The sequence below is a fragment of the Streptomyces sp. NPDC003248 genome (genome assembly GCF_055563235.1).
The window spans coordinates 227,560-342,902 of sequence record NZ_JBVHDT010000002.1 but is presented as its reverse complement, the minus strand read 5'-3'; the positions used below and the strand labels follow the sequence as shown (position 1 = coordinate 342,902).

94 protein-coding genes, 5 tRNA genes and 1 pseudogene (2 of these 100 only partly in view) are annotated in these 115,343 nt (G+C 71.1%); 42 read left to right on the top strand and 58 right to left on the bottom strand.

Features of this window, described 5'->3' with window-relative positions; translation table 11 throughout:
- From ACZ3KJ_RS06860 to ACZ3KJ_RS06845, 4 genes are all read left to right on the top strand, one after another.
- Window positions 1-1,303: the 3' portion of an MFS transporter gene (locus tag ACZ3KJ_RS06860; RefSeq protein ID WP_467525182.1), read on the top strand. It extends 11 nt beyond the left edge of the window; the window shows 1,303 of its 1,314 coding nt (coding positions 12-1,314); its start codon lies off the left edge, out of view; it ends in the stop codon at window positions 1,301-1,303.
- Between the two features lie 119 nt (window positions 1,304-1,422).
- Window positions 1,423-1,494 (top strand) — tRNA-Glu (locus ACZ3KJ_RS06855).
- Between the two features lie 81 nt (window positions 1,495-1,575).
- Window positions 1,576-1,647 (top strand) — tRNA-Pro (locus tag ACZ3KJ_RS06850).
- A gap of 3 nt (window positions 1,648-1,650) precedes the next feature.
- Window positions 1,651-3,972, top strand: coding sequence for a hypothetical protein (locus tag ACZ3KJ_RS06845; protein ID WP_467525180.1), 2,322 nt, complete (start codon window positions 1,651-1,653; stop codon window positions 3,970-3,972).
- A 221-nt stretch (window positions 3,973-4,193) separates the two neighbouring features.
- Here ACZ3KJ_RS06845 and ACZ3KJ_RS06840 read toward each other — a convergent pair whose 3' ends face one another.
- From ACZ3KJ_RS06840 to pdhA (ACZ3KJ_RS06830), 3 genes are read right to left on the bottom strand one after another with little or no spacing between them, the layout of a single operon-like run.
- Window positions 4,194-5,684 carry a dihydrolipoamide acetyltransferase family protein gene (locus tag ACZ3KJ_RS06840; RefSeq protein ID WP_467525178.1) on the bottom strand — a complete coding sequence of 497 codons (1,491 nt, stop codon included), beginning with the start codon at window positions 5,682-5,684 and terminating at the stop codon, window positions 4,194-4,196.
- 10 nt (window positions 5,685-5,694) lie between these two features.
- The gene (locus tag ACZ3KJ_RS06835) at window positions 5,695-6,696 is read right to left on the bottom strand and encodes an alpha-ketoacid dehydrogenase subunit beta (protein WP_467525176.1); all 1,002 of its coding nucleotides are present in this window, start codon (window positions 6,694-6,696) and stop codon (window positions 5,695-5,697) included.
- A gap of 1 nt (window position 6,697) precedes the next feature.
- Entirely contained in the window at window positions 6,698-8,005 is a 1,308-nt protein-coding gene (gene pdhA, locus ACZ3KJ_RS06830; protein WP_467525174.1) for a pyruvate dehydrogenase (acetyl-transferring) E1 component subunit alpha, read from the bottom strand.
- Between the two features lie 522 nt (window positions 8,006-8,527).
- Here pdhA (ACZ3KJ_RS06830) and ACZ3KJ_RS06825 point away from each other — a divergent pair.
- Window positions 8,528-9,532, top strand: coding sequence for a phosphotransferase (locus ACZ3KJ_RS06825; RefSeq protein ID WP_467525173.1), 1,005 nt, complete (start codon window positions 8,528-8,530; stop codon window positions 9,530-9,532).
- 111 nt (window positions 9,533-9,643) lie between these two features.
- On the opposite strand, the gene ACZ3KJ_RS06820 is transcribed toward ACZ3KJ_RS06825, so the two are convergent.
- Complete coding sequence (locus ACZ3KJ_RS06820) at window positions 9,644-11,257, bottom strand: protein kinase domain-containing protein (RefSeq protein WP_467525172.1); 1,614 nt, start codon at window positions 11,255-11,257, stop codon at window positions 9,644-9,646.
- 346 nt (window positions 11,258-11,603) lie between these two features.
- On the opposite strand from ACZ3KJ_RS06820, the gene ACZ3KJ_RS06815 reads away from it, so the two are divergent.
- Entirely contained in the window at window positions 11,604-13,253 is a 1,650-nt protein-coding gene (locus ACZ3KJ_RS06815; protein ID WP_467525759.1) for a protein kinase domain-containing protein, read from the top strand.
- A 108-nt stretch (window positions 13,254-13,361) separates the two neighbouring features.
- Here the strand turns inward: ACZ3KJ_RS06815 and ACZ3KJ_RS06810 are convergent, their stop codons facing one another.
- A complete protein-coding gene (locus ACZ3KJ_RS06810) occupies window positions 13,362-13,910 on the bottom strand; it encodes a bacterial proteasome activator family protein (RefSeq protein ID WP_467525170.1) in 549 nt (182 codons plus the stop codon).
- 121 nt (window positions 13,911-14,031) lie between these two features.
- A complete protein-coding gene (locus ACZ3KJ_RS06805; protein ID WP_467525169.1) occupies window positions 14,032-14,238 on the bottom strand; it encodes a hypothetical protein in 207 nt (68 codons plus the stop codon).
- A 139-nt stretch (window positions 14,239-14,377) separates the two neighbouring features.
- Here ACZ3KJ_RS06805 and ACZ3KJ_RS06800 point away from each other — a divergent pair, with 139 nt between their 5' ends.
- Window positions 14,378-14,626, top strand: coding sequence for a hypothetical protein (locus tag ACZ3KJ_RS06800; RefSeq protein WP_467525168.1), 249 nt, complete (start codon window positions 14,378-14,380; stop codon window positions 14,624-14,626).
- 30 nt (window positions 14,627-14,656) lie between these two features.
- Here the strand turns inward: ACZ3KJ_RS06800 and ACZ3KJ_RS06795 are convergent, their stop codons facing one another.
- Window positions 14,657-15,637: an NAD(P)H-quinone oxidoreductase gene (locus ACZ3KJ_RS06795; RefSeq protein ID WP_467525166.1), complete on the bottom strand. Its 981-nt coding sequence runs from the start codon at window positions 15,635-15,637 to the stop codon at window positions 14,657-14,659.
- A gap of 187 nt (window positions 15,638-15,824) precedes the next feature.
- On the opposite strand from ACZ3KJ_RS06795, the gene ACZ3KJ_RS06790 reads away from it, so the two are divergent.
- Window positions 15,825-15,980: a hypothetical protein gene (locus ACZ3KJ_RS06790; protein ID WP_467525164.1), complete on the top strand. Its 156-nt coding sequence runs from the start codon at window positions 15,825-15,827 to the stop codon at window positions 15,978-15,980.
- A gap of 268 nt (window positions 15,981-16,248) precedes the next feature.
- Here the strand turns inward: ACZ3KJ_RS06790 and ACZ3KJ_RS06785 are convergent.
- Window positions 16,249-16,917: pseudogene (locus ACZ3KJ_RS06785) on the bottom strand (potassium channel family protein); the annotation flags it as partial.
- 111 nt (window positions 16,918-17,028) lie between these two features.
- Here ACZ3KJ_RS06785 and ACZ3KJ_RS06780 point away from each other — a divergent pair.
- A complete protein-coding gene (locus ACZ3KJ_RS06780) occupies window positions 17,029-18,144 on the top strand; it encodes a potassium channel family protein (protein WP_467525163.1) in 1,116 nt (371 codons plus the stop codon).
- 107 nt (window positions 18,145-18,251) lie between these two features.
- On the opposite strand, the gene ACZ3KJ_RS06775 is transcribed toward ACZ3KJ_RS06780, so the two are convergent.
- Genes ACZ3KJ_RS06775 through pdhA (ACZ3KJ_RS06755) form a run of 5 tightly spaced genes read right to left on the bottom strand, consistent with a single transcriptional unit; the run spans window position 18,252 to window position 24,377 of the window.
- Window positions 18,252-19,727 carry a molybdopterin molybdotransferase MoeA gene (locus ACZ3KJ_RS06775; RefSeq protein ID WP_467525161.1) on the bottom strand — a complete coding sequence of 492 codons (1,476 nt, stop codon included), beginning with the start codon at window positions 19,725-19,727 and terminating at the stop codon, window positions 18,252-18,254.
- A complete protein-coding gene (locus ACZ3KJ_RS06770) occupies window positions 19,724-20,626 on the bottom strand; it encodes an NTP transferase domain-containing protein (protein WP_467525159.1) in 903 nt (300 codons plus the stop codon). The genes ACZ3KJ_RS06775 and ACZ3KJ_RS06770 overlap by 4 nt, the downstream gene beginning before the upstream one ends.
- Window positions 20,627-20,680: 54 nt before the next feature.
- Window positions 20,681-22,240, bottom strand: coding sequence for a dihydrolipoamide acetyltransferase family protein (locus ACZ3KJ_RS06765; RefSeq protein ID WP_467525158.1), 1,560 nt, complete (start codon window positions 22,238-22,240; stop codon window positions 20,681-20,683).
- Window positions 22,240-23,244, bottom strand: a complete 1,005-nt coding sequence (locus tag ACZ3KJ_RS06760) for an alpha-ketoacid dehydrogenase subunit beta (RefSeq protein WP_467525157.1) — start codon at window positions 23,242-23,244, stop codon at window positions 22,240-22,242. The genes ACZ3KJ_RS06765 and ACZ3KJ_RS06760 overlap by 1 nt, the downstream gene beginning before the upstream one ends.
- Window positions 23,244-24,377 carry a pyruvate dehydrogenase (acetyl-transferring) E1 component subunit alpha gene (gene pdhA / locus ACZ3KJ_RS06755; protein ID WP_467525156.1) on the bottom strand — a complete coding sequence of 378 codons (1,134 nt, stop codon included), beginning with the start codon at window positions 24,375-24,377 and terminating at the stop codon, window positions 23,244-23,246. The genes ACZ3KJ_RS06760 and pdhA (ACZ3KJ_RS06755) overlap by 1 nt, the downstream gene beginning before the upstream one ends.
- Window positions 24,378-24,567: 190 nt before the next feature.
- Here pdhA (ACZ3KJ_RS06755) and ACZ3KJ_RS06750 point away from each other — a divergent pair, with 190 nt between their 5' ends.
- The gene (locus ACZ3KJ_RS06750; RefSeq protein ID WP_467525757.1) at window positions 24,568-25,053 is read left to right on the top strand and encodes an Lrp/AsnC family transcriptional regulator; all 486 of its coding nucleotides are present in this window, start codon (window positions 24,568-24,570) and stop codon (window positions 25,051-25,053) included.
- Window positions 25,054-25,154: 101 nt separating this feature from the next.
- On the opposite strand, the gene ACZ3KJ_RS06745 is transcribed toward ACZ3KJ_RS06750, so the two are convergent.
- Both ACZ3KJ_RS06745 and ACZ3KJ_RS06740 read right to left on the bottom strand, forming a co-directional pair.
- Window positions 25,155-25,745 carry a TetR/AcrR family transcriptional regulator gene (locus tag ACZ3KJ_RS06745; RefSeq protein ID WP_467525154.1) on the bottom strand — a complete coding sequence of 197 codons (591 nt, stop codon included), beginning with the start codon at window positions 25,743-25,745 and terminating at the stop codon, window positions 25,155-25,157.
- Window positions 25,742-27,265 carry a 3-hydroxyacyl-CoA dehydrogenase gene (locus ACZ3KJ_RS06740; RefSeq protein WP_467525153.1) on the bottom strand — a complete coding sequence of 508 codons (1,524 nt, stop codon included), beginning with the start codon at window positions 27,263-27,265 and terminating at the stop codon, window positions 25,742-25,744. Before ACZ3KJ_RS06740 ends, ACZ3KJ_RS06745 begins: the two co-directional genes overlap by 4 nt.
- Before the next feature lie 212 nt (window positions 27,266-27,477).
- Here ACZ3KJ_RS06740 and paaN point away from each other — a divergent pair, with 212 nt between their 5' ends.
- Window positions 27,478-29,169: a phenylacetic acid degradation protein PaaN gene (gene paaN, locus ACZ3KJ_RS06735; protein WP_467525151.1), complete on the top strand. Its 1,692-nt coding sequence runs from the start codon at window positions 27,478-27,480 to the stop codon at window positions 29,167-29,169.
- A gap of 39 nt (window positions 29,170-29,208) precedes the next feature.
- Here paaN and ACZ3KJ_RS06730 read toward each other — a convergent pair whose 3' ends face one another.
- From ACZ3KJ_RS06730 to ACZ3KJ_RS06700, 7 genes are all read right to left on the bottom strand, one after another.
- Window positions 29,209-29,991 (bottom strand): TrmH family RNA methyltransferase, encoded by a 783-nt coding sequence (locus tag ACZ3KJ_RS06730; protein WP_467525150.1) that lies wholly within the window; start codon window positions 29,989-29,991, stop codon window positions 29,209-29,211.
- Window positions 29,988-31,208, bottom strand: a complete 1,221-nt coding sequence (locus tag ACZ3KJ_RS06725) for an HTTM domain-containing protein (protein ID WP_467525148.1) — start codon at window positions 31,206-31,208, stop codon at window positions 29,988-29,990. The genes ACZ3KJ_RS06730 and ACZ3KJ_RS06725 overlap by 4 nt, the downstream gene beginning before the upstream one ends.
- On the bottom strand, window positions 31,205-31,837 hold the full coding sequence (locus tag ACZ3KJ_RS06720; RefSeq protein WP_467525146.1) for a DUF5819 family protein: 633 nt from the start codon (window positions 31,835-31,837) through the stop codon (window positions 31,205-31,207). Before ACZ3KJ_RS06720 ends, ACZ3KJ_RS06725 begins: the two co-directional genes overlap by 4 nt.
- 899 nt (window positions 31,838-32,736) lie before the next feature.
- Window positions 32,737-33,066 carry a rhodanese-like domain-containing protein gene (locus ACZ3KJ_RS06715; RefSeq protein WP_389519396.1) on the bottom strand — a complete coding sequence of 110 codons (330 nt, stop codon included), beginning with the start codon at window positions 33,064-33,066 and terminating at the stop codon, window positions 32,737-32,739.
- Between the two features lie 166 nt (window positions 33,067-33,232).
- Window positions 33,233-34,030, bottom strand: a complete 798-nt coding sequence (locus tag ACZ3KJ_RS06710; protein ID WP_467525144.1) for a hypothetical protein — start codon at window positions 34,028-34,030, stop codon at window positions 33,233-33,235.
- A 45-nt stretch (window positions 34,031-34,075) separates the two neighbouring features.
- Window positions 34,076-35,527, bottom strand: coding sequence for a DUF2252 domain-containing protein (locus ACZ3KJ_RS06705; RefSeq protein ID WP_467525143.1), 1,452 nt, complete (start codon window positions 35,525-35,527; stop codon window positions 34,076-34,078).
- Window positions 35,528-35,855: 328 nt separating this feature from the next.
- Window positions 35,856-35,939: transfer RNA gene (locus ACZ3KJ_RS06700), tRNA-Leu, on the bottom strand.
- Window positions 35,940-36,390: 451 nt separating this feature from the next.
- Here ACZ3KJ_RS06700 and ACZ3KJ_RS06695 point away from each other — a divergent pair.
- The 6 genes from ACZ3KJ_RS06695 (at window position 36,391) to pknB (ending at window position 44,551) form a co-directional block, all read left to right on the top strand.
- Window positions 36,391-37,263, top strand: coding sequence for an FhaA domain-containing protein (locus ACZ3KJ_RS06695; protein ID WP_467525141.1), 873 nt, complete (start codon window positions 36,391-36,393; stop codon window positions 37,261-37,263).
- Window positions 37,264-37,273: 10 nt separating this feature from the next.
- Window positions 37,274-37,786, top strand: coding sequence for an FHA domain-containing protein FhaB/FipA (locus ACZ3KJ_RS06690; protein ID WP_467525139.1), 513 nt, complete (start codon window positions 37,274-37,276; stop codon window positions 37,784-37,786).
- A gap of 140 nt (window positions 37,787-37,926) precedes the next feature.
- Window positions 37,927-39,456 carry a Stp1/IreP family PP2C-type Ser/Thr phosphatase gene (locus tag ACZ3KJ_RS06685; protein ID WP_467525138.1) on the top strand — a complete coding sequence of 510 codons (1,530 nt, stop codon included), beginning with the start codon at window positions 37,927-37,929 and terminating at the stop codon, window positions 39,454-39,456.
- 27 nt (window positions 39,457-39,483) lie between these two features.
- Window positions 39,484-40,923, top strand: coding sequence for an FtsW/RodA/SpoVE family cell cycle protein (locus tag ACZ3KJ_RS06680; RefSeq protein WP_467525136.1), 1,440 nt, complete (start codon window positions 39,484-39,486; stop codon window positions 40,921-40,923).
- On the top strand, window positions 40,920-42,386 hold the full coding sequence (locus ACZ3KJ_RS06675) for a peptidoglycan D,D-transpeptidase FtsI family protein (protein WP_389519045.1): 1,467 nt from the start codon (window positions 40,920-40,922) through the stop codon (window positions 42,384-42,386). Before ACZ3KJ_RS06680 ends, ACZ3KJ_RS06675 begins: the two co-directional genes overlap by 4 nt.
- Window positions 42,387-42,556: 170 nt before the next feature.
- Window positions 42,557-44,551, top strand: a complete 1,995-nt coding sequence (gene pknB / locus ACZ3KJ_RS06670; RefSeq protein ID WP_467525134.1) for a Stk1 family PASTA domain-containing Ser/Thr kinase — start codon at window positions 42,557-42,559, stop codon at window positions 44,549-44,551.
- 110 nt (window positions 44,552-44,661) lie between these two features.
- Here pknB and ACZ3KJ_RS06665 read toward each other — a convergent pair whose 3' ends face one another.
- From ACZ3KJ_RS06665 to ACZ3KJ_RS06640, 6 genes are all read right to left on the bottom strand, one after another.
- Window positions 44,662-45,453, bottom strand: coding sequence for a class E sortase (locus ACZ3KJ_RS06665; protein ID WP_467525132.1), 792 nt, complete (start codon window positions 45,451-45,453; stop codon window positions 44,662-44,664).
- Between the two features lie 6 nt (window positions 45,454-45,459).
- A complete protein-coding gene (locus ACZ3KJ_RS06660) occupies window positions 45,460-46,458 on the bottom strand; it encodes a class E sortase (protein ID WP_467525130.1) in 999 nt (332 codons plus the stop codon).
- Entirely contained in the window at window positions 46,455-47,093 is a 639-nt protein-coding gene (locus ACZ3KJ_RS06655; RefSeq protein WP_389519042.1) for an aminodeoxychorismate/anthranilate synthase component II, read from the bottom strand. Before ACZ3KJ_RS06655 ends, ACZ3KJ_RS06660 begins: the two co-directional genes overlap by 4 nt.
- Complete coding sequence (locus ACZ3KJ_RS06650) at window positions 47,090-47,287, bottom strand: hypothetical protein (protein ID WP_467525790.1); 198 nt, start codon at window positions 47,285-47,287, stop codon at window positions 47,090-47,092. The genes ACZ3KJ_RS06655 and ACZ3KJ_RS06650 overlap by 4 nt, the downstream gene beginning before the upstream one ends.
- A 202-nt stretch (window positions 47,288-47,489) precedes the next feature.
- Window positions 47,490-48,215: a class E sortase gene (locus ACZ3KJ_RS06645; protein WP_467525129.1), complete on the bottom strand. Its 726-nt coding sequence runs from the start codon at window positions 48,213-48,215 to the stop codon at window positions 47,490-47,492.
- Window positions 48,216-48,287: 72 nt separating this feature from the next.
- Entirely contained in the window at window positions 48,288-49,076 is a 789-nt protein-coding gene (locus ACZ3KJ_RS06640) for a DUF881 domain-containing protein (protein ID WP_467525127.1), read from the bottom strand.
- Window positions 49,077-49,216: 140 nt separating this feature from the next.
- Here ACZ3KJ_RS06640 and crgA point away from each other — a divergent pair, with 140 nt between their 5' ends.
- Window positions 49,217-49,471: a cell division protein CrgA gene (gene crgA / locus ACZ3KJ_RS06635; RefSeq protein WP_467525125.1), complete on the top strand. Its 255-nt coding sequence runs from the start codon at window positions 49,217-49,219 to the stop codon at window positions 49,469-49,471.
- A 256-nt stretch (window positions 49,472-49,727) separates the two neighbouring features.
- On the opposite strand, the gene ACZ3KJ_RS06630 is transcribed toward crgA, so the two are convergent.
- Both ACZ3KJ_RS06630 and ACZ3KJ_RS06625 read right to left on the bottom strand, forming a co-directional pair.
- Window positions 49,728-50,621: a rhomboid family intramembrane serine protease gene (locus tag ACZ3KJ_RS06630; protein WP_467525123.1), complete on the bottom strand. Its 894-nt coding sequence runs from the start codon at window positions 50,619-50,621 to the stop codon at window positions 49,728-49,730.
- A 98-nt stretch (window positions 50,622-50,719) separates the two neighbouring features.
- The gene (locus tag ACZ3KJ_RS06625) at window positions 50,720-51,262 is read right to left on the bottom strand and encodes a peptidylprolyl isomerase (protein ID WP_467525121.1); all 543 of its coding nucleotides are present in this window, start codon (window positions 51,260-51,262) and stop codon (window positions 50,720-50,722) included.
- Between the two features lie 497 nt (window positions 51,263-51,759).
- Between ACZ3KJ_RS06625 and ACZ3KJ_RS06620 the strand changes: the two genes are divergently transcribed.
- Complete coding sequence (locus tag ACZ3KJ_RS06620; protein ID WP_467525119.1) at window positions 51,760-52,464, top strand: DUF5324 family protein; 705 nt, start codon at window positions 51,760-51,762, stop codon at window positions 52,462-52,464.
- A 293-nt stretch (window positions 52,465-52,757) separates the two neighbouring features.
- Here ACZ3KJ_RS06620 and ACZ3KJ_RS06615 read toward each other — a convergent pair.
- Window positions 52,758-52,830 (bottom strand) — tRNA-Ala (locus tag ACZ3KJ_RS06615).
- Window positions 52,831-53,015: 185 nt separating this feature from the next.
- Between ACZ3KJ_RS06615 and ACZ3KJ_RS06610 the strand changes: the two genes are divergently transcribed.
- Window positions 53,016-53,564 (top strand): helix-turn-helix domain-containing protein, encoded by a 549-nt coding sequence (locus ACZ3KJ_RS06610; RefSeq protein WP_389519035.1) that lies wholly within the window; start codon window positions 53,016-53,018, stop codon window positions 53,562-53,564.
- Window positions 53,565-53,827: 263 nt separating this feature from the next.
- Window positions 53,828-55,420: a serine/threonine-protein kinase gene (locus ACZ3KJ_RS06605; protein ID WP_467525117.1), complete on the top strand. Its 1,593-nt coding sequence runs from the start codon at window positions 53,828-53,830 to the stop codon at window positions 55,418-55,420.
- Here the strand turns inward: ACZ3KJ_RS06605 and ACZ3KJ_RS06600 are convergent.
- Entirely contained in the window at window positions 55,384-56,778 is a 1,395-nt protein-coding gene (locus tag ACZ3KJ_RS06600; protein ID WP_467525115.1) for a hypothetical protein, read from the bottom strand. The genes ACZ3KJ_RS06605 and ACZ3KJ_RS06600 overlap by 37 nt on opposite strands.
- A 248-nt stretch (window positions 56,779-57,026) precedes the next feature.
- Window positions 57,027-57,155, bottom strand: coding sequence for a DLW-39 family protein (locus tag ACZ3KJ_RS06595; protein WP_003999697.1), 129 nt, complete (start codon window positions 57,153-57,155; stop codon window positions 57,027-57,029).
- Window positions 57,156-57,504: 349 nt separating this feature from the next.
- Here ACZ3KJ_RS06595 and ACZ3KJ_RS06590 point away from each other — a divergent pair, with 349 nt between their 5' ends.
- Entirely contained in the window at window positions 57,505-58,014 is a 510-nt protein-coding gene (locus tag ACZ3KJ_RS06590) for a DUF6344 domain-containing protein (RefSeq protein ID WP_467525113.1), read from the top strand.
- A 152-nt stretch (window positions 58,015-58,166) separates the two neighbouring features.
- Here ACZ3KJ_RS06590 and ACZ3KJ_RS06585 read toward each other — a convergent pair whose 3' ends face one another.
- A complete protein-coding gene (locus ACZ3KJ_RS06585) occupies window positions 58,167-58,982 on the bottom strand; it encodes a lipase family protein (protein WP_467525112.1) in 816 nt (271 codons plus the stop codon).
- 401 nt (window positions 58,983-59,383) lie between these two features.
- Here ACZ3KJ_RS06585 and ACZ3KJ_RS06580 point away from each other — a divergent pair, with 401 nt between their 5' ends.
- The gene (locus tag ACZ3KJ_RS06580) at window positions 59,384-60,148 is read left to right on the top strand and encodes a glycosyltransferase family 2 protein (RefSeq protein WP_467525110.1); all 765 of its coding nucleotides are present in this window, start codon (window positions 59,384-59,386) and stop codon (window positions 60,146-60,148) included.
- A gap of 675 nt (window positions 60,149-60,823) precedes the next feature.
- Window positions 60,824-64,939, top strand: a complete 4,116-nt coding sequence (locus ACZ3KJ_RS06575; RefSeq protein WP_467525108.1) for an nSTAND1 domain-containing NTPase — start codon at window positions 60,824-60,826, stop codon at window positions 64,937-64,939.
- A gap of 253 nt (window positions 64,940-65,192) precedes the next feature.
- On the opposite strand, the gene ACZ3KJ_RS06570 is transcribed toward ACZ3KJ_RS06575, so the two are convergent.
- The 9 genes from ACZ3KJ_RS06570 to dnaA all read right to left on the bottom strand — a co-directional run bounded on the left by ACZ3KJ_RS06570 (window position 65,193) and on the right by dnaA (window position 78,188).
- Window positions 65,193-65,269, bottom strand: a tRNA-Ile gene (locus ACZ3KJ_RS06570).
- 89 nt (window positions 65,270-65,358) lie between these two features.
- Complete coding sequence (locus tag ACZ3KJ_RS06565; RefSeq protein WP_389519013.1) at window positions 65,359-66,171, bottom strand: DUF3566 domain-containing protein; 813 nt, start codon at window positions 66,169-66,171, stop codon at window positions 65,359-65,361.
- An 18-nt stretch (window positions 66,172-66,189) separates the two neighbouring features.
- The gene (gene gyrA, locus ACZ3KJ_RS06560) at window positions 66,190-68,799 is read right to left on the bottom strand and encodes a DNA gyrase subunit A (RefSeq protein ID WP_467525106.1); all 2,610 of its coding nucleotides are present in this window, start codon (window positions 68,797-68,799) and stop codon (window positions 66,190-66,192) included.
- 42 nt (window positions 68,800-68,841) lie between these two features.
- Window positions 68,842-70,926, bottom strand: coding sequence for a DNA topoisomerase (ATP-hydrolyzing) subunit B (gene gyrB, locus ACZ3KJ_RS06555; RefSeq protein ID WP_467525105.1), 2,085 nt, complete (start codon window positions 70,924-70,926; stop codon window positions 68,842-68,844).
- Window positions 70,927-71,329: 403 nt separating this feature from the next.
- Entirely contained in the window at window positions 71,330-71,860 is a 531-nt protein-coding gene (locus ACZ3KJ_RS06550) for a DciA family protein (RefSeq protein ID WP_467525104.1), read from the bottom strand.
- Complete coding sequence (gene recF, locus ACZ3KJ_RS06545) at window positions 71,857-72,978, bottom strand: DNA replication/repair protein RecF (protein ID WP_401692242.1); 1,122 nt, start codon at window positions 72,976-72,978, stop codon at window positions 71,857-71,859. Before recF ends, ACZ3KJ_RS06550 begins: the two co-directional genes overlap by 4 nt.
- Before the next feature lie 52 nt (window positions 72,979-73,030).
- Entirely contained in the window at window positions 73,031-73,906 is an 876-nt protein-coding gene (gnd, locus tag ACZ3KJ_RS06540; RefSeq protein ID WP_389519008.1) for a phosphogluconate dehydrogenase (NAD(+)-dependent, decarboxylating), read from the bottom strand.
- A 189-nt stretch (window positions 73,907-74,095) separates the two neighbouring features.
- Window positions 74,096-75,226 (bottom strand): DNA polymerase III subunit beta, encoded by a 1,131-nt coding sequence (dnaN, locus tag ACZ3KJ_RS06535; RefSeq protein ID WP_389519007.1) that lies wholly within the window; start codon window positions 75,224-75,226, stop codon window positions 74,096-74,098.
- Window positions 75,227-76,253: 1,027 nt separating this feature from the next.
- Window positions 76,254-78,188: a chromosomal replication initiator protein DnaA gene (gene dnaA, locus ACZ3KJ_RS06530; RefSeq protein WP_467525102.1), complete on the bottom strand. Its 1,935-nt coding sequence runs from the start codon at window positions 78,186-78,188 to the stop codon at window positions 76,254-76,256.
- Between the two features lie 378 nt (window positions 78,189-78,566).
- Here dnaA and rpmH point away from each other — a divergent pair, with 378 nt between their 5' ends.
- The 9 genes from rpmH (at window position 78,567) to ACZ3KJ_RS06485 (ending at window position 85,511) form a co-directional block, all read left to right on the top strand.
- Window positions 78,567-78,704, top strand: coding sequence for a 50S ribosomal protein L34 (gene rpmH, locus ACZ3KJ_RS06525; RefSeq protein ID WP_003956500.1), 138 nt, complete (start codon window positions 78,567-78,569; stop codon window positions 78,702-78,704).
- A gap of 21 nt (window positions 78,705-78,725) precedes the next feature.
- Entirely contained in the window at window positions 78,726-79,097 is a 372-nt protein-coding gene (gene rnpA, locus ACZ3KJ_RS06520) for a ribonuclease P protein component (RefSeq protein ID WP_389519005.1), read from the top strand.
- Window positions 79,094-79,447, top strand: coding sequence for a membrane protein insertion efficiency factor YidD (yidD, locus tag ACZ3KJ_RS06515; protein ID WP_401692248.1), 354 nt, complete (start codon window positions 79,094-79,096; stop codon window positions 79,445-79,447). Before rnpA ends, yidD begins: the two co-directional genes overlap by 4 nt.
- Before the next feature lie 3 nt (window positions 79,448-79,450).
- Entirely contained in the window at window positions 79,451-80,731 is a 1,281-nt protein-coding gene (gene yidC, locus ACZ3KJ_RS06510) for a membrane protein insertase YidC (RefSeq protein ID WP_467525101.1), read from the top strand.
- 15 nt (window positions 80,732-80,746) lie between these two features.
- Window positions 80,747-81,259, top strand: a complete 513-nt coding sequence (locus tag ACZ3KJ_RS06505) for a Jag family protein (protein ID WP_467525099.1) — start codon at window positions 80,747-80,749, stop codon at window positions 81,257-81,259.
- A gap of 118 nt (window positions 81,260-81,377) precedes the next feature.
- Entirely contained in the window at window positions 81,378-82,094 is a 717-nt protein-coding gene (gene rsmG / locus ACZ3KJ_RS06500; RefSeq protein WP_389519002.1) for a 16S rRNA (guanine(527)-N(7))-methyltransferase RsmG, read from the top strand.
- Window positions 82,095-82,357: 263 nt separating this feature from the next.
- Window positions 82,358-83,428: a ParA family protein gene (locus tag ACZ3KJ_RS06495; RefSeq protein ID WP_401692511.1), complete on the top strand. Its 1,071-nt coding sequence runs from the start codon at window positions 82,358-82,360 to the stop codon at window positions 83,426-83,428.
- Window positions 83,425-84,525, top strand: a complete 1,101-nt coding sequence (locus tag ACZ3KJ_RS06490; RefSeq protein ID WP_467525097.1) for a ParB/RepB/Spo0J family partition protein — start codon at window positions 83,425-83,427, stop codon at window positions 84,523-84,525. The genes ACZ3KJ_RS06495 and ACZ3KJ_RS06490 overlap by 4 nt, the downstream gene beginning before the upstream one ends.
- 368 nt (window positions 84,526-84,893) lie before the next feature.
- Entirely contained in the window at window positions 84,894-85,511 is a 618-nt protein-coding gene (locus ACZ3KJ_RS06485; RefSeq protein ID WP_467525096.1) for a GNAT family N-acetyltransferase, read from the top strand.
- 168 nt (window positions 85,512-85,679) lie between these two features.
- Here ACZ3KJ_RS06485 and trxA read toward each other — a convergent pair whose 3' ends face one another.
- The 7 genes from trxA to ACZ3KJ_RS06450 all read right to left on the bottom strand — a co-directional run bounded on the left by trxA (window position 85,680) and on the right by ACZ3KJ_RS06450 (window position 95,468).
- On the bottom strand, window positions 85,680-86,009 hold the full coding sequence (gene trxA / locus ACZ3KJ_RS06480) for a thioredoxin (protein WP_467525094.1): 330 nt from the start codon (window positions 86,007-86,009) through the stop codon (window positions 85,680-85,682).
- Between the two features lie 40 nt (window positions 86,010-86,049).
- Entirely contained in the window at window positions 86,050-87,018 is a 969-nt protein-coding gene (gene trxB / locus ACZ3KJ_RS06475) for a thioredoxin-disulfide reductase (RefSeq protein WP_467525093.1), read from the bottom strand.
- Between the two features lie 167 nt (window positions 87,019-87,185).
- Complete coding sequence (locus tag ACZ3KJ_RS06470) at window positions 87,186-88,172, bottom strand: anti-sigma factor (protein WP_467525092.1); 987 nt, start codon at window positions 88,170-88,172, stop codon at window positions 87,186-87,188.
- Window positions 88,169-88,894 (bottom strand): RNA polymerase sigma factor SigM, encoded by a 726-nt coding sequence (sigM, locus tag ACZ3KJ_RS06465; protein WP_467525091.1) that lies wholly within the window; start codon window positions 88,892-88,894, stop codon window positions 88,169-88,171. Before sigM ends, ACZ3KJ_RS06470 begins: the two co-directional genes overlap by 4 nt.
- A 19-nt stretch (window positions 88,895-88,913) precedes the next feature.
- The gene (locus ACZ3KJ_RS06460) at window positions 88,914-90,599 is read right to left on the bottom strand and encodes a protein kinase family protein (RefSeq protein ID WP_467525089.1); all 1,686 of its coding nucleotides are present in this window, start codon (window positions 90,597-90,599) and stop codon (window positions 88,914-88,916) included.
- A gap of 138 nt (window positions 90,600-90,737) precedes the next feature.
- Window positions 90,738-93,038 carry a murein biosynthesis integral membrane protein MurJ gene (gene murJ, locus ACZ3KJ_RS06455; protein WP_467525088.1) on the bottom strand — a complete coding sequence of 767 codons (2,301 nt, stop codon included), beginning with the start codon at window positions 93,036-93,038 and terminating at the stop codon, window positions 90,738-90,740.
- Between the two features lie 42 nt (window positions 93,039-93,080).
- Window positions 93,081-95,468, bottom strand: coding sequence for a DUF6049 family protein (locus tag ACZ3KJ_RS06450; protein WP_467525087.1), 2,388 nt, complete (start codon window positions 95,466-95,468; stop codon window positions 93,081-93,083).
- 255 nt (window positions 95,469-95,723) lie between these two features.
- Here ACZ3KJ_RS06450 and ACZ3KJ_RS06445 point away from each other — a divergent pair, with 255 nt between their 5' ends.
- Window positions 95,724-97,190: a CCA tRNA nucleotidyltransferase gene (locus tag ACZ3KJ_RS06445; RefSeq protein WP_467525086.1), complete on the top strand. Its 1,467-nt coding sequence runs from the start codon at window positions 95,724-95,726 to the stop codon at window positions 97,188-97,190.
- Between the two features lie 128 nt (window positions 97,191-97,318).
- On the opposite strand, the gene ACZ3KJ_RS06440 is transcribed toward ACZ3KJ_RS06445, so the two are convergent.
- The 4 genes from ACZ3KJ_RS06440 to ACZ3KJ_RS06425 form a co-directional block, all read right to left on the bottom strand.
- Complete coding sequence (locus tag ACZ3KJ_RS06440) at window positions 97,319-97,810, bottom strand: LppU/SCO3897 family protein (RefSeq protein WP_467525084.1); 492 nt, start codon at window positions 97,808-97,810, stop codon at window positions 97,319-97,321.
- A gap of 122 nt (window positions 97,811-97,932) precedes the next feature.
- Complete coding sequence (locus ACZ3KJ_RS06435) at window positions 97,933-99,195, bottom strand: MFS transporter (protein ID WP_467525082.1); 1,263 nt, start codon at window positions 99,193-99,195, stop codon at window positions 97,933-97,935.
- Window positions 99,196-99,282: 87 nt separating this feature from the next.
- Complete coding sequence (locus ACZ3KJ_RS06430; protein ID WP_389518989.1) at window positions 99,283-100,365, bottom strand: inositol-3-phosphate synthase; 1,083 nt, start codon at window positions 100,363-100,365, stop codon at window positions 99,283-99,285.
- Window positions 100,366-100,409: 44 nt separating this feature from the next.
- Window positions 100,410-101,093, bottom strand: a complete 684-nt coding sequence (locus tag ACZ3KJ_RS06425) for a PadR family transcriptional regulator (RefSeq protein WP_467525081.1) — start codon at window positions 101,091-101,093, stop codon at window positions 100,410-100,412.
- A gap of 384 nt (window positions 101,094-101,477) precedes the next feature.
- On the opposite strand from ACZ3KJ_RS06425, the gene ACZ3KJ_RS06420 reads away from it, so the two are divergent.
- Window positions 101,478-104,129: a transglycosylase domain-containing protein gene (locus ACZ3KJ_RS06420; RefSeq protein WP_467525079.1), complete on the top strand. Its 2,652-nt coding sequence runs from the start codon at window positions 101,478-101,480 to the stop codon at window positions 104,127-104,129.
- A gap of 131 nt (window positions 104,130-104,260) precedes the next feature.
- Complete coding sequence (locus ACZ3KJ_RS06415) at window positions 104,261-105,760, top strand: glycosyltransferase family 87 protein (RefSeq protein ID WP_467525078.1); 1,500 nt, start codon at window positions 104,261-104,263, stop codon at window positions 105,758-105,760.
- Window positions 105,761-105,837: 77 nt separating this feature from the next.
- On the opposite strand, the gene ACZ3KJ_RS06410 is transcribed toward ACZ3KJ_RS06415, so the two are convergent.
- From ACZ3KJ_RS06410 to ACZ3KJ_RS06400, 3 genes are all read right to left on the bottom strand, one after another.
- The gene (locus ACZ3KJ_RS06410; RefSeq protein ID WP_389518985.1) at window positions 105,838-106,869 is read right to left on the bottom strand and encodes an alanine racemase; all 1,032 of its coding nucleotides are present in this window, start codon (window positions 106,867-106,869) and stop codon (window positions 105,838-105,840) included.
- Window positions 106,870-106,991: 122 nt separating this feature from the next.
- Window positions 106,992-108,113, bottom strand: coding sequence for a peptidoglycan bridge formation glycyltransferase FemX (femX, locus tag ACZ3KJ_RS06405; protein WP_467525077.1), 1,122 nt, complete (start codon window positions 108,111-108,113; stop codon window positions 106,992-106,994).
- Window positions 108,114-108,324: 211 nt separating this feature from the next.
- Window positions 108,325-108,636: a hypothetical protein gene (locus tag ACZ3KJ_RS06400; RefSeq protein WP_467525075.1), complete on the bottom strand. Its 312-nt coding sequence runs from the start codon at window positions 108,634-108,636 to the stop codon at window positions 108,325-108,327.
- A gap of 286 nt (window positions 108,637-108,922) precedes the next feature.
- Here ACZ3KJ_RS06400 and rpsF point away from each other — a divergent pair, with 286 nt between their 5' ends.
- From rpsF to rplI, 4 genes are all read left to right on the top strand, one after another.
- Window positions 108,923-109,213 (top strand): 30S ribosomal protein S6, encoded by a 291-nt coding sequence (gene rpsF, locus ACZ3KJ_RS06395; RefSeq protein WP_015034882.1) that lies wholly within the window; start codon window positions 108,923-108,925, stop codon window positions 109,211-109,213.
- Window positions 109,214-109,292: 79 nt separating this feature from the next.
- Window positions 109,293-109,874, top strand: coding sequence for a single-stranded DNA-binding protein (locus tag ACZ3KJ_RS06390; protein WP_467525073.1), 582 nt, complete (start codon window positions 109,293-109,295; stop codon window positions 109,872-109,874).
- An 87-nt stretch (window positions 109,875-109,961) separates the two neighbouring features.
- Window positions 109,962-110,198 carry a 30S ribosomal protein S18 gene (gene rpsR, locus ACZ3KJ_RS06385; protein ID WP_003949403.1) on the top strand — a complete coding sequence of 79 codons (237 nt, stop codon included), beginning with the start codon at window positions 109,962-109,964 and terminating at the stop codon, window positions 110,196-110,198.
- Between the two features lie 18 nt (window positions 110,199-110,216).
- Window positions 110,217-110,663: a 50S ribosomal protein L9 gene (gene rplI / locus ACZ3KJ_RS06380; RefSeq protein WP_389518981.1), complete on the top strand. Its 447-nt coding sequence runs from the start codon at window positions 110,217-110,219 to the stop codon at window positions 110,661-110,663.
- Window positions 110,664-110,951: 288 nt separating this feature from the next.
- Here rplI and ACZ3KJ_RS06375 read toward each other — a convergent pair whose 3' ends face one another.
- Window positions 110,952-112,289 carry an MATE family efflux transporter gene (locus tag ACZ3KJ_RS06375; RefSeq protein ID WP_467525071.1) on the bottom strand — a complete coding sequence of 446 codons (1,338 nt, stop codon included), beginning with the start codon at window positions 112,287-112,289 and terminating at the stop codon, window positions 110,952-110,954.
- Between the two features lie 470 nt (window positions 112,290-112,759).
- On the opposite strand from ACZ3KJ_RS06375, the gene dnaB reads away from it, so the two are divergent.
- Together dnaB and ACZ3KJ_RS06365 are read left to right on the top strand one after the other, a co-directional pair.
- Window positions 112,760-114,235 (top strand): replicative DNA helicase, encoded by a 1,476-nt coding sequence (dnaB, locus tag ACZ3KJ_RS06370; RefSeq protein WP_389518979.1) that lies wholly within the window; start codon window positions 112,760-112,762, stop codon window positions 114,233-114,235.
- Window positions 114,236-114,293: 58 nt separating this feature from the next.
- Window positions 114,294-115,343, top strand: partial view of a serine hydrolase domain-containing protein gene (locus ACZ3KJ_RS06365; RefSeq protein WP_467525069.1) — the 5' portion only. Its footprint extends 336 nt past the window's final position; the window shows 1,050 of its 1,386 coding nt (coding positions 1-1,050); it begins with the start codon at window positions 114,294-114,296; the stop codon falls past the right edge of the window.

Sequence of the window (115,343 nt, the reverse complement as noted above, 5' to 3'; positions counted from 1 at the left end):
GAGGCCCCTGGGCAACACCACCCGACCGGGTGACCCGCCGGGCGGACGGCGCGCCGTCGCCGTCTGGGGGATCGGCGTCTCCGTCTACTTCGTCGCCGTCATCTTCCGCACCTCCCTGGGAGTGGCCGGCCTCGACGCCGCCGACCGCTTCCACGTGAACGCCTCCGCGCTGTCCACCTTCTCGATCCTCCAGTTGCTGGTGTACGCGGGCATGCAGATACCGGTCGGTCTCCTCGTCGACCGGCTCGGCACCAAGAAGGTCCTGGGCATCGGCGTCGTGCTCTTCACCGCCGGGCAGCTCGGGTTCGCCCTCTCCCCGACGTACGGCACGGCGCTCGCCTCGCGGGCGCTGCTCGGCTGCGGGGACGCCATGACGTTCATCAGCGTGCTGCGGCTCGGCACCCGGTGGTTCCCGGCGCGGCGCGGGCCGATGGTCGCGCAGTTCGCGGGGCTGGCGGGCATGGCCGGCAACCTCGTGTCCACGCTGGTGCTGGCGCGGCTGCTGCACGGCGTGGGGTGGACCGCCGCGTTCGCGGGCAGCTCGCTCGCCGGGGTCGTCGTCCTGGTGCTGCTGGTGCTGTTCCTGAAGGACCACCCCGAGGGGCACGAGCCCGAGCCGTTCCCGCACCAGGGCGCCGCCTACGTACGGCGTCAGATAGCGGCCTCCTGGCGGGAGCCGGGGACGCGGCTGGGCCTGTGGGTGCACTTCACCACCCAGTTCCCCGCGATGGTGTTCCTGCTGCTGTGGGGGCTGCCGTTCCTCGTCGAGGCCCAGGGCCTCGACCGGGCCACCGCCGGCGAACTGCTCACCCTCGTCGTGCTGTCCAACATGGCCGTCGGACTCGTGTACGGGCAGGTCGTCGCCCGGCACCACGGGGCGCGCCTGCCGCTCGCGCTCGGCACGGTCGGGGCGACCGCGCTGCTGTGGGCGGCCACGCTGGCCTACCCGGGCGACCACGCGCCGATGTGGCTGCTGGTGGTGCTGTGCGTGGTGCTCGGGGCCTGCGGGCCCGCCTCGATGATCGGGTTCGACTTCGCCCGGCCGGCCAACCCGCCCGAGCGGCAGGGGACCGCGTCCGGCATCACCAACATGGGCGGCTTCGTCGCCTCCATGACGACCCTCTTCGCGATCGGCGTCCTGCTGGACGCCACCGGCGACGACTACCGGGCCGCCTTCTCCGCGGTGTTCGTGCTCCAGGCCGTCGGGGTGAGCCAGATCCTGCGGCTGCGCAGGCGGGCGGCCCGGCGGGAACGGGAGCGGCTGGTCGCCAGCCGGGTCTCCACCGTGCACGTGCCCGCGTAGCCACGGCCGGGTCCCTGCCCCTGCCCCTGTCCCTGTCCCTGCCCCTGTCCCGGGGCGGTCGGACGCCGTCGTTAATCCGGTTGTCCGACCGCCGCTCCGGGACCTACCGTCAACGGCATCGACGTGTAGCTCAGCAGCAGAGCACCGGGCTTTCCACCCGGAGGGCGCGGGGGCGGCACCCGCCACGTCGGCTCGACGACGTGTGGCTCAGCAGCAGAGCACCGGGTGTGGTCCCGGGGGGCACGGGGGCGGAACCCGTCGCGTCGCCTCATCGACGTGTAGCTCAGCAGCAGAGCGCCGGGCTCGGGACCCGGAGGGCACGGGGGCGGAACCCGTCACGTCGGCTTATGGACAACGACGCTGACCAGCAGCACCTCGCCGAGGCGAACCCGGGCTACGCGTCCGGCCAACTGGCCAAGGCGCTCAGGACCGCCCACACCCACCAGGACCCCGACACCCGCCACCGGGCCCAGGAGAAGGGCCGCGCCTGGCGGGCCGTCCTCGCCGGCATGGCGAACGGACTGCTCTCCATCGGCTCGCGCACCCCGGTCGCCGGACTGCCCGCCTGGGTGACCCCGCAGGTCGTCCGCGGCGGCTTCGCCACCGGCGAGGCCGCGGCCGGCGGCCCCCTGCGCCCGTACGAGACCGAGGTCGCGCGGCAGGCGGGCGTCCCCGCGCAGCGGCGGGCCCTCTTCGCGTACTGGCTGTCCGAGGACGGACTGCGCCGCCTGTACGACCTGCTGGACAGCGGCCGCTACGAGGTGACCGTCCCCGAGGAGGCCGCCCTGCTCACCGTCGCCTGGCTCGCCCGGGCCGGGGAGACGGACGCCGCCCTGGACCTCGTCGAGGAACTGGTCCCCTTCGCGGACCGGCTGCGCTTCACCCCGGCCCCCGCCGACCGCCCCGCGCCCGACGCCGCCGCGGTGCACCGCCGGACCGTCGGCGACGCCCGGCACTCCCTGGGCCGGCGCCGGCCCGGCGAGGCCGTGGAGACACAGCGGGAGGCACTGGCCGTCTGGCAGCCGTTCGGGGACGAACTGCTCGCGCACTGGCTGGAGACGGCCGAGGACGGCCGGGTCCTGGCGCGCACACCCGGCGCCGCCTGGCACGAGCGGGGCGCCGCCCTGCTGCGCCGCTACCGCGACCTCGCCCGCCGGCACACCCGCTGCACCAAGCACCTCGACCCCAAGCAGAACCTCGCCATCCTGCGGGGCGCGCTGGAGGAGAGCGTCGCCGGACGCCCGCTGGACGCGCGCCGGCTCGGGCTGCTGCGGCACGCGGTCACCTCCATGGTGCGGCGGCGCGGCCTGCCCGGCTCGCCCGAACTGACGGCGCTGCGCCGGGAGCAGGCCGCGCAGGCGGCGCTGCCCTCGCACCACGCGCTGGCCCAGCTGGTGCTGCGCCGGCTCTCCGGGCTGCCGCCGGAGGAGGGCGTCACCGAGGTCGGGCCGCTCGTCGCCGCGGTGAGCGAGCAGGAGACCCGGGAGACGGGACTGCCCGCGGGGGCGGCGATCCCGCGCGCCCTGCGCCGGCCCGTCGAGACCGCGCTGAGCGCGCCGCTGGGCACGCTGGTGGAGCGCGGTGCGGTGCCGTCCGCCGAGGTCATGGCCGAACTGGTCCCGCAGCTCGTCGCCGCGACGACCGCCCAGGCCTACCCGGACGAATCGCTGCGCACCCTGGCCGCCGCCCACTACCGCGCCTTCCGCAACCGCCGGTCGCTGCTGCTGCTCAACCTGGAGCGGCAGGTGCGGGCGGAGGAGCTGCCGTGGGTGAAGGCCGTGGCCGGGTGGCGGGCCGGTGGCGAGGCGGACGAGGTGTCCGCCCTCGCGCTGCGGCAGCTCGGCGAACTGGCCGTGCAGGCCTTCCCGGGCACAATCCTGCCCAACCCGCTCGTCCGCGAACTGTCCGTCCTCGCCCGCCAGGCCGACCTCGGCGCCCCGCTGGTCGAGGAGCTGGCCGCCGACATCTTCATGGGCACGTTCACCCCGAAGTTCCTCGTCGCCGCCCGTGTCGCCGCGGAACTCCTGGGAGGCGGCTCGCTCTACGAGCGCTACTACGCCATCGACTACCGCGCCGTGCGCAACCTGGCGATCCTCGAAGCCGGCGAGGCCCAGCTCCGGACGGTCCGGCCCCGGACCTCGACCCGGTTCGCTCAGCTGTGCGCCGAACGGGCCGGGGCCTCCTCGACCCGCTCGCGGTGGGGGTCCGGATCGGTGGCGGCGAACGGCACGGTCATCGAGCAGGCGCAGATCCTCACCACGCACAACCTCGCCACCCTGGTCCACCGGGTCGGCATCAGCCCGGCCACGGGCTGGGAGGACCTGGCCCTCCGCAGCTTCGACACCGTCTGCCGGCTGACCGCCCGCGTCCACGGGAACCCGCGTCCCCTCGCCACCATCAAGGACGCCGCCTACGCCTGGCGCCAGATGCTGTTCCACCTGTCCCTGTGCACCCCGCGGGAGCAGGCCCGCACCCTGGACCGGCTGGCCGAGGAGGCCGCCCGCCGCCCCGGCCATGTCGCGACCCGGCTCGCTCCCGCCCTGACCGGCCTGCGGCAGACCGCCGAAGGCGGCTCGCCGGACGAGGGCGAAGGCCGACGGCTCCTGGGCTGGACCACCGACGGCCACTGGATGCGGGAGGAGACACCGGGGACCACCGCCGCCCGTTGAGACGGGCATGCGGCGGGTGGCACCCACCGGTGGGACGACTCCGCGGGGGGGGCGGCGGCCCCACCCGGCGAGGCGCCCCACGCGGTGGGACGGCCCCGCCCAGTTGGGCGACCCCGCCCGGTGGCACGGCCCCGCCCGGTAGCGGCCCCATCCGGCGAGGCGCCCCCACACGATGGGGCCACCCCGCCCGAGGGGCCGCGGCTCCCCGCGCTCACCCGGGCTCAAGCCCAGGTGATCAGCTTCTTCGGCTGCTCCAGGATCGCCGCCACGTCCGCCAGCACCTTGGAGCCCAGCTCGCCGTCGACCAGGCGGTGGTCGAAGCTCAGCGCGAGCGTGGTCACCTGACGCGGCTTCACCTTGCCCTTGTGCACCCACGGCTGGAGCTTGATCGCGCCGATGGCCAGGATCGCGGACTCGCCGGGGTTGAGGATCGGTGTGCCGGTGTCGATGCCGAAGACGCCGACGTTGGTGATGGTGACCGTGCCGCCCTGCATGGCAGCCGGAGGCGTCTTCCCCTCGCGCGCCGTCGCCACCAGCTCGCCCAGCGCCTCGGCGAGCTGGGGCAGCGTCTTGTCGTGGGCGTCCTTGATGTTCGGCACGATCAGACCGCGCGGGGTCGCGGCCGCGATACCCAGGTTGACGTAGTGCTTGCGCACGATCTCCTGGTTGGCCTCGTCCCAGGACGCGTTGATGTCCGGGTTCCGCCGGAGGGCGACCAGCAGGGCCTTGGCGATGAGCAGCAGCGGGTTGACCCGCAGGCCCTGCATGTCCTTGTCCTGCTTGAGCTCCTCGACGAGCTTCAGCGTGCGGGTCACGTCGACCGTCACGAACTCCGTGACGTGCGGCGCCGTGAACGCCGACCCCACCATGGCCTGCGCGGTCGCCTTGCGCACCCCCTTGACGGGGACACGCGTCTCGCGGGCCGCGTCGTACGAGACCACCGGGGCCGGGACGGTGACGGGGGTGGCGGCGGGGGCGGCCGCCGGGACGGGCTGCGGCGCCTCCGGCCGCTCGGGCGCGGGGGCCTGCGCCGGGGCCGCCGCCGCGTGGACGTCCTCGCGCGTGATGATGCCGTCCGGACCGGACGGAACCACCGTCGCGAGGTCCACGCCCAGGTCCTTGGCGAGCTTCCGCACCGGCGGCTTGGCCAGCGGGCGACCCTTGCCGACGGGGGCGGCGGACGGGCCGGACGCCGGTACGGCGGCCGGGCTGGGGACCGGCGCGGGGGCCGGTGCGGCGTGCGCCGCCGTGCCGTGGCCGTTCAGTTCGGCCTGGACGGCCGCGGCCGCCGCCGGTTCCTGGGCGGGGCCCTCCGCGGCCTTGCGCGGACGGCGCTTGGTGGAGGAGGCGGCCACGCCGTACCCGACGAGGACCGGCTGGCGGCCGGAACCCTCCGCCTCGGACGCGGCGGGCTCCCCCGCCACCGCAGGAGCCGCCGCCGGCGCCCCGCCGCCCGCCACGTCCACCGCGATGATCACCGTGCCCACGTCCACCGTGGTGCCCTCGGGGAAGTGGAGCGCGCTGACCACGCCGTCGTAGGGGATGGGCAGTTCGACGGCGGCCTTGGCCGTCTCGACCTCGCACACCACCTGACCGTCGGTCACCGTGTCCCCGGGCTGGACGTACCACTTGAGGATCTCGGCCTCGGTGAGCCCCTCGCCCACGTCGGGCATCCGGAACTCGCGAACGGACGCTTCCGTCATCGTCGTCACGACCCTCTCCTCAGTACGCCAGGGCACGGTCGACGGCGTCGAGCACCCGGTCCAGGCCCGGCAGGTACTCCTCCTCCAGACGCGCCGGCGGGTACGGGACGTGGTAGCCGCCCACCCGGAGCACGGGGGCCTCCAGGTGGTAGAAGCAGCGCTCCGTGATCCGGGCGGCGATCTCCGCGCCCGAGCCGAAGAACACCGGCGCCTCGTGGACCACGACCAGACGGCGGGTCTTCTCCACGGATGCCTGGACGGAGTCGAAGTCGAGGGGGGAGACCGAACGCAGGTCCAGGACCTCCAGGCTCTTGCCCTCCTCGGCGGCCGCGTCGGCGGCCTCCCGGCAGACCTTCACCATCGGGCCGTAGGCGACGAGGGTCACGTCGGTGCCCTCGCGGACGACCTGCGCCTTGTGCAGCGGGCCGGGGATGGCCTCGGTGTCGACCTCGCCCTTGTCCCAGTAGCGCCGCTTGGGCTCGAAGAAGATCACCGGATCGTCGCTCTGGATGGCCTGCTGCATCATCCAGTAGGCGTCCCCGGCGTTCGACGGCGAGACCACCTTCAGGCCCGCCACGTGCGCGAAGAGCGCCTCGGGGGACTCCGAGTGGTGCTCGACGGCGCCGATGCCACCGCCGTAGGGGATGCGGACGACGACGGGGAGCTTCACCTTGCCCAGCGAGCGGGCGTGCATCTTCGCGAGCTGGGTGACGATCTGGTCGTAGGCCGGGAAGACGAAGCCGTCGAACTGGATCTCCACCACCGGGCGGTAGCCGCGCAGGGCCAGGCCGATCGCGGTGCCCACGATGCCCGACTCGGCGAGCGGGGTGTCGATGACGCGGGACTCGCCGAAGTCCTTCTGGAGGCCGTCCGTCACCCGGAACACGCCGCCGAGCTTGCCGACGTCCTCGCCCATGACGAGGACCTTGGGGTCGGAGTCCAGCGCGTGCCGCAGCGACTCGTTGATCGCCTTGGCCAGAGCCATGGTCGTGCTGGTCTTGCTGGTCGCAGTGCCGGCCATCTCAGTTGCCCCCCTCACCCGCGGCGACGCCGCTGTCGGACTCCGTCTCGAACGACGCCTGGTAGGCGGCGAACCCGGCGCGCTCCTCGTCGACGAGCGCGTGTCCGTCCGCGTACGCGTTCTCGAAGATGGCGAAGTGGTCCGGGTCCGGCATGGCACGGACCGCTTCGCGCACTCGCCTGCCCAACGCCTCGCTCTCGGCCTCGAGTTCCGCGAAGAATCCCTCGTCCGTGTGGTTTGAGGCCTCCAGGTACCGGCGCAGGCGCAGGATCGGGTCCTTGGCCTCCCAGGCGACGCGCTCGTCGTCGTGCCGGTAGCGGGTGGGGTCGTCGGAGGTGGTGTGGGCGCCCATCCGGTACGTGTACGCCTCGACGAGGGTCGGCCCCTCGCCGCGGCGGGCCCGCTCCAGGGCCCACTTGGTGACCGCGAGGCAGGCGAGGACGTCGTTGCCGTCGACGCGGACGCCCGGGAAGCCGTAGCCCTGCGCGCGCTGGTAGAGCGGGACGCGGGTCTGCTTCTCGGTCGGCTCGGAGATCGCCCACTGGTTGTTCTGGCAGAAGAACACCACCGGCGCGTTGTAGACGGCGGAGAAGGTGAACGATTCGGCGACGTCGCCCTGGCTGGAGGCGCCGTCGCCGAAGTAGGCGAGGACCGCGCTGTCCGCGCCGTCCTTGGCGACGCCCATCGCGTAGCCGGTGGCGTGCAGCGTCTGGGAGCCGATGACGATCGTGTAGAGGTGGAAGTTGTTCCCGTTGGGATCCCAGCCGCCGTTGTTGACGCCGCGGAACATGCCCAGCAGGTTGGCCGGGTCGACACCGCGGCACCAGGCGACGCCGTGCTCGCGGTAGGTCGGGAAGACGTAGTCGTCGTCGCGCAGGGCGCGGCCGGAGCCGATCTGGGCGGCCTCCTGGCCGAGCAGCGAGGCCCACAGGCCCAGCTCGCCCTGGCGCTGGAGGGAGGTGGCCTCGGCGTCGAAGCGGCGGGTGAGCACCATGTCGCGGTACAGGCCGCGCAGCTCGTCGGGGGTGATGTCGGCGACGTACGGGTCGTACTCGGCGTCCTTCACGCGCTTGCCCTCGGGCGTGAGCAACTGGACGAGCTCGGGCTCGCCGCCCTTCCCTGCGGTGGCGCCGGCGGTACGGGCGGTGCGGGCCCCGGCGGCGGTGCGCTTGCCGGCGGTGCGCTTCCCGCCGGTGGCCTTGGCCGCGGCGGCGCGGGTGGTGCCGGTCGCCGTCTCGGTGCCGGTGGCGCCGGCCTTGCCTCCGGCGCTGCGTCGCGGCTTGCGCGCGGCAGTGCTCTCCACGGTCACGTGTGCTCCTCCGTCGGTCCGGCCCCCGGGGTTGCCGGGAACCAGTACGGCTCACCTGTTCCGACACCCGCGCACGGGGTGGGTGCCACTCGGCCGGAACAGGCGTGACAGGTGCCCCGGCGAGCGCCCTGCAAGATGCACGTTACCCAGTACGCCACATATCTGTGAAACCCCGCCTGACCTGCGTTTTTGCTTGGATTTCCAAGTAAAATCGGCAAACTCGGGAAGGATCCTGGTCACAGCCTTGCAGGAGGCCGGAGCAACGGCACGTTATCCCGTCGGCCTCGGCAACGGGAAGAGCACGGATAGACGAGTGCACCAACCCACCGAAAAGGACGAACTGCCCCATACCCCCGCAGCGGCCGCCGACCGGGGGGATCACTTCACGCCCGAGGCCCACCTCAAGGCGACCGTCGGGGACCACTTGTGACGCCTGGTGACTGTGTGTGACAACGCGCAGCTCACGGCGCCGAACAGTGCCCTAGCATCGGGCGCGTGCCGCGCTCCTGTGTACCACCCCTGATGCCCCACGCGCCCCCTCTGGGCGCCCTGCTCCGCCGCTACGCCGCCGGCTCCCCCCTCGACTGCGCGCCCGTCGACCAAGGGCTGCTGAACCGCGGCTACCGGCTGCGCACGACCCGCGGCCGCTACTTCCTCAAGCACCACTTCGACCCGGACACCGCCGACGAGGCCTCGATCGTCCGCCAGCACCGGGCCACCCAGCGCCTGGCCGACCTGGGGGTCCCCGTGGCGCCCCCGCTGCCCGGCCGCGACGGGCGCACGGTCGCCGTCGTCGGCGGCCACGCCTACGCCCTGCACCCGTGGATCGACGGCCGCCACCGCCACGGCGCCCAGCTCACCCCCGGCGAGTGCGCCCGCCTGGGGGCGCTCCTGGGGGTCGTGCACGCGAGCCTGGAGCGGGTGATGCCGGCGCACGCGCGGGCCCGCGCCGCACCCCCGGAGAGCGTCGCCCCGGCCGACACCTTCGCCGTGATCGACGACCTCCTCGCGCGCGTGCGCCGGCACCGCCCCGCCGACTCCTTCGACGAACTGGCCCGCCACCGGCTCCTGGAACGGCGTGCCCTGCTGGAACGGAACGCGGACCGCCGTCCCCCGAGCAGCGGCCCGGCCGGCTGGGTGCACGGGGACTTCCACCCGTTCAACCTGCTCTACCGCGACGACGCCCCCGCCGCCATCGTCGACTGGGACCGGCTCGGCGTGCAGCCGCGCGCCGAGGAGGCCGTACGCGCCGCCGCGATCTTCTTCGTCCTGCCCGGCGGCACCCTCGACCTGCCCAAGGCGCGGGCGTACGCGCGCGCGTACCGGCGCGCCGCCGGGGCCACCCCCTCGGAACTCGCGGCCGCCGTGCACCGCGTGTGGTGGGAGCGCCTCAACGACTTCTGGATGCTGCGCTGGCACTACGAGCGCGGCGACACCCGCGCCGATCCCCAGTTCCCGGCGGCCGCCGCCCTGGCGGTGTGGTGGACGCGGGAGTACGACGCGGTGTGCGACGCCTTCACGCTCTGACCCGGGTGCGGGGCCGCCCCGACGGGGCGGGCCGCGCAGACGACGACGCGCGCGTGGGGAGCCCGGTCGGGCCCCACGCGCGCGTGCGTGCGACGGCGTGGACGGAAGAGGTCAGCCGCCGAGGCTGCCCAGGCTGGTCGTGCCCTGGTCGCTGCCGCTGGAGGTGCCCGTCGTCGAACCGGCGTCCTCCCCGGTCCCGCCGTCCGTGGTGCCCGAGTCGCTCGACTCGGTGTCGGTCGGCTCCTCCGACGGCTGCGTCTCGGTCGGCTCCTCCGACGGCTGCTCGCTCTCCTCGCTGCTGTAGCTCGGGGACGGCGTGTACGACGGCGTGTACGACGGCGTGTACTCCGAACCGTAGTTCGAGCCGGAGCTGCCCTCCGTCGTCTCCTCCTCCGTCGACTCGTCGGTCGGCGAGTCGCTCGGGGACGCGCTGCTCTCGTCCTCCGTCGCGGACTGCGTGACGGTCGGCGACTGCGTGGTCTCCGACCCGCCGCCGCCGTCCGAACCGCCGTTGTTCAGCGCGAGGGCGACACCGGCCGCGATGGCGATCACCGCGAGGACGGCCAGCACCCACAGCTTGCCGCGGCCGCTGCCCCGGTTGCCGTGCCCCTCGAACCCGCCGTCGTCGCCGCCTCCGTAGCCCGAGGGCAGGATCGGCTGGGGGATCTGCGAGGTGCTGGAGCCGTCGGCGCCGTGCGGCATCGCCGTGGTGCCCGCGAACCCGGCCGCGGCCGCAGCCCCGCCGGCGGCCGCGTCGACCGGCCCGGTGTTCCAGGTGCCGGTGTGGCCGCCCTGGTCGTACAGCATCTGGAGGGCGTACTGGACCAGGCCGCGCATCTCCTCCGCGGTCTGGAAGCGGTCGTCGGGCTCCTTGGCGAGGGAGCGCATGACGAGGCCGTCGAGCTCGGGCGGGCAGGCGCCGTCCGAGGTGCGCGACGGCGGCACCGGGATGTCCTGGACGTGCTGGTAGACCACCGACAGCGGGGTCTCGCCGGTGAACGGCGGACGCAGTGCGAGCAGTTCGTACAGCAGGCAGCCCGTGGCGTACAGGTCGGAGCGGTGGTCGACGGCCTTGCCGAGGGCCTGCTCCGGGGAGAGGTACTGCGGAGTGCCCATGACCATGCCGGTCTGCGTCATCGTCGTGGACGCGCCGTGCAGGGCGCGGGCGATGCCGAAGTCCATCACCTTCACGGCGCCGTTGTCCGTGATGATCACGTTCGCCGGCTTGATGTCGCGGTGCACGATGCCGTGCTGGTGCGAGTAGGCCAGCGCCTCCAGCACCCCGGAGACGATGATCAGCGCCTGCTCGGGGCCCGGCGCCTCGGCGTTGAGCAGCAGATCACGGATCGTCCGCCCCTCGACCAGCTCCATGACGATGTACGGCACGCTCTGGCCGCCCACGAAGTCCTCGCCGGAGTCGTACACGGCGACGATCGCGTGGTGGTTGAGGCCGGCCACCGACTGGGCCTCGCGGGTGAACCGGGCCTTGGACACCGGGTCCTCCGCGAGATCGGCGCGCAGCAGCTTGACGGCCACGGTTCGCCCGAGGCGCACGTCCTCGGCGGCGAACACCTCCGCCATGCCGCCCCGGCCGAGTCTGTGGGTCAGCCGGTACCGGCCGTCCCCGACAAGCCCGCCGTTACCCCACAGCTCCGGCGCATCTGACATACCGCCGCCAGTCGCCTCGGGGTCGGACGGGCCCTGAGCGCGCTGCTGCTGTGCCATCAGTCCTCGCCGTCGTTTCTGCCCGCGGTGCGCGCGGTGTTGTCACGGTCTCCGTCGGCCACGCTACAGCCTCCGCGCAAGCCGCCGGTCCGGGATGAGCGCGGGTACGGGTCGGAGACCGGACCGGCCATCAAACCCGCACCCCCTGCCGGCGTGCAAATTCTGTGTACCGGCCGTACGCCGCCTGTAACGCTTCCGCGACGCTTCTTTCGCGTACGGTCACGGAACGGGCACCGCGCTTGACGTGTCAGTGGCCTGGGGCAGACTTGGCCGGGAATGGCACTTTCGATCAATGGCTAGCCACAGCAAGCGGCAGGTGCCCGACGCCTTACGGGGGACGCAGAAGATGAGCCAGGACGGCGCGCAGGGCCGGTATGCGGGGCGGGCGCTCGCCGGCGGCCGCTATCAGCTGCGTGACTTGCTCGGCGAGGGCGGTATGGCCTCCGTCCACCTCGCCTACGACTCCGTGCTCGACCGTCAGGTCGCGATCAAGACACTCCACACCGAGCTCGGCCGCGAGCAGGCCTTCCGCGAGCGCTTCCGCCGCGAGGCCCAGGCCGTGGCGAAGCTCACGCACACCAACATCGTCTCCGTCTTCGACACGGGCGAGGACGACGTGGACGGCATGACGACGCCGTACATCGTGATGGAGTACATCGAGGGCCGCCCGCTCGGGTCGGTGCTCGACGAGGACGTGCGGCAGCAGGGCGCGATGCCCGCCGACAAGGCGCTGAAGATCACCGCGGACGTGCTGGCGGCGCTGGAGATCAGCCACGAGATGGGGCTGGTCCACCGCGACATCAAGCCCGGCAACGTGATGATGACCAAGCGCGGTGTCGTCAAGGTGATGGACTTCGGCATCGCGCGCGCGATGCAGTCCGGCGTCACCTCGATGACGCAGACCGGCATGGTCGTCGGCACCCCGCAGTACCTCTCGCCCGAGCAGGCGCTGGGCCGGGGCGTGGACGCCCGATCCGACCTGTACTCGGTCGGCATCATGCTGTTCCAACTGGTCACCGGCCGGCTTCCGTTCGACGCGGACTCGGCGCTGGCGATCGCGTACGCGCACGTGCAGGAGGAGCCGGTGGCTCCTTCCTCCGTCAACCGCGCGCTGCCGCCGGCCGTGGACGCGCTCGTCGCCCGCGCGCTGAAGAAGAACCCGAACGAGCGCTTCCCCACCGCCGTGGCCATGCGCGACGAGTGCCTGCGCGTCGCGGCCTCCTTCCAGGCCGCCCCGCCGAGCATCGTCGCCGGCGCCCAGACGTCGAGCGGCGCGGGCGTCGGCTCCGCGGTCTTCCCGCCGGTCGGCCAGGGCACCCAGGGCCCGACGGGCAACGTGCAGACGCCGTACCAGCCCGCGCCGAACAACCCGTACGGCACCCCGGCGCCCTCGACGCCCGCCCCGGCGCCGTCCTACGGCTATCCGGCGCAGGGCGGCTACCAGACGCCCGCCCCGTCGTACGGCCACCAGCAGGCGCCGCACACCCCGCCCGCCTACAACCTCACCCCGCAGCCGTCGACGGCCGTGGGCCCCGGCAGCGGACGGGCGAGCAGCAAGCCGGTGGTCGTCGGCTCGACCATCGTCGCGGTCGTGGCCGTCGGCGCCCTGCTCGGCACCCTCATGGCGAACGACGGCAGCGAGGACGACAAGGGCGGCTCCGGCGGGGCCAGTTCCAGCGCCACCGCCACGAAGGCGGCCGGCTACCGCGGCCCGGACACCTCGAAGACGATCGACTCGGCCGAGTGCTCCGAGCCCGACGAGTCGTACAACGACCCTGACAAGATCCGCGTCCCCAACTTCCAGTTCAAGTACATCAAGTCGGTCAAGGAGTGCTTCCAGGCGGCCGGCTGGACGATGACGATCAAGGACGTCGACGAGAACACGTACGGCCAGGGCGCGGTCATGGACCAGTTCCCGTCCGCCGGGACGGACGTCGACCCCGAGGACATGCCGGAGATCGAGCTGAGCGTGTCGACGGGCAACCCGGCGTCCTGACGTACCGACGTACCGACAGCCGAAAGGGCCCGGCGGCCGGCGCCGGGCCCTTCGTACGGGGTCTGGTCGTACGGGGGGTGTGGTCGTAGGGGTCTGGCCGTACGGGGTCTACAGGTACGGTCCGCCCGAGCGGCCGCCCGTGCGGGGGTCGTCGATGCCCTCCTGACCGCCCATACCCGGAGGCAGCGCGCGGCGCATCTGCTCCAGCTGGGCGCGCGCGGCCATCTGCTGGGCGAACAAGGTGGTCTGGATGCCGTGGAACAGGCCCTCCAGCCAGCCGACCAACTGGGCCTGGGCGATCCGCAGTTCCGCGTCGCTCGGAGTCGCGTCGTCGTTGAACGGCAGGGAGAGCCGCTCCAACTCCTCGACGAGCTCGGGCGCCAGACCGTCCTCCAGTTCCTTCACCGAACTGGAGTGGATCTCCTTGAGCCGAGCCCGGCTCGCCTCGTCCAGGGGAGCCGCCCGCACCTCCTCCAGCAACTGCTTGATCATGCTGCCGATCCGCATGACCTTCGCCGGCTGCTCGACCTGTTCCGTCACCGGGGTCTCACGGGAGTCCTCGTCCGCGTCACCGCCACCGAGTGCCATGCCGTCCTGGCCCACGACCAGGATCCGCTGGGCGTTCTCCGGCGACCTTTCGTTCCTCGGCATCTCCATGCCGCCATTCTCTCGCACCCCTACACCTCATCACCGTGGTGCCCCCCGGGAAAGATGATCCACCGTTTCCGTTCGGAGCAGTCCGCGATGCGGTGAACAAGGCCGAATGCCAGGCTTGTCGCTACTTGTTCTCTATCGGCTGACACCGGGAGGGGGTCACTGACGTGACTCCATGGCGGTGGGGGTTGTACGGGCCGGCGGTGAGCCTGGCGCTGGCGGCCGGGCTGCCGTACGGCGGCGTCGCGTCGTACGCCGCCGTGCCGTCGTCGTCCACGAGCTCGTCCCCGTCCCCGTCCTCATCCACGTCCCCGTCTTCGTCCTCGTACACGTCTGCCTACACGTCCGCGTCCTTGTCCGCGTCCGCGTCCCCGGTCGGGCCCGACCGGGCCGGGAGCCGGGCCGGTGAGGGACGTATCCGTCCGGGGCGGACGGCGGACGAGGGCCGGGACGGGGCCGAGGACGGGGACGTGTACGAGGACGACGACGTGGAGGCGGACGAGGAGCAGGACGCGGGGGAGGACCCGGCCGAGGAAGATCCGGCCGAGGAGGAGCCGCCCGCGGCCGGGCTCGTGCCCAGCGCGTCGCCGCGGGCGGTCACCCGGCAGGAGCAGCCCGCCGGGCACGCCCTGCGGGTTCTGCCCCTCGGCAGCGGCCTGATCCTCATCGGCCTCGGTCTCGGCCTCGCCTTCCTCGGACTGCGGCTGCGTCGCGGCTAGGACGACGCCCCGGGGGGCTGTGCGGTGCCGTCAGGGTGCGACCAGCAGGACCTTGCCGACGTGACCGCTCTCCTCGACGATGCGGTGGGCGGTGGCCGCGTCCCGCATCGGGACCTCGCGGTCGACGACCGGGCGGACGTGACCGGCGGCCAGCAGGGGCCAGACGTGCTCGCGCACCGCCGCGACGATCGTCGCCTTCTCCCCGAGCGGGCGGGCCCGCAGCGAGGTCGCGCTGATCGCGGCGCGCTTGGCGAGGAGCGCGCCGATGTTCAGCTCACCCTTCACCCCGCCCTGCATGCCGATGATCGCGAGGCGGCCGTTGACGGCCAGGCTCTGGACATTGCGCTCCAGGTACTTCGCGCCCATGTTGTCGAGGATGACGTCGGCCCCGGCACCGTCCGTGGCCTGCTTGATCTCGGCCACGAAGTCCTGCTCCCGGTAGTTGACCAGGATGTCCGCGCCCAGCTCGGCACAGCGCCGCAGTTTCTCCTCGCTGCCCGCGGTGACGGCGACCCTGGCGCCGACGGACTTGGCCAGCTGGACGGCCATGGTGCCGATCCCGCTGGAGCCGCCGTGCACCAGCAGCGTCTCACCGGGGCGCAGGTGGGCGACCATGAAGACGTTCGACCAGACCGTGCACGTCACCTCGGGGAGCGCGGCGGCCTGCCGGAGGCCGATCCCTTCGGGCACCGGCAGCAGCTGCCCGGCCGGGACGACGACCTTCTCCGCGTATCCGCCGCCCGCGAGCAGCGCGCACACCTCGTCGCCGACGGCCCAGCCGCTGACTCCGGGGCCTAGCTCGGCGATGCGCCCCGAGCACTCCAGGCCGGGGTAGGGCGACGCGCCCGGCGGCGGGTCGTAGAAGCCCTGCCGTTGCATGATGTCGGCGCGGTTGACGGCGCCGGCCACCACCTCGACCAGGACCTCGCCCTCGCCGGGTACGGGATCGGGGACCTCCTCCCACACCAGCGCCTCGGGACCACCAGGTTCGGAAATCGTGATCGCATGCATGGGAGGGACGCTACTCCTGCGTCCGCGGCGGCCGCCGTAGCGGCCATCGGGCGACCGCGGCCCCGCAGCGGTCAGGGGACCGGTCCCGGGGACGCCCCGATGCACGACCGTCGAGGCCGCGCGACGGTGAAGGGCTCCCCTGCATGATCCGACTGCGCGGAAGGACACTCCCCCCTTCGGCCACGACGTGATCCGCGAGGCCGACGAGGTACGCGGCCTGGTCAGCCTCACCGGCCAGTACGCGTCGGTGGACGAGGACCTCACCGGCACCGTCGCTGAGGTGGGCCGCGCTGTTCGTGCTGGTCTTCGGACCGGTCACGCTGCGCTGTACAACCGCACGTAGGGGGATTCCTTCGGAGCCACGGGGAGCCGGGTGCCGGCGCTAGGGCCTGTTGCGAAAGTCCCGTCGTCCGCCCGGAGGGCGGGCCTGGCGGCGTCAGGTGCGTGCTCTGGGGGTCCCCCCGGCCGAAGGCTGGGGGAGTGCCGGCCCCTGGCCCTCGTACTGGATGTACTTGGGTCAGGGGCCGGTGCGGCGAGTGGGGGTCCCCCCGGCCGGAGGCTGGGGGAGCGTGCATGGCGTCGTCGGGCAGGCGGGACTTTCGCAACAGGCCCTAGAGGCGCGGCACCGTCCGCGGCTCCGGCGGCACCCGCACGATGGTGACCAGGCGGTCCGTCAGCTCCAGGACGCCGATCGCCGGATCGTCGTAGGCGAGCACCCGGTGACCGCGGACGACGCTCACCACCAGGTCGTCCGTCTCGCGCGGGCTGCGTCCCGACTCGGCCTTGGTGACGGGCCGTTCCACGAGGTCCAGGCCGCTTCCCTGGTGCATGAGGTCCTCCATGACCCGGCCGGCCGCCGGGCTGAGCACGGACAGCCCGAGGAGGCGTCCGGCCGCTCCCGCGCTGGTGATGACCTCGTCGGCGCCCGACTGCTGGAGCAGCGGCGCGTTCTCCTCCTCCCGCACCGCGGCCACGATCTTCGCCCGGGGATTGAGCTGGCGGGCGGTCAGGGCCACGAGGACGGACGTGTCGTCACGCTCCGTCGCGATGATGATCTTTCCGGCCCGCTGCACCTCCGCCCGGCGCAGCACGTCGCTGCGCGTCGCGTCGCCGACCACGCCCTCGTAGCCCTCGGCCGTCGCCGCGGCGATCATCTTGGTGCCGGGATCGATCACGACGACCTGCTCCTTCCGCAGTCCCGAGGCACAGGCGGTGCGGATCGCGGCCCGCCCCTTCGTGCCGAAGCCGACGACGACGGTGTGGTCGCGCAAGGGAGACCTCCGGGATACTGGGCGAAACCTCGGTACGGACGGGGTGTTGCGTGCTGACGGGAACAACCCGCCGGGAACCATGGTGCCCACCGTACGGATCACCATGACAGGGGGCACGCGATGCGAGACCACGAACGACAGCCTGCCGGGCCGCGGCGGCTCTCCCTCCTCAGGTCGCTCTGGTACCGCTCGCGCGCCGAGGCCCGTGACGACGCCGAGGCCGGCCGCTCCATCACGATGCCGGTGCAGAGCGCCCTGCCACCGCTCCAGCAGGTGCTCCGGCGCCTCGCGCTGGCCCTGTTCGTGCTGGCCGTCACCACGTTGATCGTCTACGCCGACCACGAGGGCTACAACGACAACTCCGACGGCTCCGTCGACCTCCTCGACTCGGCCTACTACGCCACCGTCACCCTCTCCACCACCGGATACGGCGACATCACGCCCGTCAGTGACACGGCCCGGCTCGTCAACATCCTCGTCATCACGCCGCTGCGCGTGCTCTTCCTGATCATCCTGGTCGGCACCACCCTCGAAGTGCTCACCGAGCGCACCCGTCAGCAGGTCCGCGTCCACCGCTGGCGCACCCGCACCCACCATCACGTCGTGGTCGTCGGCTACGGCACCAAGGGCCGCCACGCGGTGGAGACGCTCGTCGGGCAGGGCATCCCCAAGGAACAGATCGTCGTCGTGGACGCGCAGCTCAAGGCCGCGGTGTCGGCCGGGGACGACGGGCTGGTCACGGTGACCGGGGACGCCACCCGCTCCGAGACGCTCCTCAAGGCCGAGGTTCCCAGCGCCGCCCGGGTGATCGTCGCCCCGCAGCGCGACGACACCGCCGCCCTGGTCACCCTCACCGCCCGCCAGCTGAACCGGCGTGCCACGATCGTCGTCGCCGCCCGGGAGGACGAGAACGTCCCGCTGCTCAAGCAGAGCGGCGCGGACACGGTGGTCACCAGCTCCAGCTCCGCCGGCCGACTGCTCGGCGTCTCCATGGTCAGCCCGATCGTGGCGAGGACCCTGGAGGACCTGATGACCCTGGGCAGCGGACTGGACCTCATCGAACGTCCCGTCACCCAGCAGGAGGTGGGCCGGTCGCCGCGCGCCTGTGCGGACCTGATCGTGGCGGTCCTGCGGGGCAAGGATCTCCTGGACTTCGCCGACCCGAAGCTCACCGAGCTGAAGGCGGGGGACCGGGTGATCACGGTGAGCCGGGCCCCGGTCACCGAGCAGGTGTGACCCGGGCGGGCGACGCCTGAAGGGGCGAATGTTTCACGTGAAACGGGCAGGTGGTGATCTGTCGAGGTGTTTCACGTGAAACAGGCCGAGTGGGTCATTCGGGTGTTTCACGTGAAACAGGCGTCGATCCCGGCCGCAGCCCACGGCAGGTCCAGCAGTTCCGTCTCCTGACCGGCGCGCACCCCACCCGGTGGTACGACGGCCAGGACATCGGCCGCAGCGATGCCCCGCAGCATCGCCGGGCCGTTGTAGTGCAGCGGCACGGCGTGGTCGCCTCGTAGAACGGCCGGGACGAGCCGGGTGTCGTGCGGGTGACCGTGCACCGCCTCCTTCAGCGGCAGCGTGTACGGCTCGGGGGCCGGACGGGCGGCGAGCGTACGCAGCAGCGGCTCGGCGAGGGTGACCAGGCCGGAGACGGCCGCGAGGGGGTTGCCGGGCAGGCCCACGAGGTGCCGGCCGTCCTGGAGTCGGGCCAGCAGCATCGGATGGCCGGGACGCACCTGGACCCCGTCGACCAGGAGCTCGGCGCCGATACGGCGCAGGGTGGGGTGGACGTGGTCGACGGGACCGGAGGCCGTGCCGCCGGTGGTGATGATCAGGTCCGCCGCCGACGTCGTCAGGGCCCGGTACAGGGCCTCCGCGTCGTCGCCCAGTCGGTGCAACGCCGCCACCTCGGCGCCCAGCGCACGCAGCCACGGGGGAAGCATCGGACCGAGCGCGTCCCTGATGAGGCCGTCGTGCGGGCGGCCCTCGGTGAGCAGTTCGTCGCCGAGGACGAGCACCTCCACGCGGGGGCGGGGGACGGCCGCCAGCGTGTCGTAGCCGGCGGCCGCGGCGAGCCCCAGGACGGCCGGGGTCACCACCGTTCCGGCCGGCAGCAACTGGTCCCCGCTCCGGCATTCCTGGCCGCGGGGGCGAATGTCCTGGCCGTGCCGGTTCTCACGGGTGGGGTGGAGCCGGCCCTTCTCGTCGGTACGGCCGTGCTCGCTGCGGAGCACGGCCGTGGTGTCGGGCGGGATCCGGGCTCCGGTGGCGATACGAGCGGCCTCACCGTCGGCGAGGGGCGCGGGCTGTGCGTGTCCGGCCAGGACACCCTCGTCCCGTACGGCCCAGGGTCCAGGCCCGGCGACCGCCCAGCCGTCCATCGCGGAGGTGTCGAAGGAGGGCAGGTCGGTGAGGGCGGTCAGGGGGGCGGCCAGGACCAGGCCGAGCGCGTCGACGAGGGACACGGAGACGGGGGTGCGGCGGGCGGCGGTGGAGCGGGCGGCCCGACCGGCGATCGTGCGGGCCTCGGCCCACGGGGTGGCGGTGGCCCGGTGACCGGCCGGGTGTCCCTGGCCATCACGGGGGCCGGATGCCCCGCCGTGCCCCGCGCCGGACCGGCCCGCGTGGTCGTCGCCGTGCCGTCCGCCTCGGTCCGCACCGTGCGCGGCCGCCGACGCGGGGCCGCCGTCCTCGTCCGGACGGACGGCGCCGTCTCCGGCCGGGCCGGGGGAGCTGTTGCCGTGGTTCACGAGGGCGAGCGCCTCCTCGACGTCGAGGTCCTCGGCGTCCTGGCCGTCCCGGACGCCGAAGGCGGTCATCCGGCGTCCGGGCGGGTGTCGGGCGTGGCGTCGGGAGCCACGTCGGACCGGCCGCCGCCGGGTTCGTCGGCCCAGCGCACGGCCAGGTCGGCGGCCTTGCGGGCGGCCTCGGCGACGGCTTCGGGGCCGCCCTGGGCCCGCGCGGCCGCGTAGCCGACCAGGAAGGTGGTCAGCGGAGCGGCGGGCCGGGCCACGCCGTGGGCGGCGTCACGGGCGAGGTCGAGGAGGACGCCGGTGTCGACGTCGAGGTCGATGCCCAGTTCGTCCTTGACTGCGGAGATCCATTCATCCAACACGTGGCCATGCTCCCTGATACGTGCTCTGGCGGTGGCGATGTCGTCCCAGGTGTCGCAGTCGAAGGACGCGACGGGGTCGGGGACGCGGGTGAGGTCGAGCCCGGCGGTGAGCCGGCGCAGCGGAAGGCCGGTGAGGCCGTCGTGCCGCTCGCCGAGCGCCGCCAGTTCGCGGCGCAGGGCGGACGTGCGGTAGGCGGCGACGAGCGGCTGGTCGCGGCCGTCGGCGTCGGTGAGCAGCGCGCCCTCGGCACGGTGGTCGTCCAGGGCGGCCAGCAGGCCGCGGACGGTGTCCGGCACGAGGAACGGCAGGTCGGCGGAGAGGACGAGGACGCGGTCGGCGGTGGTGTGGCGCAGTCCGGCGCCGAGGGCCGCGACCGGGCCCGCGCCCGGCGGGTCCTCGCGCGCCCACCGCACGGGCCGCACGGTGGGCCGGGGGGCGGCGACGACGACGGTGGTCCGCGCGTCGGCGCAGGCGGACAGCACCCGGTCGAGCAGCGCGCGCCCGCCCACACGGACGCCGGGCTTGTCGGCACCGCCGAGGCGGCGGGCTCCGCCACCGGCGAGCACGACGGCGTCATGAGCGGGAGACGCGTTCGAGGTCACCCCCCGAGTATGCGCGGCCCGCCGATCACGGGGAACGCGTGGAGGCCCGCGACATCACAGTGTGCGCAGCAGCACCGCCGGCTGTTCCACGCAGTCCGCCACGTGACGCAGGAATCCGCCCGCCGTACCCCCGTCGCACACGCGGTGGTCGAAGGTGAGCGAGAGCTGGACGACCTGGCGCACCGCCAGCTCCCCCTCGTGCACCCACGGCTTGGGGACGATGCGGCCGACGCCGAGCATGGCCGCCTCGGGGTGGTTGACGATCGGCGTGGAGCCGTCGACGCCGAACACGCCGTAGTTGTTCAGCGTGAAGGTCCCGCCGGTCAGGTCGCCCGGGGTGAGGGTCCCGGACCGGGCCGCGTCCGTGAGGCGGGCGAACTCGGCGCTGAGCCCCTCGGCGTCCCGGGCGTGCGCGTCGCGGACGACGGGGACGACCAGCCCCCGCTCGGTCTGGGCGGCGAACCCGAGGTGGACGTGGTCGAACCGGACGATCTCCCGCGCCTCCGCGTCGACGGTGGAGTTGAGTTCCGGGAACCGGGCCAGGGCAGCGGTGCAGATGCGGGCCAGCAGCGCCAGGAGGGAGATCTTCGGGCCGCCGACGGCGTTCATCGCCGTACGGGCGCGCATCAGTTCCGTGGCGTCGGCGTCCACCCAGCAGGTCGCGTCGGGGATCTCGCGGCGGCTGCGGGAGAGCCTGTCGGCGGCGGCCCCGAGCACACCCCTGAGCGGGATGCGGTGCTCTCCCGCGAGCGCCGGAGAGGCGGGGAACGCCGGTGGTACGGGAGCGTGCCGGGAGGCGGGGGCCGGTGGCGCGGGGACCTGGAGGGCGGCGGGAGCCGAGAGCGCCGCCGGCACCTGCTGTCCGGCCGGCGGCTGTGCGGTCCGGCTCCGGGCGGCGGCCACCCGCAGCGCGTCCTCCACGTCCGCCCGCAGGATCAGACCGTCCGGGCCGGACCCCTTCAACTGGGCCAGGTCCAGGCCGTTCTCCCGGGCGAGACGGCGCACCAGCGGGGAGATCACCGGGACGGGACCGTCCGCCGTGGAGTCGCCGGAGCCTCCGGCCCGCCCGTGGGCCGCCGCGGGCGCGGAGAAGGACGCGACGGTGGGCTCCGGACCCGCGGAGGGCGGCGGCGGAGCTGACGGAGACGTCCGGGCCGACCCGCCCTCCGGCGTCGGCCGGCCCGCCCGCGTCGGCTGCGTCGGCCGTATCCGGCGCCGTCGCGCGGGCGCCTCCGACGTGCCGTACCCCACCAGGACGTTGCCCGAGCCCTGGACGTCCGGGGCCGGTGCGTCCGGTCCTCGGGTGCCCGCACCCTGGACGCCGCCGCCCCGGGTGTCCGAGTCGTCCGTCGGTCCTTCGGCGGACGGCCCGCCGACCGCGACGGTCAGCAGCGGGGCGCCGACGGGCAGTTCCGTGCCCTCCTCGCCGAACCGGGCGGTGACCACGCCGCCGTAGGGGCACGGCACCTCGACCATCGCCTTCGCCGTCTCGACCTCGACGACCGGCTGGTCGACGGCGACGACGTCACCGACCTGCACCATCCAGCGCACGATCTCCGCCCCGGTGAGCCCCTCCCCGAGGTCCGGCAGCTTGAACTCCAGCACCTGTGCCATCAGCTCTCGGCCTCCCACTGCAGACGCGCCACGGCGTCCAGGATGCGGTCGACGCCTGGCAGGTGGTGGCGCTCCAGCATCGGCGGCGGGTAGGGGATGTCGAACCCGGCCACGCGCAGCACCGGCGCCTCCAGGTGGTGGAAGCAGCGCTCCGTGACACGGGCCGCGATCTCCCCGCCCGGGCCTCCGAAGGAGCCCGATTCATGGACGACGACCGCGCGGCCGGTCCGCCGTACCGAGGCGCAGACCGTCTCGTCGTCGAACGGCACCAGGGAGCGCAGATCGACGACTTCGAGGTCATGGCCCTCGGCGCGGGCGGCCTCGGCGGCTTCGAGGCAGACCGGCACCGACGGCCCGTACGTGATGAGTGTGGCGCTCCGGCCCGAGCGCCGCACCACCGCGCGGCCCACGGGTTCAACGGCCGGTGGTCCGTCCGGGTTCCAGGAGTCCTTGGACCAGTACAGGCGCTTGGGTTCGAGGAAGACGACCGGGTCGTCGGAGGCGATGGCGGCGCGCAGCAGGCCGTAGGCGTCGGCGACCGTGGCGGGCGTGACGACATGGAGCCCCGGAGTCGCCATGTAGTACGCCTCGGAGGAGTCGCTGTGGTGCTCGACGCCGCCGATGCCGCCGCCGTAGGGGACGCGGACGGTGATCGGCACGGGCATGCGGCCGCGGGTGCGGTTGCGCATGCGGGCGACATGGCTGACGAGCTGCTCGAACGCCGGGTAGGCGAAGGCGTCGAACTGCATCTCCACGACCGGCCGCAGCCCGTACATGGCCATGCCGACGGCCGTGCCGAGGATGCCCGCCTCGGCGAGCGGCGTGTCCGTGCAGCGGTCCTCGCCGAACTCCTCGGCGAGTCCGTCGGTGACCCGGAAGACGCCGCCGAGGGTGCCGACGTCCTCGCCCAGGACGTGCACGGACGGGTCGGCGGCCATCGCGTCGCGCAGCGCGCGCGTGAGGGCCTGCGCCATGGTGGCGGTCCCGGCGGCGACGGTGGTCATCAGCGCCCCCCTTCCCGCTCCGCGTCGAGCTCGGCCCGCAGCAGGGCCCGCTGCTCGCGCAGCTGGGGGGTGGGTTCGGCGTACACGTGGGCGAACAGGTCCATGGGGTCGAGCGTCGCATCCCGGTGCATGCGGGCGCGCAGGTCTGCGGCCAGGGCTTCGGCGGCGTCCCGCGCGGCCTGCTTCTCCCGCTCGTCGAGCAGCCCGCGGGCGGCCAGCTCGTGTTCCAGCAGCAGGATCGGGTCGTGCTCGCGCCAGGTCTCGACCTCGGCGTCGCCGCGGTAGCGGGTCGCGTCGTCGGCGTTGGTGTGGGCGTCGATGCGGTAGGTGACCGCCTCCACCAGCGTCGGTCCGCCGCCCGCGCGCGCGTGCCGTACGGCGTCGGACAGCACCTGGTGCACGGCGACCGCGTCGTTGCCGTCGACGAGCCGGCCCGGCATGCCGTACCCGACGGCCTTGTGGGCCAGGGAGGGGGCGGCGGTCTGCTTGGCGAGCGGGACGGAGATCGCGAAGCCGTTGTTCTGGACGAGGAAGACGACCGGTGCCTGCCAGACGGCGGCGAAGTTCAGCGCCTCGTGGAAGTCGCCCTCGCTGGTGCCGCCGTCGCCGACCATGGCGAGCGCGACCACGTCGTCGCCCTTCAGGCGGGCGGCGTGGGCGAGGCCCACGGCGTGCGGGAGCTGGGTGGCGAGCGGGGTGCACAAGGGGGCCACCCGGTGCTCGAGGGGGTCGTAGCCGGTGTGCCAGTCGCCGCGCAGCAGGGTCAGGGCCTCGACGGGGTCCACGCCGCGTGCGACGGCCGCGAGGGTGTCGCGGTAGCTGGGGAAGAGCCAGTCCCGCTCCCGCAGGACGAGCGCGGCGGCGATCTCGCAGGCCTCCTGGCCGGTGCTGGAGGGGTAGACGGCGAGGCGGCCCTGCTTGGTGAGGGCGGTGGCCTGCGCGTTGTACCGGCGGCCGCGCACCAGCTGGGCGTAGAGCCTGCGCAGCAGCTCCGGGTCGGCCTGTGCGGCCGCTTCGGTGCCGAGCACGCGGTGGGGCTCCGCGTCGGGCAGCAGCGGCGCGGGGTCGGTGCGGGGCTGCCAGGCGGGCGGCGGGGTCGGCCGATACGCGCCCCGCTGCTCCATGACCGTCATGACGGCACCTCCTCGTGGGGGTGGCTACGGGAGGCGGGTCGGCTGTGACCCGCCTCACCTACCGATTGTTCGGTCGTGGGCACATTTTGGCTACTGGCCCCCCGAGGCTGTGGACAAACGGTTCTCCACAGCCTGAGATGGACGCAGGTCGTCCACGGCGGAGAGGCGGGGGGACATGACACCTGAACAAATGGCCGGCAGCCCGGACGGCGGCTCGCCGCAGGCCCCGCCCCGCCCGCTGGACGCCATCGATCAGGACATCCTCCGGATGCTCCAGGCGGACGGCCGCGCCTCGATACGGTCGATCGCCGAACGGGTCCACGTCTCGCGCGCCAACGCCTACGCGCGTATCAACCGGCTGCTCGACGACGGCGTCATCCGTGGCTTCGGCGCCCGCGTCGACCACGAGCGCGCGGGCCACGGCACGTCCGCGTACATCACGCTGAAGATCGTCCAGAATTCCTGGCGCACGGTGCGCGAGCAGCTCAGACAGCTCCCCGGCGCCTCCCACATCGCGCTGGTGGGCGGCGACTTCGACGTGCTGCTGCTGGTGCACGCACCCGACAACAGGGCGCTGCGCGAGCTGGTGCTCACCCGGCTCCAGGCCATTCCCCAGGTGCTCAGCACCCGCACGCTGCTGGTGTTCGAGGAGGAGGACCTGGAGCCGCAGGGGTGACCCGGGATCCGGGGCCCGTCGTGTGGAGCACGCCGCGGACGTGGGGCTCGCGGGGCCCCCTCGGAGCCCTGCGGCCTGATCCGAGCGACAGGCCCTGGTCCTCAGCCCTCCCGGCGCAGCCCCGAGAAGACCAGCCGCGCCACCGCGTCGGCCACGTCCCGCTCGCCCATGCCCCGCCCGTCCGGCCGGTACCACTCGACGATCGAGTTGATCATGCCGAAGACCAGCCGGGTCGCCAGCCGCACCTCGACGTCGCCGCGCACGTCCCCGTCGGCGGCGGCCGCCTTCAGCAGCGCGGCGACCCGGTGGTCGAAGTCGCGGCGGCGCTCCAGGGCCCACCGCTCGGTGTCGGTGTTGCCGCGCACCCGCAGCAGCAGGGTCACGTAGGGCAGTTCGGCTATGAGGACCTCCACCATGCGCCGCACGACGTACTCCAGGCGCTCGGCGGCCCGCCCCACGCGCGCGGGCTCCTCGTCGAGGATCCCGAAGAGGCCGTCCAGCGCCCGGCTCACCGCGCGCCGCAGCAGCTCCTCCTTGCCGGAGACGTGGTGGTAGATCGACGACTTGGAGATGCCGGCCGCCCGGGAGAGGTGCTCCATGGAGGTGCCGTCGTAGCCGCGCTCGTTGAAGACCTGCACGGCGACCGAGAGCAGGGTCTCCGGGGTGTACGTGTCCCGCTTGGCGGTGGTCATGAGGTCCCCTCCCGCCGGTCGGCGGCGTGTCCGTGGCGGTACAGCGCGAGCGAGGGCGCGTAGCGGCCGGAGGGTTCGCGCAGGTGCAGCTCCTCCAGCAGGTCGTGCGCCCAGGTCCTGCCCAGCCTGCGGCTCCACTCGAAGGGGCCGAGGGGGTAGTTGACGCCCAGGCGCATCGCGGTGTCGACGTCCTCCTCGGTGGCCACGCCCTTGGCGACGGCGTCGTGCGCGAGGTCGACGATCCGCGCGACCGTCCGGGCGACGATCATGCCGGGGACGTCGCCGATGACGCTGACGTCCTTGCCGAGCGCCTGGAACAGGCCGATGGCCTCGGACAGGGCCTGCGGGGAGGTGTCCTGGGAGGCGGACAGAGCGATCCGGGTGGCCTTGCGGTAGTCCAGGGCGAGGTCGAAGTAGACCACGTCGCGGAACTCGACGGAGGTCTGGCCGTCGGCGAGCGCGAGATGGCCGCCGCCGGGCAGCATCAGGCGGGTGCCGTGGTCCTCTTCCTCCTCGTGGACCGGGATGCCCGCCTCGCGGATCATCGCGAGCAGCTCCCCGGCGGGACCGAGGTCGCCCTCGGCGACGACGTGGGCGGGCGGCCGGTGCCGCTCCGCGGTGTGCGGCTCGGGGCGCTCGCCGGCCCCGGCGTCACCGCGGTGGTCGAACCAGCCCTGACCGGTCTTGCGGCCGAGGCGGCCGGACTCGACCAGCCGGCGCTGGGCGAGCGAGGGGGTGAAGCGCACGTCCTGGAAGAAGGCCTGCCACACGGAGTGCGTGACGGATTCGTTGACGTCCTGCCCGATCAGGTCGGTCAGCTCGAACGCGCCCATCCGGAAACCGCCCGACTCGCGCAGGACGGCGTCGATGGTGGCGGGGTCGGCGCCCTGGGACTCGTAGACCGCGAAGGCCTCGGCGTAGAAGGGCCGGGCGATGCGGTTGACGATGAAGCCGGGGGTGTCGGCGCACGCGACCGGGGTCTTGCCCCACGCGCGGGCGGTCTCGTACGCGCGCGTGGCCGAGGTGACGTCGGTGGCGAAGCCGGAGACGACCTCCACCAGCGGCATCAGCGGCGCCGGGTTGAAGAAGTGCAGGCCCACGAAGCGGCCCGGGTTGCGCAGGGCGCCGCCGACGGCCGTCACCGACAGGGAGGAGGTGTTGGTGGCGAGCAGGCAGTCCTCGCCGACGACGTCCTCGAGCGCCCGGAACAGCTCCTGCTTGACGTCCAGCCGCTCCAGGACGGCCTCGACGACCAGCGCGCAGTCGGCGAGGCCGGCGAGGCCGTCCACGGGCAGGAGGCGGGCGCGGGCGGCGTCCCGCTCGGCGGCGGTGAGCCGGTCCTTCTCGACGAGCCGGTCGAGGCGGGCGCCGATCGCGGCGGACGCTTCCCGGGCGCGGCCGGCCACGGCGTCGTACAGCCGTACGGGGTGGCCCGCGACCAGCGCGACCTGGGCTATGCCCTGGCCCATGGTGCCGGTGCCGACGACGGCCACGGGGCTGCTGAGGTCGAGTGCTGTCATGTGCGCGATCCTCCCGCACGGGGTTTTCCACAGATGCGGCAGGCCCCCTTGTCCCGACCGATCGTTCGGTTACTCTAACTCTGACCGGCCGAACCGTCACCCGCCTCCACCACGACGGAGGCGCCCCGCACCGCGTCCCCCGATGTCCTGCCCTTCTTCCGCCCAGGTCATGAGCTCGACGAGGAGCTCTCACGACGAGGAGTTGGTCCAGCATGGCCGCCGAACCCACCGCACCCCATCTGATCGCCAGGCACCGGCCCACCCTCGACCAGGCCCTGGAAGCGATCCGCACCCGCGCGTACTGGTCCCCGCACCCCGAACACCCCAAGGCCTACGGCGAGCACGGCAGCCTCGACGCGGCCGCCGGCAAGGCGGCCTTCGACGCCCTGCTGGGCACCCGCCTCGACCTGGGCCAGCCCGGCACCGACGACTGGGTGGGCGGCGAGGTCTCCCCGTACGGCGTGGAACTGGGCGTGACGTACCCGCACGCGGACGTCGACGTGCTGCTGCCCGCCATGCGGGCCGGTCAGCGCGCCTGGCGCGACGCGGGGGCGGAGGTCCGCGCGGTGACCTGCCTGGAGACCCTCAAGCGCATCAGCGACCGGACGCACGAGTTCGCGCACGCCGTCATGCACACCTCCGGCCAGGCCTTCATGATGGCGTTCCAGGCGGGCGGCCCCCACGCCCAGGACCGCGGTCTGGAAGCGGTGGCGTACGCGTACGCCGAACAGACCCGCACCCCCGACGCCGCCGAGTGGACCAAGCCGCAGGGCAAGCGCGACCCGCTCGCGCTGACCAAGCGGTTCACACCCGTCCCGCGCGGTGTCGCCCTGCTCATCGGCTGCAACACCTTCCCGACGTGGAACGGCTATCCGGGCCTGTTCGCCTCCCTCGCCACCGGCAACGCGGTCCTGGTCAAGCCCCACCCGCGCGCGGTGCTGCCGCTCGCGCTCACCGTGCGGATCGCCCGCGAGGTGCTCGCCGAGGCCGGCTTCGCCGCCGACCTGGTCGCCCTCGCCGCCGAACGGCCGGGCGAGGGCATCGCCAAGACCCTGGCCCTCCGGCCCGAGATCAAGATCATCGACTACACCGGTTCGACGGCCTTCGGCGACTGGCTGGAGGACAACGCCCGCCAGGCGCAGGTCTACACCGAGAAGGCCGGCGTCAACACGATCCTGGTGGACTCCACCGACGACTACCGGGGCATGCTCTCCAACCTGGCCTTCTCGCTGTCCCTGTACAGCGGCCAGATGTGCACCACCCCGCAGAACCTGCTGATCCCCCGCGACGGCATCCGCACCGACGAGGGCCCCCGCGGCTACGACGAGGTCGTCGCCGACCTGGCCCGCTCGGTCGACGGTCTCCTCGGCGACGACGCCCGCGCGAACGCCCTGCTCGGCGCCATCGTCAACCCCGACGTCAAGGCCCGGCTGGAGGCGGCGGCCGGGCTCGGCGAGGTGGCCCTCGCCTCCCGCGAGGTGACCCACCCGGACTTCCCCGACGCGGCCGTGCGCACCCCCGTGATCGTGAAGCTGGACGGCGCCAAGCCCGGCGACGAGGCCGCCTACATGAGCGAGTGCTTCGGGCCGGTCTCCTTCGCCGTCGCCGTCGACTCCTCCGCGGAGGGCGTCGAGCTGCTGCGGCGCACCATCCGCGACAAGGGCGCCATGACGGTCGGCGCGTACACCACCGACACGGAGGTCGAACGGGCCGTCGAGGAGGTCTGCCTGGAGGAGGCCGCCCAGCTGTCCCTCAACCTCACCGGCGGGGTCTACGTCAACCAGACGGCCGCCTTCTCCGACTTCCACGGCTCGGGCGGCAACCCGGCGGCCAGCGCCGCCCTCACCGACGGCGCGTTCGTGGCGAACCGCTTCCGGGTGGTGGAGGTGCGCCGGGAGGCCTAGGGCGCCGCGGAGATCCGTCAGAAGCGCCCTGGACCTGTCCTAGATCGTGTCCGGACCGGGGAAGCGGTCCCGGAGATCCGTGCCCCCGCCCCCGGCGCTCCAGTGGTACAGCGTCATGGCCACGCTGGTGGCGAGGTTGTAGCTGGAGACCTGGGGGCGCATCGGCAGGGCGAGCAGCTGGTCGGCCCGCGCGCGGAGCGCGGCGGACAGCCCGCTGCGCTCCGAACCGAAGGCGAGGACGGCGTCGTCCGGGAGCTTCACGCCCCGGAGGTCCTCGCCCTCCGGGTCGAGCGCGAACACCGGGCCGGGCGGCAGTTCGTCGACGGCCAGCCGCTCCACGGCGGTCGCGAAGTGCAGCCCCGCACCGCCGCGCACCACGGTCGGATGCCAGGGGTCGAGCGTGCCGGTGGTGACCACGCCGGTCGCCCCGAAACCGGCCGCCAGCCGGATCACGGCCCCCGCGTTCCCCAGGTTGCGCGGCTCGTCGAGCACCACGACCGGCGCGGTGCGCGGCAACCGGACCAGCGCCCGCAGATGCGCCTCCCGGGAGGGCCGTACGGCCAGGGCGGCCACGGCGGTGGGATGCGGACGCGGCACCAGCGAGGCGTACGCCGCCTCCGGCACCTCCGTCAGCAGCGCGTCCAGCGTCCGCCGGACGTCGGGGGCGAGCTCGTCGGCGAGGGCGAGCGCCGCCCGCCGGTCGACGGCGACCGCCACCGGGATCTCGGCCCCGAAGCGCACGGCGTGCTTCACGGCGTGGAAACCGTCGAGGAGCACGCAGGCGTCGGCCGTCCGGCGCCACAGGGCGAGGGGGTCGGTCATGCCGTGAAGCCTACGCGGCTGGGCTCGGCGTCCTGAGGCGTCCGCGGGCCCGGCGGCGGCTCCGCCGCGACGGCCCGGTCCCGTGCCAGGATCGCCACGCCCGCACGGGCCGCCCATCCGCCGAGCCGGCGCAGGAAGGGCGTCGGCAGGAAGACCGCGTCCGCCGCGATCATCGCGAGCGAGAAGAACGGCAGCCCGAGGAGCACGGCGATCGCCGCGTGCTCGATCATCATGACCACCAGCAGGACGTTCTTCACACGCCGGTTGAACAGCGTGAAGGGGAAGGCGACCTGCACGGCCACCGTCCCGTAGGTCACCAGCATGACCATGGTGCCGCTGGAGGAGAGCAGCTCGCCCAGGGCGGGCCAGGGCGAGAAGTAGTCCAGGTGCAGGGGGTAGTAGACGGCGGTGCCGTCCTGCCAGCGGGAGCCCTGGACCTTGTACCAGCCGGCCGTCGCGTAGATCAGACAGGCCTCCGCCATGATCACCAGCAGGGCGCCGTTGTGCAGGATGTTGGCGACGACGTCCAGCAGGATCCTGGGTTCCGCGGACCGTGTCAGGCGTCCCACGGCCCACCACAGGCCCTGTGCGGCCCACACCGCCCACAGGATCGCCGGCACGACCGGATCGCCCTCCAGGCGTCCCGTCCCGGTCGCCACGACCAGCACCAGCCCGAACACGGACCACAGGGCGGGCCCCACCCGGTCCGTGACCCGCTCTCCGCGCGCGCGTGCCCCGGCCTCGCGCCGCGCCCGCCGCGCGTCCAGCGACCACACCTGGGCGCAGCGCGTGAACACGAGGTAGAGGGACATCAGGTGCATCACGTTGTCGCCGCCGTCGCCCACGAAGACACTGCGGTTCTGCAACGACAGCACGCCCGCCATGAACAGCACCGACACCGTGCGGGTGCGCCAGCCCAGCAGCAGCAGCGCGCTCGCCAGCACCGCGCACGCGTAGACGAGCTCGAACCAGACCCGCCCGTCCGACCACATCAGGGCCGAGAAGGCGCCGTTGCCGTCGATCAGCCGCCGGGCCAGCTCCCAGCTCCAGGGGCCGTCGGGACCGTAGAGCTCCTCGCGGTGCGGATACTCACGCAGCAGGAACAGCAGCCAGGTCAGGCTGAAGCCGATACGGACCACGGCGCTCTGGTACGGCCCGAGCGCGGCCCCGGTCACCCGGGCCATCGCGGCGGACACCGACAGGGACAACCGGTTCACCGCGCACCTCCCTCGGTGGCCGGAACCGACCACCAGGGCAGCACGCGGTACACCGGCCGCGAGGTGACCTGGTCGGAGACCCAGGGGGGCGTCGGCACGTTGGTGGTGCGGGAGCGAACCTGGACCCGCTCGATCAGGCCGCCCTCCCCGGCCGCGCCGCCCCGCTCCAGGCGACCGACGACGATGCGGCGCAGGTACTCCTCGGACAGGGCGCTGCGCGAACCCACCGCGCGGTCGTCGGCGTCGTGCGAGCCCAGGTAGAAGTCCCAGGCGCGGCGCAGCTCGTTCTGCTGGGTGTGGCTGGGCACCAGGTTGCCGTCGATGGCCCGGCCGTCCTGCGCGGAGAGGTCGTACCAGCCGGTGGTGCGCGAGGAACCGTCCGCGGTGCGGATGTCGGCGCGGACCTGTACGGCGATGTTCTGCTGGAGCGGGTTCGGCGCGAACAGCTTCCAGTTCTGCTCGAACTCCGGGTAGATCCAGTCGTCGATCGCGTCGCCGTGCGCCTTGGTGACCGTGTTGGACGGCGCGACGTGCAGGAACACCATGCCGAGGTGCGCACAGACGGTGACCGCGACGACCGCGAGCGCCAGGGCGGCAGCGATCTGGTACCGGGGGGAGAGGGCGGCCACGCCGGTACGCGGACCGGCTTCGGGGGCAGGGGCGGGGGCGGAACTGTCGCCGGGACGGGAATCGGAGTCGGGACCGGTGTCAGGCCCGGGACCGGAGTCGGGACCGGTGTCAGGCCCGGGACCGGAGTCGGGACCGGTGCCAGGCCCGGGACCGGAGTCGGGGCCGGGGCCGGAGTGGGGGCCGGACGCGTGGTCGCGCTCGGCGAGGGGTGTGAGGGCTGCCGCGCCCTTGGCGGAGGCGCCGGGGCGGCCCCGGGGTATCGCGGCGGCGGGCAGACGGTCCTCGCCCTCGGCACCGGTGGCGGCCGGTCGGCGTTCGGGCGGTGGCCCGTCCGTGGACCTGCCCGTCTCCGGAGCCCTCACCGCCTCCTCCGCATCCGCCTCCGCCTCCGCATCCCGCGGAGCGTCAGAGCCTCCGTCGTACGCGTTCATTCCGCCCCGTTCCCCGATTCCGGTCCGTTCGACTGTGCGGCGTCGGCCGTGCGGCGTCGGCCGTGCGGCGTCGGCCGTGCGGCGTCGGCCGTGCGGCGCCGCGGCGGCCGGTCCGGCCGCCCGCGCCCCTGGGCTCGACCGCACCCCCGGCACGACCGCGCCCCGGGCACCGCGCACCACCGCGCACAGCCGGACGGCCTTCGCACGGCCGTCGCACAGTCGTCGCACGGAACGGTACTCAGACCCACCCGCTCCGCGCAGCCCTCCCCCCGGACCGACCCGTCAGGACTCGGGACGAAAGGGATCCACGGCACACCCCGGACCTCACGACACCCCGAACGCCACTCGCCGGCCCCACTCATGACACACCGTCAGCTCGAACGACCCGTCTGAAGGTGCCGGTGAAGGTGCCGGTGAAGGTGCCGGAGGAACCCGCAGAGCACCGGAGAAACCGCGGAACCCGCGTGCTAGAGGACGAAACCCGGCCGTCCCTCGTCGGTCACGACCGGACGGCCGACCGTCGCCCAGTACTGCATGCCGCCCTCGACGTTCACCGCGTCGATGCCCTGCTGCACCAGGTACATCGTGACCTGGGCCGAACGGCCACCGGAGCGGCAGATCACATGGACCCGCCCGTCCTGCGGCGCCGCCTCGGTCAGCTCGCCGTACCGCGCGACGAACTCGCTGATGGGAATGTGCAGTGCCCCCTCGGCATGACCCGCCTGCCACTCGTCGTCCTCGCGGACGTCCAGCAGGAAGTCGTCGTCCTTGAGGTCCCCGACCTCGACCGTGGGCACACCAGCTCCGAAACTCATACTCCCGACGCTACCGGACGGCACCCACCCCGACCGGACCGCCGCCCTCGCCCCGCACCGCCCTCGCCCCGCGCTGCCGTCACCACCGCCACGCGGTCACCCTCACCGCCCGCCCCGAGACGGCCACGGCCACGGCCCGCCCGGGCGACTACCCCACCAGCTCCGCCAGCTCGGCCTCCTTCTTGGCGACCTCCGCCAGCAACTGGTCGGCGATCTCGTCGAGGAGACGGTCGGGATCGTCCGGTGCCAGCCGGAGCATCCCGCCGATCGCGCTCTCCTCCAGCTCGCGCGCGACCATCGCGAGCAGTTCCTTGCGCTCGGCGAGCCACTCCAGGCGGGCGTACAGCTCCTCGCTGGGGCTCGGCTTGCGTTCCGCGGGCGCCGGACCGGCCGCCCACTCCTCGGCCAGGGTCCGCAGCGCGGCCTCGTCGCCACGGGCGTAGGCGGCGTTGACGCGGGTGATGAACTCCTCGCGCCGCGACCGCTCCGCCTCCTCCTGCGCCAGGTCCGGGTGGGCCTTGCGGGCCAGCTCGCGGTAGAGCTTGCGGGCCTCGTCACTGGGCCGCACCCGCTCCGGCGGCCGCACGGGCTGCTCGGTGAGCATCGCCGCGGCCTCCGGGAACAGCCCGTCACCGTCCATCCAGCCGTGGAACAGCTCCTCGACCCCGGGCATCGGCAGCACCCGCGCCCGCGCCTCGGCCGCCTTGCGCGCGTCCTCCGGGTCACCGCTGCGGGCGGCACGGGCCTCGGCTATCTGCGCCTCCAGCTCGTCGAGCCGGGTGTACATGGGACCGAGTTTCTGGTGGTGGAGCCGCGAGAAGTTCTCGACCTCGACGCGGAAGGTCTCCACCGCGATCTCGAACTCGATCAGCGCCTGCTCAGCGGCCCGCACGGCCTGCTCGAGCCGCTCCTCGGGCCGCGCCTGCTCAGCTTCGGGGGTCGTCACCCGACCAGCGTAGGCCACGGGCGGGCGGGCACCGTGACCCTCGCCTCACACACCGGTCTCCGCCGCGACCCTCCCCGCCCGCACCGCCGCCACCAGGTCCGCGTGGTCCGCCTCCGTGCGGTCGGCGTACGCGACGGCGAACGCCGCCACCGCCTCGTCCAGCTCGTCGTTCTTGCCGCAGTAGCCGGCGACGAGGCGGGGGTCGGCGCTGTGGGAGTGGGCGCGGGCCAGGAGGGCGCCGGTCATCCGGCCGTAGTCGTCGATCTGGTCGGCGGCGAGGGCTGCGGGATCGACGCTGCCCTTGCGGTTGCGGAACTGGCGGACCTGGAAGGGGCGGCCGTCGACGGTGGTCCAGCCGAGCAGGATGTCGCTGACGACCTGCATCCGCTTCTGGCCGAGGACCACCCGCCGCCCCTCGTGGCCCGCGTCCGGGGTGTCGAGGCCGGCGGTCCGCAGGTGCGGCACCAGCGCCGACGGGCGGGCCTCCTTCACCTGGAGCACCAGCGGCTCTCCCCGGTGGTCCAGCAGCAGGACGACGTACGACCGGGTCCCCACGCTGCCCGTGCCGACGATCCGGAAGGCGACGTCGTGCACCGCGTACCGGGCGAGGAGGGGCAGGCGGTCCTCGGGGAGCGTGGTCACGTACTGCTCCAGGGACGCGGCGACCGCCGCCGCCTCCCCGTCGGACACGCGCCGCAGCACCGGCGGGGCGTCGACGAAGCGGCGCCCCCCGTCGGGTGTGGGCTCGGTCGACTTGGCCGCGAATCGCCCGCTGGTGTTGGCCCGCGCCTTCTCCGAGACCCGTTCGAGGGTGCCGAGCAGGTCGTGGGCGTCGGTGTGGGAGACCAACTCCTCGTCGGCGATGGCGTTCCACGCGTCCAGCGCGGGCAGCTTCGCCAGCAGGCGCATGGTGCGGCGGTAGGCGCCGGCCGCGTCGTGGGCCGCGCTGCGGCAGGTGTCCTCGTCGGCGCCGGCCGCCCGGCCCGCGAGCACCAGCGAGGTCGCGAGCCGCTTGAGGTCCCATTCCCAGGGGCCGTCGACGGTCTCGTCGAAGTCGTTCAGGTCGATGACCAGACGGCCGCGGGCGTCGCCGTACAGACCGAAGTTGGCCGCGTGCGCGTCGCCGCAGATCCTGGCCCGGATACCGGTCATGGGGGTGCGGGCGAGGTCGTACGCCATGAGGCCCGCCGAGCCGCGCAGGAACGCGAACGGTGTGGCCGCCATCCGTCCCACCCTTATCGGGGTGAGGTCGGGGATGCGGCCCCGGTTGGACTCCTCGACCGCCGTCACCGCGTCCGGGCGGGAGGCGTCCAGGTCGAGTCCGGCGTGGGCCGCGCGCGGCACCCGGTGGCGCAGCGCCTTGCCCTCCTCCTTGGGAGATCCCGCGGCAGGCCACTCGGCGAACCCGGGCACCCGCGGCAGCCGCTTCTTCCCGACCGCACCCGCACCCGCGCCCGCAGCCCGCTCGGCTCCGCTCTCGGTCACCTCGGCCACCATGACCGCCTCCCCCGCATGTCACGCGTCATCCGTACCCCGGCTCGACGAGACGAGCCGAACATCAACTCGAGCCGACCGTACAGCTCGACGGCCGAACCGCGTCAGACCTGTGGACAACTCCCCACCTGTGGACAACTCCCCCACGCCTCACGCCGGCGTCCCCCGTACACCCCGCCATCCGGCCCGTGAGATAGCTCACGCACGCGAACCCGGTTCCTCATCCCCCAGCCGCACCCGCCACCCGAACCCGCACCCCAGCCCGCCGCCGTCCCCCTCACCCCGCACACGAAGAAGCCCCGCAGGTCTAAGACCTGCGGGGCTTCCGCTGTGCGCGAGGGGGGAGTTGAACCCCCACGCCCTTGCGGGCACTGGAACCTGAATCCAGCGCGTCTGCCTATTCCGCCACCCGCGCATTGGGTGTGTCCTCGGGCTTGTGGGCTTTTCGGCCCGGCGCCTTCCGACATGCAGAACATTAGCACGCTGGCGAGGGTGCGTTCACATCCCTTCTCCCTGGGCAGGGGCCGGGGACGTGCGGCGATCCGGAACGTCCCGGCGGCGACCGGTTCACGTATCAACCTCGTACCTATGACGGCCGTCTCCCCGGCAGCCGGGCCAGGTCCACAGTCAGGTGCGGGACACTGGTCCTCGGCCGCCTCTACGATCCTGGGCAGACACAGGTACGGCCCCTGCCCGGAGCAGGGGAACGGATCCTGGGCAGAAGCAGGTAGGGAGAGGGTGTCGACACCCGTCGACGGGGCCGACAGGGGGAACCAGCCGATTCACCGGCGCGTGGATACGATCAGTAAGCAGTACCAGGTAAGCAGCAGGACGCGGGACGCAAGTCACGACGGAGGAGGTGCCCCATGGGAGTCCTGAAGAAATTCGAGCAGCGTCTCGAGGGTCTGGTCAACGGCACCTTCGCCAAGGTCTTCAAGTCCGAGGTCCAGCCCGTGGAGATCGCCGGTGCGCTCCAGCGGGAGTGCGACAACAACGCGACGATCTGGAACCGCGACCGCACGGTCGTGCCCAACGACTTCATCGTGGAACTGAGCGCGCCGGACTACGAGCGCCTCAGCCCCTACTCCGGCCAGCTCGGCGACGAGCTCGCCGGCATGGTGCGCGACTACGCCAAGCAGCAGCGCTACACCTTCATGGGAGCGATCAAGGTCAACCTGGAGAAGGCGGACGACCTCGACACCGGCCTGTACCGCGTGCGCAGCCGTACGCTCGCCTCCTCCAGCAGCCAGGACCCCGAGCGCGCGCCCGCGGCCGGCGGTCAGCGCCCCGGCGGCTACGGCTACCCGTCCGCCGCCGCGCCCACCGCGCCGCCCATGCCGTCCTCCCCGCCGCCCGGCGCCCGTGCCGGCGGCTACGGCTACCCGCCCGCGGCAGGCGGCCGGCGCCCCGGCGCGGCCGGCGGCGGCGGGCCGGTCGGCGCACCGCAGCCCGGTTCCCGCACCCGCCACTGGATCGAGATCAACGGCACCCGCCACCAGATCTCCCGCGCCACGCTCGTGCTGGGTCGCAGCACCGAGGCCGACGTGCGGATCGACGACCCCGGCGTCTCCCGCCGGCACTGCGAGATCCGGACCGGTTCGCCCTCGACGATCCAGGATCTCGGCTCCACCAACGGCATCGTGGTGGACGGGCAGCACACCACCCGCGCTACGCTCCGCGACGGCTCGCGGATCGTCGTGGGCAGCACCACCGTTATCTATAGGCAAGCCGAAGGGTGAAGCGGGGGCAATGTCAGAGCTGACCCTCACGGTCATGCGGCTGGGTTTCCTGGCCGTACTGTGGCTGTTCGTGATCGTGGCCGTGCAGGTCATCCGCAGCGACCTGTTCGGTACGCGCGTCACCCAGCGCGGCTCGCGCCGGGAGAGCGGACGGGCGCAGCAGGCCGCCCGGCAGGCCGCGCCCCCGCAGCAGCGCCAGCAGGCCGGCGGCGGCCGCCAGCGCCGTAACGCCCCCTCCAAGCTGGTGGTGACCGAAGGCACCCTCACCGGCACGACCGTCGCGCTCCAGGGCCAGACGATCTCGCTGGGCCGCGCGCACGACAGCACGATCGTGCTGGACGACGACTACGCCTCCAGCCGCCATGCCAGGATCTACCCGGACCGCGACGGCCAGTGGATCGTCGAGGACCTGGGCTCCACCAACGGCACGTACCTCGACCGAACGCGGCTGACGACTCCCACACCGATCCCGCTGGGCGCGCCGATCCGTATCGGCAAGACCGTCATCGAGCTGCGGAAGTAGTGCTACATCATGAGTGAGCGCGAGCGGAGCGAGCACGCAGCGGCGGCCGGCACCCCGGGCCCCGGCGCGCTCCCGACCGGAGGGTGGGCAGTGTGGCTCGACACGACCGGCTGTACCCGGGGCCGACGGGCGAGGTGGGCATGAGTCTGTCACTGCGCTTCGCCGCCGGATCGCACAAGGGGATGATCCGGGAGGGCAACGAGGACTCCGGTTACGCCGGTCCGCGCCTGCTCGCCATCGCCGACGGCATGGGCGGCGCCGCCGCCGGTGAGGTCGCCTCCTCCGAGGCGATCTCCACCATCGTCGCGCTCGACGACGACGTGCCCGGCTCCGACGTCCTCACCTCGCTCGGAACGGCCGTGCAGCGCGCCAACGACCAGTTGCGCGCCCTGGTCGAGGAGGACCCCCAGCTCGAAGGCATGGGGACGACGCTCACCGCCCTGCTGTGGACGGGCCAGCGGCTCGGCCTGGTGCACGTCGGCGACTCGCGCGCCTATCTGCTGCGCGACGGGGTGCTGACGCAGATCACCCAGGACCACACCTGGGTCCAGCGGCTGGTCGACGAGGGCCGCATCACCGAGGAAGAGGCCACCACCCACCCCCAGCGCTCCCTGCTGATGCGGGCGCTCGGCAGCGGTGAGCACGTCGAGCCCGACCTGTCGATCCGCGAGGTCCGGGCCGGCGACCGCTACCTGATCTGCTCCGACGGCCTCTCCGGCGTCGTCTCCCACCAGACCCTCGAGGACACCCTCGCCAGCTACCAGGGCCCGCAGGAGACCGTGCAGGAGCTGATCCAGCTCGCGCTGCGCGGCGGCGGACCCGACAACATCACGGTGATCGTCGCCGACGTCCTCGACCTGGACACCGGTGACACCCTGGCCGGGCAGCTGTCCGACACCCCGGTCGTGGTCGGCGCCGTCGCCGAGAACCAGCACCAGCTGCACGACAACGGCATCATGCAGACCCCCGCCGGCCGCGCCGCCGGCCTCGGCCGCCGCGGCGGCGGACAGGGCGGCGGCGAGTTCGGCCCGCCCGGCTCCGGCGACGTGACCGGGTTCATCCCCACCGGCGGCTTCGGCGACTACACCGACGACGACTTCGTCAAGCCGCGCAAGGGCCGCAGGTGGCTGAAGAGATCCCTCTACGGCGGTCTCGCCCTCGCCGTCATCGGCGGCGGCCTGTACGGCGGCTGGCGCTGGACGCAGACGCAGTACTACGTCGGCACCAAGGGCGAGCACGTCGCGCTGTACCGGGGCATCAGCCAGGACCTGGCCTGGGTTTCGCTCTCGAAGGTGGAGAAGGACCACCCCGAGATCGAACTCAAGTACCTCCCCGAGTACCAGCAGAAGCTGGTCGAGGCGACGATCGCCGAGGGCAGCCTGTCCACCGCCCGGAAGAAGATCGACGAACTGGCCGTGCAGGCCTCCGCGTGCCGCAAGCAGGCGGAGACGGCACAGCAGGCCAAGAGCCCGGGCGAGAAGACCTCCAAGACGGGCGAGGGCGAGGCCGGAGGCACCACGGGAACCACTCCCTCCTCCCTCACGTCCAAGGCGACACCGAGCCCCTCGGTGTCCGCGTCCCCGTCCGCAACCGCGACCGCCACTCCCAGCCCCGGCCCCAGCCTCTCGGAGGAGGAGCAGAAGGTCGTCTCGCTGTGCGGTAAGCAGTAGGCAAGCCGTGAGAGGCCCCGTCACACGATGAGCAGTTCAACCAACACGCCGACGCACCACACGTCCACGATCGGCTCGATCGGCACGCCGAGCCGGCGCAACACCGAGCTCGCGCTCCTGGTGTTCGCCGTCGCCATCCCGGTGTTCGCCTACGCCAACGTGGGCCTCGCCATCGACGAGCAAGTGCCCGCCGGCCTGCTCAGCTATGGCCTGGGCCTCGGCCTGCTGGCCGGCGTCGCCCACCTCGTGGTGCGCAAGTTCGCGCCGTACGCCGACCCGCTGCTGCTGCCGCTGGCGACCCTGCTGAACGGACTCGGGCTCGTCGCCATCTGGCGGCTGGACCAGTCCGAGCTGCTCCAGTCCATCAAGCAGGCCGGCACCGCCGCGCCCCGCCAGCTGATGTACACGGCGATGGGCATCGCGTTCTTCATCGCGGTGCTGATCTTCCTCAAGGACCACCGCGTCCTCCAGCGCTACACCTACATCTCCATGGTCGGCGCGCTGATCCTGCTGCTGCTGCCGCTGGTGCCGGGCCTCGGCGTGAACATCTACGGCGCCAAGATCTGGATCCAGGTCGGCAGCTTCTCCATCCAGCCCGGCGAGTTCGCCAAGATCGTCCTCGCCATCTTCTTCGCCGGCTACCTGATGGTGAAGCGGGACGCGCTCGCGCTCGCCAGCCGCCGCTTCATGGGCCTGTACCTGCCGCGCGGCCGCGACCTCGGCCCGATCCTCGTGGTCTGGTTCATCTCGATCCTGATCCTGGTCTTCGAGACCGACCTCGGCACCTCGCTGCTGTTCTTCGGAATGTTCGTCATCATGCTGTACGTCGCCACCGAGCGGACCAGCTGGATCGTCTTCGGTCTGCTGATGTCCGCGGCCGGCGCGGTCGGCGTGGCCAGCTTCGAACCGCACGTCCAGCAGCGTGTCCAGGCCTGGCTCGACCCGATGAAGGAGTACACGCTCTCCCGTGAGGGCGTCGTCGGCCACTCCGAGCAGGCCATGCAGGCGCTGTGGGCGTTCGGCTCCGGCGGCACCCTCGGCACCGGCTGGGGCCAGGGCCACTCCGAGCTGATCCGGTTCGCCGCCAACTCCGACTTCATCCTCGCCACCTTCGGCGAGGAACTGGGCCTGGCCGGCGTCATGGCGCTGCTGCTGCTGTACGGCCTGATCGTCGAGCGCGGTGTGCGCACCGCCCTCGCCGCCCGCGACCCGTTCGGCAAGCTGCTCGCCATCGGCCTGTCCGGCGCCTTCGCGCTCCAGGTCTTCGTCGTCGCCGGCGGTGTGATGGGCCTCATCCCGCTCACCGGTATGACGATGCCGTTCCTGGCGTACGGCGGTTCCTCCGTCATCGCCAACTGGGCGCTCGTCGGCATCCTGCTGAGAATCAGCGACACCGCGCGCCGCCCCGCCCCGGCCCCCGCCGCCAACCCCGACGCCGAGATGACCCAGGTGGTCCGCCCGTCATGAACAAGCCCCTGCGCCGGATCGCGATCTTCTGCGGACTCCTGATCCTCACCCTGCTCATCCGCGACAACTGGCTCCAGTACGCCAAGGCCGACGACCTGGCCGGCGACGACGACAACCGCCGCGTCAACATCGCGCGCTACGCCACCCCGCGCGGCGACATCATCGTCGACGGCAAGGCGATCACCGGGTCCGTCGAGGCCACCAGCGGTGACTACAAGTACAAGCGCACCTGGACGAACGGCGCCATGTGGGCGCCCGTCACCGGCTACTCCTCGCAGGCCTTCGGCGCCAACCAGCTGGAGAAGCTGGAGGACGGCATCCTCACCGGCAACGACGACCGGCTCTTCTTCCGCAACACGCTCGACATGATCACGGGCAAGAAGAAGGAGGGCGGCAGCGTCGTCACCACCCTCAACGCCGCCGCCCAGAAGGCCGCGTACAACGGGCTGGGCGACAAGAAGGGCGCCGTCGCCGCGATCGACCCGACCACCGGCAAGATCCTCGCGCTGGTCTCCACGCCGTCGTACGACCCGTCGAAGTTCGCGGGGACGTCCGACTCGGACGCCGAGGCCTGGAAGGCCGTCCAGAAGGAGAACAACGAGGACGACCCGATGCTGAACCGGGCGCTGCGCGAGACGTACCCGCCGGGTTCCACCTTCAAGGTCGTCACCGCGGCCGCCGCGCTGGAGAACGGCGTCGTCTCGGGCATCGACGAGGCCACCGACACGCCGGACCCGTACCAGCTGCCGCAGACCACCACGGACCTGACCAACGAGCACGGCGACTGCGAGAACGCCACCCTGCGCGAGGCCCTGCGGGTCTCCTGCAACACCGTCTTCGCGAAGCTGGCCGACACCGTGGGCAGCGAGAAGATGATCGAGCAGGCGGAGAAGTTCGGCTACAACAACGCCGAGCTGGACACCCCGGTCCGCGCCTCCGAGAGCGTCTACCCCGAGGACAACCGGCCGCAGAACGCCATGGACGGCATCGGCCAGGCCTCCAACCGGGCCACCCCGCTCCAGATGGCGATGGTCGCCTCGGCCGTCGCCAACGACGGCAAGCTGATGAAGCCGTACATGGTCGACCAGCTCAAGGCCGCCAACCTCGACACCATCGAGACGACCGAGCCGCAGGAGCTGTCCCAGGCGGTCTCCTCGGAGACCGCGCAGAAGCTCCAGCAGATGATGGAGACGGTCGTGAAGACCGGTACGGGTACGAGCGCGCAGATCGACGGCGTCACCGTCGGCGGCAAGACCGGTACCGCCCAGCACGGCCTGAACAACAGCGAGAAGCCGTACGCCTGGTTCATCTCCTACGCCAAGCTGTCCGACGGCAGCTCGCCGGTCGCCGTCGCCGTGGTCGTCGAGGACGGCTCCGCCAACCGCGACGACATCACCGGTGGCGGTCTGGCCGCGCCGATCGCGAAGAAAGTGATGCAGGCAGTCATCGACAGCAAGAAGTGACCCCGATCACGTCGCCTACACATCGGTGCACGTTGCGATACCGGTCCTGTATCGGGTGACGGGCTTGGCCAGGTCACGCAGCGCCGTCCGGGTACGGTAATGCCCGGACGGCAGCCTCCGGCCGCACACGTGTGCCGGTCGGGACCGACGGAGAGGGCTGGTAGGTAGCTATGGAAGAGCCGCGTCGCCTCGGCGGCCGGTACGAGCTGGGCCATGTGCTCGGCCGTGGTGGCATGGCCGAGGTCTACCTCGCGCATGACACCCGCCTCGGCCGCACCGTGGCGGTGAAGACGCTGCGCGTGGACCTCGCGCGCGACCCTTCCTTCCAGGCCCGGTTCCGCCGGGAGGCCCAGTCTGCCGCCTCGCTCAACCACCCCGCGATCGTCGCGGTCTACGACACGGGCGAGGACTACATCGACGGGGTGTCGATCCCGTACATCGTCATGGAGTACGTCGACGGCTCCACCCTGCGTGAGCTGCTGCACTCCGGCCGCAAGCTGCTGCCGGAGCGGACGCTGGAGATGACCATCGGCATCCTCCAGGCCCTGGAGTACTCGCACCGGGCGGGCATCGTCCACCGCGACATCAAGCCGGCGAACGTCATGCTGACGCGCAACGGCCAGGTCAAGGTGATGGACTTCGGCATCGCCCGCGCCATGGGCGACGCCGGCATGACGATGACGCAGACGGCCGCGGTCATCGGCACCGCCCAGTACCTCTCCCCGGAGCAGGCCAAGGGCGAGCAGGTGGACGCCCGCTCGGACCTCTACTCCACGGGCTGTCTCCTCTACGAACTGCTGACCGTCCGGCCGCCGTTCGTCGGCGACTCCCCGGTCGCGGTCGCCTACCAGCACGTCCGCGAGGAACCGCAGGCGCCCAGCGTCTTCGACCCCGAGATCACCCCCGAGATGGACGCCATCGTCCTGAAGGCGCTGGTCAAGGACCCGAACTACCGCTACCAGTCCGCCGACGAGATGCGGGCCGACATCGAGGCCTGCCTCGACGGCCAGCCGGTCGCGGCCACGGCGGCGATGGGCTCCGTCGGCTACGGGGGCTACCCCGACGACCAGCCCACCACGGCCCTGCGCTCCACGGACGCCGGCGCCACCACGATGCTGCCCCCGATGGGCCCGGACGACGGCGGCTTCGGCTACGACGACCGCCCCGACCGGCGCCGCCAGAAGAAGTCCAACACCTCGACGATCCTGCTGGTCGTCGCGGCCGTGCTGGTGCTGGTCGGCGCGATCCTGATCGGCAAGTGGGCGTTCAGCGGCAGCGCCGAGGACCAGCCGTTCGAGGCACCGAACTTCGTCGGCCAGACCGCGGAACGCGCCCAGACGATGGCCGACAACGTCGAGCTGAAGCTGGTGAGCACCGAGGAAGCCTGCGAGGACACGCCGAAGGGCAGCGTCTGCGAGCAGGACCCCAAGGCCGGCACCGAGGTCGACAAGGGCGACACGGTCAACATCGTCGTCTCGACCGGTGCGCCGAAGGTCGCCGTGCCCAGCGTCCTCGGCAAGACCCTGGAAGAGGCCAAGTCGACGCTGGAGGGCGACAAGTACCAGCTGGTCGTCGAGACGAAGGAAGAGGTCTCCTCGGAGGAGGCGGGCACGGTCATCGGGCAGGACCCGGAGCTGGGCAACGAGGTGGAGAAGGGGTCCACGATCACCCTCACCATCGCCAAGGCCGAGGAGAAGGCCACCGTCCCCGACGTCTCCGGCAAGACCTGTGACGAGGCCAAGGCGCAGATGGAGGCCAACAACCTGGTCGGCAGCTGCACCGAGGTCGACACCCAGGACCAGAACCAGGTCGGCAAGGTCATCCAGACCACGCCGTCGGCGAACTCCCAGGCCGACAAGGGCTCCACGGTCCAGATCCAGATCGGCCGCAGCACCCAGACCCAGGTCCCGGGCAACCTCCAGGGCCTGAGCCTGAAGGACGCCAAGAAGGCCATCGAGGACGCGGGCCTCACCGTCGGCAGCGTCACCGGCTCCAGCGACGACAACGCCGTGGTCATCAGCTCCGATCCGCAGCCGGGCACCACGGTGAGCAAGGGGCAGACGGTCAACCTGGTCGCCGCCGGCGGCAACAACGGCAACAACGACGGCGGAAACGGCGACGACGGCGGGACGAACTTCTTCGGCGGAGGTGACGGGGAGGACTGACCCCGCCCCCACCGACGCGTCGGGCCCTGCCGGTCGATCCGGCAGGGCCCGTGTCGTTCGTGGTCAGCCGCTGTCCCCGGCGTTCCCGCGCAGGCGGCGCGGTCGCGAGGTCAGCGCAGTTCCTTCGGCGGCGTCCGGTCCGCGTCCACCTTCTCCACACGCTCCAGCTCGCCCCAGACCACGTACCGGTACCGGCTCGTGTAGACCGGCGTGCAGGTGGTCAGCGTGATGTACTTGCCGGCCTTCTTCCGGCCCGACTCCTTCGGAACGGCGCCGAGGACCTCGACGTTGTACTTCGACGTCTCCGGAAGGACGGCGTAGACCGTGTAGACGTACCAGTTGTCCCGCGTCTCGAAGACGATCGGGTCGCCCTTCTTCAGCTTGTCGATGTTGTGGAACTTCGCGCCGTGGCCGTCGCGGTGGGCGGCCAGCGAGAAGTTGCCGTCCTTGCCGCTGGTGGGGAGCGTGGCCTTGACGGGGTCGGTGTAGTAGCCGGCGACGCCGTCGTTGAGGATCTTCGAGGAGGTGCCCTTCTCGACCAGGACCTCACCGTTGTCCATGGCGGGCACGTGCAGGAAGCCGATGCCGTTCTTGGTGTCGAGCGCCCCGGGGCCGGTGTCCTCGGCGGCCCAGGTGTCCCGCACCTTGTCGCCCTGCTGGTCCGCCCTGCGGTCCGCTATGACGTTGGTCCACCACAGGGAGTAGACGACGAACAGGCCGAGCACCAGCCCGGCCGTGATGAGGAGTTCGCCGAAGACGCTCACCGCCAGGGCGATCCGGCCGCGGCCGCGGCGCCGCGGCGCGGGCGGGGACGCGTCGGTGTGCTCCGCGCGATCCGCGGGTTCCGCGGGTTCTGCGGGTTCCGCGTGCTCAGTGTCGTCGGTGGTCGCTGCCACGGTCATCTGCCCCTACTCGACGAGCGCATCCGGCTTGCCCTTGCTGCGCGGCCGTTCCTCGACCATCTTGCCCCAGACGATCAACCGGTACTTGCTGGTGAACTCCGGCGTGCACGTCGTCAAGGTGATGTACCGGCCCGGCCCGGTGAATCCGGAGCCCACCGGCACGGGTTCGAGGACGCTCACGTTGCTCGGCGAGGTCACCGGCAGCATCGACGCCATCTTGTAGACGTAGTACTCGTCCTGCGTCTCGACGACGATCGCGTCGCCGGGCTGGAGCTTGTTGATGTACCGGAACGGCTCGCCGTGCGTGTTGCGGTGGCCCGCGAGCCCGAAGTTGCCGGTCTTCGCGTCGGGCATGGCCGTCTCCAGCGCGCCCTCGCCGTAGTGCCCGACCATGCCCTTGTCGAGCACCTTCTCGTTGCTGGTGCCCTCGGCGATCGGCACCACCACGTCCAGCTTGGGGATGTGCAGGATGGCGAATCCCTGTCCCGGCGAGAAGGTCCCCGGGTTGCGCTTGCCGTTCGCCCAGTCGTCCTGGAGGCTGTTCGCCTCCTGGTCCGCCTGCGCGTGCGCCCGGACGTTCGTCCACCACAGCTGGTAGGTGACGAACAGCAGCATCAGCACGCCCGTGGTGATGAACACCTCGCCGACGGCGCGGCTGGCGATCACCGCCGCGCCGGGCTTGCGCGCCCGCGCCTGTCGCCGGGCCTCCACCCGGGAGAGCGGCCGCGACGGCGCCTCCTCGGACCGGGAGGGGGCGGGGACCGCACCGTCGCCGCCACGGCGCCCGTGACGGCGCTTGGCGGCCTTTCTGCGGGCCGCTCGGCCGCCGGCGGGGGTTCCGGGAGCGGGAGAGGGGGCCGGGGCTCCAGAACCGGCCAGGGGCTCGCCGCCGAACGCGGACTCCGGTGGCTGCGGTATCCGCAGGGCCACCGTCTCGTCGTCCAGGGGAGGCTCGTACGGCGGGCCGCCGTAGAGGTCCTCGCGCTCGGGGCGCAGCGCGGTCACGCCGTGGCCCTGCCCACCACCGGCGCCAGGCCCGCCGACCTCGCCACCGCACTCTCGTCGCCGCACTCCACCAGCCAGTTGGCGAGCATCCGGTGCCCGTGCTCGGTCAGCACCGACTCCGGATGGAACTGCACGCCCTCGACCGGCAGTTCCCGGTGGCGCAGGCCCATGATGATGCCGTCGTGGGTGCGGGCCGTGACCTTCAGCTCGTCGGGCACCGTCGCCGGCTCGGCCGCCAGGGAGTGGTAGCGGGTCGCGGTGAAGGGCGAGGGGAGCCCGGCGAAGACGCCCTCGCCCTCGTGCTCGACCGGCGACGTCTTGCCGTGCAGCAGCTCCGGAGCCCTGTCCACCACACCGCCGTACGCCACCTGCATCGACTGCATGCCCAGGCAGACGCCGAAGACGGGGACGCCGGTCGTCGCGCAGTGGCGGACCATGTCGACGCAGACGCCGGCCTGCTCCGGCGTGCCCGGGCCCGGGGAGAGCAGGACGCCGTCGAAGCCGTCCTGCGCATGGGCCGTGGAGACCTCGTCGTTGCGCAGGACCTCGCACTCGGCGCCCAGCTGGTACAGGTACTGGACCAGGTTGAAGACGAAGCTGTCGTAGTTGTCGACGACGAGAATGCGCGCGCTCACTGGTTGTCCACCGTCACATCGTTGAAGGGAAGCAGCGGTTCGGCCCACGGGAAGACGTACTGGAACAGGACGTACACCACAGCCAGAACCAGCACGATCGAGATGAGCGCCTTCACCAAGACGTTTCCCGGCAGATGCCGCCAGATCCAGCCGTACATGCCGTCCCTTCCGTCGCACCACGGCACCAGACTCACGCCGTACACCACCAGACTAGGGCCTGTCGTTCGGATCAGGTCGCGGGATGCCGACGGTGCCGTGTCAACCGGGCGAGCGGGGTCTGGTGCGTGCGGCTGCAAGGCGGAGGAGGGCGTCGATGCGGAGCATCGGCAACCGACGACAACGCCGCAGACGTGCGTGCCGGATCCCGCGTCCGCGGCGTGATCCGAACGACAGGCCCTACCGGCGTAGGGCCGCCGGTTCGCCTGCGTCCGCGGGCTGGGTGGAGTCCAGGTGCGCCCAGACGATCAGCCGGTGGCTGTGGCCCCACTCGGGGTCGCACGTGGTCAGGGTCAGATAGCGCCCTGGACGCGTGTACCCCGACGCGCGGGGCACCGCGTCGATCACCTCGACGTCCGCCGGCACGGTCCGGTAGGGCCCCCGGTCGATCCGGTACGTGAACCAGGTCGTCCCGTCCGTCAGCACCACGGCGTCCCCGGGCCGCAGCTTCGGGAAGTCCTTGAAGGGGTCGCCGTAGGTGCGGCGGTGCCCGGCGACGGAGAAGTTCCCGGTCTGCCCGAGCGCGGCCGTGCCCGTGTAGTGGCCGAGCCCCTTCTTCAGGGTGCCGGTGTCCGTGCCTTCGAGCACGGGCTTGTTCCACGTGAAACCGAGCCGCGGGATGTACATGATCGCGAAAGCGCTGCCCGGCCGGTACGCGGCGGGCGGCGCGGGACTAGAGGAGGCACTTGGGGACTGCGGGGCCGGTGAGGGCTGTGGGGACTGCGGGGCCGGGGAGGAGCCCTGCGCCGGGTGCCGCGCCCACTGGTCGCGGAGGTGGTCGACCTGCTCGTCCATCGCGTGGTCGGCCCGCACGCCCGTCCAGAACAGCACGTAGACGACGAAGAGCACGATCACGGTGCCCAGGGTGACGCAGAGCTCGCTGAGGGTCCGGACGATCAGGCGCACCGGCGGCTCCCCGTGGAACGAACGGCTGCTCCGGCTGCTCCGCTTCGTCCGGGTGGTCCCGGCTGCCCGCGGCTACTCCACCGGCTCGGCGTAGTGCAGGTCCACTGTGCCCGAGTAACCCGGCAGGGTCACCGTCCCGTCCTCGGTGACCTTCCAGCCGAGGCCGTAGACGTTGACGTAGACCATGTAGTTCTGGATCGCCTGCGAGTCCGCGAGCGCCTGCTGGAGCTTCTCCGGGTCCCCGACCGCCTGGATCTTGTACGGCGGTGAGTAGACCCGGCCCTGGAGGATCAGGGTGTTGCCCACGCAGCGCACGGCGCTGGTGGAGATCAGCCGCTGGTCCATGACCTTGATGCCCTGGGCGCCGCCCTGCCAGAGGGCGTTCACCACGGCCTGGAGGTCCTGCTGGTGGATCACCAGATAGTCGGGCTGCGGCTCGGGATAGCCGGGGAGCTTGGCGGTGGCGTCGGGCGGGGCGTCGTTGAGCGTGACCGTGATCGCCTCGCCCTTGAGTTCCTGCGTGCCCGCCTGCGCCTCCAACCCGGCGAGTTTCTCGTCCTCGGCCTCGGTGCTGCCGTCGTCGGCCTCGGCCAGCGACTCCACGTCGTCGCGCAGGGCGGCGTTGGACTCGTCCAGCGCGCCGTTCTCGCGGCTGCGCTCCTGGATCAGGTCGGAGAGCTGAAGCAAGGACGCGTCCGTGCGGATGTTGGTGCCCTTGGCCGTGTTGAAACTGGTCACGAAGAGGAGTCCCGCGAGGGCGAAGACACCCATGGTGAGCACCCGCACCGGGCGGAGACGGGGCCGGCGGACGGAAGCGGAACCCGTTGAACCCGTCCCGGGGGAGTCGGCAGAATTGCTCAACGTACCCTTATCTCCTTCGGCGCCGTAGAAGCACTACGCTAACGGACGCCCGGGGGAGCCTCAGTGTCCCCTTGTACGCTGCCCCGAGCCCGACCCAGTTCCCTGCGCGGCCACGCAGCGCATCGACAGGAGAGACCCTCGTGCCGAAGTCACGTATCCGCAAGAAGGCCGATTACACGCCGCCGCCGGTGAAGCAGACGACCGCGATCAAGCTGAACAGCCGGGCCTGGGTCGCGCCGGTGATGCTGGCCATGTTCCTCATCGGGCTCGCCTGGATCGTCGTGTTCTACGTGACCGACGGGTCCCTGCCCCTCGACCAGCTCGGCAACTGGAACATCGTGGTGGGCTTCGGCTTCATCGCCGCCGGATTCGGCGTCTCCACCCAGTGGAAGTAGCAGGCGGACCACCCCTCCGTCCACCTCTACCCAGGGGTATCCACCGAGTTATCCACAGCCGTTTTCCACAGTGGGGAAAAAGAACGAAGATCTGTGGATAACCGGCCTGAGGTTGACACCGGTGTGACGAAACCCAAGCCCTCGAAAACCAGTTCGCCCCCTGCCTGACCTGCGAGAACATCGGTCGGTGACAGGGGGCACAGCTGTTCCCCCACAGTGTGCACAAGATCGGGCACACGCTGTGGACAACCTGCGCTCAACTGAGCTGGCCGGTCCTCAAGAGGGTCATCACCACAGCCGCCACGAGCACCAGTGCACAGGTGCCGAACTGCACCAGGGCACGCCGCTCACGCGGGGCGTGGACCATGCCGTAGCCGATGGCGACGCCGGCCACGAAGCCGCCGACGTGGGCCTGCCAGGCGATGCTGCCCCACCCGAAGGTGATGATCCCGTTGATCACCAGCAGGGCGATGATCGGCCGCATGTCATAGCGCATACGGCGCATCAGGACGGCGGTGGCGCCGAACAGGCCGAAGATCGCGCCGGAGGCACCGAGCGAGGCCTGGTTCGGGGCCGCGAGGAGGTAGGTCAGGGCGCTGCCCGCGAGACCCGAGACGAAGTAGAGCGCGAGGTAGCGGACCCGGCCGAGGGCCTGTTCGAGAGGACCGCCGAGCCACCACAGGCTGAGCATGTTGAACAGGATGTGCATATAGCTGCTGTGCAGGAACATCGACGTCAGCAGCCGGTACCACTCGCCCCGCGCGACACCCCCGACGTCCTGGAGGGCCGGCACGTAGGCCTGTCCGATCAGGCTGAACCGGTCGGTGAAGCGGTCCCCGACCGACAGCTGCACCAGGAACGCGGCGAGGCAGAGGCCCATCAGGACCTTGGTGACGAGGCGCGGGTCGGCGGCGACGGTGCCGCCCGCGAGGGTCCGCGGCTGCGACGCCGAGGGCGCGTGTCCCGTGCCGGAGCCGGTGCGGACGCAGTCCGGGCACTGGAAGCCGACGGAGGCGCTGACCATGCACTCGGGGCAGATGGGGCGCTCGCACCGGGTGCAGCGCACGCCCGTCTCACGGTCGGCGTGCCGGTAGCAAGCGGGCAGGCCGCTGTGGGCGTCGTCCTGGCGGCTGCCCGGCGCCTGGTCCATGGGGTCCCCCAACGTCGTCGTCTGCAAGGCTGTGCCCCGCTCGTCACTACGGACGAGCGGGGCAAATGGTTCCCGACGGGAACCGGTGCGTCCTGCCGTCAGCTCTTCTCGACGGCGGCCGGCTCGATGACGACCGACTCGATGACGACGTCCTTGAGCGGGCGGTCGGTGCGCGGGTTGGTCTGCGTGCCCGCGATGGCGTCGACGATCTTCTGGCTGCCGGCGTCGGTGACCTCGCCGAAGATGGTGTGCTTGCGGGTCAGCCAGGCCGTCGGGGCGACGGTGATGAAGAACTGCGAGCCGTTGGTGCCCGGACCGGCGTTGGCCATGGCCAGCAGGTAGGGCTTGTCGAAGCGCAGGTCCGGGTGGAACTCGTCCTCGAACTGGTAGCCGGGACCGCCGGTGCCGTTGCCCAGCGGGTCACCGCCCTGGATCATGAATCCGCTGATCACCCGGTGGAAGACCGTGCCGTCGTAGAGCTTCGCCGAGGACTTCTCGCCGGTGGCGGGGTGGGTCCACTCGCGCTCGCCGGTGGCGAGCTCGACGAAGTTCTTGACCGTCTTGGGGGCGTGGTCCGGGAAGAGCCGGACCTTGATGTCGCCGTGGTTGGTCTTCAGGGTGGCGTACAGCTGCTCGGCCACGATCTGCCTTCCGTTGTCTTCCTGTAACGCCCCGATCCTCGCACGCCCGGGACCGTACGTCGCCCGGCACCCGCGACGGAGGGGGTCGCTCCGGTCAGGAGAAGCGCCCGGGCCGTCCGGGGTGCGGACACGGAAAGGCGCCCGGATCGTCCGGGGTGCGGACACGGAAAGGCGCCCGGATCGTCCGGGGTGCGGACACGGAAAGACGCCCGGATCGTCCGGGGTGCGGACACGGAAAGACGCCCGGATCGTCCGGGGTGCGGACACGGAAAGGCGCCCGGGCCGTCCGGGGCGGGAGCGGGCGGAGCCGATCCATGGCATTGTCGACGACAAGCCCCCGTTCCCCCGTATTCACCCCCTCTTGCATCCGATCACTACCGCTCGGGACGTTCGGCACCCGTATGCCCGTCCGCGCATGCCGAGGCGGCCGCCGGCAGGCATGATCCGTAAAAGGGTGGAAAGTCGAAATACCGTACGCCACCGAGGAGGAGGAACCCGTGACCCGCATCGACAGCGTGCGCGCCGCGACCGGTTCGGCGAAGGACAGCGTGCTGCACGCCGCGGAAGTGGTGGCGCCCTACGCCGACACGGCCAAGGAGAGGGCCGCGCTTTATGCGCAGGAGGCCCGCGTACGGCTCGCGCCCAAGGTGTCCCAGGCCGCCGTACAGGCCCGCGTGCAGTACGGCGCCCATGTCGCGCCCCGCCTGGAGCAGGCACGGGCGCATGTGCCGCCGAAGGTCGACCACGCCGCTCATGAGGCGGCCGCCCGGACGCGTCAGGCCGCACGGCAGGCCGCCGAATACTCCCGGCCGAAGATCGAGCAGGCGAAGGCCGCGGCCGGGCCCGTGAAGGACGAGGCCGCCGCCCGGGGCATCGCCGCGCTGGCCGCGCTCCGCGGCCAGGTGACGCCCAAGGAGATCGAGAAACTGGTCCGCAAGCACCGGCGGCGGGCACGGGCGGGCAAGCTCGCCAAGGCCCTGGCCGTGGCGGGTCTCGTCGGCGCGGGCGCTTACGCGGCCTGGAAGTGGTGGGACAAGCAGGCCAACCCGGACTGGCTGGTCGAGCCGCCCGCCGCCACGGAGGTCCCCGCCGGGGGCGGCCTGAACTCGGTGGGCGGTACCGGTGAGACGTCCGCCCTCGACCCCGAGGTCCAGGCCAAGGAGGCCGAGGAGGAGGCCGCGAACCGCGAGGACCGCAGCTGAGGCTTCGACTTCTACGGCGTATCGAGGACGTGGCGCCTACGACGTGGGGCCGACGACGTACGGCGATCACGGCGGACCACGACGACGTTTCACGTGAAACACCCCTTTGACCGCGTTTACGTGGCCGGAGGGGTGTTCCTCGTCCAGGACGGTGACAGAGCGCACTCATGGTGTACCCGTTGCGTGGCCGTGGCGGAGTGTGCGGAGCGGCGCCACACACGGGCACGGCCTCCGCAGAGGGCGCAAAAATGCCCTCCGAGCTGCGTTCTCGCAGTTCGGAGGGCATCTCCAGGTGGAGCCTAGGGGAGTCGAACCCCTGACATCTGCCATGCAAAGACAGCGCTCTACCAACTGAGCTAAGGCCCCTGGAAGAGAAACGACCAGCCGGAGAAAACCCCCTACCGGTGGGCGCCGCAGACCAGAGTACCGGGTCACCCCCCTGATCCCGCAAAAAGATTGGGGGTCCCCGCGCATGACCACGCTCCGTAAGATGCTCGGCGTGGTTCGCGGCAGCGAACCACGGTTTCTGGGGAAGCGATGGGGAGACGCACATGGACGCCGCACAGCAGGAAGCCACCGCGAGAGCGCGGGAACTGCAGCGGAACTGGTACGGAGAGCCGTTGGGGGCGCTCTTCCGCAAGCTCATCGACGATCTCGGTCTCAACCAGGCTCGTCTCGCGGGGGTACTGGGACTGTCGGCGCCGATGCTGTCGCAGCTGATGAGCGGTCAGCGGGCGAAGATCGGCAATCCGGCGGTGGTGCAGCGGGTGCAGCTGCTTCAGGAGCTGGCGGCCCAGGCCGCCGACGGCAGCGTCAGCGCCGCCGAGGCGACCGAGCGCATGGACGAGATCAAGAGGTCGCAGGGAGGCTCGGTGCTCAACAACACCACGCAGACCACCAGCGGTTCGGGGGCACCGACGGTCAAGCGCGTGGTCCGCGAGATCCAGTCGCTGCTGCGCTCGGTCGCCGCCGCCGGCGACATCATCGAGGCCGCCGACACCCTCGCCCCGACCCACCCGGAGCTGGCAGAGTTCCTCCGGGTGTACGGCGCCGGCCGCACCTCCGACGCGGTCGCGCACTACCAGTCCCACCAGAGCTGAGCCGACGGCCCGGAGACCGAAGGGGGTTCGGCGACCGGGCCGGAGACCGGCAGGAGGGCGTCGTCGCCCGTCACGGGGGTCCTGCCGCTCGAAAGGGGACACACCACGCGTCCAGGGGGTCGTGTCACTCGTCACGAAGGAGTTCGAGTCACCCGTCCCGAAGGAGATTCGAGTCACCCGTCCCGAAGGGGGTCCTGTCGCTCGTCACGGGGGTAACGAGGGACAGCAGGGGGAAACCGCAGGGGGAGGAGCGACGCACTGCCATGGGTGAGGTCTTCGCCGGACGGTACGAACTCGCCGACCCGATCGGCCGTGGAGGGGTGGGCGCCGTCTGGCGCGCCTGGGACCACCGGCGCCGGCGCTACGTGGCCGCCAAGGTGCTCCAGCAGCGCGACGCCCACGCCCTGCTGCGGTTCGTCCGCGAGCAGGCGCTGCGCATCGACCATCCCCATGTGCTCGCCCCCGCCAGCTGGGCCGCCGACGACGACAAGGTCCTGTTCACCATGGACCTGGTCGGGGGCGGGTCGCTGGTCCACCTCGTCGGCGACTACGGTCCGCTGCCTCCCGCGTTCGTCTGCACGCTCCTCGACCAGCTTCTGTCCGGGCTGGCCGCGGTCCACGCGGAGGGCGTCGTGCACCGTGACGTCAAGCCCGCCAACGTGCTCCTGGAGGCCACCGGCACGGCCCGGCCGCGGCTGCGGCTGTCCGACTTCGGCATCGCGATGCGCCTGGGCGAGCCCCGCCTGACCGAGACCAACCTCGTGGTGGGTACGCCCGGTTACCTCGCGCCCGAGCAGATGCTGGGCTCCGACCCCGACTTCCCCGCCGACCTGTTCGCCGTCGGACTGGTGGCGCTCTATCTGCTGGAGGGCGCCAAGCCCGACGCCAAGGCGCTCGTCCATTACTTCACGGAACACGGCACACCCGGCGCGCCCCAGAACATCCCGGAGCCGCTGTGGCAGGTGGTGGCCACGCTGCTGCAACCGGATCCGCAGGCCCGCTTCCGTACGGCCACCGGGGTGCGCAAGGCACTGGCGGCGGCCGCGGAGCTGCTGCCCGAGCCCGGCCCGGACGACGAGCAGATCGAGATCTTCGACCAACTCGGGCCGCTGCCGCCGGGATTCGGCCCCGAGGGCCCGCTGAAGCGCGCCCCGGGCATCACCGTGGCGCCGTCGGCCTTCGAGCGGACCTCGCCGCAGGCCGGCCCGGGTACGGGGTCCGTGGCGTACGGCCGGGACACCGGCTCCGACAACGGCATCAGCACCAGCACCGGCACCAGCACCGGATCCAGCACGTCCTCCACAGCGAGCGATCCACGTCGGCCCGGACGCCCGCCGGCCTCCGCGCCCGTGCCCGGCGCTCCCGTCCCCTCCATGTCGGACACCGGCAGCTTCCACCTGCCGCCCCCTCAGCCCACCCAGACCCCCACGCCCACCCCCACCCCCACGCCCACTCCGGCTTCCACCCCCGAGCCCCCTCCCGCTCTGCCTCCGCAACCGCACCACGTCACAGGCTCCCCGCACCTCTCCCCCCACGGATCCCCGTACGACCCCATGTACGACTCCACGTACGCGCTGCACTCGGGCGGCCGACGCACCGGCGCCTCGACCACGGCCGCGTACACGGCCCAGGAAGCTCCCGCTTCCTACGAGGCCCCCCTTCTCCCCGGGGCTCCTGTTTCCCCCGCCGCCTCCGCTGCCCCAGCTCCCTCCGGAAGGACAGCAGGTACCCGCCGGGGGCACCGCCGCGCCCGTGCGCCGCGTCGGCCCGGCCCGCCCGCGAAGGTGGCGCTGCCGCTGCTGCTGCTCGCGCTGGCCTGTTACGCCGTGGGGTTCTGGGCGTTGGCGCGGATCTGAGCGGAGGCCCGGCGCCGGGCGGTGACCGTCCACACGCCGAGCACCAGCAGCAGCGCGCTGCCGGTGCCGATACCGCCCACGGCGACCGCCCTCATGACGGTGCCACCGCCCTCGCCCGCGGCCACGGTGCCGCCCGGTGCGCGGGCCGCTTCCCGCGCACCGGCGTCGAAGACGTCACGCGGCACCGGCTGCCCGGCGTACCCCGGCCCGGGCCGGCCTGCCGCTCCGTCGACGCGGACACGCAGCCGCAGGCCGTACGGCCCGTCGCCGAAACGCTCGGCGACCTGGGCCGACAGATGCAGTACGAGGTAGTAGGAGCCGGCGAACCGCAGGCTGTCGGCGGGGTCGGTGGGGGCGTAGCGGTTGGCGTAGCGGACCGGTGGCACGGGGGCGAGGGAGGTCGACGTCTGTCGGCCGCCGTAGCCGGCGCTCGTGTGCACGACCTCGGCGCGCACCGGGTTGTAGAGCGTCATGTCGAGCGCGGGCACCACGAACCCGGTGTCCTGGTCGGCGCTGTCCAGGTCGACGGTGGCGTACAGCTGCTGCCCCCAGCCGACGGGCACCTTGTAGAAGAGGGTCTGGCCGGGGGTGAGGTCGTCGCTCCAGACGCCCTGTGACAGCGGGGTCGCCCCGGCGAAGCCCGATCCGCCCCGGCGGGGTACCGGCTCGGCGGCGAGCGGGGCGGGGGTGGCGGAGTTCCACGTCTCGGGCACGCCCGTGGCGCCGGCCTTCTCCAGGGGCGGCTCGGAGACGGGCACCAGCTCCAGGTCCCAGGGCCGGTCGGACTCGGTACCGGTGCCGGTGCCGGTGCGCTCGACGACGACGTAGTAGGTGCCCGCTTCCTGGCACAGGCCGAGGCCCGGCTGGATCTCCCGGGCGGCCCATGCGGTGATCGGTTGCGGGCTGCGGGAGGCGCCGGTGGTCACGGAGTCGTAGGCGCAGCCGACGCCGTCGGCGTTCTGCACGGAGACGCTGATCCCGTCGCCGCTCGCCGGCGCGGCGCCGGGGCGGGGGACGGCCGTGACGGAGACGTACGTGGTCGAGGTGGCGTCGAGTTCGAGGCGGTAGTAGGCCTTGCCGCGGCCCGTGAGGGAGCTCCGGTAGGTGGTACCGGGGTGCAGACGTACGGCGTCGCCGGTGCCCTTCGCGGCCTCGGCGCTCCGGGCGTCGTCGTCGAAGCCGTAGCCGTACGCGGAGTCGGGGTCGTCGTCACGGTCGTAGGGGTGGGAGAGGGCGGTCGCCACGGCAGCGGTCCCGGGAAGCAGCACCGACGTCACGAAGGTCACCGCCGTCACCGCGGTCACAGCGGCCATGCGCGCCACGACCGTCACCGCGGTCACCGCGGTCACCCCGGTCATCGCGGCCACTCGCCTCCGGGCGGTCCGCCGCCCCGCACGCCGGGCCATCCGCACGCCCCCTCGCCCTCGCCGGCACCGGGTCCGCCCGGACCCGGCCGTGGGCCATCCTGCCCCGTCGGCCCGGACGCCACCCGCGCATTCCGTACGGGCGTCCGAAACGCTCGTCCTGCACGCGGTCGGGACCCCGTGCAACACGAAACCCCGACCGCTGAGGCGGCCGGGGTCTGCTCAGTTCTCGGTGTCGGTGTTCACGAACCCGTGGGCACGGAGTCGGTCGCCTCCGTCCACAGATCCTGCTCGGCGCGATCCGCCTGGATCTGGCGGTACACGAGGAGCCCGCCGATGGCGGCCAGTGCGACCAGGAGAAGCTTCTTCACCGCGCGACCTCGTCTTTCGTTGACGTTGGGGACCTCTGGCGCCCGACTATACACACCGACCGATATCGATCGGTGACCTGCGTCGGCCCCTCAACTACCGCCCTCGGCGGCGCAGTAGCCGGGCCCGGAGAGACCGGATCACCCCGTCGGACCGGAGGGTGATCACCTCTCCACGGAGGGTGATTTCGCCCCACCTGCACCTGCCTCCCATACTTTTCTTCCTTTATGCGGCCATCCGAGTGGTGTTCATCCGAACATCGCGGCGGCGCGAGCGTTGCTCCATCACTTGGCACCCCACATACACATCATGAGGAAAGTACGCAAATCGCTCGACCCGAAAGTGAGGGACATGACCGAGAACCGGGTCATGAAGCTGTGGACCGCCATCGTCACCGCCTTCTTCGCCGTGTGCGCCGCGCTCGGATTCATCACGACGACCGCCACGACGGCGGTGGCACAGACCGAGCCGGCGCGCAACAGCGACAACGGAGGGCGCACCGTCCACCCGGCCGTGCCGGCGGTGTCCCCCTGGGCCTGGCTCCACGCACGGTCACTGCCCCCCACGATGAAACAGCGCATCCGCGCCGAGGCCCACGGCAAGTCGCCCAGCTGCCGCACCCGCCCCCTCCCGGAGGCGGACCCGGCCGAAGCGGCCGCCGAAGCGGCAGGCGAACGGGCCACCGACCCGGCTCCCGGCCCGGACGCCGCCCCGGCAGCCGCACCGGAAGCCTCCCTGGCCGCCGGCCCGGAAGCCTCCCTGGCCGCCGGCCTCGGCGAACCGGCCGAGCCCCGCACGACGCCCTGCGAGCCCGAAGTCCTCCCGCGCGGCGCCAAGGCGCCGATCCCCCTCCAGCGCTGAGGACGCGGCACCCCCACCGACACGATGTAACGGCGACTTGCGTACAGCCTTACAGCGCGCACGAAGCAGGCCCGGCGGCTCCCAGGAGCCACCGGGCCTTCGCCGTGCCCGCCGGACGTCCGTCAGCGCAGGCGGGCCCGGGTCGGCGCGGGTCAGCGCAGGTTCTTCTCCAGCAGGGCGACGTACCGGTCGATGAAGTGGTCGCGGATGCCGTCGCCGGCCGGCGCGAACGGATCCGCAGTGGCGCCCCGCACCTTGTCGGCGAGCAGGCCGACAGCGAGAATGCGGTCGTGCAGCCTGCCGTCGGCGTCGAAGTAGCGGAGGGCCTCGACGTGGCGGAACGGCGTCGGCGGGACCTGGGGCACGATGTCGTTGTTGTTGACGAACCGGAACGTGCGTCCCTTGAGCGCGGTGTCGTAGGCGGTGGCCAGGGTGGCGTCGCAGGTACGCGGCTGGCCGTAGGTGTAGACGCCGTGCGGGGTCAGGTTGGGCGCCTCGAAGTACATGCGCGCGCTGGACAGCATCGCCAGGGCTCCGCCGAGACTGTGCCCGGTGAACCACACCGACTGGCCGTTGTCCTTGTACTCCGCGACCGTCTCGCGGATCTGCGGGTGCACGACGTCGAGCGCACGGTGGAATCCGATGTGCACGTACCCCTTGCCGCCCGGTCCGGGGACGGGCGGGGTGGCGGTGTCGGTGAGCCAGTCGCGGATCTGCTCCGGCTCGGTGCCGCGGAACGCGACGAGGACCATGTGCTCGCTGGCGGCGACGTAGGCCTGGGTGTCCTCGATCGGGAAGGGCATGGTGTGGGGGCACGAGAAGTGGCGGAACCGGTCGAACTTCCACTCGCGGACGAGCCGTTCGGCCTTCTCCGGGGACTGGTACGCGGCACGGGCGGCGTGCGCGAGCCAGTAGGCGTGCGTCGGCGAGTAGCCGGAGGCGGAGTGGTCCAGGGGGGCGACGGACACGGGCGTCTGCCTTTCGACGGCGTGGGGGAGGGGAGAGGAACGGTCCGTGATGCTGGCAGGGCCGCGCGTGCCGCTCCGTGCGCGACATCCGGCCCCACCGGCGGCGCGCGAAGCAGATCAGGGGCGCACGGGTCCGCGCACGGGTCCGCGGACGGGCACGCCTGCGGGTCCGCGGACGGACACGCGTACGGCCCCGTACGGATACGTCCACGGCCCCGTACGGATACGCCCAACGGGACCCGTACGGATACGCCTACGGAACCCGTACGGGTCCGCGCACGGGCCCACGACGTGCCCTTCCACCACAACCCCCGCCGCCGTCACGTGCCCTGACGGCCCATAGGCTGGTCGACCATGACGGAGTCGCCCGTGACCACGCTCCCGGAAAGGTGGTGAGTGCGGTGAGTGCTGCCGTGAGCCGGCGCATCGTCGTCGTCACCGCGGTCCACGCCCCGTCCGCCCCGTACCTGCCGGAGGCCTACGCGTCGCTGTGCGACCAGGAGCTGCCCGACGGCTGGGAGTGGCACTGGGTGGTCCAGGAGGACGGCACCACGGGCGAGATCGCCCCGCACCTGCCGGCGGACGACCCGCGCGTGACCTTCCGTCAGGGGCGCCGCGGTGGACCGGGTGTCGCCCGTACCGTCGCGCTCGCCCACGCCGAGGGCGAGTACGTGAAGGTCCTGGACGCCGACGACCGGCTCGCCCCGGGCGCCCTGGCCCGCGACCTGGCCGCCCTCGAAGGCGACCCGACGATCGGATGGGCGACGTCGCGCGCCCTGGACCTGCTGCCGGACGGCACGACGGCCGGCTTCCCGGACGATCCGCCCGACGGGCCGATCGAGCGCGGTGAGGTGCTCGCCCACTGGACGGCGAACGACTTCCGGGCGCAGGTGCATCCGGCGACCCTGTGCGTACGGCGTGATCTGCTGCTCGCGCTGGGCGGCTGGATGGCACTGCCGGCGTCGGAGGACACCGGGCTGCTGCTGGCGCTCGACTCGGTGAGCCGCGGGTGGTTCTCGGCGGAGGTGGGGCTCCTGTACCGGAAGTGGCACGGCCAGGCCACGGGGCAGGCGGCGCACGTCGACCCGGCCGAACGGGCGGCCCGTACGGCCGTCGTGGCGGCCCGGGCCCGGGCGTTGGCGTCCCTGCGGTGGCGCGGCCCCTGAGGGCTCCCCCTACGTGACGGCGATGGCCTGGGACGGGCACCGCTCGGCCGCGTCCCGCGCCTCCGGTGCGTCAGCGTGACTGCCCTCGGCGCGGCTCCCCCGACCGACCGCGCCCCACGACGGCGCCCCCGACGACGCCCGGACGGCACCCCGACGGAGCCCGGACGGCACCCCGACGGAGCCCGGACGGCACCCCGACGGAGCCCGGACGGCGACCCACCGGCTCCCACACACCGCACCCCACACGCCGCACCGTTCGGCACCGGTCCCTCCCCTCGTGCGGACCGCTGCCGAACGGTGCGGGTGACGTCGGCCCGCGCCGTGGAGGCGTGGACCGAGGTAAGCCGGGAACCCGTGGCCCGGGTGGGGCAGCAGTCCGGTCGGGGGACTGCTTCTCGGGTCCCCGCGCGCTCAGGCGACGGGGGTCGCGACCGTATGGGAATTCTGGCGAAAGTTGGCCGGGAACATGCGGCGCCACGAGCTGCCCGCGACCGCTGTGCTGGTGGCCTGTGCGGGCGTCGTCCGGTTGATGCGCCACTGCGACGCGATCCTGCCATTTTCGGCCCGCGCGGAGGGAGGTTCCGGCGTCCGGTCCTCGGCTTAACCGCAGGTCAGCCGTATAAAGTGAGTTTTCCGGACCGGATGCCGGCTGCGGGGGGAGTAAGGGGTGGAGACTTGGGTTCCGGCTCAGGGGCGCGCACGGCCTTCGCGGAACGTCTCGCACTGCTGTACAGGGAGGCCGGCAACCCGCCGCTCAAGCGCGTGTCCGAAGCGGTCGCCCGCCTTCAGCGGGTCGACGAACGCGGGCGGCCCGTACGGGTGTCCGCCCAGCGGATCAGCGACTGGCGGCGGGCCCGCAACGTGCCCGCACAGTTCGCCGCCCTGGCGGCGGTCCTGCACGTGCTCATCCCCGAGGCGCGCCGCCTGCGTCCCGTACCGGTGTCCACGGGACTCTACGACCTGACCCAGTGGCAGCGCCTGTGGGAGCGCGCGGTGGCCGACCCGGTCGTCGACGGTCCCGAGACGGCCGAGGAGGAACAGCCCCCGGGCGACCCCCCGCCCGTGCCCGGCGGCGTCTGCCCGTACCGGGGGCTGGCCTCGTACCGCCAGGAGGACGCCCGCTGGTTCTTCGGCCGGGAGCGGAGCACGGAGGCCCTGGTCGCCCAGCTCCGCGCGGCCGAGGAGACCGGTGGCCTCGTGATGCTCGTCGGCGCCTCGGGGGCGGGCAAGTCCTCCCTGCTGAGCGCCGGCCTGGTGCCCGCGCTGCGCGACGGCGCGCCGGGCGACGAGGACAGCCGGAGCAGAAAGGTCCTCCACCTCGTACCGGGCGCCGATCCCCTCGCGGAGCTGACCCGCTCCCTCCCGGAACTCGCCCCGGCCCTCCCCGGCCTCACCCAGTCCCCTCCCCACCCGGCCCGGACCGACCCGCCCGTACGGGACACACCGAAGCCGGCGGCGAACGCACCCGGCACCCCGCACTTCGCCCGGACGGTACGCGCCGCCGTCACGGCCTGGGCGACGACGCCCACCGGCCCCACACCCCCCACCCCATCTTCCACCCCATCTCCCGCCCCGTCTCCCACTCCAGCCCCCACCCCGTCCCCCCGCCCGGTCCTCATCGTCGACCAGTTCGAGGAGACCTTCACCCTCTGCCCCGACGAGACGGCCCGGCGGACCTTCATCCAGCTCCTCCACGCCGCCTGCACCCCCGACGCCCCGGGAGAACGGGCCCCCGTCCTCGTCATCCTCGGCATCCGCGCCGACTTCTACGAGCAGTGCCTGGGCTATCCCGAACTGGCCGACGCCCTCCAGCACCGGCACATGGTGCTCGGCCCGCTGACCACCGCGGAGCTGCGCGAGGCGGTCACCGGTCCCGCCAAAGCCGTGGGACTGGAACTCGAGCCCGGTCTCGCCGAGCTGATCGTCCGTGAGGTCAGCGCCGACGGTCCGCGCGGCGCGCACGACGCGGGCGTGCTGCCGCTCCTCTCCCACGCGCTGCTCGCCACCTGGCAGCGGCGGAAGGCGGGCAGACTGACGCTGGCGGGCTACCGCGCGGCCGGCGGCATCCAGGGAGCGGTGGCGGCGACCGCCGAACGCGCGTGGTCCGGACTCGACCCGGCGGCCCGCACGGCGGCACGGCTGCTCCTGCTCCGGCTGGTCCGGTTGAGCGAGGACACCCAGGCCACCCGCCGGCGCGGGACCCGGCGCCAGCTGGCGGCCGAGTCGACGGACCCCGGCAAGACCGAGGAGTCCCTGGAGGCGCTGGTGCGGGCCCGGCTGGTGACGCTCGACGCGGAGACCGTGGAGATCACCCACGAGGCGCTGCTGCACGCCTGGCCGCGACTGCGCGACTGGATCGACGAGGACCGCAACGGCAACCTGCTCCGCCAGCGCCTGGAGGAGGACGGCAGGGCCTGGGAGGAGTCCCGGCGCGACGCGTCGCTGCTCTACCGGGGTTCCCGTCTGGAACAGGCCCGCGCCTGGGCCCGGTCCGCCGACGACACCTATCTGACCCGCGGCGCGGTGGAGTTCCTGGCCGCCTCGGTCAGGCTGCGCAGACGGATCGTCCTGCTCAGCCGTGCCGCGGTGTCGACCCTGGTCGTCCTCGCGATCCTGGCCGTCGGCGCGGCGGTCGTCGCCTGGCAGCAGCGCAACGACGCCGTGTTCGAGCAGGTCGTCGCCGAGGCCGACCGCGTCCAGTACACGGACCCGTCGCTGTCCGCGCAGCTCGACCTGGTCGCACACCGCCTGCGACCGGACGACAAGGGCACCGTCAACCGGCTGATCTCCATCGTCAACGCCCCGCTCGCCACCCCCCTCCTCGGCCACACCGGCGCCGTCTACCTCACCTCGTTCAGCCCGGACGGACGGCTCCTGGCGACCGCCAGCTACGACCGGACCGTACGGCTGTGGGACGTGCACGACCCCGAACGCCCCGAACCGCTCGGCAAGCCCCTCACCGGTCACACCAGTTGGGTGAGCAGCGCCGTCTTCAGCCCCGACGGCCACACCCTCGCCAGCGCCGGCGACGACGGCACGATCCGGCTGTGGGACGTCACCGACCCCAGCCGTCCCAAGCCGCTCGGCGCTCCCCTGACCGGCCACAAGGGCACGATCTACCTGCTCGCCTTCAGCCCCGACGGGGAGACCCTGGCCTCCGCCGGCGAGGACCGCACCGTACGGCTGTGGAACATGTCCGACCCGGCACGGCCGAAGGCGCTGGGCGCGCTGACCGGCCACACCGCCGCGGTGCGGGCGGTGGCGTTCAGTCCCGACGGACGGACGCTGGCGTCCGGCGGTGACGACGACACGGTCCGGCTGTGGGACGTGGCCGAGCCGGACCGGCCCGAGGCGCTCCGTACGCTGACCGGCCACACGGACCTCGTGCACTCCGTGGCGTTCAGCCCCGACGGGCGCGTCCTCGCCAGCGGCGGCGCGGACGACACCATCCGCCTCTGGGACGTCTCCGTCCCCCGCCGTGCCGCCCAGCTCGGGCCGCCGCTCACCGGCCACACGGCCCCGATCTGGTCGGTGGCGTTCAACCCCGACGGCACCATGCTCGCGGCGGCCAGCGCCGACAGCACGGCGAGCCTGTGGAACGTCAGCGACCCGGCGTACCCGTCCCAGGTCGGTGAACCCCTGGCCGGGAGCAGCGGCGAGATGTACGCCCTGGGCTTCAGCCCCGACGGCCGGACCCTCGCCACCGGGAGCGGCGACAGCAAGGTCCGCCTGTGGTCGATCCCGACGTCCGACATGATCGGCCGCAGCGGGGCGTTCCGCCCGGACGGGCGGGTGCTCGCCACGGCCGCGCGCGACGGCAGCGTCCGGCTGTGGAACGTGGAGAGACCGGACCGGCCCGTCCTCCTCAACGAACCCTTCCTGCCGGGCAACGGCGGCCAGCGCTCCCTGCTCTTCTCCCCCGACGGCCGCACCCTCGCCGTGCTCACCGGCAGCCGTTCGGTGTACCTGTGGAACGTCACCGACCCGGCCCGGCCGGTCTCCTACGGCGCTCCCCTCACCCTGCGCACCCGCTTCATGGGCCCCGAGGCGCTCGCGTTCAGCCCCGACGGCCGCACCCTCGCCACCGCCTACGACGACCGCACCCTCCGGCTCTGGGACATCACCGACCCGTCCCGCCCCACCCCCTACGGCGCCCCCCTCACCGGCCACAAGGGCTACGTCAACGCCCTCACCTTCAGCCCGGACGGCCGGACCCTGGCGAGCGCCAGCGCGGACGGCACGATCCGCCTGTGGGACGTGACCGCCCCCCGCCGCGCCGCCCTCCTCGGCACGCCCCTCACCGGGCACCACGGCCCGGTCAACACCCTCGCGTACAGCCCCGACGGCCACACGCTGGCCAGCGGCAGCGACGACGACACCGTCCGCCTGTGGGACGTCACCGAGCCCCGCCGGGCCTCCCGGCTGGGAGCCCCCCTCACCGGGCACACGGAAGCGGTCGTGTCCCTGACCTTCAGCCCGGACGGCCACACCCTGGCGAGCGGCGGCAACGACAACACCGTCCGCCTCTGGAACGTCGCCGACCCCTCCGCGGCGGCCCCCATCGGCCAGTCGATGAGCCCCAACGCCAAGACGGGCAACTTCCTCTCCTTCAGCCCCCAGAGCCCCATGCTCGGCGTCTCGAGCGGCACGGACACCGTGCGGCTGTGGAACCTCGACGTCGACGACGCCATCCGCCACATCTGCGCGACCACCCGCGGCGTCCTGACCGAGGACAAGTGGCAGGAGTACCTCCCCCGCCTCTCCTACGAACCTCCCTGCGACGACTCCTGACAGCGAAGTGATACCCGTCACAACGCCTGGCCGTAGAAGAGAGTTCCTCCCCCCAGGCAACCACCCTTGTTAGCCTTGGCCATAGCCCGGTCGCTGGTGCATCCCCCGTCGCCAGCGACCGGGCCTTCGCATGCCCGGAACCCACCGGGCACCCGACCGCCCCCTGCCCACCGGCACTCACCCACGCGAGGCCGTTGGTGTCAGCCACAGACGCAGAAGACCCCCAACCATGATCGGTTGGGGGTCTTCTCGCTGGTGGGGCTAACAGGATTTGAACCTGTGGCCTCATCCTTATCAGGGATGCGCTCTAACCAACTGAGCTATAGCCCCGCCGCGCTTCCGCGGTGTGTGTCCCGCGCGCTGACTCCTGAAGATTAGCGCACGACCGGGGCAGTCCCAAAATCGGTGGTCGGGGCAGGTCACTCGTCCTCGGCCAGCGTCAGCTCGACGCCGCCCACGAAGCCCGCGGCGAGGTTGTAGATGAAGGCGCCGAGGGTCGCGAGGGCCGTCGCGAGGACGACGTCGATGACCGCGATGATCGACGTGAACATCAGGACGTGGGGGAGCGAGAGGAACGCCTGGAGGTCGAAGCCGTTCGACTCGTTGGAGCCGGTCGCCTGGGAGATCGTGCCGCCGACCGTCGAGAAGACGCCCATCGCGTCCATGACCATCCACAGGACGGCGGCCGCGACGATGGTGCAGATGCCGAGCGCGATGGAGAGCAGGAAGCTCACCTTCATGACCGACCAGGGGTCGGCCTTGGCCACCCGCAGCCGGGCCTTGCGGACCCGGGGCGTGGTGCGGGCGCCGGTCCGCGGACGGCGTACCGCGCCGGCCGGGGCCGGCGTCTGGTACGCCTGCGGTGGGTGGTACGGCCCGGTGGGCTGCTTCTGCTGCCGCTCACCGGGCAACGGGGAGGCCCCCTTCTGGGTCTGCGGGCCTCGGGTGTCCGTCACGGTTCCCCCCTGGGATCCCTGGGATGACTGCGCTCCCTGTCCGTCGGACGAGGGCGAGTCGGCCGGGGACGCCTTGACCGGCTTCAGCTGGGTGGTGTGCGTGTCCGCCCCCCGCCCGTCGGCGCCCCGCGCATCGGTGGGATGCGCGTCCCCCGCCGGCGCGGCGGAGCCACGGCCGCCGTCGTCCGTCGCCTTGCCGGCAGACGTTCCGGTGGAAGGGCCCTCAGAGGTGCCGGCCGGCGTACCGACCGAACCGGCGCCCGTGGCTCCGCTCACGATGACTCACTCCTCGTGCTACTCGGACGAGGGCGCCTCACCCTCGTCCGTGCCGCTGGTCGCGGCGTCCTCGGCGGTCTCGTCGACGACGATGTCGCCGTCGACCTCCTCCGCCTCGCGCCCCGCCTCGGCGTTACGTGCGATGCCGACGACGGCATCGCGCTTGCCCAGGTTGATCAGTTGGACGCCCATGGTGTCACGGCCCGTCTCCCTGACCTCGTTGACTCGCGTACGAATCACACCGCCACCGAGCGTGATGGCGAGGATCTCGTCGGTCTCCTCGACCACCAGCGCGCCGACGAGCGACCCGCGGTCCTCGACGATCTTGGCAGCCTTGATGCCGAGGCCGCCGCGACCCTGGACGCGGTACTCGTCGACGGCGGTCCGCTTCGCGTACCCGCCGTCCGTGGCAGTGAACACGAACGTACCGGGTCGAACGACATTCATCGAGAGCAGTTCGTCGCCCTCACGGAAGCTCATGCCCTTGACGCCCGAGGTGGCGCGGCCCATCGGGCGCAGGGTGTCGTCCGTCGCGGTGAACCTGATCGACTGCGCCTTCCTGCTGATCAGAAGCAGGTCGTCGTCCGCGGAGACCAGCTCGGCGCCGATCAGTTCGTCGTCGGAGCCGTCCTCCCGCTCCCGCAGGTTGATCGCGATCACGCCGCCGGAGCGGGGCGAATCGTAATCCTTCAGCGGCGTCTTCTTGACCAGGCCGGCCTTGGTGGCCAGGACCAGGTACGGCGCGGCCTCGTAGTCGCGGATGGCGAGGATCTCGGCGATCGCCTCGTCCGGCTGGAACGCCAGCAGGTTCGCGACGTGCTGGCCCCGCGCGTCCCGGCCGGCGTCGGGCAGCTCGTAGGCCTTGGCGCGGTAGACGCGGCCCTTGTTGGTGAAGAACAGCAGCCAGTGGTGCGTGGTCGACACGAAGAAGTGGTCGACGATGTCGTCTTCCTTGAGCTTCGTGCCGCGGACGCCCTTGCCGCCGCGCTTCTGTGCGCGGTAGTCGTCCGTCTTGGTGCGCTTGACGTAGCCGCCGCGCGTGACGGTGACGACGATGTCCTCCTCGGCGATCAGGTCCTCGATGGACATGTCACCGTCGTAGGGCACCAGCTTGGTCTTGCGGTCGTCGCCGTACTTCTCGACGATCGCCGCCAGCTCCTCGCTGACGATGCCGCGCTGGCGGACCGGGGAGGCGAGGATCTCGTTGTACTCGTTGATCTTCGCCTGGAGTTCGTCGTGCTCCTGGACGATCTTCCGGCGTTCCAGGGCGGCCAGCCGGCGCAGCTGCATCTCGAGGATGGCGTTGGCCTGGATCTCGTCGATCTCCAGGAGGTCCATCAGGCCCGTGCGGGCGATCTCGACGGTGTCGCTGCGCCGGATCAGCGCGATGACCTCGTCGATGGCGTCCAGGGCCTTCAGCAGGCCGCGCAGGATGTGGGCGCGCTCCTCCGCCTTGCGCAGGCGGAAACGCGTCCGGCGGATGATGACCTCGATCTGGTGCGTCACCCAGTGGCGGATGAACGCGTCCAGCGAGAGCGTCCGCGGCACACCGTCGACCAGCGCCAGCATGTTGGCGCCGAAGTTGGTCTGGAGGTCGGTGTGCTTGTAGAGGTTGTTCAGGACGACCTTGGCGACGGCGTCCCGCTTGAGCACGATCACCAGGCGCTGGCCGGTGCGCGACGAGGTCTCGTCGCGGACGTCGGCGATGCCGCCGATCTTGCCGTCCTTGACCAGGTCGGCGATCTTCTGCGCGAGGTTGTCGGGGTTGACCTGGTAGGGCAGCTCCGTGACCACCAGGCACTGGCGGTTCTGGATCTCCTCGACCTCGACGACCGCGCGCATGGTGATCGAGCCGCGGCCCGTGCGGTAGGCCTCCTCGATGCCCTTGCGGCCCACCACCAGGGCGCCGGTCGGGAAGTCGGGGCCCTTGATGCGCTCGATCAGCGCGTCCAGCAGCTCCTCGTGGGAGGCCTCGGGGTTCTCCAGGTACCACTGGGCGCCGGCCGCGACCTCGCGCAGGTTGTGCGAGGGGATGTTGGTCGCCATGCCGACCGCGATGCCCGCCGAGCCGTTGATCAGCAGGTTCGGGAAGCGGGCGGGCAGGACGGTCGGCTCCTGGGAGCGGCCGTCGTAGTTGTCCGTGAAGTCGACGGTCTCCTCGTCGATGTCGCGGACCATCTCCATCGACAGCGGCGCCATCTTGCACTCGGTGTACCGCATGGCCGCGGCCGGGTCGTTGCCCGGCGAGCCGAAGTTGCCGTTGGAGTCGACGAGCGGCATGCGCATCGCCCACGGCTGCGCGAGGCGGACCAGCGCGTCGTAGATCGAGGAGTCGCCGTGGGGGTGGTAGTTGCCCATGACGTCGCCGACGACGCGGGCGCACTTGTAGAAGCCGCGCTCGGGGCGGTAGCCGCCGTCGTACATGGCGTACAGCACGCGGCGGTGGACGGGCTTGAGACCGTCCCGGACGTCCGGCAGCGCGCGCGAGACGATGACGGACATCGCGTAGTCGAGGTACGAGCGCTGCATCTCCGTCTCGAGCCCGACGGGCTCGATGCGCATGGCGGTGTCACCGCCCTCGTCGCCGGTGGCGGGGCCAGTGGGAAGATTCGGGGTCTCGTCGGCCATTGCTGGTGAGGATCCTTCCTGGTGCGGTCAGCTGAGACCGACTCAGATGTCGAGGAAGCGGACGTCCTTGGCGTTGCGCTGGATGAAGGCGCGGCGGGCTTCGACGTCCTCGCCCATGAGGACCGAGAACAGGTCGTCGGCCTGGGCGGCGTCGTCGAGGGTGACCTGGCCGAGGACGCGGTGCTCCTGGTCCATGGTGGTGATGCGCAACTCCTCGGCGTTCATCTCGCCGAGACCCTTGAAGCGCTGGATCGAGTCCTCGCGGATGCGCTTGCCGCGCTGGCGGCCCAACTCGATCAGGGCGTCGCGCTCACGGTCGGAGTACGCGTACTCGACGTCCTCCCGGCCCCACTTGATCTTGTAGAGCGGCGGGCGGGACAGGAACACGTGACCGGCCTCGACCAGCGGCCGCATGAAGCGGAACAGGAAGGTCAGCAGCAGGGTGTTGATGTGCTGGCCGTCGACGTCGGCGTCCGCCATCAGGATGATCTTGTGGTAGCGGAGCTTCTCGATGTCGAAGTCCTCGTGCACGCCGGTGCCGAAGGCGGAGATCAGCGCCTGGATCTCCTGGTTCTGAAGGATCTTGTCGATCCGGGCCTTCTCGACGTTGAGGATCTTGCCGCGGATGGGGAGGATCGCCTGGTACTGCGGGTTGCGGCCGGACTTGGCCGAGCCGCCGGCGGAGTCACCCTCGACGATGAAGATCTCGCACTTGGTGGGGTCGTTCGACTGGCAGTCGGAGAGCTTGCCCGGCAGGGACGCCGACTCCAGCAGGCCCTTGCGGCGGGTGAGGTCACGGGCCTTGCGGGCCGCCACGCGCGCGGTGGCCGCCTGGATGCCCTTGCGGATGATGTCCGCCGCCTCGTTCGGGTTGCGGTCCAGCCAGTCGTTGAGGTGCTCGTAGACCGCCTTCTGGACGAAGGTCTTGGCCTCGGTGTTGCCCAGCTTGGTCTTGGTCTGGCCTTCGAACTGGGGTTCGCTCAGCTTGACCGAGATGATCGCGGTCAGACCCTCGCGGATGTCGTCACCCGTGAGGTTGTCGTCCTTCTCCCGCAGCAGCTTCTTGTCGCGCGCGTACTTGTTGATCAGGTTCGTCAGCGCGGAGCGGAAGCCCTCCTCGTGGGTGCCGCCCTCGTGCGTGTGGATGATGTTCGCGAACGAGTAGACGCCCTCGGAGTAGCTGCTGTTCCACTGCATCGCGACCTCGACGGACAGCTGCCTGTCCTTGTCCTCGGCCTCGAGGTCGATGACGGAGGGGTGCACCACGTCGCCCTTGCGGGAGTTGAGGTACTTCACGAAGTCGACGATGCCGCCCTCGTAGTGGTACGTGACGGTCTTGACTTCGTCCTTCTCGTCGGCGCCCGCCTCGTCCGCACCGGCCACGGCCTTCGCCGACTCGCGCTCGTCGGTGAGTTTGATCTTCAGACCCTTGTTGAGGAACGCCATCTCCTGGAAGCGCCGCGAGAGCGTCTCGAAGGAGTACTCGGTGGTCTCGAAGATGTCCGGGTCGGCCCAGAAGGTGACCGAGGTGCCGGTCTCCTCGGTGGCCTCGTGCTGGGCGAGGGGCGCGGTGGGGACGCCCATCTTGTAGTCCTGCGTCCAGCGGTGGCCGTCGGTCCGGACCTCGACGGAGACCTTGGTCGACAGCGCGTTCACGACGGAGACACCGACGCCGTGCAGACCGCCGGAGACCGCGTAGCCGCCGCCGCCGAACTTGCCGCCCGCGTGCAGCACGGTCAGCACGACCTCGACGGCCGGCTTGCCCTCGGAGGGGACGATGCCCACCGGGATGCCACGGCCGTTGTCGACGACGCGCACTCCGCCGTCGGCCAGGATCGTCACGTCGATCGTGTCCGCGTGGCCGGCCAGCGCCTCGTCGACGGAGTTGTCGACGACCTCCTGCACGAGGTGGTGCAGGCCGCGCTCACCGGTGGAGCCGATGTACATACCGGGTCGCTTGCGGACCGCGTCCAGACCCTCGAGGACGGTGATGGCGCTGGCGTCGTACGAGGCCGTGACCTCGCCGTTCGAGGTCACGGCCTCGGCGTTGGCGCCGGCGTCGGTGGACGGGATGTTCTCGTTGGGGTTGCCGGAATCGGCCACGAAGCGCCCTTTCTGGCACAGCACGAGCCGAGCTCTGGGGGGTCCCCCCGCTGGTGGAGGGTCGCCGGAGCGGCTGCGGCATGTTGCGTGGGTAAGCCTTGATCAGCGTTGCTCAGCTTGTCCCGGACGGTCCCCACGTTTGGGGGCGGGATTGGCTTCCAGTCTACCGGTAGCGCCGACAGTGATGGGGGTTTGCCGGTACCTGAGTCCGCATGTGCCGCCCTCAACCGGTCTCGCCCGACTCCCGATATACGGATGGGGGCTCCAAGAGGCTCACGGAGGCACTCAGCGCTTCCGGGTGTCAACCCTTGGCTACCGCACAGTCACGTCCGTATTCGCCACCGCGTGCGAGCCGTGCGCGCCCGGACGCAACGACGGCCGGGACGGTACGAACGGACCGCCCCGGCCGCGAAATAAGTGAGGTACATCACCCGTAGGTGTCGCCGGGACCCGTGCTGCCCGGGGCCCGCAGCGGGCCGTACCGACGGGCGGGGCCGCCGGGGCCCTGCACCCTGATCTGCCGCACCCTGCCGTGTCCCAGGTCCTCGTTGAGGCGCGCGACCAGCGTCGGGGCGAGCAGCCGCAGATTCGTCGCCCACGCCGTGGAGTCGCACCGCACGACCAGGACGCGCTCGTCCTCGTCGTACCGCTCCGGCACACAGTGGTTGGCCACGTCCTCGCCGACGATCTGCGGCCAGCGGCCCATCACGCCGCCCACCGCGGCCGGCGCCTCCCAGCCGCGTTCGGTGAGCAGCCGGTTGATCGCGGCGCCGAGCGCCATGGGATCGCGGCCGTCAGCCCGCGCGCCGGAGCGCAGGCCGCCCCCGCGCCGCGCCTGTTTCTTCTGCTGCGCCGCGTCTCCCCGCGCGCGTGCCTGCTCGCGGGCCGCCCGGAGTGCCACCCGCGCCAGATCGACCCCGGAGGGCTGCGGGGTCTTGCGCGGTTCCTCGTCGCTCATACGCGTTCCACCGTCCCGTTCGACACGGCGTACCGGGCCCCCGTCAGGACGTGCGGCACGTCGTCGTCGACGGCGGCCGTCACGAGGACCTGCTCACCGGGAGCGACGAGTTCCGCGAGCCGCTCCCGGCGGCGGGCGTCCAGCTCGGCGAAGACGTCGTCGAGCACCAGCACCGGCTCGTTGCCCTCCGCGCGCAGCAGGTCGTAGGAGGCCAGCCGCAGCGCGAGCGCGTAGGACCACGACTCCCCGTGGGAGGCGTACCCCTTGGCCGGCAGCTCACCGAGCTTCAGGACCAGGTCGTCCCGGTGGGGACCGACGAGGGTGACGCCCCGTTCGATCTCCTGCTTGCGCACGTCGGCGAGCGCGGCCATCAGCTGTTCGTAGAGGTGCTCGCGTGTGTGCGCCTCGCCCGGCGCCGACGGCCGGTACTCCAGGGTGACCGGTCCGCCGCCCGGGGCCAGCTGCTCGTAGGCCTTGTCGGCGAGCGGCTGGACCGCGGCCACCAGGTCGAGCCGCTGGGCGAGCAGCTCGGCGCCCACGCGCGCGAGGTGCTGGTCCCACACGTCGAGCGTGGACAGGTCCATGGTGCGGCCACCGTGGCGACGGGCCAGCGCGGCCGACTTCAGCAGGGTGTTGCGCTGCTTCAGCACGCGCTCGTAGTCGGAGCGCACGCCCGCCATGCGCGGGGAGCGGGCGGTGATCAGCTCGTCGAGGAAGCGGCGCCGCTCACCGGGGTCTCCCTTCACCAGCGCGAGATCCTCGGGCGCGAACAGCACGGTCCGTACGATGCCCAGCACATCACGGGGCTTGACCTGCGAGGACCGGTTGATGCGGGCGCGGTTGGCCCGGCCCGGGTTCAGCTCCAGCTCGACCAGTTGCTGCCGCTCGCCCTGGCGCACCTGCGCCCGGATGACGGCGCGGTCGGCGCCCATGCGCACCAGGGGCGCGTCGGAGGCGACGCGGTGGCTGCCGAGGGTGGCGAGGTAGCCGACCGCCTCGACGAGGTTCGTCTTGCCCTGCCCGTTGGGGCCGACGAACGCCGTGACGCCCGGGTCGAGCGGGACCTCGACCCGGGCGTAGGAGCGGAAGTCGGCCAGCGACAGATGCGTGACGTGCATGGTCGTTCGCCGACCTCCCCGGGGGTTGTGGACCGCCGGGCGGCCCTGTGGACTACTTCTTCTCGACCGCGTGGCCGCCGAACTGGTTGCGCAGCGCGGCGATCATCTTCATCTGCGGCGAGTCCTCCTGGCGGGAGGCGAACCGCGCGAACAGCGAGGCCGTGATCGCCGGGAGCGGCACGGCGTTGTCGATGGCGGCCTCGACGGTCCAGCGGCCCTCGCCGGAGTCCTGGGCGAAGCCGCGGAGCTTGTCCAGGTGCTCGTCCTCGTCGAGGGCGTTGACCGCCAGGTCCAGCAGCCAGGAACGGATGACCGTGCCCTCCTGCCAGGAGCGGAACACCTCGCGCACGTCGGTGACCGAGTCGACCTTCTCCAGCAGCTCCCAGCCCTCGGCGTAGGCCTGCATCATGGCGTACTCGATGCCGTTGTGGACCATCTTCGCGAAGTGGCCCGCGCCGACCTTGCCGGCGTGCACGGAGCCGAAGTCGCCCTCGGGCTTGAGCGCGTCGAAGATCGGCTGCACCTTGGCGACGTTCTCGGCGTCGCCGCCGTACATCAGGGCGTAGCCGTTCTCCAGGCCCCAGACGCCGCCGGAGACTCCGCAGTCGACAAAGCCGATGCCCTTGGCGGCCAGCTCCTCGGCGTGCTTCTCGTCGTCGGTCCAGCGCGAGTTGCCGCCGTCCACGACGATGTCACCGGGCTCCAGCAGCTCGGCGAGCTCGTCGACGGTCGACTGGGTGGCGGGGCCGGCCGGGACCATCACCCAGACGACGCGCGGGCCCTCGAGCTTGCCCACAAGCTCTTGCAGGCTGTGGACATCGGCGAGGTCCGGATTGCGGTCGTATCCGATGACGGTGTGGCCTGCGCGGCGAATCCGCTCGCGCATGTTGCCGCCCATCTTGCCGAGGCCGACGAGACCGAGCTCCATCAGTTGTTCCTTAGGTCGCTGTGTGGCGTGTGAGGCACCTTCGTACCCCTGTCCGAGCCTAAACCCGTACCGTCACGCACACCTGTGGGCATACGCGCTCAGACGTAGGGGCCCACCTGCGGCTTCTTCCTGGGTCCGGCCGGTTGTCCACCGGGCTGTGGACAACCGGCCGGACCAGGGGATCCGGTCTCAGCCGCTCAGGCGCACCGGCATGATCAGGTACTTGTAGGCCTCGTCCGCCTCGGCGTCCACGGCCGGCTTGCCGCTGAGCAGCGCGGGCTTGGTGGACGTCGTGAAGGAGAGCTGGGCCACCGGGGAGTCGATGGCGCTCAGCCCGTCCAGCAGGAAGGTCGGGTTGAAGGCGATGGAGATGTCGTCGCCCTCCAGCTGGGCGTCGACCCTTTCCACAGCCTGTGCGTCGTCGCTGGAGCCGGCCTCCAGGATGAGCACGCCCTGCTCGAAGCTGAGCCGCACTGGGGTGTTGCGCTCGGCGACCAGGGCCACGCGCTTGACGGCCTCCACGAAGGGCGCGGTCTCGATGACGGCGATGCTGTTGAACTCGGTCGGGAACAGCGTGCGGTACTTCGGGAGGTCGCCCTCCAGCAGCCGGGTCGTCGTCCGGCGGCCGGCGCCCTCGAAACCGATCAGTCCCTCGCCGGAGCCGGAGCCGGACAGCGCCAGCGTGACGCTGTCACCGCTGGTCAGCGCCTTTGCCGTGTCCAGGAGCGTCTTGGCGGGCACCAGGGCGACCGCGGAGGCGTCCGGGTTCTCCGGCTTCCACAGGAACTCGCGGACCGCGAAGCGGTAGCGGTCGGTGGAGGCCAGCGTGACGGTGTCGCCCTCGATCTCGATGCGCACACCGGTCAGCACGGGCAGCGTGTCGTCACGGCCCGCTGCGATGGCGACCTGGGCGGCCGCGGAGGCGAAGACCTCGCCGGGGACCGTGCCCGTGGCGTTCGGCATCTGCGGCAGCGCCGGGTACTCCTCCACAGGCAGTGTGTGGAGGGTGAAGCGGGAGGAGCCGCAGACCACCGTCGCCCGTACACCGTCTGTGGAGATCTCCACCGGGCGGTTGGGGAGGGCGCGGCAGATGTCGGCCAGCAGCCGGCCGGAGACGAGGACCGTGCCCTCCTCCTCGACCTCCGCTTCCACCGACACGCGTGCGGAGACCTCGTAGTCGAAGCTGGAGAGGCTGAGGGCACCGTCGTCGGCCTTCAGCAGGAGGCCGGCGAGGACAGGCGCCGGCGGACGGGCCGGGAGGCTGCGCGCCGCCCAGGCCACTGCCTCCGCGAGTACGTCGCGTTCCACCCGGATCTTCACTCTTGCCGCCTCCTGCTGTTGCCGGCGCTTCTCGCCCTGCCTGGCTTCGTCGTCTGTCTCGGTGTCGTCGGCCCCTGTGAGGGGAAGGACCACCGGGGACCAGTCTGACGCACCGCACTGACAGTAGGTGCCCGTCGGGGTCAAGTCGTGACGAGGGACAGCCGGAGGTCCGGGAGCGAGTTGTGCACAGGACCCGCTTCGAAACGGATTCCGAGCTCTCTCTAGTCGGGAGTAGTAGTAGGGCCTGTGGATACCGTGGATAACCTCGTCTTCGCAGCTCAGAGGCGAGATTTTGTCCACGGGCCCTGTGGGCGGGGGCGGTGGACAACCGGGGCCGTCTGTGGAGAACGGAAAGTTCTGCACACCCCGTACACAGGCAGAGGGGACTTCTCCCCAGACGCGTCCCCAGGTTTACCCGTCTTTCCCACAGCCCAACCCGGCTGCTTCGTGTGACGCCTTTCACTCAGGACGGTGAGGAGGCCTCCGAGCTTGCCGAACAGTGGACAGGCATGTGGAGAAGCCGACGATCGCTGGGGACAACCCGCCCGAGCCTGTGGGTTACCGGTGGACAACTTCGTGCACAGGGTGTGGATCCTCGCTCTGTCCACAGCCTGTGGAGATCTTTCGTCCACGAATCCACAACCGGATGACCTGGTCCGATGGTCCTTCAACAGGGTCGCCTGTGGACGGGATCTGGACAACTCCGCAGTCCCCAGCCTGTGGAGGGGAAAAAGTCACCGAATCTGTGGAGGGTGGCCGTAACCCGGCAGGTAATCGAACAGCGGGTGGCCTCCGGGAGCGGCACGCTTCTCCCGCGCACGGCCCGGCAGACGTCCCCAGGAACCCCGCCGGCGCCTCTCCCACGGCAACAGGCGCCCGCAGGAGCGCACGCGTCCGGAAGCGGGGCGGAGGACGTCCGGGGGCGGGGCGGAGGACGTGCCGGGGCGTCCCGGAAGTGCTCCTGGGGACGACGAAGGGCGCCCCGGGATCACTCCCGAGACGCCCTCGACGGGTCCGTGCGGCCCGTTCAGCCGGCCTTGATGCGGTTGGTCAGCTCGGTCACCTGGTTGTAGATGGAGCGCCGCTCGGCCATCAGATTGCGGATCTTGCGGTCGGCGTGCATCACCGTCGTGTGGTCGCGGCCGCCGAACAGGGCGCCGATCTTCGGCAGCGACAGATCGGTCAGCTCGCGGCACAGGTACATGGCGATCTGCCGCGCGGTCACCAGGGCACGGCCCCGCGAGGTGCCGCACAGGTCCTCGACGGTCAGCCCGAAGTAGTCCGCCGTGGCGCTCATGATGGCCGTCGAGGTGATCTCGGGGGACGAGTCCTCGCCCCCGGGCATCAGGTCCTTCAGGACGATCTCGGTCAGCCCCAGGTCCACCGGCTGCCGGTTGAGCGAGGCGAACGCCGTCACCCGGATCAGCGCGCCCTCCAGCTCGCGGATGTTGCGCGAGATCCGCGAGGCGATGAACTCCAGCACCTCCGGCGGGGCGTTCAGCTGCTCCTGCACCGCCTTCTTGCGGAGGATCGCGATACGCGTCTCCAGCTCCGGCGGCTGCACATCGGTGATCAGGCCCCACTCGAAACGGTTCCGCAGCCGGTCCTCCAGCGTCACCAGCTGCTTGGGCGGCCGGTCACTGGAGAGCACGATCTGCTTGTTGGCGTTGTGGAGGGTGTTGAAGGTGTGGAAGAACTCCTCCTGCGTCGACTCCTTGTCCGCGAGGAACTGGATGTCGTCGACGAGCAGGATGTCCATCTCGCGGTAGCGCTTGCGGAAGCTGTCGCCCTTGCCGTCGCGGATGGAGTTGATGAACTCGTTGGTGAACTCCTCCGAGCTCACGTACCGCACGCGCGTGCCCGGGTAGAGGCTGCGCGCGTAGTGGCCGATCGCGTGCAGGAGGTGCGTCTTGCCGAGGCCCGACTCCCCGTAGATGAACAGGGGGTTGTACGCCTTCGCGGGAGCCTCGGCGACGGCGACCGCGGCCGCGTGTGCGAAGCGGTTGGACGCGCCGATGACGAACGTGTCGAAGAGGTACTTCGGGTTCAGCCGGGCCGTCGGCTCACCGGGGCCGCCGGCCGCCGCGGGCTGCGCGCCCGTCGCGCCGGGCCCGCCGGCACCCGGCTGCCCGGGACCCGGCTGGCCCCCGCGGTGCGGGTGCCCGCCGCCCGACGGATCGGGCAGCTCACGCCGGACCGGGTCCCGCTGGTCGTAGTCGGGACGCGAGGACTCGTACTCGGAGCGCTGCTGCTCGTACGGGGACGGCTCGTAGGACGGGCGGTCCATCGGCTGAGGGCGGTAGTCCTGCGGGGCGGACCCGTAGGAGTCCTGACCGGACGGGCCGCCGTAGGCGTCCTGCGACCGGGAGGCGTAGGGGTCGCGCTCGGGGAAGCCGAGCCGCTGCTGCTGCCAGCCGTAGTCGTCCTGGCCGGGGCGCGGCCAGGCGCCGGGCTCCGGCCGCTGGTACTCCGAGGGGTACGCCGGCCGGGCGGTCGGCAGCTGGTCCTGGCGGGGGCCCTGGTCCCCGGAGGGCGCCGGCGGCTGGTCGCCGCGGTGCCGGCCGTACCCCTCGTACTGGCTGTCGTAGGGCGGCCGGTCGTAGGAGCTGTCATAGGGGCCGGAGGGCCGTTCGGGCTCCTCGTAGCGCGGCGGGGCGGGGGGCGCGGGCGGCGTCGGCGGCTCGCCCGCGGAGTCGTCGACGGTGATCGCGATACGGATCGGGCGGCCGCACTCGCGGCTCAGGGTCTCGCTGACGATGGGGGCCAGACGGCCCTCCAGCACACCCTTCGCGAATTCGTTCGGTACGGCGAGCAGGGCGGTGTCGGCGACCAGCGCCAGCGGCTGGCAGCGCCGGATCCAGTGCTCGTCCTTCGTCTCGACGCCCTGGCCGCGCCCCTCCCCGAGCAGCTGCTCCAGTACGCGTGGCCACACTGCGGCAAGATCGGCAGGTACGTCAGCCACAGGGCACGCTCTCTCACAGGTCCCACGAACGTGTGACGGTGGGACGGGTCGGTTTCACATCGGGGCGGGTCAGGGACAAGGGAACGAATCGGAGTCCAGCCACGGTAGTCAGCGCGGCGGGTACGGTTCAAGTTGTTGTCCCCAGGCTGTGGATAGTGTCTCCCGGTGACCGTTGGTTTGACCGGATGGCGTAGCCGCGCGTACCGTAACCAGGTCGAGTTGTCGATGGCTGCTGCCGCCTGCCTCCGATGGGCACAGATCGCGTCAAAGGTGATCGGGAAGCGGTGCACTCGGGCGCTGAACGCGAGCTACTCGTGGGCGCACGGTGACAGCCAGGACGGCACCCCGCCACTACCGATTGATTTCTGGAGCCCCCGAGTGAGCAAGCGCACCTTCCAGCCGAACAACCGTCGTCGCGCGAAGACCCACGGCTTCCGGCTGCGTATGCGCACCCGTGCCGGCCGCGCGATCCTCGCGTCCCGCCGTAGCAAGGGTCGCGCCCGTCTGTCCGCCTGATCCCGGTCAGGTCATGCCGTCGTGCTGCCCACCGAGAACCGGCTGAGGCGGCGCGAGGACTTCGCGACCGCGGTACGACGGGGCCGTCGGGCCGGACGCCCGACTCTCGTCGTCCATCTTCGTAGCGGTGCCACGGACCCGCACGCGCCTGGGGAGAGCGCTCCCCCGACGCGTGCGGGTTTCGTCGTGAGCAAGGCGGTGGGAGGAGCGGTCGTCCGCAACGCGGTGAAGCGCCGACTCCGCCATCTGATGCGCGACCGAGTCGCCCTCTTGCCCCCCGGTAGCCTGGTAGTCGTACGGGCGCTGCCCGGGGCGGGTGACGCCGACCACGCACAGCTGGCCCAAGACCTTGATGCCGCCCTTCAACGGCTACTGGGAGGGGGCGCGCGATGAAGTACCCGCTGCTGGCCCTGATCAAGCTCTACCAGTGGACGATCAGTCCGCTGCTCGGGCCGGTGTGCAAGTACTACCCGTCGTGCTCCCACTACGGCTACACGGCCATCGACCGGCACGGCGCGATCAAGGGAACAGCCCTCACCGCCTGGCGCATCCTGCGGTGCAACCCCTGGTCGCTGGGAGGCGTGGACCACGTCCCGCCGCGCAAGCGCCCGCGGTGGCACGAGGCGCTGCGCGATGCCTGGCGCGCACGCAAGGGCGGGCCCTCCGCCGCCGAAACGGCCACCGAAGAGAATCGCTCTTCGAGCCCGGCCGCAGAGACCCCGTCCCATGCCCAAGGAGCATGATTAGTGGACACGATCGCAAGCCTCTTCAGTTTCATCACCACACCCGTCTCCTGGGTCATCGTCCAGTTCCACACGGTGTACGGCTCCCTCTTCGGCCCGGACACGGGATGGGCCTGGGGCCTGTCCATCGTGTCCCTGGTGATCCTCATCCGGATCTGCCTGATCCCGCTCTTCGTGAAGCAGATCAAGGCGACGCGGGCGATGCAGACGCTGCAGCCCGAGATGAAGAAGATCCAGGAGCGCTACAAGAACGACAAGCAGCGCCAGTCCGAAGAGATGATGAAGCTCTACAAGGAGACGGGCACCAACCCGCTCTCCTCGTGCCTTCCCATCCTGGCGCAGTCCCCGTTCTTCTTCGCGCTGTACCACGTGCTCAACGGCATCGCCAACGGTGACACCATCGGTGTGATCAACCAGAGCCTGCTGGAGAGCGCGCAGAAGGCGCACATCTTCGGCGCCCCGCTGGCGGCGAAGTTCACCGACAGCGCCTCGGACGTGGCCGCACTCGACGCTTCGCTGACCAGTGTCCGCATCGTCACCGCGATCATGATCGTCCTGATGTCGGCCTCGCAGTTCTTCACGCAGCGCCAGCTGATGACGAAGAACGTCGACACCACGGTGAAGACGCCGTTCATGCAGCAGCAGAAGATGCTGATGTACGTCTTCCCGATCATGTTCGCCGTCTTCGGCATCAACTTCCCGGTCGGTGTCCTCGTCTACTGGCTGACCACCAACGTGTGGACCATGGGCCAGCAGATGTACGTCATCCACAACAACCCGACCCCGGGTTCCAAGGCGCAGGCCGCCTACCTGGAGCGCCTGCACAAGCGCGTCACGCAGCACGGCAAGACCCGTGGCCGCGGTGAGAAGGCCATCGTCAAGGCGATCGTGGCCAAGGGCCGGGACCGCAACGAGTTCGAGCGCAAGTTCATCAACGGTCTCAGCAAGGCAGGTCTCGCGGCACAGGCCGACGGCACCGTGGCGAAGGGCGAGACCCAGATCGACACCCTGACCGAGGACGGCACGCCCCTGACGGCGGCCGCCGCGGCCAAGCGCCAGCAGCCCAAGCGCCAGTCCAAGTCACAGCGCCAGTCCGGGGGCCCCAAGGCGGCCGGCGAGACGACGACCTCGCTGACCAAGTCCGACGCTCCGCAGGACGCCAAGCCCGCCGACGTCGCGAAGCCCGCCGGTCCCGCGAAGCCCGCCGGCGGTACCCGCAGCAAGGCCCAGTCCGGGCAGCGCAAGGGTGGACCGCAGCGCCCCAAGTCCCCGTCCAAGAAGTAAGAAGGAGCCCATCCCGTGACGGAAGGCACCACCTCCGCCGCCGCCGAAGGTGCAGACACCCTGACCCGCCTGGAGCAGGAGGGCGAGATCGCGGCGGACTACCTCGAGGGTCTGCTGGACATCGCCGATCTCGACGGCGACATCGACATGGACGTCGAGGCCGATCGGGCCTCTGTGTCGATCATCAGCGACACGGGCACCCGTGACCTGCAGAAGCTGGTCGGCCGGGACGGCGAGGTGCTGGAGGCGCTGCAGGAGCTGACGCGCCTGGCCGTGCACCGGGAGACCGGCGACCGCAGCCGGCTGATGCTGGACATCGCGGGCTACCGGGCCAAGAAGCGCACCGAGCTCTCCGAACTGGGCGCCAAGACCGCGGCCGACGCGAAGAACAGCGGCGAGCCGGTGAAGCTGAAGCCGATGACGCCCTTCGAGCGCAAGGTCGTCCACGACGCCGTCAAGGCGGCCGGTCTGCGCAGCGAGTCCGAGGGCGAGGAGCCGCAGCGCTTCGTCGTCGTGCTTCCCAACTGATTCGGTTCCACGTTCCCCCCGGCCCCGTCTGTTGTGCAGGCGGGGCCGGTCTTTGTCAGCCTGGTAGTTCTGGTGATCGGCGCCGAGTACGCCGATGCGGTACGGAAGGACGGTCCCCGTGACGGAGGCAGCGGAGCTTCCCCCTGCGCCCGAGCAGGCACGCGAGGTATTCGGTGAGCGCTTCGCGGATGCGGTTCGGTACGCCGAGCTCCTGGCCGAGGCAGGAGTGCAGCGCGGGCTCATCGGGCCCCGGGAGGTGCCCCGCCTCTGGGAGCGGCACCTGCTGAACTGCGCGGTGCTCTCCGAGGCCGTACCGGAAGACGTGACGGTGTGCGACGTCGGCTCCGGCGCGGGCCTGCCGGGGATCCCTCTGGCACTCGTCCGCGAGGACCTGAAGATCACCCTGCTGGAGCCGCTCCTGCGGCGCACCAACTTCCTCACCGAGGTCGTCGAACTCCTCGGCCTGGACCATGTCACCGTCGTGCGCGGGCGCGCCGAAGAGGTCATGGGCAAACTGCCTCCGGTCCATGTGGTCACCGCCCGAGCAGTGGCACCACTGGACCGTCTCGCCACCTGGGGCATCCCCCTGCTGCGCCCCTACGGCGAGATGCTGGCCCTCAAGGGGGACACCGCCGAGGACGAGCTGAAGAGCGCGGCGACCGCGCTGAGCAAGCTGGGCGCGGTCAGCACGTCGATCCTGCACGTCGGCGAGGGCGTCGTCGACCCGCTTTCCACAGTGGTCCGGGTGGAGGTCGGGGAGAGCCCTGGCGGAGTGCGCTTCGCGGCCAAGCGGGCCAAAGCGGCCCGGACCAGCCGCACCCGTCGCCGTCGCTGACCCGGTCGCGACCGGCGGTACTCCACACAAGCTGCGCAACCTGCGCAAGACGGAGTGTCGCGACAGTTCGGCCGCGGGCGCTGTGCATCGTGTTTCACGTGAAACGTCGCTCACTGCTGCAGGGCATCATCAGCCGGGGCCGCGCCGCGGCCGAACCTCGCGACCGCAGGCCTCTCGGCTCACTCGACAAGGGTGCGGAGTTGTCCACAGAGGTGGATTTCTCCACAGAAGACCAGGGCTCACTGGTTCCCCACCCCGGAGACATGGGAGGCTCTGTTCATTGCGAGCCTGAAGTCGAGGAGAGTGAATCCTTGCGGTCCGACGCCAACATCGCGGGACCGATGACCGATCCGGTCCCCGGTCCCCGTACCGAGTCGATGGGGGAGGATGTTTCACGTGAAACACCGCCCCCGATGGACGACACTCCCATCGGTCGCGCGGCCCAACTGGCGGTGGAAGCTCTGGGCCGTGCCGGCGAGGGTCTGCCACGGCCCGAGCAGACGCGCATCGTCGTGGTGGCCAACCAGAAGGGCGGTGTGGGCAAGACGACGACGACCGTCAACCTTGCCGCTTCCCTGGCCCTGCACGGGAACCGTGTGCTGGTGATCGACCTGGACCCGCAGGGCAATGCGTCCACCGCCCTGGGTATCGATCACCATGCCGAGGTCCCGTCCATCTACGACGTGTTGGTCGAGAGCCGTCCTCTCTCGGAAGTCGTTCAGCCGGTCCCGGATGTCGAAGGCCTCTTCTGTGCTCCGGCCACCATCGATCTCGCCGGTGCGGAGATCGAGCTGGTGTCCCTGGTGGCACGCGAGAGCCGACTGCAACGAGCGATCCAGGCGTACGAGCAGCCGCTGGACTATGTCCTCATCGACTGTCCGCCCTCGCTCGGCCTGCTGACCGTCAACGCGATGGTGGCGGGCCAGGAGGTCCTCATCCCGATCCAGTGCGAGTACTACGCGCTGGAGGGCCTGGGCCAGTTGCTCCGCAACGTCGACCTGGTGCGGGGGCACCTCAACCCCACTCTGCATGTGTCGACCATCCTGCTCACCATGTACGACGGCCGAACGCGTCTTGCGTCGCAGGTCGCGGAAGAGGTGCGCACCCACTTCGGCGACGAGGTGCTGCGGACGAGCATTCCCCGCTCGGTCCGCATCTCCGAAGCACCGAGCTACGGGCAGACGGTGCTGACGTACGATCCTGGATCGAGCGGAGCCCTCTCCTACCTTGAGGCGGCCCGTGAGATCGCGCTGAGGGGCGTCGGCGTGAGCTACGACGCCACGCACGCCCACATCGGGGCACAGAACAATCCGAGCATGGAGGGGATCCAGTGAGTGAGCGACGGAGGGGGTTGGGTCGTGGTCTTGGCGCACTGATCCCCGCTGCCCCGACCGAGAAGACGCCGGCTTCGTCCGGCTTGGGAGGTGGCCCCTCGGCGTCCCCCGCAGCGGTTCCCCTGCTGACGGGTGACCGTGGGGTGGCCGCGGCACGAGTAGCGACCCTGCCGCCTGTTTCACGTGAAACCGAGGAACCGGCGCCGCAGGCCGCGGGGGAGACACCTGCCCCTCCCCTGGGGGCTCACTTCGCCGAGATCCCCCTCGACGCCATCACGCCGAACCCGCGCCAGCCGCGTGAGGTCTTCGACGAGGACGCGCTGCACGAACTGATCACCTCCATCAAGGAGGTCGGTCTCCTCCAGCCCGTCGTCGTACGGCAGCTGGGACCCGGGCGTTACGAACTCATCATGGGTGAGCGGCGCTGGCGGGCCTGCCGTGAAGCGGGCCTGGAAGCGATCCCCGCGATCGTGCGGGCCACGGAGGACGAGAAGCTCCTTCTGGACGCCCTCCTGGAGAACCTCCACCGGGCGCAGCTGAACCCGCTGGAGGAGGCAGCCGCCTACGACCAGCTCCTGAAGGACTTCAACTGCACCCACGACCAGCTGGCGGACCGCATCGGCCGGTCCCGCCCGCAGGTCTCCAACACCTTGCGTCTGCTGAAGCTCTCTCCCGCGGTCCAGCGGCGGGTGGGGGCCGGGGTGCTCTCCGCCGGCCATGCCCGGGCGCTGCTCTCCGTCGAGGACTCCGAGGAGCAGGACCGACTGGCGCACCGGATCGTGGCCGAGGGACTGTCGGTGCGGGCCGTCGAGGAGATCGTGACCCTCATGGGATCGCGGCCTCAGAGCCCGCAGCGTTCCAAGGGCCCCCGTGCCGGCGGCCGGGTCTCCCCGGCGCTGTCCGACCTCGCCACCCGGCTCTCGGACCGCTTCGAGACGCGGGTGAAGGTCGACCTGGGACAGAAGAAGGGCAAGATCACCGTCGAGTTCGCCTCCATGGAGGACCTGGAGCGCATCCTCGACAGCCTCGCTCCGGGAGAAGGGCCCGTCCTGCAGAAGGGCGTCGCCGAGGACGAGCCCGAGGCGACGGAGGACTGAGCCCTCCTGCGGGCCGAGTTCACCTCCCGCGGTCGGGCAACCCCGTCCAGCGGCCGGGGCGAGCGTCCCGTGAGGGCCGTACGAGCGAGCCGTGTCCGGTGTGTGCCGGACACGGCTCGCTCTTTGCTTTCATGCAGTGTCGAGCCAATCGCTTCGTGGATACGATGCGTTGGGAGTATGGCGCATCCACCGAGCAGCACCTCTGAGGGGGAGGCGGAGGCCATGCGAACGATGAGCCGGACCGGACTGGTGAGTGCGGGACTGGGACTGGGCGCGGTCGGAGGCTTCGTCGGCAGCCTGCTCAGGGAACGGAGCGCTCTGACAGCCGCCCGCGATGCCGCGGGCGAAGGAAGCGAGGAACAGCCTTCATGGGGCGTCGGCTCGTACCGCTCACGCTGGACAACCTCACGGACCTTCCCCAGCGCTGCCGCTCGTGTGTCTTCTGGGAACTGGACCCCGTCAGCGGAAAGGCCGCGCTGAGCGAGGGCACGGCCGTCGAGGAGAAGGAGGCCTGGATCTCCGCCGTCCTGCTGGACTGGGGCTCCTGCGGCCGGGTCGTCTACGTCGATGACGTCCCTGTCGGCTTCGTGCTCTACGCGCCGCCCGCGTACGTGCCCCGTTCGACGGCGTTCCCCACGAGCCCGGTGTCCCCGGACGCCGTGCAGCTGATGACGGCGTTCATCATGCCCGGCTACCAGGGCCAAGGGCTTGGCCGGGTGATGGTGCAGACAGTGGCGAAGGATCTGCTGCGCCGGGGATTCAAGGCGATCGAGGCGTTCGGCGATGCCCGGTGGAAAGAACCCGCTTGTCTTCTCCCCGCCGACCATCTGCTGGCGGTGGGCTTCAAGACGGTCCGTCCGCACCCCGCTCACCCGCGGCTGAGGCTGGAGTTGCGGACCACGCTCTCTTGGAAGGAAGACGTGGAGATGGCACTCGACCGTCTGCTGGGAGCGGTTCAGAAGGAGCCGGCGCTGCGGCCGTTGTGACGGCGCCGCGGCCGGTGGCACGAGTGCTCACTACGACCGGTCGGCGGAGCGGTCGCTCAGACCATATGGGGATACACAGCATGGACAGACGAATGGGCCAGCCCGTCGGGGCTGGCCCATTCGTGTTTCACGTGAAACATCGGCCGACGAGGTGCCGGCTCCAGAACGTCATTCGGCGATGAAGTCCTCGAGGTCGCGGACGATCGCGGCCTTCGGCTTGGCGCCGACGATGGTCTTGGCGACCTCGCCGTTCTGGTAGACGTTCAGAGTCGGGATCGACATGACGCCGTACTTGGCGGCCGTACCCGGGTTCTCGTCGATGTTGAGCTTGACGATCTCGATCTTGTCGCCGTACTCGTTGGCGATCGCCTCGAGGGACGGAGTGATCTGGCGGCACGGGCCGCACCAAGCGGCCCAGAAGTCCACCAGGACGGGCTTGTCGCTCTTGAGGACGTCCTGCTCGAAGGAGTCGTCGGTCACGTTCTTCAGGTTGGCCACGGCGGGCTCCTTTAACTGTGTGCGGTGGGGCGGGAGGAGGTCAGACGGCGGTCTTCTCGGGCTCGGCCTGCTCCTCGTCGGCGAGGGCTGCGAGGAAGCGCTCGGCGTCGAGAGCGGCGGAGCAGCCGGTCCCGGCTGCGGTGATCGCCTGGCGGTAGGTGTGGTCGACCACGTCACCTGCGCCGAAGACACCGGTCAGGTTCGTCCGGGTGGAGGGCGAGGCGACCTTCAGGTAGCCCTCCTCGTCCAGGTCGAGCTGGCCCTTGAAGAGCTCAGTGCGCGGGTCGTGGCCGATCGCGATGAACAGACCGGTCACCGGCAGGTCGGAGAGTTCACCGGTCTTGAGGTTGCGCAGCTTCAGGCTCGCCAGCTTCTGGTCGCCCTGGATCTCGGCTACCTCGCTGTCCCAGACGAACTTGATCTTCGAGTCGGCGAAGGCACGCTCCTGCATCGCCTTGGAGGCACGCAGGGTGTCGCGGCGGTGGACGATCGTCACCGACTTGGCGAAGCGGGAGAGGAAGGTCGCCTCCTCCATCGCGGTGTCGCCGCCGCCGATCACGGCGATGTCCTGGTCCTTGAAGAAGAACCCGTCGCAGGTGGCGCACCACGAGACACCGCGGCCGGACAGAGCGTCCTCGTTCGGCAGGCCGAGCTTGCGGTGCTGCGAGCCGGTGGTGACGATGACGGCCTTGGCGCGGTGGACGGTACCGGCGGTGTCCGTGACGGTCTTGATCTCACCGGTCAGGTCGACGGAGACGACGTCATCGGGAATGAGCTCGGCACCGAACCGCTCGGCCTGGGCGCGCATGTTGTCCATGAGTTCGGGGCCCATGATGCCGTCGCGGAAGCCGGGGAAGTTCTCCACTTCGGTGGTGTTCATCAGTGCACCGCCCGCGGTGACGGCACCTTCGAAGACCAGCGGCTTCAGCGATGCGCGCGCGGTGTACAGCGCCGCGGTATAGCCGGCGGGCCCGGAGCCGATGATGATCACGTTACGGACGTCGCTCACGGCTTGATTCCTCGTCTCTGGTCAACGTCGTTCGACCGGTGGGAGCCTGACTGAACTCTCACCCCACCCAACGGATCCTAAGGGGCGCGCATTCCCGGTGTGGCCGGGCACACGGAGGTCTGACACCGTACGGGACACCACGCGGGAGAGAGTCGATGCCTGAGCCGTCAGCGGCGGGTGTAGGTGCCCTGAAGGAACACCTCGGCCGGTCCTGCCGACCGCTGCTCCACACAGGTCGCGTCCATGAGGTAGGCGGTGACCTTGGTGCTGTCGGACGTGGGCAGGACGACGAGGAGAGCGTCCTTGCCCTGGTACGTGCCGGGCTCGGTGGCGAGCGCCGCTTCGCTCCGGCCGATGCCCTTCTGGACGCACGGAGGGACCGTCGGCTGTTGCAGGAGTGTGGGCCCCCTGACCTCGGGCTCGCTCTGCGCCCCCATCTCATCCGGATTCCGGGATCCTGCGGCCTCGGCGAGGAGGTTGGTGACGTGCTGCTCCAGACTGCTTGCGGCGAAGGTGTCGGCGGCAGTGGACGAGGGCCCTGCCGGGCTCCCGGAGTCGGCATCCTCCGTCAGCGATGACACCAGGACCGAGCCGAGCCCCAGGGCGGCCACGGCGAGGACGGTGCCCAGTGCGGCTACCTTGCGGCGCCCCCTCTTCGTACGTGCCTTGCGGCCCGGACCTGTGGCGGAGCCGCGGGCATGCCCTACGGGGCGGGACGCGGCTGCCGATGTTTCACGTGAAACATGTGGAGCGGGATCGGGCTCCGGCTCGGAAGCCGATTCGGCGAGGGGGGCCCGAGCCGTGGAAGCGACTGTTCGATCCGGAGATGCGACCTGGTCCGCAGGAGAGGTCTGGTCCGCGGAGGAGGTCTGGTCCGTGACCGTGGCGTCGGGTGCGGTGGCGTCGAGCAGGGCTTCCGCCGCGAGTGCGGCGTCGATGCGGTGGGCCACGTCGTCCGGCATGCGCGGTGCTCCGGGCAGGGTGCCCAGGAGACCACGGATCTCCTCCAGCGACGCGTGGACGTCCGCGCAGAGGACGCACGCGTCCAGATGCCGCCGGACGTCGGCACTGCGGGACGGCGGCAGCAGGCCCTCGGTGAGATCGGAGATCTCCTCGACGTCCGGGTGCCCGGTCGTGTCCGTCATCGATGTCACGCTCGCCCACCTCCGCCCTTCACAGCAGCTGAATCGCCCGTCCCGGCGCCGTCCGGTCCCTCGCCATGAGGTTCCGCTGCGGGTGGGACGGATGTCCCCTGCGCCCGGTTCCGTCCCGCCGCGTCGTCCCGCTCGTCGTCGCCGCTCCCGGACCTGAGATGGGTGAGCAGGGGAAGCAGCTTGGCTCTTCCCCGGGCACAGCGGCTCTTCACCGTTCCGGGCGGGACGTCGAGCACACGGGCGGCCTCGGCGACCGGGTAGCCCTGCATGTCGACGAGGACGAGCGCGGCGCGTTGGTCGGGCGGGAGCGTGCCGAGGGCTTCCAGAAGCTGGCGGTGCAGGTCGTTGCGCTCCGCCGGGGCCGAGGCCGCCTCGTGCGGCTCCAGCAGCTGCTCCAGGCGTTCGGTGTCGTCGACCGGAGAGGTCTTGCGGGAGGCCACCTTGCGGGCCCGGTCCAGACAGGCGTTCACCGTGATGCGGTGCAGCCAGGTCGTGACGGCCGACTGGCCACGGAAGGTGTGGGCGGCCCGGTAGGCGGAAACGAGGGCGTCCTGGACCGCGTCAGCGGCTTCCTCGCGATCCCCAAGGGTCCGCAGCGCCACCGCCCACAGTCGGTCGCGATGGCGCCGTACGAGCTCCCCGAAGGCCTCGGGGTCGCCGTCCACATGACGGGCGAGGAGGTCCTGGTCGCTTGCGTCGCCGTACGCGGTGCCTTCAGCCATCGGCCCCCTCCCCTCAGCGTCAGCCGGCCACCTTGATGTCCGCCACCCGGCCACGGTAGGTGCCCTCTTCGGTCAGCGGCAGCTTGGTCAGCCAGACCAGAAGGTAACGGCTCCGGACCGCTTGCGTGGGCTGAAGCGTCACCGTCGTACCGGTGCCCTGGGCGACCTTCGTGTACTCGCTGAAGGCCGTGGGGGCGGAGTCCGCGCCCTCCGGGGCGGTGAGCAGCTGGACCGACGTCTCCCCCACGAAGGTGACGGTCACCTTCTCGACCTGCTGGACCTTGTCGAGGTCGAGGATGATGCCGAGGCCCTCCTTCAGGTTTCCGAAGGCGGCACCCTGGTAGTAGTCCGTCTGCCAGTACGTCGAGGTGCTGTCGTCGTACGCCTTCCCTATGTCGGAGGGCTTCTCGGAACCGTCTCCGAACGGGTCGAAGTCCTGGGCCCCGCTGATGGCGATCGGCACACTGGCCGGCTTCGACGGGCTCTTCTCGTTGCTCTCCGTCGTCTGGGTCTGATTGGTGTCGTCGGACTCGCCCTGGTCCATCAGGGCGTCCGCGAGCTGCCAGCTGCCGAGGCCGAGGGCGGCGATGAGGAGGGCGGACACCGCCCACTTCAGGGCCTTGCCGGTGCGGCTCTGGAGCGGGGGCGGCGGAGTCGGCACCGGCTGGGTGACGCCCGGCGCAGCGGGCCGCCCGTAGGTGCCCTGCTGGTAGGTCGTGCGCTGGTACTCCGGGGGTGCCGTGAAGGCGGGCTCCGGCGGGCGGATGCGGGGCATCTCGCCGATCGCCTTCACCAGCTCCTCCGGCGTGGTGCAGGCGGCCTCGTGCCGGGACGCGGTCGCCCCGTCGTTGGCGAGCGCGCGCATCGCCAGCTCCGACAGTCCCCGGTGGACGCCGGCGCGCACCTGGTCGGGAGCGATCAGCCCGACGTCCTTCGGCAGCCCGGACAGGCCGTGGGCGTCGCTCTCGTACGGCCAGCGCTGGGTGAGCACCGCGTACAGGAGGGCGCCGATCGCCTCCGTGTCGGTGCGCTGGGGGGTGTCGGAGGAGATGCCGCGCAGCGCGGCGTTCACGGCGAGGCCGCGGATGCGCCACTGGCCCGTGGAGGTCCGCAGCACGGCGTTGGGGTTCAGCCGCAGGTGCGCGAGCCCCTCACGGTGGGCGGCCGCCATGGCGGAGGCGATCTGGCTGACCATCTGGTAGGCGTCGTGCGGCTCCAGCGGCCCGGCGGCCAGGAGCGTGGTCAGCTCGGTGGCGTCCGGCAGCCATTCGTGCACGACGTAGACGAGGTCGTTCTCCTCGACCGCGTCCAGCACCTGGACGAAGCGGGGGTCGCCGAGCAGCGCGGAGGAGCGGGCCGCGGCCAGCACCGAGCGGGCCCGGACGTGGTCCGCGGGCAGGACGTGGACGCCGACGGCACGACGGAGCTTCTCGTCGACCGCACGCCAACTGCTGAAACCGTCCAGACGGGTGACACAGTCCTCGAGGCGGTAGCGTCTGGCCAGTTTGTGACCGCTGTGCAGTTCAGGCGCCGAGGCCTTCCCGGGACGCTCCGTCCCGCCGCTCCCCTGTGCCTCGTCGCTGTCCGTGTCCCGCTCCCGGTTCTTGGCCACCCCGTCGGCCGTGGACTGGTCCGCCTCCGCGGTCAGCGGCTTGTCACCGCTGTTGTCTGCCACGTCGACGGCAGCCGTACTCCGTTCCGCCACCGTCGTCCCTGCCTCCCCATCCGTTGCGCGCCGTCCGACCTCGTGCGCGCCGTCCGACGCCGAAACCAATTGTGCCCACAGTCCGCCGCTATGCACGACACGCGGCGGCGGACGATGGTTGTGCGCCTACCCCCTGCCTCAGCGCCCCAGGCGTCCGCGGACCATGCCGACGAGCGAATTGAGCTCCTCGATGCGCATGCGGCGGGCGGCGACGTAGAAGATGCCGAGCAGCACGGCCCCACCGGCCAGCAGCGCGGCGAAGGAGCCGAGGACACCCTGGCCCAGGCTGTGGCCGATGCCGTAGCAGGCGGCGCCACTGAGCAGCGCGGCCGGGACGGAGGCGATGCACAGCCGTGCGTACGTCCGCAGGACACGGGAGCCGTCCAGATCGCCGCCGAGCCGCTTGCGCAGCCGGTTCCAGGCGACGCCGACGCCGATCGCGTAGGCCAGCCCGTAAGAAGCGGACATGCCGACCACGGCCCAGCGAGGGTCGAGCACGAAGTAGCAGACCGCCGAGGCGCCGGCGTTGACCGCCGCCACGATGACCGTGTTGTAGAACGGGGTGCGGGTGTCCTCGTAGGCGTAGAAGGCGCGCAGGACCACGTACTGCACGGAGTAGGGGATCAGGCCGAGGCCGAAGGCCATCAGCATGAAGCCCATGTTCGTCGCCTCGCTGGTGCCGGAGGAGCCGAAGATCAGGGTGCACATCGGGATGCCGAGCGCGAGGAAGCCGAAGGCGATCGGCACGATGGCGACGGCCGTGGTGCGCAGACCCTGCGAGATGTCGTCGCGGACCGCGCCGCTGTCGCCCTCGGCCGCCGAGCGGGACAGCCGGGGCAGCAGCGCGGCCATCAGGGAGACCGTGATGATGGCCTGCGGCAGGCCCCAGATCAGCTGGGCGTTGGCGTAGGCGGCGAAGCCGGTGCCGTCGACGGGCGATTCCTTGCCCGCCGCCGTGGACAGCTGGGAGACGACGATGGCGCCGGCCTGGTTGGCGAGGACGAACAGGAAGGTCCACTTGGCGAGGGTGACGGCCTTGCCGAGGCCGTGGCCCCTCCAGTCGAAGCGCAGCCGCAGCCGGAAGCCGGTCTCCCGCAGGTACGGGATCATCGCCAGTGCCTGGACGACCAGGCCGAGCAGGACGCCCACACCGAGGAGCCGCTGGCCCTCCGGCGGGATCGTCGTGACCTCCATGCCCGAGTCGGCGGCGGTGCCGTAGACCCAGATGAACGTGGACAGCGTGACGATGATGACGATGTTGTTCAGGACCGGCGTCCACATCATCGCGCCGAACCTGCCCCGCGCGTTGAGGATCTGCCCCATGACGACGTGGACGCCCATGAAGAAGATCGAGGGCAGGAAGTAGCGGACGAACGTGACGCCGACCGCGTTGGCGGCGGGGTCGCTGGCCACCGGGTCGGACAGGAGGCGGATCAGCAAGGGGGCGGCGGCGACCGAGGCGACCGTGAGCAGGCCGAGCGCCACGACGACCAGCGTCAGCAGGCGGTTGGCGAATGCCTCGCCGCCGTCCTCGTCCTCCTTCATGGCGCGGACGAGCTGGGGCACGAAGACCGAGTTGAGGCCGCCGCCGACGGTGAGGATGTAGATCATCGTCGGCAGCTGGTAGGCGACCTGGAAGGTGTCACCGAGCAGACCGACGCCCAGCGCGGAGACGATCAGCGCGGAGCGGACGAACCCGGTGAGGCGCGAGACCATCGTGCCCGCCGCCATCACGGCGCTGGACTTCAGCAGGCCCGCGGCGCGGCCGCCCTTCTTCGCGGCGGGCGCAGCGGCCGCCGGGGCAGCGGCGGCCGGGGGCGTCGCGGTCAGGTTCATGGTCACGTCGGCGCCCGAGGGGTTCCCGGGCACCGGCGCCCCGGCGGCGGACGGAGTCCCGTACTGCGGTGCACGTCCCTGGGCGCCCGGGGCGGCGGTCGGGCCGGGTACCGCCGGGTGCTCCGTCAGCGGACGACCGCCGGCCTGCTGGTCCCGGAAGAGGTGCGCGAAGGCGTCGGGCTGGTGCTGCTCCTCGCCGGAGTGCGAGACCAGGTCGTCCACGCCCACGAACTGGGTCGTGCGGGGGTCGTCGCCGTACGGCAGGTACTGGTTCGGGCCGTCCGGCTCCGGCGCCGGCGTCTGGGCCCACACACGCGGGTCGGGAGCGAACGGCGACTGCTGCGGCCGGCCGTACAGCGGCTGCTGCGGCTGGTGCGTCCCCGGTGGCGGCGGGGGGTGCGAGGCGCGGTCGTAGAGCGCCTCGGCGACCGGGTCCTGAGCGGTGAGGTCCTGCGCGCGGTAGGGGTCCTGGTCGTAGGCGTCCTGGAGGTACATGTCCGCGGGGTGCTGCGGCGGTACCTGGCCGTGCTCGGGCGGCGGGCCCTCGGGGTGACCCGAGCTGCCCGCGGCCTGGCCGCGGTCACCGTCGTACGGCGCGTTCATGGTTACCCCACCTCATCGTTCCGGGCCCACCGGCCACGACATTCAACGGTCCACTCTCTCACCCGTCCGGGGCGGGTCGGTGCTTTCCGCTGCGGTGTCCGGAGTCCCGTCACTCGGCTGCACCGGGCCCTCCGCCCCGTGCCGGACAGTGGATTCTTCGGCGGGACGGACCTCGGTCTCCCGAAGGAGCGCTCCGGTGTCCTCGGCCCCGATCGCCTCGCCGGGGACGTCCTCCTCGGCCTCGCGGGCCGCGGCCCGCTTGCGCTGCGTGTACATGCGGAAGCCGGCGAGGACGAGCAGCAGGACACCGCCGCCGATGACCAGCATCACGGTGGCCGTGATCTCGGTGACCTTCACGTCGAAGGTGACCGGAGCGCCGTACTCCCGGCCGTCCTCGGTGTAGAGCTGGGCGACCACCGACGTCTGGCCGTTGACGTTGGCGGAGGTGGTGAACTTCACCGTCGTGCTGTGCCCGCCGGAGACCGCGATGCGCTGCTCCGCGTAGGCCTCGCCGCCGATTTCGAGCCGGGTCGGGTTGGTCGAGGTGAGCCGCAGCACCAAGTGCTCGACACCCTGCACCAGGTTGTTCTGCACGGTGACCGGGATCGTGGCGCTGCGTCCGGAGAGCTTGGTCTCCGACTTCTGGATCAGCTTCACCTGGTCGGCCAGCGTGTCGAGGTAGTTCTGCACGCTCTGGCGGAAGGAGCTCGCCGCGGTGCTCCGGCCCCGCCACGACGTGGACATCTCACGGTTGACGGCCCGGCCGAACGGAGTCACCACCCGGGACTCGTCCGTGAGGATGACCTTGAAGTTGTCGAGCTTGTCCTGGGTCGCCGCGATCTCCTCGAAGGCGGTCCGGGGCAGTTCCTGCTTGCGCAGCGCGGCGCGGTACTTCGTCCGCGACGGCACCTTCGTGGTGGCCGCGGCGTCGGGCTTGGCCGTGGCCGCCGCCGTGAGCCGCTGGGACTGTGACCAGGTGCCGTCCTGAAGGGCGGTGACCGCCGCCGCCATCGTCTGGGCCTGGCTCGCGGTCGGCATGCGCTGCGGGGCGACGACGATGCTGCGCTCCTTGCCCGTCTGCAGGTTCAGCGCGAGGCTCTGCGCGAGGAACTCCTGCACGGCGAGCGTGGACGTGGAGGCCCTCGTCAGATCGCCCTCGAACGCCGTCGACAGCTCCGCGTCCGCCACCACCGCCGTGGTGCCACCGCCGATGGGGCGGGCCGCGGACGGCGTGTACGACAGGCTGCCCGTCTCCTTGAGGCTGTCGCTGCGCGCGATCACCTTGTCCGCGCCCGCCGAGGTGGCGACCTTGACGATCGAGGGGTCGACGGCGCCCTCCACCGGCCATGCGAAGTCGGTGCTCGGGGTGACGTGCAGCACCGTCTCCACCGTGGTGGCGGCGACATCGGTGGCTGCCTTGAGCTGGCTCAGCGAACCGGTCACCCCCGTGCCGTTGTGGGCCAGGGAGGCCAGGTCCGGGTCGGCGAAGGGGAGGGCGACGACCTCCTTGCCCTCGACCGCCTTCTGCAGCTGTGCGAGCCACTGCTTGGCGAGGGCCTGGTGGGTGCCGGCCGTGGTGGTGGCGCCGTCGCCGCGGACGTCGTAGCGGCCGGCCATGGCGTCGACGGACGCGAGGAGGTCCGGGTCGATCACCCAGGTCACGTCGAGGTCCTTGCCCAGGCTCACCATCTGGTCGAGGCGGCCACCGGGCGAGATCTCCTCGGCAAGGTCGTCATTGAGGAAGACCGGCGTCTGCTGCTCGTTGGAGCCCGTCTCCGCCGTCATGTGGACGGTCGACGTCAGCGGCCACAGCACGGTGGTCCTCGTGGCGGTCTCCGCCTTCTCGGGCTGCCACGGCAGGAAGGTCCGCTGGATGCCCAGCAGCTGTTCCCACGGCTTCGCGGCGGTCTCGCCCGAGAGGGAGACACCGAGGGGATAGACCCCGTCGTCCCCCAGGTCGAGCTCGCCGACCGGTACGGAGATGCTGAAGCGCTGGGGGACGCCCGGGGCGAGCTCGGTGAACGTGGCGACGTACTTGCCGCCGACCTCGGTCCCGGTGGCGCCCGAGAGAGCGTCGGCTTTCTCGGCCATGGTCTCGATCGCCGAGCGGGTGGTCAGCTCGGACCCCACGCGCAGGTCCACCTGGGCGTCGGTGACCGCCTGCTTGCCGTTGTTGGTCACCGTGCCGGACACCGTCAGCGTGTCCCCGTCGGTCGGGACGCCCGGGGTGAGCGAGTCGACGGCGACGGCCACCGTGCCCGTGTCGGAGGCCTCTGCGGCGGAGGCCCGGCCTTCGGCGTGCGCCGAGGAGGCGGGCAGCTGGAGCAGACCGGCCAGCAGGGGCGCCCCCGCGAGCAGCGCTCCGGTGCGCCGCAGCCACCGGCGGGCAGGTGAGGGAGCCATCCCCGGGAAGTCTGCCGCCTCGGCCACGCGTTCGTCCGTCCCTCGTCGTCGTCAGTGGTCGTCGGAAAGTGCGTCCACGCATGGTAACGATGCGCGCCGAGGGTAAGTGCCGCGGACCGCTCCCCAAGATCGGCGGAGGCGGACCGGGCACCCTCTATGTGCACGTATAAAGAGGAGCGGCCGACTACGTCACGATCGCAAGTCTTGGGCGGCTATCGGATGAGGTGTCCCCGCTGTAATCGGGGCGCCCGTGGCACGCCGAGGCACGTACCCTCTTCTGTTGTGCCGAACGCCAACGAAGACAACCTCAGTGCCCTGACCCAGGTGCAGCACCGCGCGGTGAGCGAGCTGCTGCGGGTCGCTCCCGTCGCCGACGACCTCGCCCGCCGTTTCCAGGAGGCCGGGTTCTCACTCGCCCTGGTCGGCGGTTCGGTCCGGGACGCGCTGCTCGGCCGGCTCGGCAACGACCTCGACTTCACGACGGACGCCCGCCCCGAGGACGTTCTGAAGATCGTCCGCCCGTGGGCGGACGCCGTGTGGGAGGTCGGGATCGCCTTCGGCACCGTCGGTGTGCAGAAGGACGCCCGCGTCGGTGACGCGGACCGTCGCTTCCAGATCGAGGTCACCACCTATCGGTCGGAGGCCTACGACCGGACGTCCCGCAAGCCCGAGGTGTCCTACGGCGACTCCATCGAGCAGGACCTCGTCCGGCGTGACTTCACCGTGAACGCGATGGCCGTGGCGCTCCCGGAGAAGAAGTTCATCGACCCGCACGGCGGCCTGGAGGACCTCGCGGCCCGTGTGCTGCGTACGCCGGGCACGCCGGAGGAGTCCTTCTCCGACGATCCGCTGCGGATGATGCGTGCTGCCCGGTTCGCCGCCCAGCTCGACTTCGAGGTCGTCCCGGAGGTCGTGACGGCGATGACGGAGATGGCAGACCGCCTGGACATCGTCTCCGCCGAGCGCATCCGGGACGAGCTGAACAAGCTGCTCCTCTCCGCGTACCCGCGCAAGGGACTGAGGCTGCTGGTGGAGACGGGGCTCGCGGACCACGTCCTGCCGGAGCTGCCCGCGCTGCGGCTGGAGAGCGATGAGCACCACCGGCACAAGGACGTCTACGAGCACACGCTGATCGTTCTGGAGCAGGCGATGGCGCTGGAGGAGGACGGTCCCGACCTCGCGCTGCGTCTGGCCGCGCTGCTGCACGACATCGGCAAGCCGCGCACCCGTCGCTTCGAGAAGGACGGCCGGGTCTCGTTCCACCACCACGAGATGGTCGGCGCGAAGATGACCAAGAAGCGCATGACGGCCTTGAAGTACTCCAACGACCTGGTGAAGGACGTCTCCCGGCTCGTCGAACTCCACCTCCGCTTCCACGGGTACGGCACCGGCGAGTGGACCGACTCCGCCGTCCGCCGTTACGTGCGGGACGCGGGTCCGCTGCTCGAACGTCTTCACAAGCTGACCCGCTCGGACTGCACCACGCGGAACAAGCGCAAGGCGGCCGCGCTCTCACGCGCGTACGACGGGCTGGAGGAGCGCATCGCTCAGCTCAAGGACCAGGAGGAACTCGACGCGATCCGTCCGGACCTCGACGGCAACCAGATCATGGAGATCCTCGGCGTCGGCCCCGGCCCTGCCGTCGGCAAGGCCTACAAGTACCTGCTCGAACTGCGCCTGGAGAACGGTCCGCAGGAGTACGACGCGGCGGTGGCGGCGCTGAAGGAGTGGTGGGCCCAGCAGAGCTGACACCGTGAAACGGGGTCATGTTTCACGTGAAACATGACCCCGCATCCGAGTCGCGGACGGTCGGTACATACGCCGAGGGGCGATGTTTCACGTGAAACATCGCCCCTCGGCGTATCGGTCTGCTACGACTACGCGACTTCCTTGAGGCAGAGGACCACGTTGTGGCCGCTGCCCACCTGGTAGTAGGAGATCGTCGCCTCTTCGACGGTCTCGCACTTGGTGTCGTCGCTGGTGTCGTCGAACTTCTCGACGACCTCGAACTCGGCCTCGCTCGACGAGCAGTCGACCTCGCTGAGGTCAGGACTGGTCTCCGTGCCGTCGTTGTGCATGCAGGACCCCACCGAGGTGGTCTCGGCGTCCGTCCGGTCGGCCCACCAGCCGATGCCGAACTTCACGCCCAGGCCGAGTATGACGACCACGATGATGCCCAGGACGCGCAGCACCTTCTTGCCGCCGCCCCGGCCCGCCGGCGCGGGCGGCGGAGGCACAGGGGCACCCTGGTTCGGGAACGGCGCGTACGGCTGCTGCGGCGGGACTCCCGGCTGGCCGGGCTGCTGCCCCGCGGGGCCGGTGGGCGTCTGGGCGTACGGGTTCTGGCCCTGGGGCGGCGGAGTGGTCATCTGGGGGTCCCCCTAGAACATGCATGCGCGTGGCGCGTGGCGCGAAATAAGACTCCCGTAAAGTACAGGCCGCCACTGACAACCTTGTAGCCCAGGAGCCGGCTGTGGCATTTATGTGACACTTACCGGACTGGGAATCGGGACATACCCACGGCAACTCCCCCGTAGATGAGGGCGACCACGACGACCAGGGCCACCGATCGGCCGTCCGGCGGGAGCATCAGGGCGGCCAGCGCCGCCGCGCCGACGAAGGCGACGTTGAAGAGCACGTCGTAGACGGAGAAGATCCGGCCGCGGAACCCGTCGTCGACCGACGACTGCACGATCGTGTCCGTGGCGATCTTCGCACCCTGGGTGGCCAGCCCCAGCACGAACGCCGCGACCAGCAGCGGAACCGTGGCGAAGGGGAGGCCGAGAGCCGGCTCCAGGATCGCGGCGGCCCCCGCGCAGACGACGATCCAGCGGGCCGGCCCCAGCCGTCCCGCCGCTGAAGGCGTCACGACGGCCGCGGTGAAGAACCCGGCGCCGGAGACGGCCAGCGCCACTCCCAGCAGGGCGAGGCCGTCCTCGGTGTCGGACGTCAGGGCGTACCGGCACAGCATCAGCAGCATGACCAGCAGGGCGCCGTAGCAGAACCGCATCAGGGTCATCGCGCCCAGCGCCCGGGCGGCTGCCCTGCGGGGCGGCTCGGCGAGATGCCGTACGCCCGCCACCAGATCGCGCGAGGTACCGGCGAGCGCCGTCGCGAGCCGGGGCTGGACGAGCGCGCGGTCGGGACCCAGCAGCTCCCGCCCGATGCGCAGCGCCGCCAGCGCCCCGCACAGGTACAGCACGGCGGCCAGCAGGACGACGACGGCGTCGGAGTCCGCGCCCGACAGCCGTACGACGAAGGCGAGGCCGCCACCCGCCGTCGCGGCCAGTGTCCCGGCCGTCGGGGAGAGGGAGTTGGCCAGCACGAGACGCTCGGCGTCGACCACGCGCGGCAGTGCGGCGGACAGGCCGGCGAGGACGAAGCGGTTGACCGCCGTGACGCACAGCGCGGAGACGTAGAAGAGCCAGTCCGGGACCTGGCTGACCATCAGGACGGCGGTCACCGACGCCAGAACGGCGCGCAGGAGGTTGCCGTGCACGAAGACCTGGCGGCGGCGCCAGCGGTCCAGCAGGACGCCGGCGAAAGGTCCGACCAGCGAGTAGGGCAGCAGCAGCACCGCCATCGCGGAGGCGATCGCGGTGGCCGAGGTTTGCTTCTCCGGGGAGAAGACGACGTACGTGGCGAGCGCGACCTGGTAGACGCCGTCGGCGCACTGCGAGAGCAGCCGCACGGCGAGCAGGCGCCGGAAGTTGCCCCAGCGCAGCAGGACGCGCAGATCACGGACGACGGCCATGGGGCACAGCCTCACATACGGAGAGGGCCCCCGGGTCATGTGACCCGGAGACCCTCTTCAGCCCTGGCAGGAGCGACTCAGCGAGCTCTAGCGCTCGACCTCACCCGCGATGAACTTCTCGACGTTCTGGCGGGCCTCGTCGTCGAAGTACTGGACCGGCGGGGACTTCATGAAGTAGCTGGAGGCCGACAGGATCGGACCGCCGATGCCGCGGTCCTTGGCGATCTTCGCGGCGCGCAGGGCGTCGATGATGACGCCCGCGGAGTTCGGGGAGTCCCAGACCTCGAGCTTGTACTCCAGGTTCAGCGGGACGTCACCGAAGGCACGGCCCTCGAGGCGGACGTACGCCCACTTGCGGTCGTCGAGCCAGGCGACGTAGTCGGACGGACCGATGTGGACGTTCTTCTCGCCGAGCTCCCGGTCGGGGATCTGCGAGGTGACGGCCTGCGTCTTGGAGATCTTCTTGGACTCCAGGCGCTCGCGCTCGAGCATGTTCTTGAAGTCCATGTTGCCGCCGACGTTCAGCTGCATCGTGCGGTCCAGGACGACACCGCGGTCCTCGAACAGCTTCGCCATGACGCGGTGCGTGATGGTGGCGCCGACCTGGGACTTGATGTCGTCACCGACGATCGGGACGCCCGCCTCGGTGAACTTGTCCGCCCACTCCTTGGTGCCGGCGATGAAGACCGGGAGGGCGTTGACGAAGGCGACCTTGGCGTCGATGGCGGCCTGGGCGTAGAACTTCGCCGCGTCCTCGGAGCCGACGGGCAGGTAGCAGACGAGGACGTCGACCTGCTTGTCCTTGAGGACCTGGACGACGTCGACCGGCTCCTCGGCGGACTCCTCGATGGTCTGGCGGTAGTACTTGCCGAGACCGTCGAGGGTGTGGCCGCGCTGGACCGTGACACCGGTGGTGGGCACGTCGCAGATCTTGATGGTGTTGTTCTCGGACGCGCCGATGGCGTCCGAGAGGTCCAGGCCGACCTTCTTCGCGTCCACGTCGAACGCGGCGACGAACTCGACGTCACGGACGTGGTAGTCGCCGAACTGGACGTGCATCAGGCCCGGGACCTTGGACGCCGGGTCGGCGTCCTTGTAGTACTCCACGCCCTGCACCAGCGATGCGGCGCAGTTGCCCACGCCGACGATGGCTACGCGAACCGAACCCATTCCGGTTGCTCCCTGTGTGTACGAGTGAGGCCCTGAGTGGGCGCTCACGTGGCGGTGTCGTCGGGCGTATCCGTCCCGGGGATCTTCCCGGGACGGGGCAGGCCGCCCGTCGCTCCAGATGTGGTGTCCTGCTGAGCGGTCTCCCCGGAGCCGGAACCCCTCAGGTCCCGTCCGGCCCGCTCGCTCTCGATGAGCTCGTTCAGCCAGCGCACTTCGCGCTCCACGGACTCCATCCCGTGGCGCTGGAGCTCGAGCGTGTAGTCGTCGAGGCGCTCCCGGGTGCGCGCCAGGGAGGCGCGCATCTTCTCCAGACGCTCCTCCAGGCGGCTGCGGCGGCCCTCCAGCACGCGCATGCGCACATCGCGGGACGTCTGCCCGAAGAACGCGAAGCGAGCGGCGAAGGTCTCGTCCTCGTACGCGTCCGGGCCCGTCTGCGAGAGGAGCTCCTCGAAGTGCTCCTTACCTTCCGCCGTCAACCGGTAGACGATCTTGGCGCGGCGGCCCGTGAGGGGAGCCGTGAGGGCGTCCTCCGGGTTGTTCCCCGCCTCCTCGATCAACCAGCCGTTGGCGACCAGCGTCTTGAGGCAGGGGTAGAGCGTCCCGTAGCTGAACGCGCGGAACACACCCAGCGACGTATTGAGTCGTTTGCGCAGCTCATAGCCGTGCATCGGGGACTCACGGAGCAGACCGAGGACAGCGAACTCGAGGATGCCGGACCGCCGGCTCATACGTCGCCTCCTCTCTGCCGCCACCCGTGACGACGGGTGCCCGATGCCTTTATGTCGCGCTGATGTATCGACTCGATACATCACGACGATAGAACGACCTTCCGGAAGCGACAAGAGGGGGGATGGTGAACGGGATCACATCAGTGATTCATCGGAGGAGAGTTGCCCGATTTGATGCGAACCTCGGCCCTAGGCGGGTTTTGACGGTGCGTAGTCTGTGCGCCATGCACACCACCGGGACTCACGTGACGCCGGGGGGCGTCGATGTCCCCGGTGCCGTACGGGTGAATGCGCGACCGACCGCATCCGTACTTCGGGGGGACAGGAAACCAGCCGCCGTTTCCAGGCGCGCGCGGGTGCGCCTGCCCGAGGAGTAATCGTTCGATGAGCGAGCACCGTCGCAAACCGCCGCAGCCGCAGGGAGGCGGACGTGCCGCGGCCCGACGCGGCCAGTCCGGCCCGTCCTCCGGCCGCCGTGCGGCACCGCGAGGCGCCACCGGGTCTCCGTCCGACTCGCACGAGTCGGATGCCTACGGCTCGGGAGGTGAGGAGCGGTCGTACGGTGGCCGCGCCGAGGCCCGGCGCGCGGCACAGAGAGGCGCGGGCCGCCGAGGCGCGCCGCCCGGACCACCGGGCCGCGGCCGGGCCGCGCCCGGGAAGAAGCGCCTGATCGACTATCCGCGCGCCGGAAAGGACGGCTGGCAGCGCTGGATGCCGTCCTGGAAGCTCGTCGCCGGCCTGTTCATCGGCTTCGTCGGCAGCCTGGTGGCCGTGGCCGGCATCGGGTACGCCATGGTGGGCATTCCGAAGGTCGATGAGACGGCGACGGCGGAGAACAACGTCTACTACTGGAAGGACGGCAGCCAGATGGTTGCCACCGGTGGTGAGACGAACCGCCAGATCATCGATCTCTCGCAGATCCCCGAGGCGATGCGCTGGGCGGTGATCTCGCAGGAGAACAAGACCTTCTACGACGACAGCGGCATCGACCCCAAGGGCATCGCGCGAGCCGTCTTCAACATGGCCCGGGGCGGTCAGACACAGGGTGGTTCGACGATCACCCAGCAGTACGTCAAGAACGCCATGCTGAACGACCAGTCCCAGACGATCTCCCGCAAGTTCAAGGAGATCTTCGTGTCGATCAAGGTGGGAGCCGAGGTCGACAAGGACGAGATCATGGCCGGCTACCTGAACTCGGCGTACTACGGGCGCAACGCCTACGGGATCCAGGCCGCCGCCCGTGCGTACTTCGACAAGGACGCCATCAAGCTGAACGAGGGCGAGTGCGCCTTCCTGGCCGCCGTGCTGAAGGGCGCCACCTACTACGACCCCGCCGGCGCGGTGTCCATCGACTCGTCGGCGACGTCGCAGGCCAACAGCAAGCGGGCGCTGATCCAGATGCAGGACACGCTCGACAAGATGGTCGAGTACAAGCACCTCAGCTCCTCGGTGCGGGCCAAGTACACCAAGCTCCCCGACGTGAAGAACCCGCGTTCGAACACCCAGCTGAGCGGCCAGATCGGCTACCTCGTCGACCTCGCCAACAGCTACGTGGTGACCCACAGCGACGAGACGGGGATCACCCAGGACAAGCTCCAGCAGGGTGGCTTCTCGATCTACACGACCTTCGACAAGAAGAAGGTCAACGAGCTCACGGCGGCCGTCACCAAGGTCTACAAGGCCAAGATCGACCCCGAGAAGCGGCCGGACACCGACACGCACGTCCAGTTCGGCGGGGCGTCCGTGGATCCGGAGACCGGCGCCATCGAGGCCATCTACGGCGGTGAGGACGCGACCAAGCACTTCACCAACAACGCCGACCAGACCGGTGCCCAGGTGGGTTCGACGTTCAAGCCGTTCGTCCTCGCGGCCGCGATGACGTGGGGCGTCCGCGACCCCGATCTGGGCTCGTCGCAGGCCCAGGACGAGCGCACCATCGTCTCCCCCAAGAGCCTGTTCAGCGGACAGAACAAGCTCAAGATCAAGAACTATGACGGGACGGTCTGGAAGAACGAGGACGGTGAGGAGTGGCTGCAGACCAATGACGGCCAGGTCTCCTACGGCACCGCGCCCGACTACAAGATCGACCTGCGAGAGGCGATGCGCGAGTCGGTGAACTCCGCCTTCGTGCAGCTGGGCATGGACGTCGGCCTGGACAAGGTGAAGGAGGCCGCCGTCAGCGCCGGCGTGAAGGAGAGCACCCTCGCGGGCACCACCTTCCCGTCGTTCTCGATCGGCATCTCCGACCCGAGCGCGATCCGCATGGCGGGTGCCTACGCCACCTTCGCGGCCAGCGGCAAGCAGCGCGACCCCTACTCGGTCCAGAAGGTCACGAGCAAGGACGGCGTGATCTACACCCACAAGACCGAGACGAAGCAGGCGTTCACCTCGAAGGTCGCCGACAACGTCACGGACGTCCTCAAGACCGTGGTGGAGGAGGGCACCGGCACCAACGCCCAGCTGACCGGGCGTGAGGTGGCCGGCAAGACCGGTACCACCGACGGCAACAAGTCGGCCTGGTTCGTCGGCTACACCCCGCAGCTGTCGACCGCGATCACCATGTTCCGGTACGACGACGACGAGACGAACAAGGACCGCGAGTTCCTGGAGATGTTCGGAACGGGTGGCGAGGAGAAGATCCACGGCGCCTCGTTCCCGGCGCAGATCTGGCACGACTACATGGAGGAGGCCATGGACGGCCTCCCCGTGAAGAAGTTCCCGACCCCCGAGTCCATCGGAGAGGTCCTCAACGAGGACCCGGAGCCGTCCCCCAGCCCGTCGGTCACCGAGACCGAGGAGGAAGAGGAGAGCCCGTCTCCGTCGCCGACCCCCTCGGAGACGGAGCCCGAGCCGTCGCCGAGTCCGAGCGAGACGTGCACCACCTTCTTCGGCTGCGACGACTCCACAGGAGGCACGAGCAGCGAGGGCCAGGACGGTGGCACAGGCGAGACGAGTGCGTCGCCGTCCGAATCGGAGAGCGAGGACAGCAGCAGAGGCAACCAGAACGGCCAAATCTTCGGAGGACCCGAGAGTTAGCCGTCCTGTCGTCCGAGTCGGGCGTTTCACGTGAAACATGCGCATGTTTCACGTGAAACGAGGGCCGTCCCACCGCACCAGGTGGGGCGGCCCCCGGCTTTTTCCTAGGTCCGTACGGCAGGATGTGGCGCATGCCCAGTGCAGAATCGACGCCAGCGCGCGTGCACGAGCCGGACCCGGTACGGCCGACCAGGGACGACGAGATCGCTGCCGCCGGCAGCGAGCTGATCGGCGGCCCCCTGGGGCGGCGAGCCCTGACCGGGACGTCATGGCTGACACCCGTGCGGGTCGTCGCGCTCGTGGCGATCGGGATGTTCGCCCTCGGAATGGTCCAGAAGGCGCCCTGCTACAACGGTGCGTGGTTCTTCGGTGCCAGCTCCCAGTACACCCACGCCTGCTACTCGGACATCCCGCACCTCTACCAGGGACGCGGGTTCGCCGATGGGCTGGTGCCGTACTTCGACAAGCTCACCGGCGACATGGAGTACCTCGAGTACCCCGTGCTGACCGGAGTGTTCATGGAGGTGGCCGGCTGGCTGACCCCGGGCAGCGGCAGCATCCAGCACCAGGAACAGTGGTACTGGATGGTCAACGCCGGGATGCTGATGGCGTGCGCGGCCGTCATCGCCGTCTGCGTGGCCCGTACGCACGGCCGGCGGCCCTGGGACGGCCTGCTGGTCGCCCTGGCGCCCGCCTTCGCGCTGACCGCCACCATCAACTGGGACCTGCTGGCCGTCGCCCTGACGGCCGCGGCGATGCTGATGTGGTCGCGGGGCCGGGCACTGGCTTTCGGCGTCCTGCTGGGGCTCGCCACGGCCGCCAAGCTCTATCCCGTTTTCCTCCTCGGCCCCCTGTTCGTGCTGTGCTGGCGGGCGGGGAAGTGGCGGCAGTTCGGCAGCGCCCTGGGGGGCGCGGTCGTCGCCTGGCTGGTGGTGAACCTGCCGGTCATGCTCTTCGCCTTCGAGGGATGGTCGAAGTTCTACACGTTCAGCCAGGAGAGGGGGGTGGACTTCGGCTCGTTCTGGCTGATCCTCGCCCAGAACTCCAGCGACCCGCTCACCACGGACAGCGTCAACACCCTGGCGACGCTCCTGGTCCTGGTGTGCGCCCTGGGCATCGCCGGACTCGCGCTCACCGCTCCGCGCCGCCCCCGCTTCGCCCAGCTCGTGTTCCTGATGGTGGCCGCGTTCATCCTCACCAACAAGGTCTACTCGCCGCAGTACGTCCTGTGGCTGGTGCCGCTGGCGGCACTGGCCCGGCCGAAGTGGCGTGACTTCCTCATCTGGCAGGCCTGCGAGGTGGCGTACTTCCTGGGGATCTGGATGTACCTCGCGTACACGACCAGCGGAGAGGCGCACAAGGGTCTGCCCACCGACGGCTACCACTGGGCCATCGGCGTCCACCTGCTGGGGACGCTGTACCTGTGCGCCGTGGTGGTGCGGGACATCCTGATGCCCGAGCGGGACGTGGTGCGGCAGGCCGGGGACGACGATCCCTCGGGCGGTGTGCTGGACGGCGCGGACGACGTCTTCGCCCTCGGCGCGGCGGCCCTGGCGCACCGGCACGCGGCGCACTTCGACGGACCGCAGGTGGAGTGGGGCAAGGAGAGCACGGCCCACAGTTCGCTCTGAGCGAACAGCGCCCGCCCGGCCGTGCGAAAGGCCGTACCCAGGAGCCCCGGGTACGGCCTTTCGCGTCGCTCAGGGGCTCAGCGGTCCATGATTCGGTCGAACTGCGTGGTGGTGTGCCGCAGATGGGCCACCAGCTCGTCGCCGACCGTGGGTTCCGGGGCGTCCGCCGGGACGAAGAGGATGGACACCTGCATGTGCGGCGGCTCGGCGAACCAGCGCTGCTTGCCGCCCCAGACGAACGGCGAGAGGTTCCGGTTCACCGTCGCGAGGCCGGCTCGGGCGACACCCTTGGCCCGCGGCATGACCCCGTGCAGGGCCTTCGGCGCCTCCAGGCCCACCCCGTGCGACGTACCGCCCGCCACGACCACCAGGAAGCCGTCCGAGGCCGCCTTCTGCTGGCGGTAGCCGAAGCGGTCGCCCTTGGCGACGCGCGTGACGTCCAGGACGGCCCCGCGGTACTCGGTGGCCTCGTGGTCCCCCAGCCACAGCCGCGTGCCGATCCGGGCGCGGAAGCGTGTCTGGGGGAACTGCTGCTGCAGCCGGGCGAGTTCCTCGGCCTTGAGGTGGCTGACGAACATGGTGTGCAACGGGAGCCGGGCCGCACGCAGCCGGTCCATCCAGCCGATGACCTCCTCGACGGCGTCGGAGCCGTCGGTGCGGTCCAGGGGCAGGTGGATGGCGAAGCCCTCCAGCCGGACGTTCTCGATGGCGGAGTGCAGCTGGGGCAGGTCCTGCTCGCTGATGCCGTGCCGCTTCATCGAGGACATCACCTCGATCACCACGCGGGCGCCCACGAGCCCGTAGACGCCGTCGATCGACGACACCGAGCGCACGACCCGGTCGGGCAGCGGCACGGGCTCCTCGCCGCGTCGGTACGGCGTCAGCACCAGCAGATCACCGCCGAAGAAGTCCTTGATGCGCGCGGCCTCGTACGTCGTGCCGACGGCGAGGATGTCCGAGCCCAGCCGGGTGGCCTCCTCCGCCAGCCGCTCGTGCCCGAAGCCGTAGCCGTTGCCCTTGCAGACCGGGACGAGCCCCGGGAACTGCTCCTGCACGTGCTTGTGGTGCGCCCGCCAGCGCGCGGTGTCGACGTAGAGGGTGAGCGCCATGGCCGGACCTGGAACCTTTCTCGTGGCTGCGGTGTGTCAGAGGTGGGGAAGCTGGGGGACCCGACGGACGCCGTGGAAGTGATCGGAGCCGTCGGAGCCGTCTGCGGGGGAGGAACGCGTGCTCAGCGGCGCGACATGTAGATGTCGAGCGCCTTGTGGAGCAGCTTGTTCAGCGGGAAGTCCCACTCGCCGAGGTACTCGGCGGCCTGCCCGCCCGTGCCGACCTTGAACTGGATCAGGCCGAACAGGTGGTCCGACTCGTCCAGCGAGTCGGAGATGCCGCGCAGGTCGTAGACGGTCGCGCCGAGGGCGTAGGCGTCGCGCAGCATCCGCCACTGCATGGCGTTCGAGGGCCGGAACTCGCGGCCGATGTTGTCGGAGGCGCCGTAGGAGTACCACACGTGCCCGCCGACGATCAGCATCGTGGCCGCCGACAGGTTCACGCCGTTGTGGCGCGCAAAGTAGAGCCGCATGCGATTGGGGTCCTCGGTGTTGAGGGCCGTCCACATGCGCTGGAAGTACGACAGCGGGCGGGGCCGGAAGTGGTCGCGCACGGCCGTGATCTCGTACAGCCGCTGCCATTCCTCGAGGTCGTGGTAACCGCCCTGGACCACCTCGACGCCGGCCTTCTCCGCCTTCTTGATGTTGCGGCGCCACAGCTGGTTGAAGTTCTTGTGGACCTCTTCCAGGGAACGGTTCGCCAGCGGCACCTGGTAGACGTAGCGGGGCTGGACGTCGCCGAAGCCGGCGCCGCCGTCCTCGCCCTGCTGCCAGCCCATCCGGCGCAGCTTGTCGGCCACCTCGAAGGCGCGCGGCTCGATGAAGTCGGCCTCGATGTCACGCAGCCGCTTCACGTCCGGGTTCTGGATGCCCGCTTTGATGGACGTGGCCTCCCAGCGCCGGATGATCACCGGCGGGCCCATCTTCACGGAGAAGGCGCCCTGCTGCTTGAGGTGCGCGAGCATGGGTTCCAGCCACTCGGTCAGATTGGGCGCGTACCAGTTGATGACCGGACCCTCGGGCAGATAGGCGAGGTAGCGCTTGATCTTCGGCAGCTGGCGGTAGAGCACCAGACCGGCACCGACGAGCTCTCCGGTCCTGTCGTCGAACCAGCCGAGGTTCTCGGAGCGCCACTCGGCCTTGACGTCGGCCCAGGCCGGAACCTGCATGTGGCTCGCCGACGGCAGGCTCTGGATGTACGCCAGATGCTGCTCGCGGCTGATCGTCCTCAGGGTCAGGCTCATTCGGGGCGCTCCTCGGGCTGGTGTGTCCCCATGGGTACAGGGGCTCCGGCTCTCGCGCCGAAGCCTACTGCGCCGTACGAGCGGCCGGTCCGGGCGTACGGCAGCTTCGCCCCGGCCTCATGGGCGGTCGCGGCGGTCCGCACGGCGCGCAGGGGTCCCGCGCGCCGTGATCAAGGACGGTTGTACGCCGGTGCGGCCGGCGCCGGTCAGGTCACCACAGTCCGCCGAAGAGGCCGCCGTGCGCCATACCGAGGAAGAAGCCGATGCCGGAGGCACCGAGGCCCAGGATCAGACCGAAGCGCTCACGGGTGGTCTCGGAGATCCACTGTCCGTAGGCGCCGGTGACGATCCCCACCAGACCGGTCCACGAGCTGATCAGATGAAGGTGGTCGAACATCGCCGTCACGAAGGAGGCCACTCCGAGCACCAGGGTCACCGCCATCAGGGCGTCCTGGACGGGGTGGGGCCGGTCGTCGGTGGCGAAGAGGGATCCGGCGGTGTTGGGTCGCAATGCCTGTGCCATGGGGCACCTCCTGCGGAAAACGGCGCATCGTAGCGCCATACACACCCGATGTGTACAGATTGGCGGTCACCCCGGCCGGATTTCAACCGGAAGCCGGTGTGCAGGTAGTCTGTAGCGTCTGCACCGGTGTCTGCCCAGGCACAGCCAGGGACTCCGCCCAGCTCACAGCGGGGACGTCGCAAGCCGACCCCGATTGTCAGTGGCGGCCTATACCGTTGCGTACGCATCACAACCCTCCTGCCACGGAACGACCGTGGCCGCTGAGTCCGAAGGAGGTGGGTTCCACATGCGTCACTACGAGGTGATGGTCATCCTCGACCCCGATCTCGAGGAGCGCGCTGTCTCCCCGCTGATCGAGAACTTCCTCTCCGTCGTCCGTGAGGGCAACGGAAAGGTGGAGAAGGTCGACACCTGGGGCCGTCGTCGTCTCGCGTACGAGATCAAGAAGAAGCCCGAGGGCATCTACTCGGTCATCGACCTGCAGGCCGAGCCTGCGGTCGTCAAGGAGCTCGACCGCCAGCTGAACCTGAACGAGTCGGTCCTCCGGACCAAGGTCCTCCGTCCCGAGACCCACTGAGCTCTTCCGCTCAGCTGATCTCGGGATTCGAGTAGCAGCACAAGCAGCCAGCAGCAGCAAACCCGCCGAGAGGTTCCCCATGGCAGGCGAGACCGTCATCACGGTCATCGGCAATCTTGTCGACGACCCCGAGCTGCGCTTCACCCCCTCCGGTGCGGCGGTCGCGAAGTTCCGTGTCGCGTCCACTCCCCGCACCTTCGACCGCCAGACGAACGAGTGGAAGGACGGCGAGAGCCTCTTCCTCACCTGCTCGGTCTGGCGTCAGGCGGCGGAGAACGTCGCCGAGTCGCTCCAGCGAGGCATGCGCGTGGTCGTGCAGGGCCGGCTGAAGCAGCGGTCCTACGAGGACCGCGAGGGCGTCAAGCGCACGGTCTTCGAGCTGGACGTCGAGGAAGTCGGCCCCAGCCTGCGCAACGCCACGGCCAAGGTCACCAAGACCAGCGGCCGCGGTGGCCAGGGCGGTTACGGCGGCGGTGGCGGCGGCCAGCAGGGCGGCGGCTGGGGCGGCGGCCCCGGTGGCGGCCAGCAGGGCGGCGGCGCTCCCGCCGACGACCCGTGGGCGACCGGCGCTCCCGCCGGTGGCGGCCAGGGCGGCGGTGGCGGCTGGGGTGGAAACTCCGGCGGCAGCGGTGGCGGCTACTCGGACGAACCCCCCTTCTGAGCCCGCGGGCCCGAGGTCAGTGGACCGGCCGGGCCCAGGTCGAAGGCGGGGCGTATCCCAACTTCTTGATCACACAGGAGAAACACCATGGCGAAGCCGCCTGTGCGCAAGCCGAAGAAGAAGGTCTGCGCTTTCTGCAAGGACAAGGTCACGTACGTGGACTACAAGGACACGAACATGCTGCGGAAGTTCATTTCCGACCGCGGCAAGATCCGTGCCCGTCGCGTGACCGGCAACTGCACGCAGCACCAGCGTGACGTCGCCACGGCCGTCAAGAACAGCCGTGAGATGGCGCTGCTGCCCTACACCTCCACCGCGCGCTAAGGGAAGGGTGACCGACACATGAAGATCATCCTCACCCACGAGGTCTCCGGCCTCGGTGCCGCGGGCGACGTCGTCGACGTCAAGGACGGTTACGCTCGCAACTACCTGATCCCGCGGAACTTCGCGATCCGCTGGACCAAGGGCGGCGAGAAGGACGTCGAGCAGATCCGTCGCGCTCGCAAGATCCACGAGATCCAGACCATCGAGCAGGCCAACCAGGTCAAGGCCCAGCTCGAGGGCGTGAAGGTCCGTCTGGCCGTCCGCTCCGGCGACGCCGGTCGTCTCTTCGGTTCCGTCACCCCGGCCGACGTCGCCTCGGCGATCAAGGCCGCCGGTGGTCCCGACGTCGACAAGCGCCGCATCGAGCTCGGTGCGCCGATCAAGACCCTGGGCGCCCACGAGACGTCCGTGCGTCTGCACCCCGAGGTTGCCGCCAAGGTCAACATCGAGGTCGTCGCGGCCTGATCGCCGCACTCGGCTTGGACAGCCTCGGCTGAACAGCTGGGAAGGGGCCGCATCCGCAAGGGTGCGGCCCCTTCGGCGTGCGCGGCCCTGTGCGGGTGCGGCGGAGCCCTGCCTCAGGCGTGGTGCCTTCCTGCCTGGGCTGTGGTGCGGTTCCTGCTGGTCTGCCGGCCGGCCCGGGACGTCCGGGTGTCCGATCTGTCGTCCGGCGGCCGCGCTGGCTCTCGAACCGGGTGTTTCACGTGAAACACCCGGTTATGGGGGATCGTCTCGCGAGTTCGGAAGGATTGTTCAGCGAGTCGCGCCGACGACCACCCAGCGCCCGGAGCGGGCGCGCAGCCAGAGCGTCAGCATCCGGACCGCCATCATCAGCGTCATCGCCGCCCACAAGGCGGTGAGGCCACCGCCGAGAACCGGTATCAGGAGGGCCACCGGGGCGAAGACGGCCAGGGTGAGGACCATCGCCCAGGCGAGATAGGGACCGTCGCCCGCGCCCATCAGCACACCGTCCAGGACGAAGACGATCCCGCAGATCGGCTGGGACAGCGCCACCACCAGGAGGGCGGGGAACGCCGCGTCCTTGACGATCTGATCGCCGGTGAACAGGGGCAGGAACAGCGGCCTGCTGACGATCACCAGCAGGCCGAGCACGACACCCACGGCGATGCCCCACTCCACCATCCGACGGCAGGCAGCCCGGGCGCCCTGGGCGTCGCCCGCGCCGAGGCAGCGTCCGATGATGGCCTGCCCGGCGATGGCGATGGCGTCGAGGGCGAAGGCGAGCAGGCTCCACAGGGAGATGATGATCTGGTGCGCCGCGATGTCGGCGTCTCCCAGACGCGCGGCGACTGCGGTGGCGATCATCAGGACGGCCCGCAGGGACAGGGTACGCACGAGCAGCGGGACGCCGGCCTGGGCGGAGGCCCGTATGCCGGCGGCGTCGGGTCGTAGCGAGGCGCCGTGGCGTCGGGCACCGCGGATGACGACCACGAGGTAGGCCGCGGCCATGCCGCACTGGGCGATGACAGTGCCCCAGGCGGAGCCTGCGATGCCCAGGCCGGCGCCGTACACCAGGCCCACGTTCAGGGCGGCGTTCGCGACGAAGCCCGCTATGGCGACGTAGAGGGGTGTCCTTGTGTCCTGGAGGCCGCGCAGGACGCCGGTCGCGGCGAGGACGACGAGCATGGCCGGTATTCCCAGGGCCGAGATGCGCAGATAGGTGGTGGCGTAGGGGGCGGCCGTGTCGGAGGCGCCGAAGAGCTCCACGAGCGCCGGTGCCGTGGGCAGCACGGCCGCGATCACGGCGGCACCGAGCAGCAGAGCCAGCCAGATGCCGTCCATGCCCTGGCGGATAGCGGCAGGGAGGTCGCCGGCGCCGACGCGGCGGGCGACGCCGGCGGTGGTGGCGTAGGCGAGGAAGACGAAGATGCTGACGGCCGTGGTCAGAAGCGCGGAGGCGACTCCCAGACCGGCGAGCTGAGCGGTGCCGAGGTGGCCCACGATGGCGCTGTCGGCCATGACGAAGAGGGGCTCCGCGACGAGTGCGCCGAAGGCGGGTACGGCCAGCGCGACGATTTCTCGATCGTGCCGGCGCCGGGTGGTCCGGGGCGTCACGGGAGCCGATGTCATGGGCACCAATCTAATCGTCCACAGGTAAGAGACGCAAAACCCTAGTGTCCCTTACGGGTCGTCTCGGCGCGTGTCCTTTCGGGCACCGTTCGAAGTGATCTTGCGCCGACTGGGCAAGTTTTTCTTCTGCACAGCCGGTGGACGGTAAAAGCGCAGGTCAGCAAAGTCGTGTGGGGCTGGTAGAGGGCTTGTTCACAGCGCTGTCCACCGGGTCGTGCACAGGTTTGGCGAAGTTCTCCACAGCATCTGGGTCGTCATCCACAGGGGCTGTGGATAACCAGATTGGCTGACGGTGCCCGCGGGCCTACGGTTGTCCGGCGCCCGCTCCGCTCGTCGGCTGTGAAAACTCGCAAATCCGACCCGCAGAACCCTTCGCAGTAACCGGAGTTGGGTCTCTCAGTTGTCAGTGCCGTGCCGTAGGAATGAGAGGCATGGCGAGGTCCGCACCGCGGACGGGAGGAGGTGGCTCGGTGAGCATTTCCGAGCCCTTGGACGATCCGTGGGCCGACAGCGGTCCCAGTGATCGTCTGCCCCCCGCCAGACGGCGCGGTGACGGTGGCCGCGGCCGGGACGAGCAGCACGACCGCGGTCGGGACAGCGGCGCATGGGACGGTGGCGCGGCCTTCGAGCGGGTACCCCCGCAGGACCTCGACGCCGAGCAGTCCGTCCTGGGCGGCATGCTCCTGTCCAAGGAAGCCATCGCCGACGTCGTCGAGATCCTCAAGGGCCACGACTTCTACAAGCCGGCCCACGAAACGATCTTCCAGGCGATCCTCGACGTCTATGCGAAGGGCGAGCCGGCCGACCCCATCACCATCGCCGCCGAACTCACCAAACGCGGCGAGATCAACAAGGTCGGCGGCGCATCGTATCTGCACACCCTCGTCCAGACGGTGCCGACGGCGGCGAACGCCGAGTACTACGCGGAGATCGTGCACGAGCGCGCGGTCCTGCGCCGCCTGGTCGAGGCCGGGACCCGTATCACCCAGATGGGATACGCGGGCGACGACGACGTCGACGAGATCGTCAACCGGGCCCAGGCGGAGATCTACGCCGTCACCGAACAGCGCACCAGCGAGGACTACCTCCCGCTCGGCGACATCATGGAGGGCGCCCTCGACGAGATCGAGGCGATCGGCTCACGCAGCGGTGAGATGACCGGTGTTCCCACGGGCTTCACGGACCTCGACTCCCTCACCAACGGCCTGCACCCCGGTCAGATGATCGTCATCGCGGCCCGTCCCGCCATGGGTAAGTCCACGCTCGCCCTGGACTTCGCCCGGGCCGCGTCGATCAAGCACAACCTGCCGAGCGTCATCTTCTCCCTCGAAATGGGCCGCAACGAGATCGCGATGCGTCTGCTGTCCGCCGAGGCCCGCGTCGCCCTGCACCACATGCGCTCCGGCACCATGACGGACGAGGACTGGACCCGGCTGGCCCGCCGGATGCCCGAGGTGTCGTCCGCGCCGCTCTACATCGACGACTCCCCCAACCTGTCGATGATGGAGATCCGGGCGAAGTGCCGTCGGCTCAAGCAGCGCAACGACATCAAGCTCGTGATCATCGACTATCTGCAGCTGATGCAGGCCGGCGGCGCCAAGCGTTCCGAGAGCCGTCAGCAGGAGGTCTCGGACATGTCCCGGAACCTCAAGCTTCTGGCCAAGGAGCTGGAAGTGCCCGTGATCGCGCTCTCGCAGCTCAACCGAGGCCCCGAGCAGCGCACCGACAAGAAGCCGATGGTGTCCGACCTGCGTGAGTCCGGCTCCATCGAGCAGGACGCCGACATGGTGATCCTGCTGCACCGCGAGGACGCCTACGAGAAGGAGTCGCCGCGCGCGGGCGAGGCGGACATCATCGTGGGCAAGCACCGTAACGGTCCGACGGCCACGATCACCGTGGCGTTCCAGGGCCACTACTCGCGTTTCGTGGACATGGCGCAGACCTGATCGAGCCGGGGGACGAAATGAACTCGACGTCCGCGTTCCGCCCGGGTGCACTGGGGCCATGACCACATTTCAGGAGGAGCTGCTCCCCGGCACCCGGCGTGCGCTGGCGCACCGCATCGCCGTGGCCCAGGCCGAGGGGCGGACGCCGTCGCTCGTAGCCGCCGTCGTACGGGACGGGCGGGCCGTCTGGCACGGGGCGCGGACCTCGATCGACGGACACGGACCCGACGAGACCGTGCAGTACCGGATCGGATCGATCACCAAGACCTTCACGGCCGTTCTCGTGCTGCGGCTGCGTGACGAGGGAGCGCTCGACCTCGAGGATCCGCTGGAGAAACACCTGCCGGGCACCGGCGCGGGGGAGGCCACCATCGCGCAACTCCTCGCACACACCGGGGGACTGGCGGCCGAGACGCCCGGGCCGTGGTGGGAACGGACGCCGGGCACGCTGCGTCCGGAACTCGCCGACGTCCTCGCCGATCAGCCTCTCCTGCATCCGGCGGGTCGCCGGTTCCACTACTCCAACCCCGGCTACGGCCTGCTGGGCGCCCTCGTCGAGGAGATCCGCACAGCGCCCTGGCACGAGGTGCTGCGGCGGGAAGTGCTCGAACCCCTGGGCCTGAGCCGTACCGGCGTGCGGCCAGGGCATCCGCATGCGGGTGGCTGGGCGGTGCACCCGTGGGCCGATGCGATGCTGCCCGAGCCGCTGGAGGACTTCGGGCGGATGGCCGCGGCCGGCCAACTCTGGTCGACGACCGGCGATCTGGCGCGCTTCGCCGCTTTCCTCGCCCGCGGGGACGACCGGGTCCTGAGCGCGGAGAGCCTCCGGGAGATGCGGACGCCCGCGGCGCCGGCGGAGCTCACGGACCAAGTGGACGGCAGCGGCTACGGGCTGGGGCTGCGGATCGAGAACCAGGACGGGCGGCTCCTCGTCGGCCACTCGGGATCGGTGCCGGGATTCCTGGCGAGCCTCATGCTGAGCGTGGCGGACGACGTCGCAGCGGTGGTGCTCACCAACTGCACCTCCGGCCCGGCGGTGTCCTCGGTCGCCTCGGACCTCGTACGCATCGTGGCCGAGGCCGAGCCGAGGATCCCCGAGCCCTGGCGG

Coding starts and splice junctions, on each gene's coding strand:
- ACZ3KJ_RS06845 (WP_467525180.1), top strand. CDS start 1,651: ATGGACAACGACGCTGACCAGCAGCACCTCGCCGAGGCGAACCCGGGC.
- ACZ3KJ_RS06835 (WP_467525176.1), bottom strand. CDS start 6,696: ATGGCCGGCACTGCGACCAGCAAGACCAGCACGACCATGGCTCTGGCC.
- ACZ3KJ_RS06825 (WP_467525173.1), top strand. CDS start 8,528: ATGCCCCACGCGCCCCCTCTGGGCGCCCTGCTCCGCCGCTACGCCGCC.
- ACZ3KJ_RS06820 (WP_467525172.1), bottom strand. CDS start 11,257: ATGGCACAGCAGCAGCGCGCTCAGGGCCCGTCCGACCCCGAGGCGACT.
- ACZ3KJ_RS06815 (WP_467525759.1), top strand. CDS start 11,604: ATGAGCCAGGACGGCGCGCAGGGCCGGTATGCGGGGCGGGCGCTCGCC.
- ACZ3KJ_RS06810 (WP_467525170.1), bottom strand. CDS start 13,910: ATGGAGATGCCGAGGAACGAAAGGTCGCCGGAGAACGCCCAGCGGATC.
- ACZ3KJ_RS06795 (WP_467525166.1), bottom strand. CDS start 15,637: ATGCATGCGATCACGATTTCCGAACCTGGTGGTCCCGAGGCGCTGGTG.
- ACZ3KJ_RS06780 (WP_467525163.1), top strand. CDS start 17,029: ATGCGAGACCACGAACGACAGCCTGCCGGGCCGCGGCGGCTCTCCCTC.
- ACZ3KJ_RS06775 (WP_467525161.1), bottom strand. CDS start 19,727: ATGACCGCCTTCGGCGTCCGGGACGGCCAGGACGCCGAGGACCTCGAC.
- ACZ3KJ_RS06765 (WP_467525158.1), bottom strand. CDS start 22,240: ATGGCACAGGTGCTGGAGTTCAAGCTGCCGGACCTCGGGGAGGGGCTC.
- ACZ3KJ_RS06760 (WP_467525157.1), bottom strand. CDS start 23,244: ATGACCACCGTCGCCGCCGGGACCGCCACCATGGCGCAGGCCCTCACG.
- pdhA (WP_467525156.1), bottom strand. CDS start 24,377: ATGACGGTCATGGAGCAGCGGGGCGCGTATCGGCCGACCCCGCCGCCC.
- ACZ3KJ_RS06750 (WP_467525757.1), top strand. CDS start 24,568: ATGGCCGGCAGCCCGGACGGCGGCTCGCCGCAGGCCCCGCCCCGCCCG.
- ACZ3KJ_RS06745 (WP_467525154.1), bottom strand. CDS start 25,745: ATGACCACCGCCAAGCGGGACACGTACACCCCGGAGACCCTGCTCTCG.
- ACZ3KJ_RS06740 (WP_467525153.1), bottom strand. CDS start 27,265: ATGACAGCACTCGACCTCAGCAGCCCCGTGGCCGTCGTCGGCACCGGC.
- paaN (WP_467525151.1), top strand. CDS start 27,478: ATGGCCGCCGAACCCACCGCACCCCATCTGATCGCCAGGCACCGGCCC.
- ACZ3KJ_RS06730 (WP_467525150.1), bottom strand. CDS start 29,991: ATGACCGACCCCCTCGCCCTGTGGCGCCGGACGGCCGACGCCTGCGTG.
- ACZ3KJ_RS06705 (WP_467525143.1), bottom strand. CDS start 35,527: ATGGTGGCCGAGGTGACCGAGAGCGGAGCCGAGCGGGCTGCGGGCGCG.
- ACZ3KJ_RS06695 (WP_467525141.1), top strand. CDS start 36,391: ATGGGAGTCCTGAAGAAATTCGAGCAGCGTCTCGAGGGTCTGGTCAAC.
- ACZ3KJ_RS06690 (WP_467525139.1), top strand. CDS start 37,274: ATGTCAGAGCTGACCCTCACGGTCATGCGGCTGGGTTTCCTGGCCGTA.
- ACZ3KJ_RS06685 (WP_467525138.1), top strand. CDS start 37,927: ATGAGTCTGTCACTGCGCTTCGCCGCCGGATCGCACAAGGGGATGATC.
- ACZ3KJ_RS06680 (WP_467525136.1), top strand. CDS start 39,484: ATGAGCAGTTCAACCAACACGCCGACGCACCACACGTCCACGATCGGC.
- ACZ3KJ_RS06675 (WP_389519045.1), top strand. CDS start 40,920: ATGAACAAGCCCCTGCGCCGGATCGCGATCTTCTGCGGACTCCTGATC.
- pknB (WP_467525134.1), top strand. CDS start 42,557: ATGGAAGAGCCGCGTCGCCTCGGCGGCCGGTACGAGCTGGGCCATGTG.
- ACZ3KJ_RS06665 (WP_467525132.1), bottom strand. CDS start 45,453: ATGACCGTGGCAGCGACCACCGACGACACTGAGCACGCGGAACCCGCA.
- ACZ3KJ_RS06630 (WP_467525123.1), bottom strand. CDS start 50,621: ATGGACCAGGCGCCGGGCAGCCGCCAGGACGACGCCCACAGCGGCCTG.
- ACZ3KJ_RS06610 (WP_389519035.1), top strand. CDS start 53,016: ATGGACGCCGCACAGCAGGAAGCCACCGCGAGAGCGCGGGAACTGCAG.
- ACZ3KJ_RS06605 (WP_467525117.1), top strand. CDS start 53,828: ATGGGTGAGGTCTTCGCCGGACGGTACGAACTCGCCGACCCGATCGGC.
- ACZ3KJ_RS06600 (WP_467525115.1), bottom strand. CDS start 56,778: ATGACCGGGGTGACCGCGGTGACCGCGGTGACGGTCGTGGCGCGCATG.
- ACZ3KJ_RS06590 (WP_467525113.1), top strand. CDS start 57,505: ATGACCGAGAACCGGGTCATGAAGCTGTGGACCGCCATCGTCACCGCC.
- gyrA (WP_467525106.1), bottom strand. CDS start 68,799: ATGGCCGACGAGACCCCGAATCTTCCCACTGGCCCCGCCACCGGCGAC.
- ACZ3KJ_RS06550 (WP_467525104.1), bottom strand. CDS start 71,860: ATGAGCGACGAGGAACCGCGCAAGACCCCGCAGCCCTCCGGGGTCGAT.
- recF (WP_401692242.1), bottom strand. CDS start 72,978: ATGCACGTCACGCATCTGTCGCTGGCCGACTTCCGCTCCTACGCCCGG.
- gnd (WP_389519008.1), bottom strand. CDS start 73,906: ATGGAGCTCGGTCTCGTCGGCCTCGGCAAGATGGGCGGCAACATGCGC.
- yidD (WP_401692248.1), top strand. CDS start 79,094: ATGAAGTACCCGCTGCTGGCCCTGATCAAGCTCTACCAGTGGACGATC.
- ACZ3KJ_RS06495 (WP_401692511.1), top strand. CDS start 82,358: ATGGGAGGCTCTGTTCATTGCGAGCCTGAAGTCGAGGAGAGTGAATCC.
- ACZ3KJ_RS06485 (WP_467525096.1), top strand. CDS start 84,894: ATGGGGCGTCGGCTCGTACCGCTCACGCTGGACAACCTCACGGACCTT.
- sigM (WP_467525091.1), bottom strand. CDS start 88,894: ATGGCTGAAGGCACCGCGTACGGCGACGCAAGCGACCAGGACCTCCTC.
- murJ (WP_467525088.1), bottom strand. CDS start 93,038: ATGAACGCGCCGTACGACGGTGACCGCGGCCAGGCCGCGGGCAGCTCG.
- ACZ3KJ_RS06440 (WP_467525084.1), bottom strand. CDS start 97,810: ATGACCACTCCGCCGCCCCAGGGCCAGAACCCGTACGCCCAGACGCCC.
- ACZ3KJ_RS06435 (WP_467525082.1), bottom strand. CDS start 99,195: ATGGCCGTCGTCCGTGATCTGCGCGTCCTGCTGCGCTGGGGCAACTTC.
- ACZ3KJ_RS06430 (WP_389518989.1), bottom strand. CDS start 100,365: ATGGGTTCGGTTCGCGTAGCCATCGTCGGCGTGGGCAACTGCGCCGCA.
- ACZ3KJ_RS06425 (WP_467525081.1), bottom strand. CDS start 101,093: ATGAGCCGGCGGTCCGGCATCCTCGAGTTCGCTGTCCTCGGTCTGCTC.
- ACZ3KJ_RS06420 (WP_467525079.1), top strand. CDS start 101,478: ATGAGCGAGCACCGTCGCAAACCGCCGCAGCCGCAGGGAGGCGGACGT.
- ACZ3KJ_RS06415 (WP_467525078.1), top strand. CDS start 104,261: ATGCCCAGTGCAGAATCGACGCCAGCGCGCGTGCACGAGCCGGACCCG.
- ACZ3KJ_RS06410 (WP_389518985.1), bottom strand. CDS start 106,869: ATGGCGCTCACCCTCTACGTCGACACCGCGCGCTGGCGGGCGCACCAC.
- femX (WP_467525077.1), bottom strand. CDS start 108,113: ATGAGCCTGACCCTGAGGACGATCAGCCGCGAGCAGCATCTGGCGTAC.
- ACZ3KJ_RS06400 (WP_467525075.1), bottom strand. CDS start 108,636: ATGGCACAGGCATTGCGACCCAACACCGCCGGATCCCTCTTCGCCACC.
- rpsF (WP_015034882.1), top strand. CDS start 108,923: ATGCGTCACTACGAGGTGATGGTCATCCTCGACCCCGATCTCGAGGAG.
- ACZ3KJ_RS06390 (WP_467525073.1), top strand. CDS start 109,293: ATGGCAGGCGAGACCGTCATCACGGTCATCGGCAATCTTGTCGACGAC.
- rpsR (WP_003949403.1), top strand. CDS start 109,962: ATGGCGAAGCCGCCTGTGCGCAAGCCGAAGAAGAAGGTCTGCGCTTTC.
- rplI (WP_389518981.1), top strand. CDS start 110,217: ATGAAGATCATCCTCACCCACGAGGTCTCCGGCCTCGGTGCCGCGGGC.
- ACZ3KJ_RS06375 (WP_467525071.1), bottom strand. CDS start 112,289: ATGACATCGGCTCCCGTGACGCCCCGGACCACCCGGCGCCGGCACGAT.